123 protein-coding genes and 8 pseudogenes (1 of these 131 only partly in view) are annotated in these 115,343 nt (G+C 44.3%); 27 read left to right on the top strand and 104 right to left on the bottom strand.

Annotated elements, in window-relative coordinates; genetic code table 11:
* Positions 1-138 precede the first annotated feature (138 nt).
* The 6 genes from GN277_RS16945 to GN277_RS16970 form a co-directional block, all read right to left on the bottom strand.
* Positions 139-837 carry a ComF family protein gene (locus GN277_RS16945; protein WP_244324756.1) on the bottom strand — a complete coding sequence of 233 codons (699 nt, stop codon included), beginning with the start codon at positions 835-837 and terminating at the stop codon, positions 139-141.
* Positions 834-3,044 (bottom strand): SF1B family DNA helicase RecD2, encoded by a 2,211-nt coding sequence (recD2, locus tag GN277_RS16950; protein ID WP_159752043.1) that lies wholly within the window; start codon positions 3,042-3,044, stop codon positions 834-836. The genes GN277_RS16945 and recD2 overlap by 4 nt, the downstream gene beginning before the upstream one ends.
* Entirely contained in the window at positions 3,044-4,033 is a 990-nt protein-coding gene (gene mreB / locus GN277_RS16955; RefSeq protein WP_159752044.1) for a rod shape-determining protein, read from the bottom strand. The genes recD2 and mreB overlap by 1 nt, the downstream gene beginning before the upstream one ends.
* A gap of 253 nt (positions 4,034-4,286) precedes the next feature.
* Positions 4,287-7,133: an excinuclease ABC subunit UvrA gene (gene uvrA, locus GN277_RS16960; protein ID WP_159752045.1), complete on the bottom strand. Its 2,847-nt coding sequence runs from the start codon at positions 7,131-7,133 to the stop codon at positions 4,287-4,289.
* Positions 7,134-7,155: 22 nt separating this feature from the next.
* On the bottom strand, positions 7,156-9,213 hold the full coding sequence (gene uvrB / locus GN277_RS16965; protein WP_244324757.1) for an excinuclease ABC subunit UvrB: 2,058 nt from the start codon (positions 9,211-9,213) through the stop codon (positions 7,156-7,158).
* A 321-nt stretch (positions 9,214-9,534) separates the two neighbouring features.
* Positions 9,535-10,614, bottom strand: a complete 1,080-nt coding sequence (locus GN277_RS16970; protein ID WP_244324758.1) for a site-specific integrase — start codon at positions 10,612-10,614, stop codon at positions 9,535-9,537.
* Between the two features lie 173 nt (positions 10,615-10,787).
* On the opposite strand from GN277_RS16970, the gene GN277_RS30310 reads away from it, so the two are divergent.
* Both GN277_RS30310 and GN277_RS16975 read left to right on the top strand, forming a co-directional pair.
* Complete coding sequence (locus tag GN277_RS30310; protein WP_244324759.1) at positions 10,788-11,066, top strand: transposase; 279 nt, start codon at positions 10,788-10,790, stop codon at positions 11,064-11,066.
* A gap of 17 nt (positions 11,067-11,083) precedes the next feature.
* Positions 11,084-11,941: an IS3 family transposase gene (locus GN277_RS16975; protein ID WP_244324962.1), complete on the top strand. Its 858-nt coding sequence runs from the start codon at positions 11,084-11,086 to the stop codon at positions 11,939-11,941.
* An 18-nt stretch (positions 11,942-11,959) separates the two neighbouring features.
* Here the strand turns inward: GN277_RS16975 and GN277_RS16980 are convergent, their stop codons facing one another.
* The 13 genes and pseudogenes from GN277_RS16980 to GN277_RS17040 form a co-directional block, all read right to left on the bottom strand.
* Complete coding sequence (locus GN277_RS16980; protein ID WP_204162760.1) at positions 11,960-12,187, bottom strand: hypothetical protein; 228 nt, start codon at positions 12,185-12,187, stop codon at positions 11,960-11,962.
* A gap of 1 nt (position 12,188) precedes the next feature.
* A complete protein-coding gene (locus tag GN277_RS16985; protein WP_159752046.1) occupies positions 12,189-13,382 on the bottom strand; it encodes a site-specific integrase in 1,194 nt (397 codons plus the stop codon).
* 251 nt (positions 13,383-13,633) lie between these two features.
* Positions 13,634-14,541 (bottom strand): annotated as a pseudogene (locus GN277_RS30320) (transposase); the annotation flags it as partial.
* On the bottom strand, positions 14,502-14,780 hold the full coding sequence (locus GN277_RS30325; protein ID WP_244324759.1) for a transposase: 279 nt from the start codon (positions 14,778-14,780) through the stop codon (positions 14,502-14,504). The gene GN277_RS30325 and the pseudogene GN277_RS30320, both read right to left, overlap by 40 nt.
* Before the next feature lie 78 nt (positions 14,781-14,858).
* Positions 14,859-15,350 (bottom strand): annotated as a pseudogene (locus GN277_RS17000) (tyrosine-type recombinase/integrase); the annotation flags it as partial.
* A gap of 97 nt (positions 15,351-15,447) precedes the next feature.
* Positions 15,448-16,356 (bottom strand): IS3 family transposase, encoded by a 909-nt coding sequence (locus tag GN277_RS17005; RefSeq protein WP_159752047.1) that lies wholly within the window; start codon positions 16,354-16,356, stop codon positions 15,448-15,450.
* Positions 16,353-16,685: a transposase gene (locus GN277_RS17010; RefSeq protein ID WP_159752048.1), complete on the bottom strand. Its 333-nt coding sequence runs from the start codon at positions 16,683-16,685 to the stop codon at positions 16,353-16,355. Before GN277_RS17010 ends, GN277_RS17005 begins: the two co-directional genes overlap by 4 nt.
* Positions 16,686-16,786: 101 nt before the next feature.
* On the bottom strand, positions 16,787-20,104 hold the full coding sequence (locus tag GN277_RS17015) for a hypothetical protein (RefSeq protein ID WP_159752049.1): 3,318 nt from the start codon (positions 20,102-20,104) through the stop codon (positions 16,787-16,789).
* Positions 20,105-20,231: 127 nt separating this feature from the next.
* Positions 20,232-20,612, bottom strand: coding sequence for a hypothetical protein (locus tag GN277_RS17020; protein ID WP_159752050.1), 381 nt, complete (start codon positions 20,610-20,612; stop codon positions 20,232-20,234).
* A gap of 41 nt (positions 20,613-20,653) precedes the next feature.
* Complete coding sequence (locus GN277_RS17025) at positions 20,654-21,406, bottom strand: hypothetical protein (protein ID WP_159752051.1); 753 nt, start codon at positions 21,404-21,406, stop codon at positions 20,654-20,656.
* A 1-nt stretch (position 21,407) separates the two neighbouring features.
* Positions 21,408-22,118 carry a hypothetical protein gene (locus GN277_RS17030; RefSeq protein ID WP_159752052.1) on the bottom strand — a complete coding sequence of 237 codons (711 nt, stop codon included), beginning with the start codon at positions 22,116-22,118 and terminating at the stop codon, positions 21,408-21,410.
* 7 nt (positions 22,119-22,125) lie between these two features.
* Positions 22,126-23,589, bottom strand: a complete 1,464-nt coding sequence (locus GN277_RS17035; RefSeq protein ID WP_159752053.1) for a dynamin family protein — start codon at positions 23,587-23,589, stop codon at positions 22,126-22,128.
* A 33-nt stretch (positions 23,590-23,622) separates the two neighbouring features.
* Positions 23,623-24,597: a helix-turn-helix transcriptional regulator gene (locus tag GN277_RS17040; protein ID WP_159752055.1), complete on the bottom strand. Its 975-nt coding sequence runs from the start codon at positions 24,595-24,597 to the stop codon at positions 23,623-23,625.
* 199 nt (positions 24,598-24,796) lie between these two features.
* Here GN277_RS17040 and GN277_RS17045 point away from each other — a divergent pair, with 199 nt between their 5' ends.
* Complete coding sequence (locus tag GN277_RS17045; RefSeq protein ID WP_159752057.1) at positions 24,797-25,009, top strand: helix-turn-helix domain-containing protein; 213 nt, start codon at positions 24,797-24,799, stop codon at positions 25,007-25,009.
* 111 nt (positions 25,010-25,120) lie between these two features.
* On the opposite strand, the gene GN277_RS17050 is transcribed toward GN277_RS17045, so the two are convergent.
* The 9 genes from GN277_RS17050 to GN277_RS17090 form a co-directional block, all read right to left on the bottom strand.
* On the bottom strand, positions 25,121-25,402 hold the full coding sequence (locus GN277_RS17050) for a hypothetical protein (RefSeq protein ID WP_159752059.1): 282 nt from the start codon (positions 25,400-25,402) through the stop codon (positions 25,121-25,123).
* A gap of 136 nt (positions 25,403-25,538) precedes the next feature.
* Entirely contained in the window at positions 25,539-26,009 is a 471-nt protein-coding gene (locus tag GN277_RS17055; protein WP_159752061.1) for a JAB domain-containing protein, read from the bottom strand.
* Positions 26,009-26,335, bottom strand: coding sequence for an LPD28 domain-containing protein (locus GN277_RS17060; RefSeq protein ID WP_159752063.1), 327 nt, complete (start codon positions 26,333-26,335; stop codon positions 26,009-26,011). The genes GN277_RS17055 and GN277_RS17060 overlap by 1 nt, the downstream gene beginning before the upstream one ends.
* 30 nt (positions 26,336-26,365) lie before the next feature.
* Positions 26,366-26,980, bottom strand: a complete 615-nt coding sequence (locus GN277_RS17065) for a sigma-70 family RNA polymerase sigma factor (protein WP_244324762.1) — start codon at positions 26,978-26,980, stop codon at positions 26,366-26,368.
* A gap of 167 nt (positions 26,981-27,147) precedes the next feature.
* Complete coding sequence (locus GN277_RS17070; protein WP_159752065.1) at positions 27,148-28,272, bottom strand: ParB/RepB/Spo0J family partition protein; 1,125 nt, start codon at positions 28,270-28,272, stop codon at positions 27,148-27,150.
* Positions 28,273-28,278: 6 nt separating this feature from the next.
* The gene (locus GN277_RS17075; protein WP_159752067.1) at positions 28,279-29,094 is read right to left on the bottom strand and encodes a ParA family protein; all 816 of its coding nucleotides are present in this window, start codon (positions 29,092-29,094) and stop codon (positions 28,279-28,281) included.
* Between the two features lie 120 nt (positions 29,095-29,214).
* Positions 29,215-29,421, bottom strand: a complete 207-nt coding sequence (locus GN277_RS17080) for a hypothetical protein (protein ID WP_159752069.1) — start codon at positions 29,419-29,421, stop codon at positions 29,215-29,217.
* A 58-nt stretch (positions 29,422-29,479) separates the two neighbouring features.
* The gene (locus GN277_RS17085; protein WP_159752071.1) at positions 29,480-30,370 is read right to left on the bottom strand and encodes an RpnC/YadD family protein; all 891 of its coding nucleotides are present in this window, start codon (positions 30,368-30,370) and stop codon (positions 29,480-29,482) included.
* A gap of 77 nt (positions 30,371-30,447) precedes the next feature.
* Positions 30,448-30,636, bottom strand: coding sequence for a hypothetical protein (locus tag GN277_RS17090; RefSeq protein WP_159752073.1), 189 nt, complete (start codon positions 30,634-30,636; stop codon positions 30,448-30,450).
* A gap of 432 nt (positions 30,637-31,068) precedes the next feature.
* On the opposite strand from GN277_RS17090, the gene GN277_RS17095 reads away from it, so the two are divergent.
* On the top strand, positions 31,069-32,313 hold the full coding sequence (locus GN277_RS17095; RefSeq protein WP_159752075.1) for an IS256 family transposase: 1,245 nt from the start codon (positions 31,069-31,071) through the stop codon (positions 32,311-32,313).
* A gap of 143 nt (positions 32,314-32,456) precedes the next feature.
* On the opposite strand, the gene GN277_RS17100 is transcribed toward GN277_RS17095, so the two are convergent.
* From GN277_RS17100 to GN277_RS17180, 17 genes are all read right to left on the bottom strand, one after another.
* Positions 32,457-32,696 (bottom strand): hypothetical protein, encoded by a 240-nt coding sequence (locus GN277_RS17100; protein ID WP_159752077.1) that lies wholly within the window; start codon positions 32,694-32,696, stop codon positions 32,457-32,459.
* A 150-nt stretch (positions 32,697-32,846) separates the two neighbouring features.
* Positions 32,847-33,398 carry a GNAT family N-acetyltransferase gene (locus GN277_RS17105; RefSeq protein WP_159752078.1) on the bottom strand — a complete coding sequence of 184 codons (552 nt, stop codon included), beginning with the start codon at positions 33,396-33,398 and terminating at the stop codon, positions 32,847-32,849.
* Positions 33,399-33,441: 43 nt separating this feature from the next.
* Positions 33,442-33,834, bottom strand: coding sequence for a hypothetical protein (locus GN277_RS17110; protein WP_159752079.1), 393 nt, complete (start codon positions 33,832-33,834; stop codon positions 33,442-33,444).
* Positions 33,835-33,854: 20 nt separating this feature from the next.
* Entirely contained in the window at positions 33,855-34,778 is a 924-nt protein-coding gene (locus GN277_RS17115; RefSeq protein WP_244324763.1) for an SGNH/GDSL hydrolase family protein, read from the bottom strand.
* A gap of 148 nt (positions 34,779-34,926) precedes the next feature.
* Positions 34,927-35,841 carry an alpha/beta hydrolase gene (locus tag GN277_RS17120; protein ID WP_159752080.1) on the bottom strand — a complete coding sequence of 305 codons (915 nt, stop codon included), beginning with the start codon at positions 35,839-35,841 and terminating at the stop codon, positions 34,927-34,929.
* A 34-nt stretch (positions 35,842-35,875) separates the two neighbouring features.
* The gene (locus GN277_RS17125; RefSeq protein ID WP_159752081.1) at positions 35,876-37,192 is read right to left on the bottom strand and encodes a sensor histidine kinase; all 1,317 of its coding nucleotides are present in this window, start codon (positions 37,190-37,192) and stop codon (positions 35,876-35,878) included.
* A complete protein-coding gene (locus tag GN277_RS17130) occupies positions 37,173-37,889 on the bottom strand; it encodes a response regulator transcription factor (protein WP_159752082.1) in 717 nt (238 codons plus the stop codon). The genes GN277_RS17125 and GN277_RS17130 overlap by 20 nt, the downstream gene beginning before the upstream one ends.
* Before the next feature lie 18 nt (positions 37,890-37,907).
* Complete coding sequence (locus GN277_RS17135; RefSeq protein ID WP_159752083.1) at positions 37,908-38,795, bottom strand: phosphatidylserine decarboxylase; 888 nt, start codon at positions 38,793-38,795, stop codon at positions 37,908-37,910.
* Positions 38,792-39,436 (bottom strand): CDP-alcohol phosphatidyltransferase family protein, encoded by a 645-nt coding sequence (locus tag GN277_RS17140; protein WP_159752084.1) that lies wholly within the window; start codon positions 39,434-39,436, stop codon positions 38,792-38,794. Before GN277_RS17140 ends, GN277_RS17135 begins: the two co-directional genes overlap by 4 nt.
* A 37-nt stretch (positions 39,437-39,473) precedes the next feature.
* Complete coding sequence (locus GN277_RS17145) at positions 39,474-40,058, bottom strand: TVP38/TMEM64 family protein (RefSeq protein WP_159752085.1); 585 nt, start codon at positions 40,056-40,058, stop codon at positions 39,474-39,476.
* Positions 40,055-41,017 carry an SGNH/GDSL hydrolase family protein gene (locus GN277_RS17150; RefSeq protein WP_159752086.1) on the bottom strand — a complete coding sequence of 321 codons (963 nt, stop codon included), beginning with the start codon at positions 41,015-41,017 and terminating at the stop codon, positions 40,055-40,057. Before GN277_RS17150 ends, GN277_RS17145 begins: the two co-directional genes overlap by 4 nt.
* Positions 41,004-42,593, bottom strand: a complete 1,590-nt coding sequence (locus tag GN277_RS17155) for an MBOAT family O-acyltransferase (protein ID WP_159752088.1) — start codon at positions 42,591-42,593, stop codon at positions 41,004-41,006. Before GN277_RS17155 ends, GN277_RS17150 begins: the two co-directional genes overlap by 14 nt.
* A 1-nt stretch (position 42,594) precedes the next feature.
* Positions 42,595-42,846, bottom strand: coding sequence for a phosphopantetheine-binding protein (locus GN277_RS17160; protein WP_244324764.1), 252 nt, complete (start codon positions 42,844-42,846; stop codon positions 42,595-42,597).
* Entirely contained in the window at positions 42,843-44,021 is a 1,179-nt protein-coding gene (locus GN277_RS17165) for an alanine racemase (RefSeq protein WP_159752090.1), read from the bottom strand. The genes GN277_RS17160 and GN277_RS17165 overlap by 4 nt, the downstream gene beginning before the upstream one ends.
* Positions 44,021-45,532, bottom strand: a complete 1,512-nt coding sequence (locus GN277_RS17170; RefSeq protein ID WP_159752092.1) for an amino acid adenylation domain-containing protein — start codon at positions 45,530-45,532, stop codon at positions 44,021-44,023. The genes GN277_RS17165 and GN277_RS17170 overlap by 1 nt, the downstream gene beginning before the upstream one ends.
* A gap of 209 nt (positions 45,533-45,741) precedes the next feature.
* Positions 45,742-46,161, bottom strand: a complete 420-nt coding sequence (locus GN277_RS17175) for a hypothetical protein (protein WP_159752094.1) — start codon at positions 46,159-46,161, stop codon at positions 45,742-45,744.
* Positions 46,162-46,345: 184 nt separating this feature from the next.
* Positions 46,346-47,275, bottom strand: a complete 930-nt coding sequence (locus GN277_RS17180) for an AraC family transcriptional regulator (protein WP_159752096.1) — start codon at positions 47,273-47,275, stop codon at positions 46,346-46,348.
* 236 nt (positions 47,276-47,511) lie between these two features.
* Between GN277_RS17180 and GN277_RS17185 the strand changes: the two genes are divergently transcribed.
* Entirely contained in the window at positions 47,512-48,057 is a 546-nt protein-coding gene (locus GN277_RS17185) for a hypothetical protein (protein WP_159752098.1), read from the top strand.
* A 121-nt stretch (positions 48,058-48,178) separates the two neighbouring features.
* On the opposite strand, the pseudogene GN277_RS17190 reads toward GN277_RS17185, so the two are convergent.
* From GN277_RS17190 to GN277_RS17200, 3 genes and pseudogenes are all read right to left on the bottom strand, one after another.
* Positions 48,179-49,422: pseudogene (locus tag GN277_RS17190) on the bottom strand (IS256 family transposase).
* Between the two features lie 161 nt (positions 49,423-49,583).
* A complete protein-coding gene (locus GN277_RS17195) occupies positions 49,584-49,820 on the bottom strand; it encodes a hypothetical protein (protein ID WP_159752100.1) in 237 nt (78 codons plus the stop codon).
* A 41-nt stretch (positions 49,821-49,861) separates the two neighbouring features.
* Positions 49,862-52,315, bottom strand: a complete 2,454-nt coding sequence (locus tag GN277_RS17200; protein ID WP_159752102.1) for a cation-translocating P-type ATPase — start codon at positions 52,313-52,315, stop codon at positions 49,862-49,864.
* 380 nt (positions 52,316-52,695) lie between these two features.
* Here GN277_RS17200 and istA point away from each other — a divergent pair, with 380 nt between their 5' ends.
* The 3 genes from istA (at position 52,696) to GN277_RS17215 (ending at position 55,200) form a co-directional block, all read left to right on the top strand.
* Complete coding sequence (gene istA, locus GN277_RS17205; protein ID WP_159756896.1) at positions 52,696-53,934, top strand: IS21 family transposase; 1,239 nt, start codon at positions 52,696-52,698, stop codon at positions 53,932-53,934.
* Positions 53,935-54,043: 109 nt separating this feature from the next.
* Positions 54,044-54,811, top strand: coding sequence for an ATP-binding protein (locus tag GN277_RS17210; protein WP_159752104.1), 768 nt, complete (start codon positions 54,044-54,046; stop codon positions 54,809-54,811).
* A 179-nt stretch (positions 54,812-54,990) separates the two neighbouring features.
* Positions 54,991-55,200, top strand: coding sequence for a restriction endonuclease subunit S domain-containing protein (locus GN277_RS17215; protein WP_244324766.1), 210 nt, complete (start codon positions 54,991-54,993; stop codon positions 55,198-55,200).
* Positions 55,201-55,683: 483 nt separating this feature from the next.
* Here the strand turns inward: GN277_RS17215 and GN277_RS17220 are convergent.
* Positions 55,684-56,061: pseudogene (locus GN277_RS17220) on the bottom strand (tyrosine-type recombinase/integrase); the annotation flags it as partial.
* A gap of 98 nt (positions 56,062-56,159) precedes the next feature.
* Positions 56,160-56,321, bottom strand: coding sequence for a hypothetical protein (locus GN277_RS17225; protein WP_159752106.1), 162 nt, complete (start codon positions 56,319-56,321; stop codon positions 56,160-56,162).
* A gap of 483 nt (positions 56,322-56,804) precedes the next feature.
* Between GN277_RS17225 and GN277_RS17230 the strand changes: the two genes are divergently transcribed.
* The 13 genes from GN277_RS17230 to GN277_RS17290 all read left to right on the top strand — a co-directional run bounded on the left by GN277_RS17230 (position 56,805) and on the right by GN277_RS17290 (position 68,643).
* A complete protein-coding gene (locus GN277_RS17230; RefSeq protein WP_135976647.1) occupies positions 56,805-57,179 on the top strand; it encodes a TnpV protein in 375 nt (124 codons plus the stop codon).
* Positions 57,180-57,332: 153 nt separating this feature from the next.
* Positions 57,333-57,815 carry a MarR family winged helix-turn-helix transcriptional regulator gene (locus tag GN277_RS17235; protein WP_159752108.1) on the top strand — a complete coding sequence of 161 codons (483 nt, stop codon included), beginning with the start codon at positions 57,333-57,335 and terminating at the stop codon, positions 57,813-57,815.
* Between the two features lie 152 nt (positions 57,816-57,967).
* A complete protein-coding gene (locus GN277_RS17240) occupies positions 57,968-60,310 on the top strand; it encodes an ABC transporter permease (protein ID WP_244324768.1) in 2,343 nt (780 codons plus the stop codon).
* Positions 60,311-60,328: 18 nt separating this feature from the next.
* Positions 60,329-61,087, top strand: a complete 759-nt coding sequence (locus GN277_RS17245; RefSeq protein ID WP_159752112.1) for an ABC transporter ATP-binding protein — start codon at positions 60,329-60,331, stop codon at positions 61,085-61,087.
* Between the two features lies 1 nt (position 61,088).
* Positions 61,089-61,754 carry a response regulator transcription factor gene (locus tag GN277_RS17250; protein WP_159752114.1) on the top strand — a complete coding sequence of 222 codons (666 nt, stop codon included), beginning with the start codon at positions 61,089-61,091 and terminating at the stop codon, positions 61,752-61,754.
* Positions 61,741-62,964: a sensor histidine kinase gene (locus GN277_RS17255; protein WP_159752116.1), complete on the top strand. Its 1,224-nt coding sequence runs from the start codon at positions 61,741-61,743 to the stop codon at positions 62,962-62,964. Before GN277_RS17250 ends, GN277_RS17255 begins: the two co-directional genes overlap by 14 nt.
* 107 nt (positions 62,965-63,071) lie before the next feature.
* The gene (locus GN277_RS17260) at positions 63,072-63,242 is read left to right on the top strand and encodes a cysteine-rich KTR domain-containing protein (protein WP_135976216.1); all 171 of its coding nucleotides are present in this window, start codon (positions 63,072-63,074) and stop codon (positions 63,240-63,242) included.
* Between the two features lie 552 nt (positions 63,243-63,794).
* Entirely contained in the window at positions 63,795-64,220 is a 426-nt protein-coding gene (locus GN277_RS17265) for an RNA polymerase sigma factor (protein WP_135976218.1), read from the top strand.
* 467 nt (positions 64,221-64,687) lie between these two features.
* Entirely contained in the window at positions 64,688-64,849 is a 162-nt protein-coding gene (locus tag GN277_RS17270) for a hypothetical protein (protein ID WP_159752118.1), read from the top strand.
* A gap of 5 nt (positions 64,850-64,854) precedes the next feature.
* Entirely contained in the window at positions 64,855-65,211 is a 357-nt protein-coding gene (locus GN277_RS17275) for a plasmid mobilization protein (RefSeq protein WP_135976219.1), read from the top strand.
* 1 nt (position 65,212) lies between these two features.
* Positions 65,213-66,577: a relaxase/mobilization nuclease domain-containing protein gene (locus GN277_RS17280; protein WP_159752120.1), complete on the top strand. Its 1,365-nt coding sequence runs from the start codon at positions 65,213-65,215 to the stop codon at positions 66,575-66,577.
* Positions 66,574-66,876 (top strand): hypothetical protein, encoded by a 303-nt coding sequence (locus tag GN277_RS17285; RefSeq protein WP_159752122.1) that lies wholly within the window; start codon positions 66,574-66,576, stop codon positions 66,874-66,876. The genes GN277_RS17280 and GN277_RS17285 overlap by 4 nt, the downstream gene beginning before the upstream one ends.
* A 108-nt stretch (positions 66,877-66,984) precedes the next feature.
* Positions 66,985-68,643 carry a recombinase family protein gene (locus GN277_RS17290; protein WP_159752124.1) on the top strand — a complete coding sequence of 553 codons (1,659 nt, stop codon included), beginning with the start codon at positions 66,985-66,987 and terminating at the stop codon, positions 68,641-68,643.
* 181 nt (positions 68,644-68,824) lie between these two features.
* Here GN277_RS17290 and GN277_RS32445 read toward each other — a convergent pair.
* The 10 genes and pseudogenes from GN277_RS32445 to GN277_RS17335 form a co-directional block, all read right to left on the bottom strand.
* Positions 68,825-69,496, bottom strand: a pseudogene (locus tag GN277_RS32445) (acyltransferase family protein); the annotation flags it as partial.
* 32 nt (positions 69,497-69,528) lie between these two features.
* Entirely contained in the window at positions 69,529-69,801 is a 273-nt protein-coding gene (locus tag GN277_RS31790; RefSeq protein ID WP_330587323.1) for a proline racemase family protein, read from the bottom strand.
* A gap of 41 nt (positions 69,802-69,842) precedes the next feature.
* A complete protein-coding gene (locus GN277_RS30330; protein ID WP_159752130.1) occupies positions 69,843-70,451 on the bottom strand; it encodes a proline racemase family protein in 609 nt (202 codons plus the stop codon).
* Positions 70,452-70,711: 260 nt separating this feature from the next.
* Positions 70,712-70,861, bottom strand: a pseudogene (locus GN277_RS32450) (DapH/DapD/GlmU-related protein); the annotation flags it as partial.
* A gap of 139 nt (positions 70,862-71,000) precedes the next feature.
* The gene (locus tag GN277_RS32455) at positions 71,001-71,267 is read right to left on the bottom strand and encodes a hypothetical protein (RefSeq protein WP_244324769.1); all 267 of its coding nucleotides are present in this window, start codon (positions 71,265-71,267) and stop codon (positions 71,001-71,003) included.
* 31 nt (positions 71,268-71,298) lie between these two features.
* Entirely contained in the window at positions 71,299-72,006 is a 708-nt protein-coding gene (locus GN277_RS30345) for a cyclophilin-like fold protein (RefSeq protein ID WP_244324770.1), read from the bottom strand.
* A gap of 28 nt (positions 72,007-72,034) precedes the next feature.
* Complete coding sequence (locus tag GN277_RS17320) at positions 72,035-72,187, bottom strand: hypothetical protein (protein WP_159752132.1); 153 nt, start codon at positions 72,185-72,187, stop codon at positions 72,035-72,037.
* Positions 72,180-73,052: a DUF3737 family protein gene (locus tag GN277_RS17325; protein ID WP_159752134.1), complete on the bottom strand. Its 873-nt coding sequence runs from the start codon at positions 73,050-73,052 to the stop codon at positions 72,180-72,182. The genes GN277_RS17320 and GN277_RS17325 overlap by 8 nt, the downstream gene beginning before the upstream one ends.
* A gap of 63 nt (positions 73,053-73,115) precedes the next feature.
* A complete protein-coding gene (locus tag GN277_RS17330) occupies positions 73,116-73,412 on the bottom strand; it encodes a cyclophilin-like fold protein (RefSeq protein ID WP_280178614.1) in 297 nt (98 codons plus the stop codon).
* Between the two features lie 63 nt (positions 73,413-73,475).
* Positions 73,476-74,570 carry a linear amide C-N hydrolase gene (locus GN277_RS17335; protein ID WP_159752138.1) on the bottom strand — a complete coding sequence of 365 codons (1,095 nt, stop codon included), beginning with the start codon at positions 74,568-74,570 and terminating at the stop codon, positions 73,476-73,478.
* A gap of 151 nt (positions 74,571-74,721) precedes the next feature.
* On the opposite strand from GN277_RS17335, the gene GN277_RS17340 reads away from it, so the two are divergent.
* Positions 74,722-75,606, top strand: a complete 885-nt coding sequence (locus GN277_RS17340) for a LysR family transcriptional regulator (protein WP_159752140.1) — start codon at positions 74,722-74,724, stop codon at positions 75,604-75,606.
* A gap of 281 nt (positions 75,607-75,887) precedes the next feature.
* On the opposite strand, the gene GN277_RS17345 is transcribed toward GN277_RS17340, so the two are convergent.
* The 3 genes from GN277_RS17345 to GN277_RS17355 are packed head-to-tail and all read right to left on the bottom strand — an operon-like array spanning position 75,888 to position 78,345.
* On the bottom strand, positions 75,888-77,783 hold the full coding sequence (locus tag GN277_RS17345) for a recombinase family protein (protein WP_204162761.1): 1,896 nt from the start codon (positions 77,781-77,783) through the stop codon (positions 75,888-75,890).
* Between the two features lie 33 nt (positions 77,784-77,816).
* The gene (locus GN277_RS17350; RefSeq protein WP_135977014.1) at positions 77,817-77,975 is read right to left on the bottom strand and encodes a conjugal transfer protein; all 159 of its coding nucleotides are present in this window, start codon (positions 77,973-77,975) and stop codon (positions 77,817-77,819) included.
* Positions 77,962-78,345: a type II toxin-antitoxin system PemK/MazF family toxin gene (locus tag GN277_RS17355; RefSeq protein WP_159752142.1), complete on the bottom strand. Its 384-nt coding sequence runs from the start codon at positions 78,343-78,345 to the stop codon at positions 77,962-77,964. The genes GN277_RS17350 and GN277_RS17355 overlap by 14 nt, the downstream gene beginning before the upstream one ends.
* 343 nt (positions 78,346-78,688) lie before the next feature.
* Here GN277_RS17355 and GN277_RS29505 point away from each other — a divergent pair, with 343 nt between their 5' ends.
* Complete coding sequence (locus GN277_RS29505) at positions 78,689-78,892, top strand: hypothetical protein (protein ID WP_204162762.1); 204 nt, start codon at positions 78,689-78,691, stop codon at positions 78,890-78,892.
* Positions 78,893-78,953: 61 nt separating this feature from the next.
* On the opposite strand, the gene GN277_RS17365 is transcribed toward GN277_RS29505, so the two are convergent.
* The 8 genes from GN277_RS17365 to GN277_RS17400 all read right to left on the bottom strand — a co-directional run bounded on the left by GN277_RS17365 (position 78,954) and on the right by GN277_RS17400 (position 86,432).
* Positions 78,954-79,430, bottom strand: coding sequence for an RNA polymerase sigma factor (locus GN277_RS17365; RefSeq protein ID WP_159752144.1), 477 nt, complete (start codon positions 79,428-79,430; stop codon positions 78,954-78,956).
* Positions 79,431-79,891: 461 nt separating this feature from the next.
* A complete protein-coding gene (locus GN277_RS17370) occupies positions 79,892-80,305 on the bottom strand; it encodes a hypothetical protein (protein WP_159752146.1) in 414 nt (137 codons plus the stop codon).
* Positions 80,306-80,311: 6 nt separating this feature from the next.
* Entirely contained in the window at positions 80,312-81,022 is a 711-nt protein-coding gene (locus GN277_RS17375; protein ID WP_159752148.1) for an ATP-binding cassette domain-containing protein, read from the bottom strand.
* Positions 81,023-81,041: 19 nt separating this feature from the next.
* Positions 81,042-82,391, bottom strand: a complete 1,350-nt coding sequence (locus tag GN277_RS17380; RefSeq protein WP_159752151.1) for an ABC transporter permease — start codon at positions 82,389-82,391, stop codon at positions 81,042-81,044.
* A 13-nt stretch (positions 82,392-82,404) separates the two neighbouring features.
* Entirely contained in the window at positions 82,405-83,838 is a 1,434-nt protein-coding gene (locus GN277_RS17385; RefSeq protein WP_159752153.1) for an ABC transporter permease, read from the bottom strand.
* 262 nt (positions 83,839-84,100) lie between these two features.
* Positions 84,101-85,534 carry a sensor histidine kinase gene (locus tag GN277_RS17390; RefSeq protein WP_159752155.1) on the bottom strand — a complete coding sequence of 478 codons (1,434 nt, stop codon included), beginning with the start codon at positions 85,532-85,534 and terminating at the stop codon, positions 84,101-84,103.
* On the bottom strand, positions 85,531-86,196 hold the full coding sequence (locus tag GN277_RS17395; protein ID WP_159752157.1) for a response regulator transcription factor: 666 nt from the start codon (positions 86,194-86,196) through the stop codon (positions 85,531-85,533). The genes GN277_RS17390 and GN277_RS17395 overlap by 4 nt, the downstream gene beginning before the upstream one ends.
* A 32-nt stretch (positions 86,197-86,228) precedes the next feature.
* Complete coding sequence (locus GN277_RS17400) at positions 86,229-86,432, bottom strand: helix-turn-helix domain-containing protein (protein ID WP_159752159.1); 204 nt, start codon at positions 86,430-86,432, stop codon at positions 86,229-86,231.
* Positions 86,433-86,624: 192 nt separating this feature from the next.
* On the opposite strand from GN277_RS17400, the gene GN277_RS17405 reads away from it, so the two are divergent.
* Positions 86,625-86,984 (top strand): helix-turn-helix transcriptional regulator, encoded by a 360-nt coding sequence (locus tag GN277_RS17405; protein ID WP_159752162.1) that lies wholly within the window; start codon positions 86,625-86,627, stop codon positions 86,982-86,984.
* 28 nt (positions 86,985-87,012) lie between these two features.
* Here GN277_RS17405 and GN277_RS17410 read toward each other — a convergent pair whose 3' ends face one another.
* From GN277_RS17410 to GN277_RS17495, 18 genes are all read right to left on the bottom strand, one after another.
* A complete protein-coding gene (locus GN277_RS17410) occupies positions 87,013-88,830 on the bottom strand; it encodes a lysozyme family protein (RefSeq protein WP_159752164.1) in 1,818 nt (605 codons plus the stop codon).
* A 38-nt stretch (positions 88,831-88,868) separates the two neighbouring features.
* On the bottom strand, positions 88,869-89,648 hold the full coding sequence (gene srtB, locus GN277_RS17415) for a class B sortase (protein ID WP_135976869.1): 780 nt from the start codon (positions 89,646-89,648) through the stop codon (positions 88,869-88,871).
* Between the two features lie 138 nt (positions 89,649-89,786).
* The gene (locus tag GN277_RS17420) at positions 89,787-90,191 is read right to left on the bottom strand and encodes a DUF6075 family protein (protein ID WP_016303340.1); all 405 of its coding nucleotides are present in this window, start codon (positions 90,189-90,191) and stop codon (positions 89,787-89,789) included.
* Positions 90,192-90,205: 14 nt separating this feature from the next.
* Positions 90,206-92,539 (bottom strand): VirB4-like conjugal transfer ATPase, CD1110 family, encoded by a 2,334-nt coding sequence (locus GN277_RS17425; RefSeq protein ID WP_159752166.1) that lies wholly within the window; start codon positions 92,537-92,539, stop codon positions 90,206-90,208.
* Positions 92,532-93,017, bottom strand: a complete 486-nt coding sequence (locus GN277_RS17430) for a PrgI family protein (RefSeq protein WP_016221084.1) — start codon at positions 93,015-93,017, stop codon at positions 92,532-92,534. The genes GN277_RS17425 and GN277_RS17430 overlap by 8 nt, the downstream gene beginning before the upstream one ends.
* 1 nt (position 93,018) lies before the next feature.
* Positions 93,019-93,255, bottom strand: coding sequence for a hypothetical protein (locus tag GN277_RS17435; RefSeq protein ID WP_159752168.1), 237 nt, complete (start codon positions 93,253-93,255; stop codon positions 93,019-93,021).
* Between the two features lie 26 nt (positions 93,256-93,281).
* Positions 93,282-94,118, bottom strand: coding sequence for a hypothetical protein (locus tag GN277_RS17440; protein WP_016296645.1), 837 nt, complete (start codon positions 94,116-94,118; stop codon positions 93,282-93,284).
* A 92-nt stretch (positions 94,119-94,210) separates the two neighbouring features.
* Positions 94,211-94,567 carry a hypothetical protein gene (locus GN277_RS17445; protein ID WP_016221081.1) on the bottom strand — a complete coding sequence of 119 codons (357 nt, stop codon included), beginning with the start codon at positions 94,565-94,567 and terminating at the stop codon, positions 94,211-94,213.
* 14 nt (positions 94,568-94,581) lie between these two features.
* Positions 94,582-96,375: a VirD4-like conjugal transfer protein, CD1115 family gene (locus GN277_RS17450; protein WP_159752170.1), complete on the bottom strand. Its 1,794-nt coding sequence runs from the start codon at positions 96,373-96,375 to the stop codon at positions 94,582-94,584.
* Complete coding sequence (locus tag GN277_RS17455; RefSeq protein ID WP_016221079.1) at positions 96,362-96,559, bottom strand: hypothetical protein; 198 nt, start codon at positions 96,557-96,559, stop codon at positions 96,362-96,364. The genes GN277_RS17450 and GN277_RS17455 overlap by 14 nt, the downstream gene beginning before the upstream one ends.
* A 15-nt stretch (positions 96,560-96,574) precedes the next feature.
* On the bottom strand, positions 96,575-97,438 hold the full coding sequence (locus tag GN277_RS17460) for a hypothetical protein (RefSeq protein ID WP_159752172.1): 864 nt from the start codon (positions 97,436-97,438) through the stop codon (positions 96,575-96,577).
* Positions 97,439-97,440: 2 nt separating this feature from the next.
* Positions 97,441-98,295, bottom strand: coding sequence for a PcfB family protein (locus tag GN277_RS17465; RefSeq protein WP_159752174.1), 855 nt, complete (start codon positions 98,293-98,295; stop codon positions 97,441-97,443).
* Positions 98,237-99,682, bottom strand: a complete 1,446-nt coding sequence (locus GN277_RS17470; protein ID WP_330587329.1) for a relaxase/mobilization nuclease domain-containing protein — start codon at positions 99,680-99,682, stop codon at positions 98,237-98,239. Before GN277_RS17470 ends, GN277_RS17465 begins: the two co-directional genes overlap by 59 nt.
* On the bottom strand, positions 99,649-99,981 hold the full coding sequence (locus GN277_RS17475; RefSeq protein WP_016296651.1) for a plasmid mobilization protein: 333 nt from the start codon (positions 99,979-99,981) through the stop codon (positions 99,649-99,651). The genes GN277_RS17470 and GN277_RS17475 overlap by 34 nt, the downstream gene beginning before the upstream one ends.
* A complete protein-coding gene (locus tag GN277_RS17480; RefSeq protein WP_159752176.1) occupies positions 99,929-100,093 on the bottom strand; it encodes a DUF3789 domain-containing protein in 165 nt (54 codons plus the stop codon). The genes GN277_RS17475 and GN277_RS17480 overlap by 53 nt, the downstream gene beginning before the upstream one ends.
* Before the next feature lie 139 nt (positions 100,094-100,232).
* Positions 100,233-100,523, bottom strand: coding sequence for a hypothetical protein (locus GN277_RS17485; RefSeq protein WP_159752178.1), 291 nt, complete (start codon positions 100,521-100,523; stop codon positions 100,233-100,235).
* Between the two features lie 74 nt (positions 100,524-100,597).
* A complete protein-coding gene (locus GN277_RS17490; RefSeq protein ID WP_159752180.1) occupies positions 100,598-101,587 on the bottom strand; it encodes a DUF3991 and TOPRIM domain-containing protein in 990 nt (329 codons plus the stop codon).
* 10 nt (positions 101,588-101,597) lie between these two features.
* A complete protein-coding gene (locus GN277_RS17495) occupies positions 101,598-101,945 on the bottom strand; it encodes a DUF3848 domain-containing protein (protein WP_159752182.1) in 348 nt (115 codons plus the stop codon).
* Positions 101,946-102,057: 112 nt separating this feature from the next.
* On the opposite strand from GN277_RS17495, the gene GN277_RS17500 reads away from it, so the two are divergent.
* Together GN277_RS17500 and GN277_RS17505 are read left to right on the top strand one after the other, a co-directional pair.
* Positions 102,058-102,741: a helix-turn-helix domain-containing protein gene (locus tag GN277_RS17500; RefSeq protein ID WP_159749279.1), complete on the top strand. Its 684-nt coding sequence runs from the start codon at positions 102,058-102,060 to the stop codon at positions 102,739-102,741.
* A gap of 23 nt (positions 102,742-102,764) precedes the next feature.
* Positions 102,765-103,628 (top strand): annotated as a pseudogene (locus tag GN277_RS17505) (IS3 family transposase); the annotation flags it as partial.
* Between the two features lie 184 nt (positions 103,629-103,812).
* Here the strand turns inward: GN277_RS17505 and GN277_RS17510 are convergent.
* From GN277_RS17510 to mobV, 8 genes are all read right to left on the bottom strand, one after another.
* On the bottom strand, positions 103,813-104,469 hold the full coding sequence (locus tag GN277_RS17510; protein WP_159752184.1) for an AbiU2 domain-containing protein: 657 nt from the start codon (positions 104,467-104,469) through the stop codon (positions 103,813-103,815).
* A gap of 216 nt (positions 104,470-104,685) precedes the next feature.
* Positions 104,686-105,015 carry a DUF6664 family protein gene (locus GN277_RS17515; RefSeq protein WP_159752186.1) on the bottom strand — a complete coding sequence of 110 codons (330 nt, stop codon included), beginning with the start codon at positions 105,013-105,015 and terminating at the stop codon, positions 104,686-104,688.
* A gap of 78 nt (positions 105,016-105,093) precedes the next feature.
* Entirely contained in the window at positions 105,094-105,993 is a 900-nt protein-coding gene (locus tag GN277_RS17520) for a helicase (RefSeq protein WP_159752188.1), read from the bottom strand.
* A complete protein-coding gene (locus GN277_RS17525) occupies positions 105,960-107,891 on the bottom strand; it encodes a recombinase family protein (RefSeq protein WP_159752190.1) in 1,932 nt (643 codons plus the stop codon). Before GN277_RS17525 ends, GN277_RS17520 begins: the two co-directional genes overlap by 34 nt.
* Positions 107,892-107,945: 54 nt before the next feature.
* Positions 107,946-108,197 (bottom strand): stage II sporulation protein R, encoded by a 252-nt coding sequence (locus tag GN277_RS17530; protein ID WP_456300591.1) that lies wholly within the window; start codon positions 108,195-108,197, stop codon positions 107,946-107,948.
* A gap of 10 nt (positions 108,198-108,207) precedes the next feature.
* Positions 108,208-108,438, bottom strand: coding sequence for a YdbC family protein (locus tag GN277_RS17535; protein WP_004070761.1), 231 nt, complete (start codon positions 108,436-108,438; stop codon positions 108,208-108,210).
* Positions 108,439-108,481: 43 nt separating this feature from the next.
* Positions 108,482-109,336, bottom strand: coding sequence for a ParB/RepB/Spo0J family partition protein (locus tag GN277_RS17540; RefSeq protein ID WP_159752192.1), 855 nt, complete (start codon positions 109,334-109,336; stop codon positions 108,482-108,484).
* Positions 109,337-109,344: 8 nt separating this feature from the next.
* Positions 109,345-110,310 carry a MobV family relaxase gene (gene mobV, locus GN277_RS17545; RefSeq protein ID WP_159752194.1) on the bottom strand — a complete coding sequence of 322 codons (966 nt, stop codon included), beginning with the start codon at positions 110,308-110,310 and terminating at the stop codon, positions 109,345-109,347.
* Between the two features lie 42 nt (positions 110,311-110,352).
* Here mobV and GN277_RS17550 point away from each other — a divergent pair, with 42 nt between their 5' ends.
* Positions 110,353-110,529 carry a hypothetical protein gene (locus tag GN277_RS17550; RefSeq protein WP_159752196.1) on the top strand — a complete coding sequence of 59 codons (177 nt, stop codon included), beginning with the start codon at positions 110,353-110,355 and terminating at the stop codon, positions 110,527-110,529.
* Positions 110,530-110,723: 194 nt separating this feature from the next.
* Here GN277_RS17550 and GN277_RS17555 read toward each other — a convergent pair whose 3' ends face one another.
* The 7 genes and pseudogenes from GN277_RS17555 to GN277_RS17590 form a co-directional block, all read right to left on the bottom strand.
* Entirely contained in the window at positions 110,724-111,719 is a 996-nt protein-coding gene (locus GN277_RS17555; protein ID WP_159752198.1) for an AAA family ATPase, read from the bottom strand.
* 150 nt (positions 111,720-111,869) lie between these two features.
* Positions 111,870-112,343 carry an RNA polymerase sigma factor gene (locus GN277_RS17560; RefSeq protein WP_159752200.1) on the bottom strand — a complete coding sequence of 158 codons (474 nt, stop codon included), beginning with the start codon at positions 112,341-112,343 and terminating at the stop codon, positions 111,870-111,872.
* Between the two features lie 66 nt (positions 112,344-112,409).
* Complete coding sequence (locus tag GN277_RS17565) at positions 112,410-112,853, bottom strand: RNA polymerase sigma factor (RefSeq protein WP_159752202.1); 444 nt, start codon at positions 112,851-112,853, stop codon at positions 112,410-112,412.
* Between the two features lie 568 nt (positions 112,854-113,421).
* A pseudogene (locus GN277_RS17575) lies at positions 113,422-113,604 on the bottom strand (cysteine-rich KTR domain-containing protein).
* A gap of 34 nt (positions 113,605-113,638) precedes the next feature.
* Entirely contained in the window at positions 113,639-114,184 is a 546-nt protein-coding gene (locus GN277_RS17580; protein ID WP_244324771.1) for an ABC-2 transporter permease, read from the bottom strand.
* Positions 114,185-114,277: 93 nt separating this feature from the next.
* Complete coding sequence (locus GN277_RS17585; protein ID WP_159752206.1) at positions 114,278-115,135, bottom strand: ABC transporter ATP-binding protein; 858 nt, start codon at positions 115,133-115,135, stop codon at positions 114,278-114,280.
* Positions 115,136-115,137: 2 nt separating this feature from the next.
* Positions 115,138-115,343, bottom strand: the 3' portion of a protein-coding gene (locus GN277_RS17590; protein WP_159752208.1) for a GntR family transcriptional regulator. Its footprint extends 169 nt past the window's final position; the window shows 206 of its 375 coding nt (coding positions 170-375); the start codon falls outside the window, past its right edge — the gene reads right to left on this strand; it ends in the stop codon at positions 115,138-115,140.

The following is a 115,343-nucleotide window of genomic DNA, read 5'->3' on the forward strand; positions in this document are numbered from 1 at the left end:
AACAGACATGTTGTTCAAAAGTTATCCACATACTAATCACAAAGCAATTAAATTCGTGAAATTACGTGTTTCCATGTGGATAATCAGAAGAAAAAACTTTTTCAATTTCTCTCTTTTGCCAGTCGCAAGGCTGAACTGTTACACTTTTTCGACTCCTTTCTCCTTTAAAACCGCCGCTGCAGCGTCTATCGTGCTCCCTGTCGTATAAATATCGTCAATCAACAACACTGTAGACACTGGCTTGAAACACTTTTTCACTCTAAATGCATGTCTTAAATTCTTACTTCTCTCCTGATGACTGAGTTTCTTTTGCGGCTCTGTATAAAGTTTACGGACCAGACCTTTCTCATCCACAGGGATTCCAAGTCTTCTTCCAAGCTCACGGCAAAGGACTGCCGCCTGGTTATATCCTCTTTGCCTTCTGCGCTTTCTGTGAAGTGGGATTGGAATTATGAGGTCAGGGGTCCACCTTTTTATCATATGACCATAGCAGCGGATGAATTCCTCCACATAACAGACCCCGTATCTCCTTTGATTGTGGTACTTGAATTGATAGATAGATGTGCTGACAGGTTCTTTGTGCAGCCATAAACCATATCCCCTGTCATATGAATGTTTCATATGCATACAATCGTAGCAATATTCCTGTTCCCCATGATGGATTGGCTTACCGCACCCCATACATCTGGGTTCTTGTATCTTAAGAGCTTCTAGCTTCCCTCTGCATGCACTGCAAATCCCCTGGCTGCTAACCCTGGCGCAAAAAGGACATACCTCCGGCCACAGCCAGGCTGCGGCCCTGTCTGCTATTGCAGGAAACATTCTTTTATTTTTCATTGCATTTCTCGGATTCGTTCTGCAAGGCTTGTATTGCGTCTCTGCTCATTGGTATTGCGAATCATCTCCTGGAATACCTGGTCACTTCCAACCAGCGTCACGCAACGCCTCGCCCTTGTCACAGCCGTATACAAAAGATTCCTGTGATACAACTGTCTCGGCCCTGACAGCAGTGGAATCACTACCGCAGGATATTCACTCCCCTGTGACTTATGTATGGTAATCGCATAGGCAAGCTCCAGCTCATCCAGCAAAGCATAGGGATACTTCACCCTGCGCTGTTCATCGTACTCTACGGTTACCGTCTCCTCGTAAGTGTCAATCTGCCTGATGATTCCCATATCTCCGTTGAAAATCCCCATGCCTTTGTCAATGGTCATTCCATATTTGGTGGAAATCTCCCACTCCAACTGGTAATTATTCTTAATCTGCATCACCTTGTCCCCTTCACGGAACAGGCGGTCCCCAACCTCCTTCTCTGTCTTTCCCTTCTCCTTCGGATTCAGATATTCCTGCAAAATCCGATTCAGGCGGTCTACACCCAAAAGTCCCTTCCGCATAGGAGTTAGTACCTGGATATCATTCTGCTTCGCATCCACGTACTTAGGAAGTTTTTTTTGAATCAGCGTGATTACCACACTGATAATCACATTGGCATCCTGCCGTTTTAAAAAGAAGAAATCCTGGCTTTTATTGTCCAGAATCACTTCTTCTCCTCGATTAATCTTGTGTGCGTTGACAACGATATCACTCTCTCCCGCCTGACGGAAAATCTTCGTCAGCATGACCACAGAAAAACACTCCGAAGCAATAATATCCTTAAGCACACTTCCCGGCCCTACGCTTGGAAGCTGGTTGCTGTCTCCCACCAGGATTAACCTGGTTCCCGGAACAATGGCCCGAAGGAGAGCCGACATCAGCGGTAGGTCCACCATAGAGACCTCGTCAATAATGATCACATCCGCCTCCAGCGGATTCTCCTCATTCCTCTGGAAGCCGCTGACACTGTCCTCCTCCGGATTCCCGTTGACTTCCAAAAGTCTGTGGATGGTCTGCGCCTCATATCCAGTAGCCTCTGTCATCCTCTTGGCCGCCCGTCCTGTTGGCGCCGCCAGCAAGAAATCCATCCCCTCACTGTCAAAAAAATGAAGCATGGCATTGATGGTGGTGGTCTTTCCTGTTCCGGGTCCTCCAGTCAGCACCATGACTCCTCTCCTCATCGCTTCTACCACCGCAGTTCTCTGCATCTCGTCCAGACACAGCCTTCCACGTTCTTCAATGGCATGAAGCCTGTCCTGAATCTGACTCTCCTTTGCCTGATAATCCACATCCAAATCATGCAGCATCCTCGCCACATTCATTTCCATATAATAGTAACGGGACGGATAGATACGCACACCATCCGTTTCCTTCCTAATGACAATCTTCTTCTCGATTGCAAGATCCATCAAATATCTCTCAATATCCGTAAGCTCGACTCCTAAAAGCTCGCTCGCCCTCCTAAGAAGCACCTCCTGCTTTAGAAAAATATGCCCGTCATTTACACTCTGAAGCAGGGTATAAAAGATACCGCTGCGAACGCGGAAATCCGAATCTGCATGCATCCCCACCTTTATTGCAATCTCATCCGCAGTCTTAAAGCCAACTCCCGGCACATGGTCAGCAATCTGGTAAGGATTCTCCTCTATAACACGGTATACACTCTGCCCATAATGCTGATAAATCTTTGCGGACAATGTGGTAGAGATCCCGTATTTTTGGAGAAATATCATCGCTTGCCGCATATCACGCTTTTCCTCCACCTGCGCCGAGATCTCCCGCGCCTTCCGCTCGCTGATGCCTTTAATCTCTGCCAGTCTCTCCGGCTCCTCTTCGATAATGCGGAACGTATCCTCCTTGAATTTCTTTACAATCCTGCCTGCCAGCGAAGCCCCCACGCCTTTGATGGACCCAGAACCCAGATACCGCTCAATGGATACCAGATCCTCCGGCTCACAAACCTCGGAAGACTCCACTTTAAACTGAAGACCATACAGCTTATGGGTAGTATACTCTCCCGTAAGCTTTAACAGCCCCCCTTCCTCCACATAATGAAACTTCCCTACACAGGTTATCTCTCCGTCGTCATTATTCAGATTAAATACCGTATATCCATTATCCTCGTTGCGGTATACGATATGCCCCACATATCCTTTTATACTGTCCATTAAAATTCTCTTCGTCCGCTCACCAATTCCACAAACTGTCCGGTGCCAATGGCAACCACTTTCATCGGATCCTCCGCCGTCATGGTATTGATTCCCGTCTTCTCCTCTATCAGTTCTTCCAGTCCCCTGAGCATGGAACCGCCTCCCGTCAGCATAATCCCTCGATCCAGGATATCAGCAGACAACTCAGGAGGCGTTCTCTCCAGTACGTTAATTACTTCCTCCACAATCTGACCCGTGGGCTCGCGCAGCGCTTCCTCCGTCTCCAGAGAAGTGACAGTCACCGTCTTAGGAAGTCCTGTCACCAGATTGCGGCCTCTCACCTCTAACTCCTCGTCCTCAATCAGAGGATAAGTCGTCCCAATCTTAATCTTAATGTCCTCTGCAGTCCGTTCTCCAATCAAGAGGTTATGCTTCTTACGCATATAACGGACAATGGCCTCGTCAAAATCATCGCCTGCAATCTTAATCGAAGAATTCACTACAGTGCCGCCTAAGGAAATCACGGCAATATCCGCTGTTCCTCCCCCTATATCAACAATCATATTGCCGCAGGGCTTGGAGATGTCAATTCCTGCCCCTATGGCTGCCGCCACAGGTTCTTCAATCAGGTTCACTTCTCTGGCCCCTGCCGCATAGGTTGCCTCTTCCACAGCCTTGCGCTCCACCTCGGTCACACCGCTGGGCACACAGATGCTGATTCTCGGCTTCTTAAAAGTACGCTTTCCCAAGGCCTTCTGTACAAAGTACTTGATCATCTTCTCTGTCACAGTATAATCTGAAATGACTCCCTGACGGAGTGGACGGACAGCCACAATATTCCCTGGCGTCCTCCCCAACATTAAACGTGCCTCCTCGCCAATAGCTTTTATCGCATTCGTATCCCTGTCATAAGCAACCACAGACGGCTCCTTCAGTATGACGCCTTTTCCCTTTACATAGACCAGGACGCTGGCAGTTCCCAAGTCAATTCCGATATCTACTGACATCTTTCTTCCCCTTTCCCTATGCTATCTATATGATTATCATTTGTTGACTTGACTCTTGCGCATCTCTATATAATCATCATTCGTTGATTTCATTCTTTATGCACTATCTTGTGCTCAATCCATTATAATCAACTTTACAGAAAATGGAAACCCCCTTTTTCCTTAAATCTTTGTGAAACAAATGGGATTGTCCCATTTCCCCCATTGTTTGACAGCTTCTACTATTTTCTTTGCAATACTGGGACAAATTCAACTATTTTCTCTGCAATACTGCATGGATATATTTTCCTGTATATGAAATCGGATTCTGTGCCACCTCCTCCGGAGTTCCCTTGGCGATTACAGTACCGCCCCTGTCGCCTCCCTCTGGCCCAATGTCTATAATATAGTCTGCCGTCTTAATCACATCTAGGTTGTGCTCAATCACAATTACCGTATTCCCATCCGACGACAAACGGCGCAGGATCTCCGTCAGCTTGTGGACATCTGCAAAATGCAGCCCTGTTGTGGGCTCGTCCAGAATATAGATGGTCTTACCTGTACTCCGCTTGCTTAACTCCGTCGCAAGCTTAATCCTCTGTGCCTCGCCTCCTGACAAGGTTGTGGAGGGCTGCCCAAGCCGAATATAGGATAGTCCCACATCATAAAGCGTCTCCATCTTCCGCCGGATACTGGGTACATTTTCAAAGAAATGCAGCGCCTCCTCCACAGTCATATCGAGAACATCATAAATACTTTTCCCTTTATATTTTACCTCCAACGTCTCACGGTTATACCTCTTACCGCCGCAGACTTCACAAGGCACGTAGACATCCGGAAGAAAATGCATCTCAATCTTTAAGATTCCGTCACCGCTGCAGGCCTCACATCTGCCGCCCTTCACGTTGAAGCTGAATCTTCCCTTCTTATATCCTTTTGCCTTGGCATCCGCCGTAGCCGCAAAGAGATCACGAATCAAATCAAACACACCTGTATAGGTAGCAGGATTGGATCTGGGAGTACGTCCAATGGGAGACTGGTCAATATTGATTACCTTGTCAAGCCTGTCCATCCCCTCGACCTCATCATGCTTGCCCGGAAGGGTTCTGGCTCGGTTTAACTCTCTGGCAAGCCGCTTGTAGAGAATTTCGTTGACAAGAGAGCTCTTTCCTGATCCGGATACGCCCGTCACACAGGTCATGACCCCAAGCGGAAACTCCACATCAATATTCTTCAGATTATTCTCCCGCGCCCCCAGCACCTTAAGCCATCCCAACGGCTTGGCCCGTTCCTTTGGTACAGGAATACGGATTTTGCCGCTTAGGTATGCACCGGTAACAGAAGCCTTGTTGCGCATAATCTCCTTTGCATTTCCCTTGGCTACCACCTCACCGCCATGTTCTCCGGCTCCCGGCCCGATATCCACGATATAGTCTGCATCCATCATCGTATCCTCATCATGCTCTACCACAATGACAGAATTCCCCAAATCCCGCAAATGCTTCAAAGTTCCCAGGAGTTTGTCATTATCCCTCTGATGAAGCCCGATACTCGGCTCATCCAGAATATAGGCAACCCCCACCAGTCCGGAGCCAATCTGCGTCGCCAGTCGGATTCGCTGTGCTTCGCCTCCCGACAAGCTTCCCGTTGCCCGTGCAAGGGTCAAATAATCAAGTCCTACATCCATTAAAAACTGAATCCGCGCCCGAATCTCTTTCAAAATCTGCCCGCCAATTAGCATCTGCTGTTTATTTAATTCTAACTGGTCCAAAAATTCCTGGAGACGCTCAATAGACAGGGCCGTAAGTTCCGCAATATTCCGGTCTCCCACAGTGACCGCAAGAGCGCCCGGCTTTAATCTCTGACCTTTACACTCATGGCAGGGTGTAATCCGCATAAACTCCTCATATTCCGCCTTGGAGTACTCGGAGGAAGTCTCCCTGTAACGTCTCTCTACGTTGCGCAGCAGCCCTTCAAAGGCCACGTCGTAGGCCCCTTCTCCCCGCTGTCCCCGATAATAGACTCTAACCTCCCTGCCGTCCGTACCATGAATCAGTACATCGTGAATCTTCTTAGGATAATCCTTAAAAGGTGTATCCAGGGAAAAATCATACTCTTTGCTAAGAGCCTCCAGAATCGCATAGGAAAAGCTCTTTTTATCGTTGCAGGACTGCCATCCCATAACTGTAATAGCGCCCTCCATAATGCTTAAGTTCTTATTCGGAATAATCAGGTCCTCGTCAAATTCCATCTTATATCCCAAGCCAAAACATTCGGGACATGCTCCAAACGGATTATTAAAGGAAAAGCTTCTCGGCTCAATCTCCTCGATGCTGATTCCACAGTCTGGACAGGAGAAGCTCTGGCTGAAATTAAAAGTCTCTCCATCAATGACATCCACAGTCAGCAGGCCTTCTGCCAGCCCAAGAACCGTCTCAATAGAATCCGTCAGCCTTTTCTCGATTCCTTCCTTAATCATCAGACGGTCCACAATAATATCAATATTGTGTTTGATGTTCTTGTCCAGAACAATCTCCTCCGACAGTTCATATAAATTACCGTCCACCCTGACACGGACATATCCGTTCTTCTTAGCCCGCTCAAAAAGCTTTACATGGGTTCCCTTTCTTCCCCGTACCACTGGCGCCAGCAGCTGAATCTTCGTCCTCTCTGGCAACTCCATAATCTGATCCACCATCTGGTCTACCGTCTGCTTCTTAATCTCCTTCCCACATTTGGGGCAGTGTGGAATCCCGATACGGGCATAAAGCAGACGGAAATAATCATAGATCTCCGTCACCGTACCCACCGTAGATCTTGGGTTACGGTTCGTGGATTTCTGGTCAATGGAGATTGCAGGAGACAACCCTTCAATGCTCTCAACATCTGGCTTCTCCATCTGCCCCAGGAACTGCCTGGCATAAGAAGACAGTGACTCCATATATCTTCTCTGCCCTTCAGCGTAAATGGTATCGAAAGCCAGAGAGGATTTCCCTGAGCCGCTTAATCCTGTCAGAACCACCAGCTCATCCCTTGGAATATCCAGATCAATATTCTTCAGATTGTGCTCATTGGCGCCTCTGATTCTGATAAATTGTTTGCTATCCCTTTTCTTTGCCATGTTTTATCCTTCCTAAATTTATCTATAGATCATTTAACACTTTCTTCAACTCCACAAGCTTATCCCTTAACTCTGCTGCTGCCTCGAAATTCAGCTCTGCCGCCGCCTTCTTCATCTGCTTCGTAATCTCCTGAATCAGCTTCTCCAACTCCTTCTGGCTCATAGACTCTGGATCCTTCTCCATCCGAAGCTCCTCTGCGGCAACCTTCTTCGACACGGCAATTAAGTCGCGGACACTCTTCTTGATCGTCTGTGGGGTAATGCCATGTTCTTCATTATACTTCATCTGAACCTTACGGCGTCTCTCAGTTTCCTCAATAGCCAGACGCATGGAATCCGTAATCGTATCGGCATACATAATTACATGTCCTTCTGCATTACGCGCCGCACGCCCGACGGTCTGAATCAGGGACGTCTCTGAACGTAAGAAGCCTTCCTTATCTGCATCCAGGATTGCCACAAGGGTAATCTCCGGTATGTCTAAGCCCTCCCGAAGAAGATTGATTCCCACCAGCACGTCAAAAACATCCAGCCGCATATCTCGAACAATCTCTGTTCTCTCCAGCGTATCAATATCCGAATGGAGATAACGGACACGAATCCCCACCTCCCGCATATAGTCTGTAAGATCCTCTGCCATACGTTTTGTCAGTGTAGTAATCAGGACCTTATTCTTATTGCCAATCTCTTTGTTCACTTCACCCACCAGATCATCTATCTGCCCTTCCACTGGCCGCACCTCAATCTCTGGGTCCAGAAGTCCTGTAGGACGGATCACCTGCTCTGCTCGCAGCAATTCATGTTCATCCTCATAGGGTCCCGGAGTGGCAGAAACAAACATCACCTGGTCTATCTTACCTTCAAATTCTTCAAAGTTCAAGGGGCGGTTATCTTTTGCAGAAGGAAGACGAAAACCATATTCCACCAGGGTTGATTTCCTGGACTGGTCGCCGTGGTACATGCCTCCAATCTGGGGCACTGTCTTATGGGATTCGTCAATCATCATAATAAAATCGTCTGGAAAATAATCGATTAGCGTGTGGGGCGGCTGCCCTGCCGCAAGTCCGGTTAAGTGTCGGGAGTAGTTCTCAATTCCTGAACAAAAGCCTGTCTCCCGCATCATCTCTATATCAAAATTCGTACGTTCAGCTATCCTCTGAGCCTCCAGAAGCTTCCCTTCGCTCTTAAAATACTTAACCTGCTCCTCTAACTCAACCTCAATCTCCTTAATCGCCCTGTCAAGGCTCTCCTTGGATACCACATAATGGGACGCAGGGAAGATTGCTACATGGTTCAATTCATTCTTAATCTCTCCGGTCAAAATATCAATCTCTGTGATACGGTCTACTTCGTCACCGAAAAATTCGATTCGATATCCCAGACTCTCATAGATTGCTGGTATAATCTCCAATACGTCTCCGCGGACACGGAAGGTTCCCCGCTTAAAGTCCATCTCGTTGCGGTCGTACTGAATCTCGATTAACTTCTTGATTACCTCGTCCCGATCCTTGATCATTCCTGGGCGTAGGGAGATTACCATGTTCTGGTAATCTATAGGGGAACCAAGACCGTATATGCAGGATACGCTGGCTACGATGATTACATCCCGCCGTTCAGATAATGCCGCTGTGGCGGAGTGGCGGAGCTTGTCAATCTCATCGTTGATGGATGAGTCCTTGGCAATGTAGGTGTCCGAGGAGGGTACGTAGGCTTCGGGTTGGTAGTAGTCGTAATAGGACACAAAATATTCCACTGCATTCTCAGGGAACATCTCCTTGAATTCTCCGTATAGCTGCGCCGCAAGCGTTTTGTTGTGGGCGATGACCAGCGTCGGCTTCTGCAATTCCTGAATGACATTCGCCATCGTAAATGTCTTACCGGAACCCGTAACCCCTAGTAAAGTCTGGAATTGATTGCCCTCCTTGAAGCCTTTGACCAGCTCGGCGATAGCCTGCGGCTGGTCGCCTGTGGGCTTGTAGGGGGCTTGTAATTTAAAAGCATGCCCGTCTTTTGGGCTGCTTTTATGAGCAAGTAGCTGACTATTGTCAGCGGATTGCGAATTTCCTCTCTTATCTGGCATATGAAAACCTCCAATTTGTAACCGAAAAAAGTTTGCCTATTCGCCCGAAATTCGTGTAATTTGATTTTCGATTCGTGTAAAATAGGCTTGCAAAGCTGGCGAATAAGCGTTAAAATAGCAATTACACGAATGCAGGTCACAAAACCGTATTTTTGAAACGAAACAACACTGAATAACACCAACCAGTACAGATAGTATTATCCAGTCATTTGGTTTTTCATTATAACATATAAGTCAAAAAAAGTACAGACCAAAATCGAACTTTTGTTCTGTACTTTTTATATCTTTTTAATACGATTCGGTTATGCCAATATCTTAGTTTCATGCAAGAAATTCACTAATTTGTTCTATATAATTATCTTCTGAAAAATCTGTGCCGCTTTCACTTTCTTCTTTTGGGATTACTTCATCAATAAATGGCTGGAGATCGTCTAAGCAGTCCTCAATGATTTCGGCAGTGTCTCCATAAACATCTATGGTGATAATTTCTTTCGCATGTCCCATGAGCTGCGATACCGCTTTAGGATTGAAATTATTCTTTAATAAGATAGTACAAAAAGTGCTTCTCAAATCATGCCACCTTATATCAGGCAGTCCATTGTCCTCCAACAGCTTCTTATAATGCCTCCAGTGAAAATCCTTGCTTCTCGGACGTCCATAAGTGGAACAGCAGATATAATCCAAATCCTGAAATGTGTCTGACCTCCTTCTGCGGTTCTTCTCATACACTTTTCTTTCTTCCAGAATGGCTTCAAACACATAATCCGGTATGGGTATGGTTCGGTAGCTGGACGGCGTTTTCAATCCGATTTCCTGCTTTGTAAACGTCTTAGCCGGGAATTCCTCGGCGGTCGTGTTTGGTTTCTTGCCTAACTGCCGCTGTACCTTTAATGTCCGGTTGATATAATCTATATCCGAATATTTTACCCCATTGATTTCACACCGCCTCAATCCCAACAGCACTGCAAAAAGTACCTGCATATGGATTGGCGTTTCCCTGCTCTCTTCAATGAGCGTTAAAACCTGCTCCATATTCAGCGTCTTTTGTGTATCAATGTTCCGGGTGTGATAGGCTTTCTTTTCTACCTGCTTTGGCAAAGCAACATCAATCGTCGGATTTATGGAAATGATCTTCTTATTCACAGCATACTGCATGGACGTATTCATCACCGTTTTTACCAGCCTTGCAATAGAAGCCGAAGCAGCCGCTTCTTCATAATAAAGGCTCTGGATATGGCTCCGTTTGATCTCTGTCATTCTGATGTTTCCCATCGCTGGAATCACATGGTTATTCACAATATTGGAATAGGTTTCGTAGGAGCCGCTTGTAATGCGTGGACGCATTTCTTTTTCAATCCAGAACAGCATAAAGTCTTTCACTTTTACACTTGTATATACCACATATGTGCCTGAATATAATTCACCCAGCGTCTTGTCCCTGTCCGTGTTCGCCGCTTTCTTTGTAGCAAATCCGGATTTCTGCTGTGGTATTTTTTGGTGTTAGTATATAAGTGTGGACAGGAAAAGTTGAACAACCTATACTATCAAGTGAAAAAGCAAAGGAGATGTTTTACATGGCGAAAAACCAGAAATCTTACACTCCGGAATTCAAGCAGCAGATCGTGGATCTGTATAATGCCGGAGGAACCTCGTATCCGCAACTGGAGCGTGAATATGGCGTAAATCGAAGCACACTCAGCAACTGGGTAAAACAGCTCTCCCCCATCAAAGTATCCGGGGAGGAGACGGTCACCCTTAAGGAGTATAAGGCTCTCCAGAAAGAAATCCAACGCCTTAAGATTGAGAATGAAATATTAAAAAAAGCGACCGCCTTATTCGCGAAAGAACTATAGCCGAGATTGTTTCCTTTATCCAGAACAACTTAACCCGCTACTGTGTATCTCAGCTTTGCAGCGCTCTGAAATTCCCAAGGAGTACCTATTACAAGGCTCTGGTTTGTGTACCCTCGAATAAGCAGAAGGCATATGCGGAATTCGGCAGGAAAGTGAAACAGGCATATGATGACTCAAAACAAAGGTATGGGGCTGTCAAAATATGCCGTGTGCTGAATGATAATGGTACACCTTGCAGCGTCAAGAGGGTGCAGAGGCATATGGCAGAGCAGGGACTGCGCTCTATCGTAGTAAAGAAGTACAATCATCATGCCAACCATGGCAGCATCCCGGAGGATAAGAAAAATATCCTGAGGCGTGATTTTGGGACGGAGACCATCAACCAGAAATGGTGTACGGATATCACTTACATCCATGTACAGAAAGAAGGATGGACCTATCTGGCTTCTGTCATGGATCTGTGCAGCCGAAAGATTATAGGGTATGCCTATGGCACATCTATGACGGCGGAACTGGCGGTTAAAGCGGTAGAAAACGCATGCCTGAATGTCAGGGATACCGAGGGGATCATCCTTCATAGTGATCTTGGAAGTCAGTATACGAGCCAGGCATTTGAAGACTGCCTGGGCAGTAAAGGAATCCTGCATTCATTTAGTCGTAAGGGAAATCCATACGATAATGCCTGTATGGAATCTTTCCATTCCGTACTGAAAAAGGAAGAAATCTATCTTCATACTTACCAGGATTTAAGGGAAGCTCGCAGAGCAATCTTTAAATACATAGAGGGCTGGTATAACCGTAAACGGATCCATAGCTCTATCGGTTATCTGACACCACAGCAAAAGGAGGATGAGGAACTCAAAAAAGCAGCATAATCTTTCAACTTTTTTTGTCTAAAGTATTGACATAGATCCATTTGTCCCGTCCGCATAAATCAGAACCACACGATAGCCAAACTTATTCTTAATCGGCGTGACGTTATAAACCTTCCAGTCCACAAACTGCTGTAATTTTAAGCTGGAATCTCCGTTTACAACAGAGATTCCAGCTCTCGCGGCAGTCGCCAAATGTCCATGCAAGCACGGCCGTTTGGCTCGTTGCTCACGGAAATCAAATTCCATATTATCCTGTCCCTTCCCTGCCTTCAGGAGCAAAAGCATCATTCATAAAGGCAATAATCTTTTCTTTCTCATCCATGACGTCGCAATAATATTCAAAAGTCGTATTGACAGAACTATGTCCCAATAACCCTGATATTTTCGCAAGCGGAACACCCTGCTCCACCAAAATTGTCGCAAACATATGGCGAAGTCCATGCACGGTTACGGCAGGAAGCCCATTCCGCACACACAGCTTTGTCAAAGCATTGTTCATGGCAGACAGGCTATGTACCTTTCCATTTGCCTGACAACTGATATAATCGTTATCAATAAAAGCCTCCTGCATCTTCTCTTTATACATATCTATCTGACATTTTCTTTTCTCCAACTCCGTAATAATGACCTCCGGCACACGCAATACCCGGAAACTGTTGGGCGTTTTGGGATCACGTTCGATTGAAATATTTTCTTCAATCCTGCTGCCCTCTTTTATGATTGGGTTTGCAACAATCTGCCTGCTGATTTTCACACTACGATGTTCTAAATCAAAGTCAGAAAATTTCAGTCCATAAATTTCACCTTTCCGCAGTCCACAAAACAGTCCCAACAGAATTTCCAGATACCAGTTATCCTTTGAAGCCGCCTGAAGGAGTATTTTTATTTTCTCCCTGCTGAGAATCACGATATTGGGTTTCTTTCGCTTATACGGCTTTGTTTCCGGCACGGGATTCACATTGATATAGCCCTCTATGACTGCCTCTTTCATGGCAAGATTCAAAATTTCCCGTCCTTTGTTTCCTGCCGAAACACAAGCCTTTGACGTCCTCTCCAGAAGTCCGTCCAGGTATTCCACGCTGACAAATCTCATCTTTATATCATAATCAATGTTTGGGATAATCAAGTCATATAAGGTGTATGCCCCAACCATTCTTGTTGTCGTTTCAATTCTTTTTGAAAACACTTCCTCAAACCAGTAGATAAGATACTCTTTAAAGAGGACGTCTTTATTGGATTTGCTGGAAAGCTGCTGTTTCCGCAACAGCGTATTAAATTCTTCCTCGCATTTCCGATAACTGGCCTCCGCCTCTGCCTGACTGGAAAATCCGCCTTTCTTTCCATATTTAACAATGCCATTATCTTGCAGTGCCTTTGTACGGTGATACCATGAATTTCGTTCAAAAAAAGCAACACTCTTTTCCTGTGTTTTCTTTCCCATTCCTATCACCTCCGCACATTTAGCTCGCTCCATTTAACCATTGATCAAATCCCTCTTTGGGAACCCGGTACAGCTTACCTATTTTTATTACCCTGAACGGTTTCTGACTCTCATAGGCTTCATCCAGAAATGCGTATGCCTTACTTCTGCCAATACCCAATAACTTTTGAATGTCATCAGCGTCATAAACCTGTTTTTGTAAATTTGGATCTATGTCAATACTTTAGACAAAAAAAGTTGAAAGATTATGCTGCTTTTTTGAGTTCCTCATCCTCCTTTTGCTGTGGTGTCAGATAACCGATAGAGCTATGGATCCGTTTACGGTTATACCAGCCCTCTATGTATTTAAAGATTGCTCTGCGAGCTTCCTTTAAATCCTGGTAAGTATGAAGATAGATTTCTTCCTTTTTCAGTACGGAATGGAAAGATTCCATACAGGCATTATCGTATGGATTTCCCTTACGACTAAATGAATGCAGGATTCCTTTACTGCCCAGGCAGTCTTCAAATGTCTGGCTCGTATACTGACTTCCAAGATCACTATGAAGGATGATCCCCTCGGTATCCTGACATTCAGGCATGCGTTTTCTACCGCTTTAACCGCCAGTTCCGCCGTCATAGATGTGCCATAGGCATACCCTATAATCTTTCGGCTGCACAGATCCATGACAGAAGCCAGATAGGTCCATCCTTCTTTCTGTACATGGATGTAAGTGATATCCGTACACCATTTCTGGTTGATGGTCTCCGTCCCAAAATCACGCCTCAGGATATTTTTCTTATCCTCCGGGATGCTGCCATGGTTGGCATGATGATTGTACTTCTTTACTACGATAGAGCGCAGTCCCTGCTCTGCCATATGCCTCTGCACCCTCTTGACGCTGCAAGGTGTACCATTATCATTCAGCACACGGCATATTTTGACAGCCCCATACCTTTGTTTTGAGTCATCATATGCCTGTTTCACTTTCCTGCCGAATTCCGCATATGCCTTCTGCTTATTCGAGGGTACACAAACCAGAGCCTTGTAATAGGTACTCCTTGGGAATTTCAGAGCGCTGCAAAGCTGAGATACACAGTAGCGGGTTAAGTTGTTCTGGATAAAGGAAACAATCTCGGCTATAGTTCTTTCGCGAATAAGGCGGTCGCTTTTTTTAATATTTCATTCTCAATCTTAAGGCGTTGGATTTCTTTCTGGAGAGCCTTATACTCCTTAAGGGTGACCGTCTCCTCCCCGGATACTTTGATGGGGGAGAGCTGTTTTACCCAGTTGCTGAGTGTGCTTCGATTTACGCCATATTCACGCTCCAGTTGCGGATACGAGGTTCCTCCGGCATTATACAGATCCACGATCTGCTGCTTGAATTCCGGAGTGTAAGATTTCTGGTTTTTCGCCATGTAAAACATCTCCTTTGCTTTTTCACTTGATAGTATAGGTTGTTCAACTTTTCCTGTCCACACTTATATACTAACACCAGTAATCAGCTTTTTCGGGAATACCGCAAAGCGGAAGGAATTTTGCAGCACCGCCGAGAACAGGAGCATATACCCTTTGCTCATGGGCTTTGAAGTTGTCCCGTCCGGGTTTGTCCCACCGTAGCTCATGAAATCAATAAACGCCTGCAAATGGTCGGCGGTCACGGTTTTCAGCTTGCGTTTGCCAATGGGATATTGCTTGATACGATTGACCGTTCCCTGATAGGACATGACCGTCCCGTTGCTTAAGTTTCCGGGTTTCAGTTCTTCCTCTACCCACATATCCAGCATATCGCCTACCGTGATGTTTTCTGCTTTCCCGACAAACTGCTTTTCCTCGTAATCCGCTATTGCTTTGCGGAGCATGGCTTCTGTCTCCGCCTTGCTTTCTGTGCCTGCAAACTCTTTCTGCACTTTTCTGCCGCTTTCATCTTCGATATAAAAGCGTCCGTACCACTTTTTGCCTTTCTTTCTTACAGAACCTTTTGCCATAGATAAAAAACTCCTTTCTATCCGTGGCAATCGGGACTGTGACATATGGTGATATTGTCAATATTAGTTGACACTTTTTTCTCAAGGGTATCACTGCCTATGCCGCCAGTTCCAAAGCCTCATAATACTGCCTGCGTTTTATCATAGGAGGAAGTCCGCCATTTGCAGAGCAGATCCTTCGGTTATTCCAGTAGCTGAGGAAGTATCTCCAAATGTGTACCTTTAATTCCTCTACAGTCATTTGTTTTGTGTCATGGCGGTCGTACAGAAGTTCCGTCTTCATTCTGGCCCACATACTTTCACAGCGTGCATTATCATGGCAGCGTCCTCCGGCACTGTTCATGCTTTGATGGATATGGTGTTCCAGGATGGTCTTCCGGTAGCACTCACTGGTATACTGTGTTCCCCGGTCACTATGGATCACTGCGCCTTCCAGTGCAGGGTAAGCTGTCAGGGCATTCCTCAATGTTTGGATACACAAATCTGCTTTCATATTTGTTCCCATTGCAAGACCGAGAACGCTAAGATCAAAGCAGTCAAAAATCGCAGATACATACAGTTTCCCATTGGACGCTGGAATCTCCGTGATATCTGTGATGCATTTTTCCAATGGGGCATCCGCACGGAAATCCCTCCTTAAAAGATCGTCTGATTTCATCGCTTCCCGATCCGCTTTTGTAATTCCGTTCGGTTTGCGCTTTGGACGGTGGCCCAGGCCAATCCGATCCATGACCCTGTACACAGTCCTCTCACTGGGGATATGTACTCCCTTCGGCTGCTTTAGCAGCAACGCCTGATACATCCGGATCCGTCCATAAGTATCATTGCATTCATCCTCGCTGATGATTTCTTTCATGGCATCCGCCAGATCCTGGTACTTCCAGGGACGGTCTTTGTTCGCGAGATATTTATAGAAGCCTTGCCGGCTGACACCAAGCATCCGGCAATAAAATGAAATTTTTCTGGTAATCCTGCCGTCCTCTGTTTTCAAAGTCAGGAATATCATCCTCTGGTTTTTGCTGACTTCCGACGGCTGGCGGCGAAAAAAGCGCTGGCTTCCTCCAGAAATTCGTTTTCTTCTTCCAGACGTCGGATTTCTTTGTCCTGCTCCTTAACCCGCTTACGCAGCATGGTAATTTCTTCTGACAGGCTCATTGCACTGGCAGGGGTATGGGAACCTTCCCCAAAGTCTAACTTACCGGCTCTTACGGCTTTCAGCCATGTATGGATGGTTCCTTCAGGGATTCCTAATTCTTTAGCAGCCTTAGCGCCGCCGATTTCTTTGGCAAGTTTTACTGCCTGTACTTTGTATTCATGGTCATATTTACGTGCCACTTTGAATACCTCCTTATTCTCTTGGTTTTATTATGAAATCCTTGAGAATAAGCTGTCAACTTTTTTTATACCACATCATTTCGGTATTTCACAGATTCTTATTAACCCCGGTAAAATTTCTTCCTGCTAAGGATTCCACATACGCCTAACGCAATCATCCCAAGTACCATCCAGTATATGATATTCGTCTCGTCTCCTGTTTTCGCACTCTTTTTCGGACTTGCGACCTGTTCTTTCTTCTGTGTCGGTGAAATCTCTGCCGGAACATCTGACTGGGACATCTCTTTATCTGACATCACAATCACATAATCGGAGGCATGAGAAAATTCCAGACTTACATTTCCATCCGGATTAATCTTTCCGGCATTAATAAATACCATCTTTCCGTCGCTATCATGGTAATACAGATTACCGAACTGCCCCGAATGTTCACTTCCCACGTTCACGGTCAATGAAGCTTTAAATCCGAAATCTCCCTCATGCGCTAAGGAAAGCTGTCTGATTGGATTATCTCCTGCAAGCGCCTGTAAGGTCTTACTTGGTATATTCTTGGTATCCAGTATTACTTGAAGATTAATATCTTTCAAATTGCCAGCCTTAATATCTGTACCGTTAATCGTCCAGGTATATCCGCCCATATTCAACTGAACATCTACATCCTTTCCTTTGGCGGCTTCCAGTATCTCCTTTGAAATTACGGTCGCACCATCCATATCTATGCTGACAGACCCGCCGGATTCTGCTGATTTAATAATCTTTATGGTATTATCAATCGTCTCTTGCGGAAGGGTTACTCCCGGCGCCGGAATTGACGGATTCTCTGGCTGGCTCGGATTCTCCGGCTGGCTTGGCTGTGTCGGCTGATCTGGTTCTTCGGAAGCCTTAGTTCCATATCCACAGAACGTCATACATTCTTCTACCGTAAACGTATCACCCGGCGGAGCAGAGACACTCCATACCACGTTTTCATAACCATCAAAGGACTTCCTACATGTAACCGTCTCGCCTTTTTCCACCACTTGGCAGATAATAGTTTCATATTCATAATACTCATCCCCATCCCATGCAGGGAGAGCCATTACTGGGTCTATGATATAACGTACTAAACAATTTTCGTATACCGCTTCCATATTAATCCGTTGCCCTTGGGTTGCTACAGCGTTGTCCCCAATGCCCGTAATTTTCCATTCTTTAAAAACTAACCCAGGATAAAATTCCGGTAATTTCTCCTCTTTAAGAGTCTTAATCACATCCTTACCAGTTGTCCCTTCATCTACAAATACTGCTCTTTTTGCATAGTTATTGCCTCTTTGATTAAAACTATTTATATAGCCTACTTCCAATAATATCTTGCCTGAAAATTTAGCACGGAGTTTGATAGAAAGATAATCAGCAGCAATTTCATCATCTTCCATTATATTATTATTATATGAAGTATTCTCCCATTGTTCTAACCTATATTCCTTCGTGATATCTTCCGGTAAGTACTCTTTTGCCTTTTTTATTACAGATCCATAAGTTTCTCCTTTTTCAAAAAGTAATGGCAGAGTTTTCTTACTCCAATTACTTTCAGTATCAACATAAGTATATTCTACCGTTATACTATTTTTGTCATAAACAGCATCTATACGAACATAATCTGTATTGAAAGGACTTTCATCCGTACATCCATAAGGCATTTCCATCTCCCATTTCTGGAATGACATACCTTGATATGATTCTTCCGGCGCCTCTGCACTTTCTACCATTTTTCTCAGCTCTTTGCATGTCATGCCTTCGGGGACTTCTACTTTCTGCGTTTGATAGGATATATTCCCATCCGCTTTGCGATATTTATAATTTGCAGAAACAAGTGTTTTATCATATTTTGCCCGAATAGACATATAACTCGAATTTCCTACTACCTGCGTATCCTCTGTAATTGGATTTCCGTTATAATCCGTCCATCCAGTTTGTGTAAATCCTGGATATTTTGACTGCATTTCTGGAAATGTAATGCCAATCTCCTTCAATGTCTGACGTCGTTCAACTTTTTCTTTTTGATACTTCTGAATGGTTTCCCATTCTCCATTCTCATTTAATGCACTAAAACTAATGTTAATATCATAGGTAGGATTTACAAACGTATTGCCATTCGTTACCTGGATATAATATGGATAATTTGCGTTATAGGTAAATGCACTATAATCTGCGCTGTTATTTTCCGTATCACTAATCTGGATGGAGTTTACATACCATTCACATGGATATGTATCCTCTGTAACTTCAAATACCCCTTCATAAACAGCTTTCTCCTCATCATAATACACATATGCAGTTTTTGATGAATTTGCAATATCTGAAATAGCTCGGAAATACACATATCCACGTTCATCCAATTTGCCTTCGTCGCTAACAGCTTCTATTGTGATATTAACACTATCTCCGGCAGAAAGCGTTTCCCCGTTTCTATCTAATGAAACCGACGTAATAACAGGCTTTGTCACATTAGATACGGTCTTTTTTACGATATACTTGCACTCTCCTATACTATCTATATTGAGATACTCTGCTTTTCCTATTGAGCCTTTCTTTATATAAATGCTCTGTAAAGTCCACGTTCCGTCACCGTAATAAATTCCAACAGTATTATTGCTTTTGAACTCTTTTTTATTTTCCGTATTCACTGAATAGAAAGAAAATTCTCTGGTACTCGTATATGAAGAATTTTTACATTGAAAGCTCGCATATATTCTATATCCCTCTAATTCTTCTTCCGTTTCCAGCGTCATCTCCAACATCCCATTTTCGTCAAGAGTCTGTCCATTTTGTTTAAATTCAAATTTTTTTATATGAACTTCTTCTGATGTCTGCTGTTCTACAGAAACCCAGTATTTATATTCTCCATTTTCGTAACATGAATAATTAATATAATTACTAGCCTTGTCTGTCACTTCAATTGAAGAAATCGATATTTTTTCAGCGCTCGTATTTGATAGCGTATATTCACATACATAACATCCCTTTTCTATATCAAAGGAGGTATTCATATATACAGTATCTCCATCCGCAGAAATCCTTGCCTCTACACTCAATTTTCCTTCTTCCGTCCCCGTATCATAGGCATACACATAAAGCCGAATGGTTTCATCCGCCTTTACAGTTGCACCCTGCTGCGGAAATTCCACCTTTTCGATGACAGGCTTCGTCGTATCATACTGCCCATTACCTGCCTTTTCGGTTCCTGTTGTTCCCCCTGACTCTTGTGTCTCTTTTTCTTCATCTAAATCCTGATTAGTCTCTGTATTATCGCCAGCTTCCGTCATTTTATCATCCGTCGCCGGTTCTTCTGCATAGATAGAAACAGGATTTGCCATTGTAACTAACATAGCTATCAACAGCGCAAAAATCGAAATCCTTTTTATTAATTTCCTTTTCATTCGTTATCTGCTCCTTTTACTCATAATGATTACTTTTCCTATAACAACTCCCACCTAACCGCCCCACCTTTCATCTCCCATAGCACTCACCTCCCTTCCCTACCTCCCTCTCAAAAACACCACACCCTTATTTCTTTACCTTCTCTGCCAAATCAACGAATTGAACCGCCTTCTCCCAATCATCCAATACCCGATTTGCCAACACCATTTTCAATAACGTAATCATGTCTTTAAAATTCTCCCTGTTCTCCTTCTGTCCATCTGATAATGCCTGCTGCATTTGGACATATCCCTCATAGATTCTGGATTCCGTCAAAGACTGGTTCTTTTCCATACCTTCTTTCATAGACAGCAAAGAACGCCCCGCCTCGTCTAACCGTTCTTCCATTCTGAAAAGTACGTTCATGATCGTTTCATACATATCCTTCTGCTGCCTCATGTTTTCTTCTAATTTCATCCTTACCTCGTAAAACTGGTCCTTATAAAATACCTTTTCCCATTTATTCATACAGCATATCTCCAACTTTGCCAATTTATCTTCTATGGTTTTTATAACAGTCCTTCTACTAACTGAGCCGCCTCTATCGTAATCAATGGTTCAATACAGTTCCTTTCTATATCGGATTCTTCCAATTTACCTGTCTTTAACATATCGTCATACTGTTTCTTTGCACTCCAGACCTTCTTCTCATAAGATTCTGAATAATCTAAAAAGAATGATTCGATATCCTCCGACTGCTCGTTTAGTACACCTCTTACTCTGACTGACAGATTAGAAAACGCTTCATTAATTACTTTTTTACTGAATTTTTCCATCTGCTTTTTCTTTTCTGTACCAGAGTCTAACTTTAAGATTCTCAAACACTCCGAATCGTCCAGCGACATCCTCTTTGCCAACGGATTTTTCACACTTCCCTCAATCGTCCTCTTGATTTTTGAACGATTCCTTTCCACCCGTTTCAGATTCGATGTATCCTTGATGATAGCAGAAGATTCCTTTAAAACCTGAATCAAAGTATCACAATAATCCTCCACCATCTGAATACACCGTTTTTCTAATTCTTCGGATTTCTTCAATGATTTCTCGGAAAATTCCATCAGTAATTCATTCAGCTTTTCGGTCGAATAGACATTCGCCGTATTTCTGTCATACGAGCTTTCCACGCCTACATTACTGGAATATCCAGAGCACACATCTTGAATTGCCTCTCCAACATCACTAATCGCATCTATCCCCGTGATCTCGCCAATTTTTTCGATTGCCCCTCCTATTAAACCACCCAAAAAACTAAAAAATCCCATATCACTGTTCCTCCAATATTTTTTCTATCATATGACATCCTTCTATCGTATAACCCGCTTCCGCAATCATATGTTCTGACTTCTCAAAATAATTTTCTGCATCTATACTTTCCAACTGCCGGATATGATTTTGTTCATTTTTTCCCGTCTTCTCAATAACGTGAAGCGTTTCTTCTTCCACCTCCATAAATAAATCCGAAAGCATTTCCCTTACCTGCAGGCAATATTTGTCTAATGCTTCCTGAAAAACCTGACTGGAAAACCCACTCATGGCTTGTTCTTTTTGTGTCCCCGGTATCATTCTGATAATATTTCGCAGTTCCCGATTGCTTAACGACACATTCCGGCAGACCTCATCATCAATAAAACCTTTCATTCCAGATAACAGTTTCTTTATCTGCCTGTCAATACGCCCCTTGCGAATCCCATACTTTTTTAACAATGTCTCCTGTTCGTTAAAAATCTGTTCCAGTTCTTCCCCATAATAGGATACCTCCTGAGATACTGCCTCCTCGATTCCCGAAGCCCTTCCCCTTACTTCTTCCTTATATGCCTCAAACATTTCAATGACATTGTCTATATCAGACGCAGAAGATTTTTCATCTACAGGCTTTGTAGATGAAACCTTTTTAGAAAGCTCTGATATTGCGCCAATTACAAATTTTGCAATCTTTCCTAATACATCTGGTAAAATCGGAGGAAATTTTAACATTCTGCCATCACCTTCCTAACGCCTTGATTGCCCGTTCCAGTTCATCTGCCCTTTTCTGGGTAATCGTCTGGAGTCTATTGATCATGCTTTCCAGTTCCCGCTTATCATCCTTTGTTTCTTCATACTTTTGGGTAAACTCTTTCTGTTTTTTCCGGATTTCTTCTATCCCTCCCTGACTGGTCTTTATGATGTCCTCCTGTTCCTTTTTAATCTTCCTCATACTATTCTGGATTTCTTCTTTACAGATCAGATAAGAATTTGTCACATCCTCTGTCAGAAGTTTCTTATAACGGACTACGATATCATTATTTATTTTCCTTTTCAGTGTTTCAATTTGTGTAAAATCACAGAGCATTTGGTAATTTGCATGTAAATCACATACCCTCAATTTAAACAATATAGATTTCAAATCAAACATTTTATCGCTCTGGTCGTCTTGTGCATAGGTATTATATTCTTTCAAAAGCGTATACAAATATGCCGAAACAGGTATCAGATTCCTTTCTGCCAACTGCTCGTTCCCGAAGGCGCCCTTTCTCTTTAAATGCTTGATCCATTCTAACCTTTGCGCCTGCCAGTTTTCCAAAGGGCGGTTCAGGGTATCTAACTGCGTTGCAATCACGAATACTTTTTCCGGATTATATCTTACATTAGAAAAGACGCTGTATATGGTATGCATTTCCTGCCCTGTCAGAGCGTCTGATTTGACGCATACCAGCACAGCATTCGCCCTGTCTATATAATCTCTGGTAATATCGGAACGGTATTCTACGATATCATCAAGCCCCGGCGTATCTACCAGAACCACTCCCTTAGGTAGCTCAAAATCTTTAAGCCCCACCTCAACCTCTTTTACGAAATAATGAACCGGAGATTTTGAAGACGTCCATCTTGTAATCTCCTTTACCAATTCCTCCTGCGTATTACAAGTAACCTTCCGAGGGCTAATGCCTAACCAATTATTCTTTTCCTCATCTGCGTTCAGAGTTTTGTATTCTTCCAAAAAAATATCTGCATTTCCCTCTACAGCACTTTTCCAAAGACTGTCCCATTCTTCTTTTGTGTAAAGCAAGACCTTCACATAATTATCATCCGACTTTTTAAATTTAGTCAAAGCGGCTGTCTCTGGCGTGACTTTTGTAGAGGCATATTCGTATCCCAATAATGCATTAATCAAAGTTGACTTCCCCGCTTTAATTGCCCCAACCAAAGCAATATGAAACTCTGCGTCTGAGCACTTTTTTAAAAAGGTATCGAGATTTTTCATCATGCCTGCCGTAATATAGCTGCTTATGCCCTCCACTTGAAGAAGCTTTTTTGTTCTCTCCATGGCCGCTGCATATCTCTGCACTGTCTCATCCCACAAATATGCCGGATTATTGACCGGACTGTCTGCCAAATCTTTAAGTTCCTTCACTCTATTCTCGTAGGTCCTTTGAAGCGATTCATCTTTAAACTGAAATTTCTCCATTGTTGTTTTCTCCTCCATGGTATTATTTTGTCTTTATATGGAATCATCATATATCTTTTCCATCTTACGAATCTCCGTCTGCATATCATCCAATAGCTGCTTCGGCGCAAGTACCTTCACCCAGCTTCCCTGAGACAAAAGTTCCATAATCGTCCCTCTGCTATACTCCACTACCGCCGTAATCTCCGCCGCTTCCTCATGCTGACAGAAAACGCTTGCCGTCGGGAATTTGTCTAAGATAGCTCCTACCGATGGTCCTGTATAGAGAAAGCGTATTTTCATAGGCTGTCCCATAAACATTTTTTGATTATATACTTTTGCCCTTTCCAGACGACGCCTTTCTTCAATCTCAATAGGAATTCTCTCCTTTCTCTCATGTATTTCTGCAATCCGATCCATCCGATAATAAATTACCGCTGAATTTTCCACATCTCCACGACAGGCCAATAAATAAAAATAAAAACTGGAAAATGTAACCGCTATAGGATAAATCCAGCGCTCTACCACCTTCCCATTTAACTTTTTGTATGTAATCTCTATACTTCGCCCTTCTTTTATACATTCTTCCAACCGCCATACAGTATCGTATAAGTCGAGACAACCTTCCGTATGTACTTGGCAATAGTATTCCATCTCATTTTTCCAAAAATCCCGAAACAGCTTTTGATCTGCGTGGCTGCTATATACTGTCAGATTGTCAGTCATACTCCTTAATTCATCCTTCTTAAACACCCTGCTTCCCAATAAGATTTTCAAAATGACGAGAAGTTCTTTTGCCCGAATCCCCTTTCCTGCACTCAAAACATAGGAACGTTTCTTCCTGTCATACATAAGTTCTACATTCCCTACCAGTTCCCTATGTTCTGCCAGAAAAGAACGGATGATACTGATATCCCTTGATATGCTCTTTCTTGCAACCTGATATTCTTCTGACAGCTCTGTGACAGAAACTTCATTTCCGGAATAGAGCCTATATAAAATCGCTAAAATCCGATTCTTCTTCTCCATCTATGTTTTCCCTCTTTTATCTTCACACTTCCCTAATCCTATTTCCTAAACATATATTTTCAATCCAGTTACTCATGTACACATTATATGATATTTACATCAGTTATGCAAGTGTAATTCATTTATACATTAGCTATGTATAAATAAGCTATGCAAAAATTTATTTTTCGGTGATAATTGTTAAAAAGGAGGGCATCCTATGGTTCGTTTACGAGTGCTAGAAATATTAGAAGAACAAAACCACACCAAATACTGGCTTTACAAGCAGATGAATCTGAGCTACCAGAATTTCAACCGCATGATTACAAACCAGACTAGTTCCATCCGATTTGAAAATCTGGACTTGCTAAGCAACATTCTTCATTGCCCTATCGGGGATTTGTTTGAAAAAATAAATGAGCACATAGAATAGCAGGTTATTCCATGTTGCTTTCTAAGGGCTGTCACACGAAATTCCAGAATACATGCTTCACTATATATGAAGCCATTCTGCAATTTCCCCTGTGCAGCCCATATCCACAGCTTACTCTTGATGATACTCCCCAATGCACTCCATAAACAGGAAATAGGCGTATCTGAATCCTCTTGTAAATCCACGCTCTTCTCCCATTTCACATGCCATAAGAACCATATCCCTTATTTTTTCGGATTCCTTCTCTCCAAAATCTCCTTGAACATTTTTTAAAACTTCCTCATGGAATTTTGTTTCTTTCCTGCCGTCTTTATCCGTGAGCATTTTATCAAGATGGTTTAATTCTGCTATCATGTCATTCATATAATTGTACGGAGTCTTATCTACTCCCATTCTCCTTTCCCATACCGAATCCATCATTCTTTTTGTATTTCTATTTCTGCTTGTCCGGATTTTGCATACCTATTCTACCAAAGCAAACAGGACACACCCCTGTCCCTCCGAAAAATTCGGACATAATTATATAATTTTATCTTTCATTTCCCTTCTCCAGCAAGCCCTCTGTCTGAAAACTAAAATACCCGTCCCCCACAATGACATGGTCCATCAACGGTATCCCAAGGATTTTTCCCGCCTTTTCTATCCTTTTCGTCGTCGCCATATCTTCCTCACTCGGCACGCACCTTCCCGACGTATGGTTATGCACCATCACAATCCCCGCTACATTTGCCAGAACCGCATGTTTGAAGATTTCCCTTGACTCTGCTAATGTCGCATTTACCGTCCCGATGGACACCACCTCGATTGCCGCCAGCTTCCCTGCATTATCTATGGACAACGCCAGTAAATACTCCCGGTCTGCACCCGCCAGAAACTTCCTTGTAAATGCCGCAACTTTTTCCGGTCCGTCAATTTCTTCCATCGCATACGGAAGCTCTCTTTCCCGAACCATCCTTACCCGTACAAACGGCACGTAATTTTTCACTTCTGCTTTTCCCACTATCCAATCCCCCTGACCTCCATATATTCTTCTAACGTAAAACTTCTTTCTCCGCTATAGTTCCAATCCTCTCTTTCGAGAAAACATCGTCCCTCCTTCTCCACCTGTTCCAGACTTTCCTGAACCAATAAGGTTCCATAAAAATTAACTAAGATTCCTTTTGCAATCTCTACTGGATTTCCCTGACATTCATCATCATGCCTGACCTCATAACAGGAAAACCCTTTCGGTACGGAATCCCTTAATACTCTCAGTTCTGTAAAAATCGCCTCCTTCTCCAATACTGTGATCTGTTCATAACGAAGTTCATTTGCTTGATACCTCATTCTCTTTCCTCCTATCTCACACAATTCCATCTAAATCAACGCCAATGCCCGGAATCTTCTTCTCATCCTTATCAGCCTTGCGGAAACTCCCCGCATGGTAATGTTGCAATGCTCTGCAATTTCCCTGTAAGTATATCCTGCCGCCCTCATGCAGACCACCTCCTTCTCTTTCACCGTCATATGGGACATCAACTGTTGTAACTGCACCCGATCTTCCAATTCACTCGCAACACTATTCACCTGCTCTAAAACCTGCTCTCTTGAAAACACACAGTCATAATCTTCACGGTATGTCCCCATAGGGGCATTTCGTTTCGGACAGTTCCGGTAAATATATTCTTTTATCATGCTGTATCTCATTTTCCTCCACGCAATGGATGAAAACGGATACTTTGATAACTCCGGTTTTTCCAAAAACTCCTGAACCGCTTTTAGATATCCAAAGATTACCACGTCATAAAATTCAGCCCGTTCCAAATGATTCTTCCATAGAAACCGTTCCACCAGCATATGGTTCTGTTCTGCAAATATCTTCTGTTCCTCTGTCAATATGCGCATATTTTTCATCTGTATTTTCTTCTCCCTTCCCAAGCAGCAAAAAAACCGGGACATTTCTGCCCCGGCTTTGCTATTTCTTAATCTCATTATCTGTTTCTTCCTTATTTAAATTTAAAAAGTGTCCGAATCGGACACCCATACTATGTATCTTCTCATAATTTCCAACACTGGCCGTATTCTGCCGAAACACCGCACGTTAATTATGTCCCTATTATAGTTTCCAGCACACTATCCGGCATACATCCCTGCGTAAATTACTCACCGCCCTGACACCGTATCATTATATCGTGAAGTAAATATAAATCCCCCTCGCTTACACAATCCGCCCGGTTCATAATCACCCTTGTAAGAAATACCGCCCACTCAACATCTGTCCACGCTTCTTTCGAGGTGTCCGATCCGGACACCTTTTGCATTGCCTCCGTAACTGTTTGCGGAATGACCGTCAGGCTTACCCTTTCCCTGCCCCACTCCCGCAGTATCTCTTGATGGCGGTTTAATTTCTTGAACGGTCTTATGTTCCTTCCCTTTACAGCCTGTTCCGTTTCCTTCATCTCTCTTTTACTTACCGAATCATCTTCTCGGATTTCTTCCTTCTCTTGTGCTAAAGACTCCGTATCCTGCTTTTGCACCACCGAAAATCCCTTGTCTTTCCGGTTATCTTTCCCTTCCCTTTTCTTCATCGCCCTCTGTATTACCTCCTTCGTCTTAATGCCGCCATCTTTTGACGCTTGCTTCGCAATCTCACGCTGTTCATCCGGCGGCAGTTTTGCCGCCTCATATGCGGCAGAAATACCAAGATTGCCTTTCTTAAATTCCTCGCTAATCTCCGAAGTCGCATGATTGCTGATACATTCCATCCTCGCAATGTTTGTACTGCTCTCATTCATCAGTTCCGCCACCACATCCCTCAGCTTTCCGGGTATCTTCAATCCATCTTCCTTCTTTGCCCGTATCAAAGCCTCCTTGAGCCGTTTCGCCTGCTGGCTTTTCTCCCATCCGGTGAGTTCCCTGTTGTACGCATTTCCCATCAGAAGGGACAGTTCCAGCATCGCAGGAGTCATATCTTTGTAAAGATAACGCACCTTCTCGTATTCCCGATATCCCCGTTCAAGGTTCTTGATATTCGCAAGGTTACGCCTGTGCCCGATCACGATACAAAACTCCCCATTCACTCTCGCCAAGACCATCGGCTGCTGCTGTCCCACTGCAAGGAAGCTGTCTGCAAGTTCTTCTATATTTTCCTGCGAATAAAAATTACTCTCCGAAGGTTTCACGTCCCTGGGGTTCAGCCATATCTCCTTATACGCATTCACTGTCCCTGACTCGGACTCCTTTTTCTTAATGTCTATCAAATCGTTAATTCCAAATCTCGCCATGCCCCATCATCTCCCTATTCCCGTATAAATGGTCACGAAATGCTTATAATCCTGCGCCGCACCACAGCATGGGCTGTACTCGTAGATTGGTTTCTTCACAAAGGAATTTTCTGCCACCTTTGCAGAATACCGAATCCTGCCAAGAACCTTATACTGCCTGTAATGCTTGCTTTCTGCATTGTCCCATTCCTGCCTAAGCCATTCTAACCCTGCCGCTTCTCCGTCCGTATTCTGGTAAATCGTTATCAGCACACCTTTTAATTCCAAAGACGGATTCAGAGCCTTTGCTTCCTCAATCTGACCCGCCACAATATCCAAACCCTCCAACGCATTTTCATCAATCTTCACGGGAACAATGACTTCATCCGTAACCACAAGGGCATTGACCACGTTGATTCCGATATCCGGTGGATTGTCTATAATACAGTAATCATAGTTTTGACAAATGCTGTCTTCTGTCTGATTGTTGATACCGGCTTTTAGAAATCTCCGGTATCTCTCCGTCATGTCAGCCCCTCCCTCTTTCACCAGATTCCAAGCTGCGCCAAACAATGATAGATTCGCCGTGATAATATCTATCCCTTCATAATCTGTCGCCTGTATCAATTTCTCCGAATTCTGCCAATCACCGCTTAGTATCCTTGCGACAGGTGCGGTCTGCTCTGCCTCATACCGGGCAAATGCCTTACTCAGATTCCCCTGCTTGTCGTTATCCCACAATAATACCCGGCTGCCCCTGCGCCACAATTCATAAGCCATGTTTACCGAAGTAAAACTTTTCCCAACTCCGCCCTTTAAATTTAATAAACTGACCGTCTTCATACCGTTCCTCACTATCCTTGGTTTATTTCTGATAAATTGTTCCATTTGTATTTTTTACACAAATCTGCACATAAAAAACGCTACCAGACTTACTCCGATAGCGTTAAAATAAATATAAAACTATATACCAAATATCTTCTTCACATTTCTAACATCCGACTCGCTACAGCCGACTTCCTCAGAAATCTGTCTATTGGTCAACTTGGGATTCTCTTTTACTTTCCGAAAAATCTCTCCCGATAAAATCATTCCTTGCTGCATGGCTTCTTCCTGCTTCACCTGTATATCTTCCTCATAACTATACTCTGCAATCAACATATTCTCCATATCTAAATATTGACTCTGCTTATCATATTTGTCGAAATAACGTTTTCAACTTCCTATATTATATACCAAACATTTTCTTGATACTTTCTACTTCTTCTACACTACACGCAAGTTTCAATGCTATCTGCTCATTAGTAAAATCCGGATTCTTTTTTACTGCTTGAAATATCTTCCCACATAAAATCAAACCTTCTTGTCTGCCCTGTCGTATTCCTTTCTGTACACCCTGCTGCATGGCTTCTTCCTGCTTCACCTGTATATCTTCCTCATAACTATACTCTGCAATCAACATATTCTCCACCTCGCTTCCCTTCCGCTTCAAATAATCTGACAGTATCCCCTGTTCCATACATTCCCTGATTGCCTTTTTAATGGCGCTTTCTTCATCCGAATATTTTCTTACCATACTGATAAACTGGCTGTACTCCTTTAGTATCCCGCATTTTCCCAGAAGCTCATGCGCCTTATCCGAATTAATGTTGATCACCTTCACCTTTAGCTCTACTGAATTTTCTCCTGCCGGATTCATAAATGCGTCTGACAAAGATAATACCCGTTCTAATGGCTGTTCCTTCTTTCCATTATAAAATGTATAAAACTCTGGGGTTGGTATCTTCACCAATGTCGTCCTATAGCGCGCTTTACGATCGACCAACTGCTCATATGCCCTTCCCACATACATCAAACAACGCAGACACATGTTCATATTCACAGTGCTTTGATGTTCTCCAAAGACAAGCACCTGACCATTCACCTCAAAGGAAATGTCATTCTTGAAGTTCTTATATAAAACATCATCAATCTTCACCTTCCGTACCAGATTCTCATCCTCATACTCCGTGTCATGCAATGCATTATATAAACTCAGCAGATTCTTCTTTGCCGTTTCATCCTGATAAAAGAGATCAACGAAAACGCTGTCCTTATGCTCACGGTTCTCCTTCTCCATTGTCCCGCACCTGCCTTTCCTTTATCTTTATACTACCATACTTCATTTGGGGTTTCAATTATCGGTTTCTAATCTCTTTACGCACATATTTGTCTCCCCGCCTTCTTGAATTTACGGTTTCTGCATTTGAGATAATCTTTGGTCGATATGTAATTACTGATTACAACTACAGGTTCCCCACATTCACAGCAGAGGAAATCCCCTTCTCCGGCCGCTATTAAATTTTTACAGAACTGGCAAACAGCCATCCTTTTCCTTTTACCCATGTCCTCTCCTTCCGTTTCTTGTCCAACAATTCTACTCCTTTTGCTTTGAAATCTTCATGACCGATTTCTTCATATATTTATATAGCACGGATACTGTCCACATCAGATTTTTTCTGAAATGAAACATACCAAAAGTTGGAATGTTACTACTCTGGTACTTTTATAAGTATCAATAGAATAATATATAATTGAAATTCTATATTTTTACTGATTTTGTGTATTATGATATGGCATAGACATACGAAATCGACTCTCAGAGAATTTAAAATGACATCAAGAAGGAATATACTCACAATTTTCAAAAATATTTAGGGAGTGTAAAATAAAGTGTGTAAGTTAGAAATACAGTAAATCTAACTGCACGCTTTATTTTTCTATATAAAGTATGCTACACTCAAAAAAAGGATAAGAAAAAGGATGGGTACAGCACTTATGGCACGAAGAAATAGACAGAATACTAGAGGGGCTGCAATCGCAAAGGCTATTATGGAAGAATACCAGCCACAGACAAGGGAAGAAATGCAGGATGCTATCAAAGACGTCTTTGGGCCGATGTTTGAGGCTATGCTCCAGGGAGAGATGGATTCCCATCTGGGGTATGGGCGTAATGAGCGCGGGGAAAAGGAGACGGCAAACAGGCCTAATGGTTATTCCCATAAATCTGTCAATTCTGCTTATGGAAAGCTGGATGTTGCTGTTCCAAGGGACCGGGATGGCAGCTTTGAACCGAAAGCAATCCCAAAACGTACCAAAAACGTCAGCGGGATTGAAGATAAGGTATTATCCATGTATGCAAGAGGCATGAGCCAGCGTGATATCGCAGATACGGTAGAAGATATATACGGTTTTGATATCTCCCATGAAACCATTTCAACAATTACGGATAGGGTGATCAGAACCGCGGAAGAATGGCAGAACCGTCCACTGAAAAAGTTCTACACGTTCCTGTTTGTCGATTGTATTTACGTTACCATACGAAAAGAGATGGAGACAAAAAATTGTGCGGTATATGTGGTTCTGGGTTATGACGCAGACGGCAGAAAGGACGTGCTGGGGCTGTGGATTGGCGAATCAGAAGGAAAACACTATTGGATGCAGATCTTTGACGAGATCCGTGCAAGAGGTGTGGAAGACGTGCTGTTTATCAGCATGGATGGAGTATCCGGTCTGGAAGAAGGGGCAAGGAGTATCTTCCAGGATGTAGTCGTGCAGAGATGCATCGTACACCTGATCCGAAATGCTATCAAGTACATACCATCAAAAGATTATAAGGCATATAGCGCCCAGTTAAAGAAAGTATACGGAGCGCCTAGTCTGAAAGCAGCGGAAGCTGAATTTGAGCGTCTTAAACAGGCATGGTCAAAATATCCCGGAGCAATAGACGTATGGATACGCAACTGGCAGCATGTAGCCCAGCTTCATAATTATGAGAGCGCGGTCAGGAAGGTGATGTACACGACAAATGCCATAGAGTCTGTCAATTCGAGTTTGAGGAAAGTCACGAAAAAGGGAGCGTTCCCCAATGAGGACGCTGTACGAAAGGCCTTCTATCTGCGGATTGTGGAATTGTATAAAAAGTGGAATGACCGTCCCGTAGCCAATTGGGCATTAGTACGTAATCAGCTTGCCATGGATGATAAGATGCAGACACGCATTCTCAAATATGAGCAGTGTTGATTCTGCATGTAAAACCGGCAGCTTTGAAAACTGCCGGTAAGGAAATTTTATAAAACTTACACACTTTACTTGACAAACCCATATTGCAATATCATCCCCTCCATATCCTCTATGCCGTTGATGGCGGAGGATGTTCAACATATTTACCGCGTCCTTGAGGTTATAGAGAGATTGGGAATGTCTTTCATTCCCCTCTTACACAAAATGTTAATCTGCTCTACAATTTGTTCCAGTTCCTTTTCCAGCTTTTTCTGTGCATCTGCATTATGGTTCTCCATTGCCATCCGTATCTGCATATTGAGAACACATTGCTCCTGCTTCAAACTGGCAAATGCCGTCATTCTTGTGTTAGATAAAGTTGTCATTGAATGATTGATGTCCATATGAAACTACTCCTTTTATATTTTCTTCTGTCCTGCCTAGTGCTCCATCTGGTCAGAAATCAAACGAATGGATTGTCTGGTGTGTTAGAGAGAGAAAGAAAAACATTATGCTTTGGCGTTCATATATCAACTAAATCCATTACTCTAAATTTAAACTTTCATCACTTTTTCAAACCGAAACATTCCGCCGCCCCCTGCATCCTCTTTTGAACACTCATCAGGCGCATTGGGATCTGGGTGCTTTGAATGAAAAAACTCGACTATGTGAAAACCACATCGGTTCACATAAAAATGTATATTCCGCTTTTCAAAGTATGGCGTACATGTTTCCCACACCTTTGTCTCTGGATGCTGCCGCTCGATTGCCTTCCACGCTGCTTGACCGATCCCTTTACTGTGTGCGGCAGGAAGAATAAAAAATAGCGCCAGTTCATTATGTTTTGTCTCTGCATTGATCTGTAAAACCACACCGCCTACCTTTTCTTCCTGCAAAATAATACGGTATATTTCCGCGCCTTTTCTATCCATGCATTCTTCAATCGACCGGCGGGATATGATTTCTTCACCGTCCTCAAAATGCTCATCTCTGACACCGAACTCTTCTAAAGCGCCATAACGAAATGCTTCCTGATTGTCAAGGATAAACTGGTTTCGATCTGCTTCTTCCATTGGAAGCAATTTCACTTGAATTAATTCTGTCATCGCTTTGTTCCTCCTGTAAACATGTATTCAGAAATCACTTTAATTATTTTACAAAACTCCATTCATTTGTTGTTTCACTTTTCTGTAAGACCAATTCATATTCTCCATCTCCTTTATAGAAATAAATTTCGGTACATGAAGGATTTAATTCTATTTCATATTCACTCTTCGCTCCAAATTTACTATTTAAAAAACCAAATGCAGAATAAAAGGCAATGTATATATTATCTCCTCCTTGCTTTAATTCCAAAGCCCTTGCGCTTCCTATAGAAGACGTTGTCGTTATATTTAATTTCATTTTTTCTCCGTCTTCGGATATCGTATAGTCTGTTAATACCACATCCGTTCGTTTCTCTAATCCCCTGCACAAAAATAATATCATGATAATGGCTGTAACTAATATCATTAATCCCACCACTATACTATTCTTTTTCATCTAATCTCCTTTTGATTCTATCAGCTTTTCATTTTCTCTTTTCCGATTATTGCCTGCATTTGTTTTAACATTTCTTGTTCCTTCCTTGTATATTCTTTTGCCATTCTTTTCCAGGTCTTATAAAGCGCCTCATCCCTGTGATCCGAAAGCCCGAATTCATTCTTAAGATACTTCCCCAGATACTCCGTAACTTTCTTTGCGCCGGATAAATTAAGATGGTCTCCCTGATCCATGGTATCTGTCTTCCAGTCAATCTTAAGCCCTTTTGTAATCAGGTTCATATCCAGATATGTAAGGGATTTCTTTTCCGCATATTCCTGCAGCGTATTGTGCTTCTGGTAATTATAATTCTTAGGGGAAGGCGTGCTGACCAGGACAAGTCCGACTCCATGCCTCCGGCATAGCTTCAGGATTTTCTCCATATACGTTTCTACCTGTTCCGGCATTTTTTCTTTCTTTTCTGTCTTTTTCATGTAAGCTCCTTCTCGGTACGGTCTTACTCCGTCCCGCAGCTTAAACCCCTTGGAATCCTCCCGCACATACAGCTTGCTCATCAAATCTTTTTTCTCATTCTTTTTATCCAGTCTCCGGAACAATACGTTGGTCTCAAAAAGCACGAGCCTTGGCTTTTGAGTCTTGAATGCCAGCTTCAATGTTTCATAAGTCTCAGACAACATCTGTCCCGGCTGTCCGCATACATAGGATGTAATTCCATATTGGTTCCATAACCCTAAGGGTGAAACGGAACTGTACGTTAAACTGTCCCCGGCAACGAGAACGTCAATCGTATTTTTCGATTCTTTTCGGATTCCGGCTGCATTTTTATTTTGATTTTTATTTTGATTTCCATTTTCCGTCTGTGTCTTACTTTTTGCAGATACAGTGGACGAAAAAACAAGCAGACTTACCAGAAGCATTAATAAAATGAATCCCTTCTTTCCCATATGTTCTCTTTACAGATAAAGGGACCGTACACCTTTCGTACAGTCCGCTTTTTCTTCTGCCTCCTTCCTTTGTATTTCTTTCTATTATCATGGAAAAGTCTTAACCGTTCCTAAATCATTTCTTAACAAATCTAAATCCTATAGTTCTTTATATAAACAGTTTTTTTGCAAAATTATAAAGTGCATTCTGCCATACCGTATCCTCATGGCCTCCTTCCGTATCATAAAAAAGATGTTCTATGCCTTTCTCCTTCATAAGACCATGGAGCTTATAGGTAACATCTCCGCAGACATCATCAGATCTGCCTACCGAAAGCATAAGTAAACGAAACTTTTCCGCTGGAGGCACTAAATCCATTAAAAGCGGGTTCACATGGCCGTATGTCTCATCCGGCAACACCGATGCGGAGGAAAACACACCCACATAACCAAATAATTCCGGATAAGTAAACGCCATATACAAGGTATTGCGCCCACCCATGGAGTTTCCTGCAACCGCTGTATATTCCCGCCCGGTCTTTACCGGATAATGACTGTTTATATAAGGCATCAGGTTCTCCACCAAATCCTGTCCGGTAAGGTCATATGCCTGGATGGTCTCCGTCAAAGACAGCTCTTCCGTGTCCTCATCCCCATTGACCGCACTGTTAGGGCATATCACGATCATCTCCGGCACCTGCTCAAAATAATGCAGGTTCTGTAAGATGACATCCGCCGATTTATTCCGCCATGTGCGGTGGCTTCCGGTCAATCCGTGCAGAAGATACAGAACCGGATATTGTTTTTCTTCTTTATAATCCGCCGGCAGAAATACCATGGCATGCCGATTGGTTCCCGTAATCTTAGACGGATAGGTGATCTCTTCCGGATCCCTGTAACGATATCCCGCCTGCTTTTCTATAAAATACGGCTTGGGAGTCTCCCTGATGATTCCATCCGCGTCTTTTTTCTGCTCAAGCTGCCATACCTGTTTCTTCACCTGCCGTTCCTGTTCAATCTGACGTGCTATGCTCCCTACTATTACAACCGACAAAAGCCCAATAACAATCTTTTTTCTGTACAAATCTATCACCTTTCTTTAATGAAAGTAAGAAGCCTTATACTGTCTGCCCCGGAAATAACAGCAACACCCGGAATCTTTCTCCTTTCTGCTCCGTCATACATTTTCCTTTCATTTTTGCCATCATATTTTTAACGCTCTGTATCCCGATTCCATTGCTCTCCGTCTCTTCTTCCGGTTTCTTCACCTTATTTTCAAACAAAAATCCCACCATGTTCCCCTCTTCCACAGCAGAAACCGCAACCGGCATGGATGTATCGGCATATTTCATGATATTAGACGTCAGATTATCCATGATACGCATCACATAATCCGTTGAGATCCGAAGCCTGCTCTGCGGCCATTCCACCTGAAACGACACCTCAAAGCCCTGCTGCTTTAGATAACTGCAAGTCTCTGAAAACAGGTCATAGAACAGCGTTTCACAGGTTTCCGGTTCTTCTAACTGCACCTCTTCTTCTCCTGCAGTCAGGGAATATTCAAACAGATGATCTGTAAGCTGCTTCATCCTTCTTGCTTTCCGGTCAATCTTCTCCACATATTCCTTCCACTGTCCTTCGCCTTTATAGCTTCCTTTTTTTAAGATTTCCGTATACAGCATGATCGAAGTAACCGGCGTGCGCAGGTCATGGGACATCTCCGTAACAATCTTCTGGTTTTCCTGCACCATCCGGGCCTCCTGCCTGATCAGCTCCTGAAAGGACAGGCGCATGCTCTCAAGCCCTTCTGCAAGCGCCGCAAGCTCATCCTTCCCCTTTACTGTAATCTTATAATCAAGGCTTCCTCCTTCTAAGATTTCCACCTCATCACTCAATTTTAATATATATGCCATTTTACTGCGGATTCCAAACAGGACAAGAAGCAGGAACAAGACGAAAGACAGCGCCAGCTCTGCAAGCATTGCATAATTATAAAACTGATATGCATACATTCCGGTAATGCTTACTCTCGCCTCCCCATCTGCAAAGGACACGGTATAATAGACCTCCCATCCGTAATCATTGGCCTCAATATCCTCCTCCCACAGTTCCTGATCCGGATACACCGAATCAAACACCTGCATTCCGTCTTTATTTACACGGATGGAGACAATCTGCTGCTTCTGTACCCAGCTCTTTAACGCATCCGCATCCCTTGAGGACAATTCATTCTGATCAATGTACTGTTGCAGCTTCCTGATATAACTTTCATTTTTTCGTTCTTCATAATCCGAGTTATAATAAAAATTCTCAATGAGACGATCCCCTGCCCGATTCAGCACAAAGAATACAAGAACTGCCGCAAAAGCCGATATCACCAGAAGCCGCAGCAGCTGAAAGTATATGGAATCCTTCTTACTCGTTGTCCGCGCCAAATTTATACCCCTTTCCCCAAATGGTTTTGATATACTTTGGATTCTTCGGATCTTCTTCTATCTTCACCCTCAGTTTTCGGATATGCACCATGATGGTACTGTTACAGGAGTAAAAGTAAGGCTCCTGCCACACGCTTTCATATAGGTTCTGAGCGGAAAATATTTTTCCAGGATGCTGCATCAGCAAAAGCAAGATATGGTATTCAATATCAGACATCTCCTTTTCCACATCATTTACAAACACTTCATTGAAGGTCTCATGAATCCGGATTCCCTTCATCTCCAGGTAGGGTTCCTCCTCCTTCTCATTTCCTAAGTTCTTTCCCATATATACCTTGTACCGGCGCATTAAAGCCTTTACTCTTCCTAAAAGTTCCGCATAGGAAAATGGCTTCGGAAGGTAGTCGTCCCCTCCCGCCATCAGCCCGATGAGCTTGTCGGATTCCTGTGCCTTTGCTGTCAGAAAAAGGACAGGGACATTGGATACTTTCCGGATTTCTTCACATGTCCGAAGCCCTGACATTCCCGGCATCATCACATCCAGAATGACCAGATCCGTCTCATCATTTAATAGTTCCAGCCCTTTTCTCCCATTTTCCGCTTCCGACACATGATAATTCTCACTTTCTAACAGAATACGAACCCCTTCGCGGATATCCGCGTCATCCTCAACAATCAATACCTGCTCCTTTTCCATCTCTGCACACACTCCTCTCTATTTCTTCATATCCGGAAATCCTTCTGTTCCATGCAAATAATTTCTCAACGGATGACCTGCAGAAATACTTTCTGCAGTACCGACCGTTTCTCCCAGGCAAATCCTCATTTCCTTCCCATTTCTTGTTTGTCCTACAACATCCTCCGATAATTCCAATCGGTTCTTTTTTACCAGCACCAATATCGTAGAGCCGCCGAATTCAAAATATCCCTTTTCCTGTCCCTGAAAGACCCTTCTATTGCTTCGTAAGTTATGGATCTTCCCCACAAGCAGGGCGCCGACCTCCATCTGGACGACAGTACCGAACGCAGGGGTTGAAAGCACGATATACTCCCGGCTGTTCTCCACAAAAACCGGTACGGACGAGTAAGCCGCCGGCCGGACACAATGCAGGCATCCCTCAATTGCCCCCGATTCGACCCTGACTCCGTCGCATACATAGCAATATCTATGATAATCCTGGGGAGTCAGCCGGAAGATAAGACAAGTCCCTCCCGCATACTGTTCTGCCAGATCCCTGCTTTTCAACAGTCTCTCCAGGCTGTATTCTACGTGTTTGATCCGGTAAGTCAGATCATCTGCTACCGGATATACACTGAGATATCCGTCGCAGGGGCTGATCAGATGCATGGGAGTGATGTCAATTCGTTCCATACTGCGTTTTCTTGTAAAAAAATCATTGAATGAACGGTACGACCTGCCCTCATATTCCTTCATATCTATATGATGCTTTTTGATAAATAAGGGTACCAGCCATCTGGAAAACCGCGAATCCAGAAACTTTCCTACTTTTCCGGACACAGTTGGACGAACCAGAGGCCTTAAAACGGCACGGCCTGGTATCGTTCCATATAAAAAGCGAATCATTAGCGTTTCTTTCTTCATATTTCCATTCCCAGTCCCATTAACAGGATAACAAATTCTACGATTCCAGTAAATACAATTCCTATTTTTCCAAATAACTTTGGTTTTTTTACATGCAAGGGCAGAACAAATGCAGCCGCCAGCCCTATTAACAGCACCGGCGCCAGCCTGGATATGCCAAAGGATAACTGTCTCCCAATCACCAGAAATGCCGGCAAAAGAAGATCTACGGACGTAACCGGAAGCCCAAGATAACAGGAACGGCTTCCAGTCTCCGCCTGCTGCCGTTCCTCCTCCAGCACGTTGAAATATGCCAGACGGATCAGCGCGCACAGTACATACAGGCATCCCGCCAAAAATCCCAGATAAGTTTTCCCGCTTGCCATATATCCAAACAATGCCGGCAGGACGCCGAAACAAATCAGGTCGCTTAAAGAATCAATCTGAATCCCGAATCTTTTCTCACGGACATCCCTTTGCCTGGTAGCGGCAACCGTCCCGTCGAACATATCGCAGATTCCTGCAAACATCAGGCATAATACAGCCTGCCGGTATGTCCCCTCCATCGTAAAGATAATTCCGGTAAACCCAAACAACATTCCCAGATAGGTAAGCACCACCGTATAGTTATAATAACCGCAAAGCTTTTTCTTTTCCTCCATCCCTTTTCTACCTTTCTTATTTTATTCATTCCATTCTTTAAACAGCCGCAGCAGCGAAGAAAATACTGTACGCCAGAATACACCATGGTTTCCCCAGTACAATGATGGCTGCAAATTTACGTGCCGTCATTTTTGTGATCCCAGTGAAATAACAGAAGAAATCATCCGGGAACAAAGGCAGCACCATCCCCAGAAACAATACTGTCGTATAGGATTTGCTTTTTGCCGCCCACTCAGCCCATTTTTCATACCGTTTCCCTGGGAACATCCTGCCAACAATCTCTTTTCCAAACTTTCTTGCGATCAGAAACGCAAGAATGGAACCCACCGAAATCCCGATGTAATTACACCAGAAGCCGCCCATCCAGCCGAACATGACCGCCCCGACGATACATCCTAAGAATCCCGGCAGCACCGGAATGACCACCTGAAGCGCCTGGATTGCCGTAAGTACGACCGGCGCCAGCAGACCAAACCCCGAAATATAACTTTGAAGCGTTTCCACCGAATCAAATTTTCCGTCCAGATATGCTTTAAATAATGCCGCACAGAGGGCCAGACACAGGAGCAATAACAGCGCGGTCACCCATTTTTTCCATTGTTCTATCCGTTTTATGATCATTTTCCCCGCATCACTTTCAATTTTTCTGTCACTTTTTGTTCGAATTCCTCCGCTTCCTTCTCCCATGCGCTAAGAGCCGCATCTCCCCTGTGATCCGGAAGCTTCCACTCTGATTTATCTAAATACTCTCCCAGATAAGCCGTCACCTTACATGCCCCGGACAGGTTCAAATGGTCGCCTTTATCCAGGCTGTCGGTTTTCCAGTCTATTCCAATCTCCTTTACCGCCATATTCATGTTCATATAGGAAAGATTCTGCTTTTGGGCATATTCCGCCAGCGTATTGTGTTTCCTGTAATTATAGTTCTGCGGTGAAGGCGTGCTGAGCAGCAATATTTCCACATTCTTTTCCCTGCACATTTCCACGATACGCTCTATATAGCCTTCTACATTTTCGCCCATCTCTTCCTTTTGCGCCGATTCCTTCATATAGTCATCTTCCTTATAGGACTGTATCCCGTCCCGGATTTCAAAGCCCTTATAGTTTTCTCCTTTGTACAGCTTCTCCATCAGGAGCGGTTTCCAGATATCGTGGAACCGGAAGATCGGGAAATGGTAATTTCCCGCTTCTGCAACCGATTCTTTCAGGCTGTCAAGCTTTCCCTGCCCGCGGAACAATACGTTTGTCTCCAGAATCACGAGCCTTGGGGACTGCTTTTCAAGAGCTGTTTTCAACAGATAATAAGTTTCTTGTATCTTCTGCCCCGGCTGCCCGCATACATAAGAGGTAATGCCATGGTCTTTCCACAGGATAGGCGGTGCAATGGAGCTGTAGCTTAAACTGTCACCCAGGATCAGCACGTCAATAGTCTGGTCTGGTTCCCTGCTAATCCGGGAAATGCTTTTATTCCGTCCCTGTACCAGGTCTTCATCTTTTGCCGCTGATTCCATCCACCCTGATATCCCTGTTAACAATATCACTAATATCAAGATAAACAGAATATTTTTAAAAATTTGCATAAATCAAATCCACCTGCTGGTACCCAACGCCGTAAGCCCCAAAAATAATCACTGCAAAGATCAGCCCGTAATACAAAGCCCATCTCACAGGCGTCCGTAGTGTCTGCAATCCTGCCTCACCCAGCAGCTTCCTTTCCTTTATCATCCCAACACATGCAACCACCAGACATCCGGTCCCGATCGCCAGATAATCCGCCCCATCCAGCCCAAAGCCTAAGAATGTCCCGTCCCATAGTTTCTGGGGCGTAAACTCCCGGAACATGCTCTCAAACATCCTAAGTCCTGCCCTAAGCCCGTTTGCCCGGAAAAACAATTCTCCTGCGAAGATGATCACCCACGTCTTTAAAATCTGTGGGATCCTCCAGTAAAGCGCATGTTCATCAGCGTGCAAAAGCTTTAACACTTTACTCCTTACAGGCTCTAAGGCAACCCCGCCTAATAGGATGACAAAATAATACATACCGTAAAAGATATAATTCCACTGCGGTCCATGCCAAAGTCCGTTTAACAGCCACACCGGAAATAATGCAATGGCTGATACCCCAAGTTTTGTCAGATATTTCCCCAGATGTTTTCTTCCGAATTTATTCCACTTCTTTACCACAGACGACACAGACACCGGATAGAAAACATAGGTTTTAAACCATACTCCGAGGGTCATGTGCCACCGCCTCCAGAACTCTGCCGCGTTCCGGGAAGCAAAAGGCTGGTTGAAATTCTCAGGCAGTGTAACGCCGAACATCCTGCCGCTTCCAATGACGATATCCATGCACCCTGAAAATTCCATGTAAAGCTGTACCGTATATGCAACTGCCGCCGCTGCAATGACAATCCCATTGTAATTCTCATAATGATCAAAAACTGCTCTTACCAGCACGTAGAGCCGGTCTGCAATGATCATCTTCTTAAAAAGCCCCCAGAGGATACGCACGCTGCCTTTTGACAGGTTTTCACCTTTCAGGGAATTTCCCTCCCACAGGACGTCTGCGGTCTGGGCATACATGCTGATGGGCCCTTCCATGATCTGAGGAAAGAATCCCAGAAACAGCGCCAGCTTTCCAAGATTTTTCTCAGAAGGCACCTTCTCCCAGTAGACGTCTGCCATATATCCGATGGCCTGCAATGTATAGAAAGAAATCCCGATGGGCAGCAGCAGATCCTTTGCCGGAATCAGCGCCGTACTCCCTGATATCTCCATAAGCGCATTCAGATTCTTTGCAAAAAAGTTATAATATTTCAGCCATGCAAGGACTCCCACCAGTGCAAGGATACCGCCTGCCAGTATCCATTTTTCTTTCCGCTTATATTGCTTCCTGATCTCTGCCTGGTCCTCCTTCGGCGCTTGTTCCGCCTCCGTCCGGCATCTTAGCTTCATCCATCCCAGCCATATGCCGATATAGTGGGTAAATAACGTTGTCCCCAAAAGATACGCCACCAACCCTTTACTGATCAGCCAGAAGAAAGAATATCCTGCTGCCAAAAGCACGCACCACCTGATTTTTTTCGGTGCGAGCTGATAAGAAAAAAGCACCAGCGGGAGAAACAGCGCCAGATACACCGCTGTATGGTATGCCATGTTACTTCTCCTTAAGCCTTAAAATCATCTGGTACATTGCTTCTGCTGAGTTAAAGTTTTCTGCTGCCATCTCCGAAGCCTCAATCTCGATCCCAAACGCGTCCTCCAGCTCTGATACAAGGGTAATGACTCCGAAAGAGTCCAACAGGCGGTCATCGATCACTGCTTTTTCTTTTTCCCAGTTAATGCTGTCGTCAATCTCATTTAAAATTTTCATTAAAGTATCCATCTTCTCTCTCCTCTTCATCATCATAAATTTTCTGTATTCCAGTGATAGGTGTGGATTCTATCCCGTACCGGCTTCCATCCCATCTCTTTACTGTAAAGCAGAACCTCCGGAAGCTCATGGCTTAAAAACAGCGCCATTCCTTCTGTCATGGCATAAGCCCCCGCCCGCTCAAAGATCAGGACATTTCCTGCTTTCAGATTGCGGATAACCGCTTTCTGCATGAGTACGTCGTTTACCGTACACAAGCTTCCGCATACGGTCCACTGACATTCTGCCCCCGCCTGGCTCTTTGGCCAAACTCGGAATACAGGCTCATACATTCCCCGGATCTGACCGTCATAATTTAATTGGTGTATCCCGCCGTCCACAATGCAGTATCTCCTGCCATTGCTTTGTTTGATATCTTTAACGCTTGTCAGGTAATATCCACAGTCAGCGGCAAGGGCGCGCCCCATCTCCAGCATCACAGAGCCCTTCCATTCCATCCCTTCTACCGCCCTCACAAGCTCGTTTAGATCCGAGTCCCTGTGATCCTCCTGTCCTCTGAAATAAGGAACCGAAAGCCCCGGTCCATATTCCAGTTGTTCCAGTTGAAATCCGGTCCTTTCTTCCATCTCCCTTAAAAATTGATCCAAGCAGCCAAGTTCTTCTTTGATCTTTCCGGCATGTTTCTTCTGTGTGCCGGAAAAATAATGGATTCCCCGTATGTTCAGATACGGGCACATCTTTCTTATTTTAATGATATTATGGATAGCTTCCCCATCCATACCAAACTGGTTCCCGCTGGTCAGCCTTAGATAAACATGCACAGGCTTTTCTTTCCGCCCGCACCAGTCTGTAAAACAGTGGTACTGTTCAAGGGATTCTATGGTGTAAGTACATGCCCCGCCATAGGTATCCAAAATCTCACAAATATCCTCCTTCTGTTTTAATACGCCTGAAATCAGCAGCTTTTCCGGTGCAATTCCCTGCTTTTTACAGATCCTAAACTCTCCCATAGAGCACACTTCAATCCGGTCTGCCTGTGTTTCCATCTGCCCGACAAGAAAAGGATTTGCCTTCATGGCAAAGCATAAACCGGCTTTTCCTCCCAATGCTTTCCGGAATTTCCCTACGGTTTCCTTCATTTTATCAATATCAAACAAATAGGACGGCGTACCATATTTCATGATGCAATATTCCAGATGATCCATAATCATCACATGACCTCCTCTAACTTGCTTCGGAAATAATCCCGATCCGTTTTCCCGTTCTTCGTAAGCGGCATTTGGCTGATTGGTATGATCTTATGGGGAACCATGTAAACCGGCACTCTTTTCTTCATCTCGGTGCGCACCAGGCCCGTTGCAGCTTCACCAAGGTAAAAGGCAACTAACTGATTTTTTCTGTAATCCATCAGACAGCAGCTCTTCTCCAGCCCTTGTATCTGGTTCATTGAATGTTCAATTTCTTCCAGCTCAATGCGGTGCCCCATATGCTTGACCTGAAAATCCTTCCGCCCGCAAAAATAAAGTTCCCCATCCCTGCCGTAATATCCCAGGTCTCCGGTCCGATAACAGCGCACTTTTGGCTCATCCGGAAACGGATAGACAAATCTTTCTTCCGTTTCCCTGGGATTGTTATAATAGCCTTCTGACAGGGATTCTCCCGCCACACAGATTTCCCCTGGTTCTTCCGGAATCGTCACTTCTTTCCCCCCTTCATCTAACAGAAATACCCTTCTTCCTGGAAACGGTCTTCCTATGGGAAGCCGCTCTCCATCTTCATAGATACGTTTTACGGGATAATAGGTGCAGTTGCAGGTAATCTCCGTAGGCCCGTACAGATTGATGAATTCTGCCTGGGGAAGCGCCTCCTGCCAGAGCCTCAGCTGCTTTGCCGGCATGATCTCGCCGCTGAACATCACACGTTTAACATCACCCGGCACGCGGTAGCGCAGCCCTTTGAGAGCTGATACCAGCGTCAGAGCCGATACTGCCCAGATCAGCGTCGTTACCTTCTTTTCACAGAGATAATCAAGGAGTACTGGCGGAGTGCAGAACATCTTCTTCGGGATCAATACCAATGAAGCCCCTGTCATTACGCTTGTATAGATATCTTTCACCGATACGTCAAAATCAAAAGGAGCCTGATTTCCAATCCTGTCTTCTTCCGTAATTCCAAATGTCTCTGTAAAATGTGAGATAAAATCGACTACCGCCTTGTGGCTTACAACGATTCCTTTGGGTGTTCCTGTGGAGCCGGAGGTAAAGATACCGTATAACAGATCAGATCCCCTGCTCTTTTCCCTGATTTCCTTAAGTCTTCCTGCATCGACGGCTGCCTGCATCATATCTCCCAACAGACAGCTCCTTTTGCAGTACCCAGCTTCTTCCAGACGTTCTTCATTTTTATTATCTGTAATGATAAGTTCCGGCTCTAAGATTCGGAGAATCTCATTTAACCTTACCGCCGGCTGGGACGGGTCTATCATCACATAAAAGCAGCCTGCATATACTGTCCCGAACATAGCGGCCAGTGTGACCGCACTTTTTTCTGCCAGAATTGCAACCGGTTTTCCCATTTCGGTAAAATTCAAAATGGATGAACCCAACCTCCTTGACAGTTTTAAAAGTTCGCTCCAATTAAAACAAACATTTCCGTCATCCACTGCCAGTCTATGGGGATACTTCTTCTCTGCCCTTTCTAAATAATCCAGTATATGTTCCATATCATTTATTCCTTTCTTTTTTCTTTTGTTATCTCTAATTATCCCTGTAAAACCTAAACAGTTCCTTAATTAATTCTTAACAAATCTAAACCGAAACAGGAATTCTTCTGAAAGGAGCGCGCTTCCCATTGCCAATTCCTTTCTAACTCTTTATAATTTGAAACAGATGGGCTGTACGTACCCGTACAGTCCATCTGTTTTTATTGCTTTTAATTTGTCTCCTTATCTCTCGTACTATTGTTCCTGCTTGTCCCGATGTTATTCTTATCTGACTTCTTGCTGGTTGTTGCTCCTTTCTCGCCATCTTCCTTGGTGTCTTGCTGACCTGTCGCTGCATTGCCCTGATTCTGACCTTCATCTGTCTTATTCTGATCCGGCGCCGTTACATCGTTCTTATCCTCCTGGTCGTAGTCCGTCTTTGTGTCGTCAGCTTTCTTATCCTCCTGCCTTTTTGTCGTATTCTTCTTACCTGTTGACTTACTGGATTCCGTCTTTGTCTTCGGCTGCGTGGACGTTGATTTCTTATCTTTGCCTCCGCATGCAACCATACCAAGCGCCATTACTCCGATCATACAGAGAACAAGTCCTCTTTTTACCATACCTTTTACTGTCGTTTTTGTTTCCTTCATTTTGCTGACTCCTTTCACAACTTGTTTTTTATCTATGTTTTCAGGTTTTAAGGAACCTGTATCCTTACGTCGTTACATCTCCTTCCTGTATATTTCAAAGCTGTTTCCTTTGATGGTTCTTATTATCCCATCCAAATCTAAACAGTTCCTTAATGGATTCTTAACAAATCTAAACACAACAAGGTTAATCCCTGTTTTTCATTGGTATGGGCTTAACCCAAATTTCCATACAAGCCATATCCTCTGAATCGTAGTAATACTTTTCTACAGAGAAAGCCTCCGTAGTTAAACTGTGATGCGGCAGCCAAATACTGAAAAGATACTTGCTGGCCTGATTCAAAGCTGTTGTCACCAGATACTCAAAATCTTCTGCTTCAATCCTGCAAACGATGTATTCTCCTATTGATAGCTCTTTCTTTACAAAATCTTCTGGTAACGACCTCGGTAAATTTGGCGCAAGTCCACCCGCAAAATAAAGGAAAAAATCCCGCATGGTATCTTCCATATAAGACATTCCTATTTCTACACCGGTACTGAGATTATCTGCAACTAAAACCTTCTCCATGTGATAGCGTTTCCAAAGCTGTCCCGGCACATCTACACTTGTGCTTTCGCCAACCGGGATTTGTCTGGAAATGCATACTTGTGTTTCCAGACCGAGATAAATCTCCGGCTTCTTCAAAATCTTTCTTTGGATCTCCAAAACGATATTTCCTACCACCAATGGAATCCCTTCGTCTACCAGGACATAATTCATGGAAACCTCCGGTCTGTCAAATGTGTTAAGCATTGGCAAATCTTTCCTGTACTCTTCCGGTGTTATCCCATACGTTTCCTTAAAAACCCGTGTAAAATTTGCATGACTCGAAAAGCCGTAATCCAAGGCAACGTCCAGTATCCTCCGTTCAGTATTGCTCAAGCTTTCAACTGCCTTTGCCAGACGCCGGAGCTTTACATATTCTTGAACCGGCTTATTTACCAGCCTCTTAAATAAACGCTGAAAATAGAACGGGGATAAACCCGCAGTATTTGCCAGTTCTTCCGTCGAAATTTCTTCTGTCAGATTTTCCTCAATAAAAGCTAAAGATTGTTCGATTGCTTCCCATGCGTGCATCGCGGCACCTCCTATCTTTAATGCCCACATCATATCACGTTTTATTTTATTAAGCTTCTCACACAATGCGCTTTTTAATCACGAAATCTTACTCTTGGTAATGACCTGGCAACCTAAACTATCTGTAACTGTTCCATTGCTTATGGTAAAAACTAGAATTATTTTAGAATCTTTAAGAAATGGTTTAAGAATCTGTTAAGAATTAGTTGTTAGTCTATCCTGAAGGAGGTGAGACAATGAGTATTTTAATGATGCCAAACAATATGCAAAAAGAAAGAATGCGAAAGGAGGATATAAAACAGACGGATATAAAGGAAGATTCCGGAAAAATCAGTGATTCTGCAAATCCAGATAGTACATCAAAAATCATCAGGTTCCATCCTGTCGGCAGTTCTTCAGACACTAGTAAAGCTGCCCAGCCAAATAGGATTGATACACGGCCGGCATTTGACCGGTATATTCCGGAAAAATCTGTTGAGCAGAAATCTTATGGTCATTATAAACTGGTTTCGGATGAACGTGGTAACCAGAAAATCCAATTCTCGGAACCTGCTGAGAATCCAACTGGAAACTCTGAAGGAATACCTGCCGCGGAAGCCTCTGGCAGGGAAAACGCTGACAGCATCTCAAAAGATGGATTAAAAATCCAAAAATTAAAGAAGAAAAGGCTGGAGTTAAAGCAACAGATACTATCCGAATCGGATCCTCAAAAGGCTGAACAATTAAAAAACAAACTGGCGCTGATAGAAAGGAAAATAAAAAGCCAAAATAGTCAGCAATAAAGTTACATAATCCCCGTTGAATGGGTATACACACCTCCTTTGGGTTTGTCAAGTAAAGTGTGTAAGTTTTATAAAATTTCCTTACCGGCAGTTTTCAAAGCTGCCGGTTTTACATGCAGAATCAACACTGCTCATATTTGAGAATGCGTGTCTGCATCTTATCATCCATGGCAAGCTGATTACGTACTAATGCCCAATTGGCTACGGGACGGTCATTCCACTTTTTATACAATTCCACAATCCGCAGATAGAAGGCCTTTCGTACAGCGTCCTCATTGGGGAACGCTCCCTTTTCGTGACTTTCCTCAAACTCGAATTGACAGACTCTATGGCGTTTGTCGTGTACATCACCTTCCTGACCGCGCTCCCATAATTATAAAGCTGGGCTACATGCTGCCAGTTGCGTATCCATACGTCTATTGCTCCGGGATATTTTGACCATGCCTGTTTAAGACGCTCAAATTCAGCTTCCGCTGCTTTCAGACTAGGCGCTCCGTATACTTTCTTTAACTGGGCGCTATATGCCTTATAATCTTTTGATGGTATGTACTTGATAGCATTTCGGATCAGGTGTACGATGCATCTCTGCACGACTACATCCTGGAAGATACTCCTTGCCCCTTCTTCCAGACCGGATACTCCATCCATGCTGATAAACAGCACATCTTCCACACCTCTTGCACGGATCTCGTCAAAGATCTGCATCCAATAGTGTTTTCCTTCTGATTCGCCAATCCACAGCCCCAGCACGTCCTTTCTGCCGTCTGCGTCATAACCCAGCACCACATATACCGCACAATTTTTTGTCTCCATCTCTTTTCGTATGGTAACGTAAATACAATCGACAAACAGGAACGTGTAGAACTTTTTCAGTGGACGGTTCTGCCATTCTTCCGCGGTTCTGATCACCCTATCCGTAATTGTTGAAATGGTTTCATGGGAGATATCAAAACCGTATATATCTTCTACCGTATCTGCGATATCACGCTGGCTCATGCCTCGTGCATACATGGATAATACCTTATCTTCAATCCCGCTGACGTTTTTGGTACGTTTTGGGATTGCTTTCGGTTCAAAGCTGCCATCCCGGTCCCTTGGAACAGCAACATCCAGCTTTCCATAAACAGAATTGACAGATTTATGGGAATAACCATTACGCCTGTTTGTCGTCTCCTTTTCCCCGCGCTCATTACGCCCATACCCCAGATGGGAATCCATCTCTCCCTGGAGCATAGCCTCAAACATCGGCCCAAAGACGTCTTTGATAGCATCCTGCATTTCTTCCCTTGTCTGTGGCTGGTATTCTTCCATAATAGCCTTTGCGATTGCAGCCCCTCTAGTATTCTGACTATTTTTACGTGCCATAAGTGCTGTACCCATCCTTTTCTTCATCCTTTCTGTGAGTGTAGCACACTTTATATAGAAAAATAAAGTATGCAGTTAGATTTGTTGTATTTCTAACTTACACACTTTATTTTACACTCCCCCTCCTTTTCAACGGGGGGTTATTTATGTATTAAAAACTTTTACTTGCCCTTTCTGGCGGATAAATCCATCATAGACTTTTTACTTATTCTTTTGATATCTTTTAATATCTGCCGTGTGCCGGGTTTACTTTTATGTGATTTTCTCTCTTTTTCTTCTTCAGATTCTGTTTCAACCATTTCTTCCGAATCTCCGTCTGAATAAGTCGTCTCTATATATCCCAGAGATAGCTTTTCCTGATTTAATGCATGATCCACATTGGCAGAAAAATTCATCATAACCAACATAGCAACCACTAATAATTTATGATTTCTACTGATTAGATCACCTCCTTATCTACTTTAAACAGATATTTCCTGCACCATTTTCTCATCAATTTCACTGTTGCCGTCAGAAAACGGAAGACCGAATCTGTAGCGATTGAAAATACAACAAATAACATTGCGCACTTTTCTGACATTCCTGTGATTGCAAATAAATCCGGGAAAAAAATACTACATCCCAAAAGTCCGAGGATACATCCAATCCATACCGCGACTCGGACTTTATTAAAGGGCTGGCATATCCGGTATAAAATCATAAATCCGACAATAGCAAGCAGCATGGTTGCCGCTGTGGACGTATCCACAGGGTCTACGCCAAATACATGCGCAAACAATACCATCGCCCCAACAGCAAAAACATCTGTCAAACCTCCAGGCAGCGCCTTTATTAGGACGTTTGAAATAAAATGTCCCTGAATCCGCTCCTCATTTGGCTGGAGCGCAAGAAAAAACGCCGGAATTCCTATTGTAAACATACTGATCAGAGCAATTTGCGCAGGCTTCAGCGGATAAGTAAAAGAAAAAACTACCGCCAGTATTGCCAGCAAAAAAGAAAAGATATTCTTCACTAAGAACAGACTTGCTGACCGTTGGATATTATTGACTACTCTGCGGCCTTCCATTACAACAGACGGCATACATGCAAAATCTGATTCCAGAAGCACCACCTGGGAAGCCTGTACCGCCGCCTCGCTTCCCGATGCCATCGCAACACTGCAGTCTGCATCTTTTAAGGCAAGAATGTCATTTACTCCGTCTCCTGTCATGGCAACCGTCCTGCCTTGCTTTTTTAAAGCATGTACAAACTCTCTCTTCTGGGCAGGCGTGACCCTTCCAAATACTGTATATTTGCCAACTGCCCACTCAATATCTTCTTTTGTTCTAAGTGTGGCTGCATCTACATATAATTCTGCATTTCTTATTCCCGCTTCTTTTGCGATTTCTGATACTGTCAATGGATTATCTCCCGAAATCACTTTTACCTCCACCCCCTGTTCAGTAAAATATGAAAAAGTTTCCGATGCCTTTTTTCTTATTGGGTTGGTTAAAAGAATATACGCAAGCGGACGCACCTTTCCATTTAGTTTCCCATCTTCCGGCCTATCTTCGGATTCCCCAAATACTAAGACTCGATAACCTTTTTTCGCATATTTTGAGATCTCCCCTTCGTATTTTTCATATTCTTCCCGTAAAACGACTTCCGGCGCACCCAGTACATAAATTTCTTCCCCGAACACAGCGCAGCTATACTTTAATGCAGATGTAAAAGGAAAGATAGTATCCGCTAGTTTCCCGTTTTTTTCCGTAAAATATGCTTTCATCGCTTCCATTGTACTATTGTCACTGCTCATGGAAGCTACAAAATCTCCCACTACTTTCAAAATTTTCCCTTCGTCCTCTATCGAACTTTCCTTGTCGAAAGATGAAAGCACTTCTGCCGACATTATTTCCTTTACACTCATCTTGTTATCTGTAATCGTTCCTGTCTTATCCACACATAACACATCTACCCTTGCAAGTGTCTCAATACTCTTCATATCATGGAGCAGCACATTCTTCTTCGCAAGCCTCATAGCGCTTACAGCAAGCGCTACACTGGCAAGAAGGTATAATCCCTCCGGTATCATTCCGATAATAGCTGCCACCATAGAGGTAATACTGTCTCTCAACGTCTCGTGATTCATAAAAAAACCCTGAATAAAGAGCAGAAGTCCAATAGGCACCAATACAATTCCTACAAACTTTACCAGTTTATTCAGTGAGCGGATCATTTCCGAGTTCTCTCTCTTTTGCATTGTTTTGGCTTCAAGTGTAAGTCTTGAAATATAGGACGCTTCCCCCACTGCTGTCAGTCTTGCCCTGCATTCTCCTGAAACAACAAAGCTGCCTGACATTAATTGCTTGCCTTTTTCTTTCGTAATCTCATCGGATTCCCCTGTAAGCAGGGATTCATTCACCTGAATCTCCCCGCTCACTACAACTGCATCCGCACAAATCTGATTTCCGGCCTGAAACACCACAATATCATCTAGTACCAGTTCCTTTGATTCAACCCTGCTGATTTTTCCTTCCCGCACTACGAATGCATGAGGTGCATTCAGCATTGTCAGTTCCTCCAAAACTTTTTTCGCGCGGATTTCCTGAACAATCCCAATTAATATGTTTGCAATGATAACCGGCAGAAATGTAAGATTCCGAAAAGATCCGACCATACATAAAAGTGCTGTAAGTACTGCAAAAATAAGATTGAAATAAGTAAATATATTATCATGTACAATCTCTTTTTTCGTTCGAATAGGCGTTGACACTTCCACATTTCCCCATCCAGCACACTTATATTCCTGCACCTGTTTTTTCGTAAGCCCATAATCAGGATTTACCTCGTAACGCATAACTGGTGCATTTCCTATACTGCCTTCGTTTTGTGAGACTGCCGTTTCTCTGTTCATCCATCTCATATTTCCACCTCATTATCTTCGATTTCATTTTTCCATATTCAAGGTTTTTTTATTATAACAGAATATCCCTCTCCTATTCTTAACAGAAACTAATCAATTCTTAACAATTCTTAATGCCTATGAAATCTTGTGTAGATTTTTCTTCTTGTACCCTCTCGCTAATGGTCATACTCCCCCTCCATAGTACATTTACAATCATCCTAATATTCGCTATGTGATTATTCTAATGCTTGGGAGCCATCTATTTAAAGCTTCAGAGCCACCTGGATCCAGTGTATTTTAAAGCTTGGGAGCCACCACTATATATTGTGGTCATCCAAATATATTGCTTAAGATAAGATCCCTCTTTTAAGAAAACAAAAGTAAGACAGATTCTTGAACTTCTTCACAAGGATCTAAGTGCCAGAGAGATCTCTAAAACTTTGAATGTCTCTCGTAATTCTGTTGCATTTGTGAAAGAATCTTATGATAAATGTGACAAAGACTGGGATGAAATATGTCTGATGAACGATGACGAGATCTATCAGCTTTTTTATCCCCATACCTTCAGGCCAAGAAACAGATTTGCTCCAGTGGACTATTCGTATGTCCACAGTGAATTGAAAAAGGTCGGGGTTACAGAAATGCTGCTATGGGAGGAATACTGTGAAAAGTGTAATGCGCAGGGGCTTTCCCATTGCTGTTATGCTACATTCGCAAATGGCTATAAACGCTTTATAGCTGATAAAAATTATACCAGTCATATCGAACACAAACCGGGAGTAACTCTGGAGGTTGACTGGTCAGGTCCCACTATGAGCTACATGGATCCTGACAAACAGGAACAGCAAACGGCATATCTATTTGTTGCAACTTTCCCCTACAGCCAGTATACCTATGTAGAGGCTGCCGCTTCAATGAATCAGTCAGACTGGCTGTCATGTAATGTCCACATGCTAGAGTTCTTTGGCGGGACACCTGTAAGGATTGTCTGTGACAACCTAAAAACAGGCGTGATCAAACACCCGAAACATGGAGATGTCGTGCTGAATGATTCCTATTTATCTTTTGCAGAACACTACCAGGTTGCAATTATGCAGGCACAGGTAAAGAAACCCAAACAGAAAGCAAGTGTCGAAGGCGCGGTGGGAAAAATTGCAAGAAAGATCATCGGTATGCTCAGAAATGAAACTTTTCATTCTATAGAAGGGCTTAATTCGGCAATCAGAAAAGTGCTTGACAGGCTAAATGACAAACCCTTCCAAAAGAGAAACGGCAGTAGAAAAACAATTTATGAGCTGGAAGAAAGACCATATCTCAGACCCCTGCCAATGCTTCCCTTTGAGATCTGTGAGTGGTCATATAATCACAAAGTAGGCCCGAATTCCCATATATGGTTTCACAAGGGACAATACTCTGTTCCAAGCAGTTACATAAATAAATACGTTGATGTGCAGTATAACAGTTCTCTTGTTTGTATCTACGCCTCACATCAATTAGTAGCTGAGCATAAACGTATTCCCACAGGCATTCGGAATGCGAAAAGAACAGAGATGTCCCATCTTCCATATCCTATATACACTCCGGATACAATGGAATCAACCAACACAACACGCTTATGCCTTATGTGAAAAGAGCTGCAAAAAACAGAAAAAATGATCTTACAAAAAAGAATGTAAAAGATCATAAGCAGGGAATCGTAAGAGGTGCGGATTATTATAGAGAGGATGGTAGAAATTTATGAATACAGAGATCAAGAAACAATTATCAGTATTAGAACTCAGTGATTTAGTGGCTGTGATGGAGGCTCAAGAAAAAGAAGTATCTTTTGTTGACCTGACTTACAATGAGAGACTGGAACATCTGCTCTCAGCTCTAATAACAGAACGGCAGAACAGACTGATCACCAGGCTGACAAAGAATGCGGATTTAAAGTATCCCAATGCAAGCCTTGAAACTTTAGACTGTGATGCACGGGATATCAGTAGAGAGAAGATCGCAAATCTTGCAACCATGGGATTCGTAGGTGCTGCAACAAACCTGATCATTACAGGCCCGACGGGTGCCGGGAAAACCTATCTTGCATGTGTCCTGGGTGTAGAAGCATGTAAACAGACTCTCCGGACGTGTTATATCAGAATGCCGGATATGCTGGGACATTTTCAGACCCACAAAGATAACCTCAGAGAGCAGGTACGATACCGGAAGAAACTGGGAAACTATAAAGTGCTGTTCATAGATGAATGGCTGAACTATAAGATCAATGAGAAAGAGTCAAAATTCATATATGAGTTGGTAGAACAGCGTTGTGGAAATAATCCGACGATCTTTGTCGGGCAATACGAGGTCTGTGACTGGCATGAACGGTTAGGCGGCGGAACCCAGGCCGATTCTATTATGGACCGGATCATACATAACTCTTATTCCATACCGACTACCGAAAATAACCTCAGAAAGCTGTACGATTCTCAAAAAGCCAGAAAACTTATGGAGTCCTTAAACTCATAAAATCGCAGATTTATTTTTATAAGTGGCAGATGATAAATCAACCGTTAGCAGGAAACACTGATGACTCTTTAGATGCCACAACATTTATTCCTTTTATCAGGAAGTTTTTAATGAAAATAAAGTTAGACGAACCGACCATTCCTAATGGTATCTGACAAAAAATACGAAATCTACAAGTATTGCTTGATCTGGCAGACAATTTAAGGGATGAAATCCTGGCATGGTATACAGCCGAACTAAAATCTTATGATTTCAGAGCTGATGCACAGCAAGAATTATTTGATCTTGGAACAGGAACCACTGTTGAAGGGATCTCAGAACTTGCCATCATGGAGGCACTTTCCGAGCTTCAGATTTTCAATGAAGTAAGAAAGAAAAATATGAGATGAAATTTATTTGCCCTTAATTTGAAGCTGTTATTTTAAGCTTTGTTCAAGTTTTATGCAAAAGATTGTCTCGGTGATTCGATTAGCAGACAAAGAGAGGGCAGAGCCGGTCATCAAAGGTTCTGTCTTCTTTCGTTCGAAAAGAGAATATGCTGGAAAAATAAGATTTCGAGGAATTTCGTATCAACATAGCTGGCCAAAGGTCTGCTTTGTTATTTCTTAAATTTTATTCAGGAACATTCCTAAATTACTCTGGACAATTCATGATATTTTCAGTACAACTATATCTTGTATCTTATAGATGGCTCCCAAGCTTTAGAATAATCATACAGACCAAAATGGAACTTTTGTTCTGTACTTTTTTATACCTTATCGGACGGTAGCCCGCCCCGTCAGGGGCATGTATTACGGGATGCCCTGATGGGTATATCTTTTTATGCTATTCAGTTATGCTTTATCTTAGTTTCATGCAAGAAATTCTCTGATTTATTCTATATAATTATCTTTTGAAAAATCTGTACCGCTTTCACTTTCTTCTTTTGGGATTACTTCATCAATAAACGGCTGGAAATCGTCTAAGCAGTCCCCTATGATTTCCTTAATGCTGCCAAATGGCATAGAGGTATCCTTTAGGGTTTCGGCGGTATCTCCGTAAACATCTATGGTGATAATTTCTTTCGCATGTCCCATGAGCTGTGATACTGCTTTGGGATTAAAATTGTTCTTTAATAAGATAGTGCAGAAGGTGCTTCGCAGATCATGCCATCTTATATCGGGCAGTCCATTGTCCTCCAACATCTTCTTATAATGCCTCCAGTGAAAGTCCTTGCTTCTCGGACGCCCATAGGAGGAACAGCAGATATAATCCAAGCTTGCTACGGTATGCGACACTCTTTATGCTGCATACGATCTGTTGCTTTCCGCCGGTCTGTCTGAATGTCGTTTTTCTGTCCCTGCCCATCTCAGGCAGCATTGTTTCCCTTACTCTCCAAAAAATTCTTGTTCGCACTGGCAATTAGTTCATCGGAAGGCGGTTTGCTCACATATTCTTCCAACGCATATGCACTGTCTTCCCAAAAATTCGTAAAATCAAAGCCCTCAAACATATTTTCGGTTCCTTCCATTCTGATTCAACTTCGATATTCTAGTATGTCAAATTCTGATATTACACTTTCTGTCACTTCCCGATAACCTGAAAGTATGCGTTCTGCTTAATCACTTATTTGGACTATATTTTGTCCCTGTAACCAAACATAAAAACGGTATTCTAATACTTATTTCGCAACAAACAAAGGTCGTAAAATATGACAAAAGTACTGTGCTTATAAATATAATAAAAGTGCGATTTCCACATATTTCATACAATAGATACTGGAACAAAACAACCCATATAAAATGATAAATATAAAACAGAAAAGACCTTTTTCTCATGTAATTTGATACTTTTCCATTAAAACTCAAATATCTTTTTGCTAAACCTATTAAAGCAATTACCATAATCCATTCTGATACATGAGTGAAACCAGATAAGGAGAAAACTAAAAATTGTGTTTAAGACAACAGACACCATAATGTGGAGTGAATATCTTATTTGGAGGAAATAGAAAATGGCAAAATCATTATTTGAGGAACTGGGCGGCAGATACGAAAGGCAAGGCGATTATTTAATACCGTGTTTGTCTGTACCCGCCGAAGAAGAACAGCCCATAGGCATATGGGGACAGCGGCATATGAACTATCTGAAGCAGTACCATAAGGTTACATACACTAATCTTTTTACAAACGGCAGGCTCAACGCCTATCTTGTTGATGTAGACAGGCAGGCACAGGAACGCTTTGAAAGGCTCATAGAGGGCATGAAGCAAACACAAGACATAACAGAACAGCTAAAGGCTGAAAATGCCTTAGAATGGACAGGAAAAATGAATAACATAAGAGCTTGTGCGAGGAAGATTGTATATGATGAAATCATTTACGCATAGACAGCAAGGCGACAGGGAAAAGCTCTGTCGCTTTTCTTTTCGGGAAGCATCTGATTTAATAGTGATTTTTTTCTGAATATATTGACATGGCAGTAATGAGTTACTATGCTATTCGGCAGGAACTTGTTACTACTAAGTACAAAGGAAAAATAGATGAAAATGGATGAACTCTTTGAAGAATACAACTGTGATACCGAACACAGAGTACAAGCGATATTTTCAAGTATCTTTATACTACAAAATCGTATGCAGACAGCGGGTGAAAAACTTCAAACGGAAATATCCCTAAAGCAATGGTTATTACTTGCAATGACAGCTTGCTGTCCAGAGCCACGAACATTAACAAATATCGGAAACCTTATGGGCTGTTCCAGACAGAATATAAAAAAATTAGCTTTAACTCTTGAAAAGAAAGGATTTGTCCGTTTGCTATTAGAGGGAAATAATTCTGTCCGTATTGAGCTAACCGATAAAGCAGGTCAATATGCCGAAGAAATAGGAGAACGCCATTCACAGTTTTTGAAGTTGCTATTTACAGATTTCAACGAGGACAAAATAGATTTGCTTTTCCATCTTTATGTAAAATTATTTGTCGGCATAGGAGAAATTAGGCTAATGAACATTGGGAATGGGTAAACGTTTTTCATTATCACCCATAATTTGATTGCCGCAAACCGATTTAAGGATTATTTAATAACTTCTATGCTACAATCGAATCACAAAGCGAAAGGAGCAATAAAAAAATGTATTTACGAATACTAAAAAAAGACCTAAAGCGCAAAAGGGCAATGAACGTGATATTGCTGGTGTTTATTATACTCGCGTCGATGTTCATGTCCTCAGGCGTGAGCAACATCATCACCGTGACGACTGCGCTGGACAGCTATTTTGAAATGGCGGACGTACCCGATTACTGGGCGATGAGCGAAAACAAATCCTCAGACAAGGACATTTGTGGGACACTTGAAAACGCCTCCGCGATAGACGAGTTCCGTATTGAGGAGTACGTCCGTGTGTCCCAGTCCAATATTACGCGGGCCGGCGAACCGCTTAACGATTCCAACGCCAATCAGATATTTGTATTACAGAGCGACAGCGATATGGGGATGAATTATTTCCTGGACGACGAAAATATTCTTAAAAGCGTACCGAAAGGGGAAATTTACGCTACCCGTTTCATAGAGAAAAGCATGGGACTTAAGGTAGGCGACAAAATTACTGTCGAAATAGAGGGCGTAAGCCACGAATTTACCTTTGCGGGCAGTTTCAAGGACGCTGTCTGCGGCACGGAATTGATGGGCATTAAAAGGTTTATCATGAACGGCGAGGAATTTGACGAATATATGTCCGACGAAACGATGAAAAATATGTACGGCGGGAAATTCTTATACATACACACCGCCAATCTTGACAAGACCCTGTCCCAGATAGCGGATATATCCGACAGCTTTACCTTTGCGAGTGGCACGGATACACTGGGTCAAGCCTATATTTTTAACATGATAATCTTGGGTCTTATCCTTGCGGTGAGCCTTATTCTTATCATCATATCCTTTGCGGTACTGCGGTTCACCATAGCCTTTACCCTCTCCGAAGAATTCCGCGAGATAGGCGTTATGAAAGCAATAGGCATACGGAACATAAAAATTCGGGGGCTGTACCTTACAAAATACTTCGCCATTTCCGTTGTCGGCGCAGCACTCGGCTTGATACTCAGCTACCCATTCGGGAAAATGCTTATTAGTTATTCCTCGGAGTCTATTATAATAGACAGCAGCAATAACGGATTTGTAAACATTGCCTGCGCGGTTCTGACAGCGGCTGTGATTCTCCTGTTCTGTCTCAGTTGTACGGGCAGGGTGAGCAAAATGTCCCCTATCGACGCTGTAAGGAACGGGCAGACAGGGGAACGCTTCCGCAAAAAAGGCGTTATGAGCCTTGGAAAATCGCGGCTTGGCACGACGGCTTTCCTTGCCGCAAACGATATTGTAAGCAGTCCCAAACGCTACGCTGTCATTGCTTTTACGTTTTTTCTGTGTATGTCGCTGCTGATAATGCTTTCCAATGTCACGGCGTCTCTTATAAGCGGAAAGCTGCTGAAATATTTCGGGAATGCAGACTGCCACGCCGTTGCGGACATCGGCGACGAAGCTGTGAAATTTATGACCGTGGACGGACATGAAAAGGTTAAAAAATATCTTGATGATATGGAGCAGACCCTTGCGGAAAACGGTATGCCCGCGGAATGTATGACGGAATATTATATTTATACGATGATAAGATACGGCGAATATGAAAGCAAGACAGCTATACTTCAGGGTACGGGAACAACAATGGATATGTACGAATATTTAGAGGGTACTCCTCCCCAAAACAGCGACGAAATTGCGATGACAACCCTTTTGGCAAAAAAGCTGGGTGCGGAAATAGGCGATACCGTTACCTTGTCCTACCCGACGGGCGAAACGGCGGAGTTCATCATAACCGCTCTGTATCAGGCAATGGTCAACCAGGGCATATCCGTAAGGGTTCATACCGACTGCGATATCAACTATATCGCAGCAATCGGCTCCCCCGGTACGCAGATAAGATTTACCGACGACCCCGACGATAAGGAAGTATTAAGCAGAATTGAAAAAATCGAGGAGCTTTATCCTAAGTTTTCAAGCGTTAAAACAGCGGGCGAAACCGTAAAGGACACCACCGGAGTCGGCGATGCCATAGACGCGGTTAAAAAAATGTCCGCCGTCCTTACGGTAATTTTAGCCGCACTTATAACCGTGCTTATGGCGCGTTCCTTTATCGCAAAGGAGCAGGCGGAAATTGCCCTTTTGAAAGCCATCGGCATTAGGAACGCCAAAATATATGGACAGTACACATTAAGATTTTTCATTGCGGTGGCGGCGGCTGTACTTCTTGCGGAGTTTTTGGGTATGCCCCTTACAAAGCTTTGCTTTGACCCTATTTTCGGGACGATGGGGCTTGAAATGGGCGTAGAATATATGCAAAACCCTGTGGAGATATACGCAGTATTCCCCGTTATCGTCCTTACCGCCACAGCCGTAAGCGCGTTTTTGACCTCTTTGTACACAAGAAAAATCAAATCCTCCGATACAGCAAGCATTGAATAATGAAAGGAAGAATCAATTATGAATATTCTCGAAGTAAAAGACCTCTGCAAAACGTATATCGTAAACAAGCGGCAGAACAACGTATTGAAAAATGTAAATTTCACGATTGGCGAGGGAGAAATGGTCGCCGTTATGGGTCCGTCAGGTTCTGGAAAATCCACGCTGCTGTACGCAGTTTCGGGCATGGATAACTTTACCGCAGGAGAAGTGAGTTTCTGTGGGAAAAATATCGCAGGGATAGGAGAAAAAGAACTTGCAGCCCTGCGCCTTGACGAAATGGGTTTTATCTTTCAGCAAATGTATATGCTGAAAAACCTCACCATATTGGATAATATCATACTTCCTGCAACGCAATCCAAAAAGCAGCGTGAACCCCGCAGGGAAACGGCGCGGCGCGGCCAAGATTTCATGCGCAAGCTCGGCATTATCGACATTGCCGACAACGACATCAATGAGGTTTCGGGCGGTCAGCTCCAGCGGGCGTGCATTTGCCGCAGTATGATAAACAACCCGAAAATGATTTTTGCCGACGAGCCGACAGGGGCATTGAACCGCACTTCCTCCGACGAGGTAATGGAAGAGCTTGTAAAATTAAATTCTGAGGGAACAACAATCATGCTCGTTACCCACGATGTTAAGGTCGCGGCAAAATGTACAAGGGTCATGTACATTGTTGACGGGAACATAAAGGGAGAGTACGACTTAAGCGACTGTTCCACACAGATAAGAGAACGGGAGCGCGCATTGAATAACTGGCTTCTGGAATTAGGGTGGTAATATGGATATTCTCATTGTTGAGGACAACAAGGAGCTTGCCGACCTGCTGTGTGATTTTCTCCGTGCGGAAAATTATACAGTATCGGCGGTTCAAACAGCCGAAGAAGCCTTGCTGCTGTACAAAAGATACGGCGCAAGGCTTGTCGTGCTTGACATCATGCTGCCCGATAAGGACGGATTTTATGTTCTGGAAAAAATCCGCAGGTCGAGCAACACGCCCGTATTGATTGTAAGTGCGAAAACGGAAAAGGATGACAAGCTGAACGGACTGAATCTCGGCGCAGACGATTATATAGAAAAGCCATATGATATTGATATTATGCTCGCAAAAATAAGCGGGATTTTTAAGCGACGATACGCTCTTGACGAAATTACTGACGACAATATACGCATAAATAAGGCGAGCCGTGCCGTTTACAAAAATGAAAAAAAACTTGAAATGACCACGAAGGAATTTGAGCTGCTTCTGCTTTTAATGGAGAATAAGGGCAGGGCTTTAAGCAAGGAATACATTTTTGAACAGGTCTGGGGCAGCGACAGCTTTTCAGAACAGCAGACACTGACGGTACACATAAAATGGCTGCGGCAGAAAATAGAGGACGCCCCCAAAAACCCTAAAAAAATAGTTACCGTATGGGGGGTGGGTTATAAATATGAAAGCGTTTAACAAAATTTTCTCCGTAGTTGCGATTGCCGTAATCCTGTTGTTTGTTGTAGTGAATATAATTCTTGCCGCCGACAGAACCAATGGGAGCAGGCAATATCGAGTGGAGATAAGCCGTCTTGTCCATGAAATAGAAACGAATGGTTCTGCCGACATTTCCGAATGTGTGTACGTTACAAATATTGAACGATACGGAGAAAAATTTTACATCACGGACAGCGACTATGTTATCCGTGAAATAAACGGAGAACTTTATCGCTTTGATTACAATACTAACGGCTACTCCGACAAAACGCAGCTTACAGGAATTGTAAATGCTGTTCTCGGCGTTATGGCGATTTTAATCATAACGGTTTTGCTTTATATAAAATTCGCAATTCTTATGCCCTTTGAACGTCTGAGCGGTATCCCTTACGAGCTTTCAAAGGGTAATCTCGCCGCGCCGATAAAGGAAACGAAAAGCCGTTTTTTCGGAAAATTTCTTTGGGGGATCAATATTCTCCGTGAAAATATAGAACAGCAAAAGCAGCGCGAACTGGAAATGCAGAAAGAAAAGAAAACACTGCTGCTATCGCTCTCGCACGATATTAAAACGCCGCTTTCCGCTATAAAATTGTACTCGGCAGCACTGTCGAAAAATTTGTATTCGGACGCGGAAAAGCAGCACAAAATCGCTGAAAACATCAACGAAAAAGCGGAGGAGATCGAGGGCTATGTTTCACAGATTATAACGGCTTCAAGAGAAGATTTCTTCAGCTTTGAAGTGAATATGGGCGAGTTTTATCTTTCGGAACTTGTTGAAAAAATCGTGGGATATTACAAGGAAAAACTGGCACTTATCAAAACAGATTTTATTATCGGAAAATATAAAAACTGTCTGCTATCGGGGGATTTGAGCAGGAGCGTTGAAGTGATGCAAAACATTATGGAAAATGCCCTCAAATACGGCGATGGCAGACGTGTGGAATTGATTTTCCCCGAAGACGACGAATGCGTCCAAATTGCAATCATGAACGGCGGTTGTACGCTTGAGAAGGACGATTTGACGCATATTTTCAAGAGCTTTTGGCGCGGAGCAAATGCAGGAAACATTGGCGGCAACGGGCTGGGACTTTACATTTGCAGACAGCTCATGCGCAAGATGAATGGCGAGATTTTTGCGAAAATCGATAATGACATCATCACCGTCACCACAGTTTTCGCAAGAGCGTGAATGATTGAAAATTGAAAAAGCCATGCAAAGGATAGGTAAATATATGCGAATCAATCACACAAGAGAAATAGCTTATTATTCGAAAATAATAGAGAGGTATTTGAAAAATGAAATTAGAATGGATACGCTGCCCCATCTGCGGTAGTAAAACTCGTGACAGAATTAGATCGGATACGATTATGAAAAACTATCCGCTCTACTGTCCGAAATGTAAGCAGGAAACGTTGATTAATGTAAAAGAGTTACAAGTAACTGTCATCAAAGAGCCAGACGCTTAAGACGCAGAGCCGATGAACTTGTGAGTTTATATCATAGTTCGTTGGCTCTATTTTATTTCATAAGGTTTTAAGCCAAACGCCCACCAAATAAAAAAACGGCGTATGGTGGGCGGTATTGCTATGCCCGAAAAGACTTAACAGACACTCCCCAGACCTGTTTTTAAGTTTGGGGAGATTTTTTATGTTCTTTTTTCGGGCGGTTACTTATTTGTCCATACAACGCAATGTTCATCCATACATAGCATATCGGGGACTGGCAGGAAGCCAGTTAAAAAAATCCCTGCATATGTAAGGCTGCTTCTCGCCATGAAAACAGAAATAGAATATCCCAATGGTAGAAGCTGCATTTCCTACAACCGTAAAGGTCACAGTACCTTTGCGGTTTTTATTTTGTCAATTTTTATCGGAATACGCCGCAGGGCTTTTTCTGATGTTGGCTGCCGTTCGCCGCCTTTTCCATCTGCATTAGTTAAACAGCAATCTTCTTGACCTAATGGTCAAGAAGCATCGCAGGCAGAAGCCTGCTCAATTCAGATTGGAGGAAAAAGGAGAATGGCATACAACAACGGACGTGAAGACAGGAAATGGCGTATCTGGAAAGAAGCCGAAGAAAAAATATTGCGGGAACATGGAGTTGATGAAACCACCATTGAGCAAATCCGCATAGACGACAGGGCAGACTTCAATTCCAACAGGCGGTTTTACCACTGGTCAAGCAACTTCGGGGAATACCTTGAGGGAATGGCAGACAGGGAGAAGCAGGCGGAGGTAATGACCGTTGCCGATTTACTGGACGAAATTGAAAACGAAACCCTATATCGGGCATTGCTTACGGTGGATAGGCGTACCCTGCAAATCGTCCTGCTGAAAATGCAGGGCTATTCCACAAAGGAGATTGCCCCGCTTGTTGGACTGACAGCGGGGGCTATTTATGCAAGGTTAAACCATCTGCGGAAAAAGCTGCGGAAAATTTTATAAGCGTCTAATATTTCCCGCTTTTCTATGGACTATTGGGTGAGGGATAAAATTCCCCCGCCCAATTTTAAAAACGGATGTATAAAAAGTTTGTCCACAGGGAATACTAAAAGTTTTGCCAAATTTCTTGACATGGGTGCAGCCGCTATGATATTCTAAAATACCCACAAGGGAATTGGAAGATTGAAAATGAAATAAGCGCATAGATTGCAGAATGGATTGTCAGCCAGCGGACAAAGCTGACCGCCGCCGAAAATAAACTTCTGTTTTCGGCTGATGAGTGGAATCATGGTTTTGAATTTCAAAGCCGTTACATAGCATTGCGAATCCAAGCAGGAGAAAACACTCCTGTCATTCGTGATGCCGTGTAGCGGCTTTTTCATTTATCCAAAAGTCAAGAGAAATCGAATCCAGAACGGAGGTGCAGGGACATAGGGTTTTCTTTTCGGAGGGTAAGGCAGGCGTTAAAGATGCCGCTGCACAGGAAAATGCTCTGCGGCGTTGTCCACAGAGATAGCGAGCATCGGATTGTGTCACCCACAATCCCAATCCACGCCGCTTGTGGGCGTGGACTTACTCAGGGAACATCCCTGAATACCCTGTTAAAAATGAAATTCAAGACTGGAGGATAAGAAAAATGAGCAGAGAAAAATCAGAAAAGGACGCGCGGAATGTCCCGATTACCGTCCGATTGAACGAAGAAGAACATAAAAAATTAAAGCAGTGCGCCGCTGCCTGCGGTCTGTCCGTAGCCGAATTTATGCGCCAGTTATGCAAAGGAAACGCCCCACAGCCACAGCCTAAAACCGAGTTTTGGGAGCTGTTAAACAAACTCTATGAGGTGCATGACGCTTTCAAAAAGTGTGTTCCTTATTACCCTGCCGCCGCTGATACCTGTATGGAGATTGAGGATTTTATCTTAGAACTGCAACAGAAAACAACTCTCCCACAACGATTTAGCGTAGAAGAATTGACAGAACAGGGGGCAGTTTAATTTGGCAGTAACGAGCCTATGGCATGTCAAAGGGAGCATAAAAGACGTGATTGACTATATAGAAAATCCAGAAAAAACCGTGCCGAATCGAGATATGCAGGATTTTTTTGACGTGTTCTCCTATGTGAAGAATCTGTTAAAAACAAATGAGGGCGAGTATGTTTCCGCAATCAACTGTCTGAAAGAAACAGCATTACAGCAGATGATTTTGACAAAAAAACAGTACCAAAAGACAGGCGGATATATCGCTTGGCACGGCTACCAGAGCTTCAAGCCAAACGAGGTAACGCCCGAACAGTGCCATGAAATCGGGTTGAAGCTAGCAAGGGAGATGTGGGGCGACAAGTACCAGATAATCGTTGCCACCCACCTTGACAAAGGACATCTGCATAATCACTTCTGCTTTAACTCCGTTTCTTATCTGGATGGGAGCAAATATAATTACTCAAAATCGGAGCAGAAACGGTTGAGGGAAGTGTCCGACCGATTGTGTTTTGAGTACGGATTGTCAGTCATAGAGCATCCGAAGAAAGCCCCGTCAAGACCGCTTTATCTAGATGAAAAAAGCGGCAAACCCACACGCTACAACGTCTATCGGGAGGATTTGAGGGAGGCAATCAACGGGAGCAGGGATTTACAGCACATGATAAAATACCTTGCCGACAAGGGATATGAGGTTGATTTTTCGGGCAGCCATTGGAAAATGAAGCTGCCGCAATACAACCATTTCACAAGGTTAGACACGCTTGACGAGCGGCTGACTCCCAATTTCATACAGTCATGTTTAAAGGGAGCATACAAATTTGGGAACTACAAAGCAAGGATTTCCTACTCCCCGCATATGCCAGAGCAGTATAAAAACGCATGGAAACCACACCAAAAAACCACGGGGATTTTAGCATTGTACTATTACTGGTGCTATCAGTTAGGGATATTCCCCAAAGGCACGGACTACAAGCCGACAAGCCCGATGATGAAAGAGGAGCTTCGGAAACTGGACGAGATTACCGCACAGGTGCGGTATATGTCAAAGCATAACATCTCCACCCTCTCCGACTTACACGCCGACAGGGAGCAAAACCAGAGTGAAATGAATAAACTTATCGACTACCGCCAGCACTTGCGGAATAAGGTACGCCGTGCCACACCAGCCGAAAAAGAAACACTCCGAGCCGAAAAACAGGGCGTGACGGAGCGGATAACGGAGCTTAGGAAGCGGCTGAAATATGCAGACGGGATTGAGAAACGCTCCGCCCACATTGATGACTGCTTAGACCAAATCCATGACACGATGGAAAATCAGCGTCCAAACCGACAGAAACAGCTAATTAAAACAGACCGCAGGAGGGAGGAATCATTGCGATGAGCAGACTGTCCGAGGAAGAAATACAGGCGATTATGGAGGAATACAAGGACATCCCTATGGTAAATCCAGATAAAATATATCCCCCTCTGCCGCCTGTCCAGAACGTCACGCCCCTTGTCCGCATCCCAGAGCCGATGAGCATTACCGAGAAAATCGGCGGCACGGAATACACCGTCAACGCCCATTTCCGAAAAGACGGGCGGGATTTGCTTGCAACGCTTACAGATATTTTTCGGCGCAGCGCACGGGGATATGGATTTTATGATGATGGGAATTGGGGTGATGATGACGGGGAATAACAGGCAGCAGAAGAATTATCACTTTAAAGCGTTGAAGTTTAAGGGCAGATGTGGTACACTGTACCTACACTTCACAATACCGTGTCTGCTGTCGGAAAGGAGAGCTTTATGAAAGGACAGCAGGAAGAATTCACGGCATTGTATTGTAGGTTAAGCCAAGACGATGGGCGGGAAGGTGAGAGCAACAGCATTGTAAACCAGAAAGAATATCTGATGAAATACGCCAAAGAGCACGGTTTCCCTAACCCGAAATTCTACGTGGACGACGGCTATACGGGTACGAATTTTGACCGCCCTAGCTTTAAGGAAATGTCGGCGGACATTGAAAAAGGGCTTGTAAAAACGGTCATTGTCAAAGACTTATCACGCTTCGGCAGGAACTATATTGAGGTCGGCTCTTACTCCGAAATCATCTACCCAGAAGCAGGTGTGAGGTTTATCGCCATCATGGACAACGTGGACACGGGCAGCCTTGAAAGCAACGAATTTGCCGCCTTTACCAACCTTTTCAACGAATGGTATCCCAAAAGCACGAGCAAAAAGGTAAAGGAAGTCAAGAAAGCAAAAGGGTTTGCGGGGGAGCATTTAGGCGCACCGCCCTACGGATATTCGCGTAATCCAGATGACAAAACCCGTTGGCTTGTGGACGAGGAAGCGGCGACAGTCGTCCGCAGGATATTCTCACTCTGCATGCAGGGAAAAGGCGTGTCAGCCATTGCCACAGCCCTCTGGGAAGATAAAGTGCTTACCCCGTCAGCCTACAAAATGTCAAAGGGAATCGGCGTTGCAAAAAAATCGGGACATCCCTATAACTGGGAGCCAGCCACGATTGCATCCATTCTGGAAAATGTGGCGTATATCGGCGTGACGGAGAGCTTTAAATCCACCCGTTTAGGCTTTAAGAGCAAGAAACGTATTCCAACCGCAAAGGACAGGCGGACGTATATCGAGGATGCCCATGCCCCCATCATTGACAGGGATATGTGGGAAAAAGTACAGATGATACGGGAAAATAAACGCAGACCGACCAAAAGCGGCGTGACAAGTATCTTTTCGGGGCTGCTCTATTGTTCCGACTGCGGGGCGAAACTCAGCTTAGCCACAGCAAACGGATATGAGCATTTCCGCTGTTCCATGTATAAAAGGACGAGCAGGGCAAAGGAATGTACGCAGCACTATATCCGAGAGGACGCATTAAAACAGTTGGTCTTGAAACAGCTTCAGCATTTCCTCTCCTATTTACAGCAGTTTGAGCATGTGTTTATCCGACAGCAGATTGACGCCACCCTTGCGGAACGCCGATACGAGTTATCCGCAAAGCAGAAACAGATAGAAAAGGACGAAAAGCGGATAAAGGAACTTGACCGCCTGTTCCGTAAAATCTATGAGGATAATGTCAACGGAAAGCTGAATGACGAACGCTTTTACAAGCTGTCAGACGGATATGAAGCCGAGCAGGAACAGCTAAAGCAGGAAATCGAAGCCTTGACAGCCGAGGTCAGCAAAGCCGACACAGAAGCGACCAATGTCGCCAAGCTGATAGCAGTCACCAAGAAATACACCCACATCGACGAGCTGACGCCCGAAATCCTAAACGCATTTGTGGATAAAATCGTAGTCCATGAGCGTGAGAAAAAGGACGGGAAACGGACACAGCAAATCGACATCTACTATTCCTATGTCGGGATTGTGGACATCCCCACGGACGAGGAAATGCGGGAAATGGAACGGGAATATATGCAGCGTACCAAACGTCAAACCGCCTAAATATAGGCGTGGCAGGAGAAAATCTATGCTCCTGCCGATACATATCTATTTTTATCCCTATCTGGTTTAACCCATATTTGGTAATAGTATTAAGCAAAATGTATTCTATATCTGCCCAAATAAAAAGATATACATTGAGAATAGTTGCTACTATTCCGATACCGAACAATAACCAGCTATTCTTATCAGCTATGCTTATTATTTTTTCATCAGCAAAAACAAAATACCCCATCATAAAGAGGTATGTATACTCTACAAGGCTTTTTCCACCTATGGAAAGCCATTCACTCAACAATGGTAATGGTAATCCCAAAATAAAAACAAACCAAAATGGAATTGATTTTTTTGTTGTAGAAATAACCTTTTTCATTAGTACGGATACTCCAACACTCACAATTGAAATAACCAACAAATACAACAAAAACCAGAATTGTCCTACCGAAAATCCTCCATCAGCACCTGTCAAATCAGTATATCTTGTATAAAATACGGCATAATGTTGAAAGAACCCTTCACTATAAGAACAATTAAACTTATCAGCTATATACGACATTATAGGCATAAAGACTATTGTTCCAAACAAAAACGGAATAAACAGTCTTTTTGCTCTTTCAATAAGATATTCCTTATTTGTCCTCTTTTGAAGTGCATACTTTGTACTTATTCCTGCTAACACAAATAGTAGAGGCATAAAATACGGACTAAAAAAAACAGTAATACTACTAATTAATCTGTTCCCTTCAAAAAATATATAATTTGGTTCACCCCAAACATTCCATGCCTGTGTTGTATGATATGGTATAAGTATCAAAAGTATTATCCATCTTAAATTATCAATATAATGCTTATGCATACCTGAATTTATATTTTCTCACCCCCAAATTGTTATCCGTTTCTGAACGGATCATCTGGGTCTATAAGCCAACAGTTATATCCATCAATATATGCGCCGCCAGTTATGACTGGAATGATAGCGTCGAAGTTACCGACTTTGGCAGTACGGTCGATTCTGCAAGTGAATCTACATCCCAAAATACTATCATATTCGAAAGCGCCACCCTGAGCGATTTCGCCAGCAGAAAATTTCTTTGCAGCCATTGCGGTGGTTCCCGTCCCGCAAGGCGAACGGTCAACCTGACCCTCGCCAAACACAGCCATATTTACAGTTCTACCGTTCGGTTGCTTCTGATACAGATCAATTACATCGATAGTATGTTCTTTCCATCCAGTTTCATACCGAACTGATCGGCATCCACCAGCGCACAAAAGCTGCCGCTAAACTCCAGGTCGTATTGAATAGTACCGTAACCCTCAACTACTGTGGAAAGCCCCTCACGATATGAGAAAGTAGGAACATTCTCAAGATCTGCCGATACTGCTTTGCCATTCCGGATATTAACATTGATTGAAATCATTCCGGCAGGCGCATCGAAACAAACATGTGTTACAGGTTCAGTCCTCTCACCAAGTCCTGCCTCAACGACAGCAACGGCAGTTGCGATAGCACCATGACCGCACATATTAACCACTCCGCCGCTCTCCAGAAAGAGGACGCCAAAATCTGCCGCGTCGTGGACTGGCTCAACAAGCGCCACACAGAGCATATCCTTGTGGCCGCGCGGTTCAAAATACAGTGAAGTTCTGATATAATCGCAGTGCTCCATGAAGAACTGTTTCTTCTCCATCATCGTCGTGCCTTCAACCATTGGAAGCCCACTCAAAATAATTCTTGCAGGCTCGCCTTCCGTATGGGCATCCAACACTCTGAACTCTTCGTATTGATTATGAAACTTAGGCGTCAAATCCATTGATTTACCTCCCTTGTACTTACAGGCATTCCTCTTACCTGAAATAAAATGCCATTTACATTATAGCAAAAATCTGCAATAAATCAATGGTCGTCATATACCATCGTCATAAGCGACAAAACCGCAAAAAGCAAAATGGATGGAGATTTTCGGAAATTTGTGAAAATTTTTTTGTCCTATTCATTTGTTAATGTAGGTATCTGATTCATTCTAAAATACCTCCAGATAGCTTTTTACGGTTTTTCGTATTGTGGTATGTCCTTAATTTTCTTAGCGGGAATACCACCGACAATCATATTTGCCGGAACATCCTTCGTAACAATAGCTCCTGCGGCAATTACTGCGCCATCACCAATCGTCACACCAGGCAATACCATCGCATTTGCTCCGATCCATACATTCTTTCCTATGTAAATAGGTGCAGGCTCCAGATTTGCACGCTCTTTTGGATTCATGCAATGATTTAAAGTCGCAAGCACCACATTATGACCGAGCAATGCACCATCATCAATAGTAATCCCGCCTTGATCCTGAAATTTGCACCCGCTGTTAAGGAAAACATGATTTCCAATCGTAATATTTTTTTCCGCAGTCCGTATAAAAGGGCGGGAATATGTTAAGTGTATCGTTCACTGGCTTTCCTGTTAGCTTAGCGAATATTTCTCTTATTTCCTCCGGCGTGCGATAGCTGTTGTTAAGTTCCGCTGTCAGCTTCAGCGCTTCCTGTGAAAGCATACACATGTACTGATGGGTTCCCGAACCGGCGGTTATGGTTTTTCCGCTGTCCATATATGCAATAAAATCCTTTAATTCCATATTATCCTCATTCCCTCCATTTTGTTTTGCATTATCCTAATGAAAATGTAACGGTAACATCACTGCTTCCAAGGGCATCTTCCCAGCCGGACAGATCATCTATCTTACCAAGCCTTGTGTAACTCCACGAATTAGAGCCATAGAAAATGACAATCTGATTTCCGTTATATAAAACAATATCTCCAGGCTTCGTTGTTGTCTGACTATTGCTGGTCGGCAGGCTTGTTCCCAAGGAACCGACCTTTTCAAAGCCGGAATAATCGCTCATCTGAATCACAACCGGCGCTTCACGCATCATATCCACGAGAGCTTCCACCGCTGCATTACTTTCTAAAGTTACTGTAAAACTGCTATTTCCAATTTGTAAAGTCATTTTTTCCACTATGCTTTCCTCCGTGGCAGAATTATCATTTGCTTGTGACTCAGACAGATTTGATTCTTCCGGCATTTTCGGCTGCGATAAATTTGATGAATCAGAGTTGTTCAAAAGCGTAGACGATTCCTCACCATCCAACGGCGAATTATCAGTTTGATTGGGCGTAGACTCGTTGTTTGCCACAAAATCTTCTGTGTCAGAACCCATATCACTTGAATGCCCGTTATCGGCAACCTGCGTTGCTTTACTGCTCGGCGGTATGAAGGCTTCGGTATTGCTGCCGTTTTCTATACCTGAACAGCCAAATAGAAAAATCGCTATGACTATAACGCAGAACAATAGTTGCAAAAACTTTGCTCTCATCTTAAATCGCCCTCCCCATTTCGTAAGTCTACTCTAATGCAGGTTGACCGTCTATTTCTCCGACACCATTTACGCCGCCTGTGAATACCGTACCGGCAAGGCATGCTTTCGGAAAACATTCAATCCACCCGCCAAGACCGCTGTTTGCACGAGCGTCCACACCTTCTTCGTCCTCATGCACAGTAATCGCAGATTTCTTTTTTACAAGCCTCGGTTCCCACAATCACTTCTCCGTGTGCATTTTCAATATCCATAATCAGTTCACCGACTTCGGGTACATAGATATGACCGGACAGAGGATTTTTAATGCTGACAATCGGGGCGGTGAGCGTCGCTTCTACATCGGATCGCTCGAAGCTCAAATCGGTATCCGCCATCTCACAAGCAATCAGCTTCAAGTTTCTGCAGTAGCAAAGAGGCTGTGTACCAATGATTTTGCAGTTTTCAAAGGTGATATTTTCGCTGTACCACGCAAGATATTCACCCTTTACAACGCTGTTTCTGACTGTGATATTCTTTCCATGCCAGAAAGCATCTTTTGTATCGAACACACAGTTTTCAAAAACGGAATCTGTGATGTACTGGAAAGAGTATTTGCCCTTCATACTGACATCACGGAAATTCAGGTGGTCGGAGCGCATCATAAAATATTCGCCCAAGACGGTGCAGTCCTCCATTTCAATCCCACGCACTGACCAACCAAATTCGGGTGAAATGACATCGCAGCCCCGCATTTTGATATTGGCACATTCCCGCAGAGCCTTAATTCCGTGGAGCTTGGTATTGTTAATCTCCACATTTTCAGAATACCAAAGTGCGGCTCTGCAAAGCTCGGTCATCTCCGAGTTTTCGATTTTCAGTCCTGTATCATGCCAGAATGGATAGCGGAGGTTGAAAAAACAGTGGTCTACGGTAACATCTCTGCTTTCCTTAAAAGCGCTTTCCCCGTCGGCAGGGCCGTCAAAGGCACAGTCTTGAACAGAAAGGTCATAAGCCGCATATAACGCCCGTTCTTCGTCAAAGGTTTTATTTTTAATCGTTTCCATAATAAATACTCCTTTCGGTTATTAGTTTGTTTTTGCTCAATTTTCCTCTTTTCTATGGGTAAGTTAATCACCATCGCTAATCAATACAATTTTGTTGCCCCAGCCCTCCAAAACAGGATTGTTTTCAACTGTACTGCGAAATTCCTCAGTATTATTGAAATATCCAACAGGGGTATATTCACCTGTCACTTCGGCATCGCCATAGAACAGAACAATTCGGTTAGGTTCAGAATAGTAAACTGTTCCTGCCGCTTCTTCGGTAATCGTGTCAGGATCAGACGGGATTTCATAACGAGAGGGAATATCGTAATACTGCATAACCTCCCAATTTTCGTAATCGTCATAATGATAGATCGGCAATCTCCAATCAGCCGTTCCTAAGCCAGTGGAGCTTCCATAACTCGAATATCATTTTTATATAATTCATGATTCCTGTCCTCCTGTAACCATGAAAGTATAAGCAGTGTTATAATCCTCACGGTGATAGTACCTAACCTCGCCGGTGGTTTGGTTCATCACAATGCTCCATTCCGTAGCTTCAAACTCTCCGAAATTGTCCTTGTTTACGCTGTCAAGAGCGTCTCGGACATCGTTCATCTCCATTGTTTCGGAATCTTTAAGGCGATTTATCAGAAGCTCGTAACGCTCATGGGATTGCTGTGTTCCAATTCCGTTCTTTTCTCCTTCGGACAGATAAAAGTTTGTGACTGCGGGTGTTTCGGTAACAAGCATTTCATTGTTTACATATTCCACTACTACGCTTCTACCTGATTGATCTGCGATGGCGAAATGCACCATATACCCAAAAGAAGCGTGCAGGTCATAACTATTTAGTAATTCAATCGCTTCCTCAACATCTGCGGCCTGATCTAGCAGCAACCGGACAGCCGTTGTGGTTGTAACATCCGGCTTATCCGTATTCTGCTCAATGGTAGTATTGTCTTGAATCATATTAACGGAAACTGCAAGTCCCATTTCATTTAGTCCATCAAGGGGCGCATAAAGTCCGGCGAGCGCCTGTATCTCATCGGGCAGTGACGACAGCCTCAGCCCGCTTACTGTTATAAAATCCATATTAACAGTAGAAATGGAGGCGTATCCATTCTTCGGCACATTTTGGATAATCATCGCATGACAGGTATTCCAGTCGAAGTTTCTGCCAAACAGTGCATTGCCGTTTTCATCTTTTACAGCCAGCGTACTACAGCCAAATGGATTGCCGCCAAACAGCAGAGTCCCAAAATCCGCAATCCCGCTTTCCAATAAGAATGACACGACCTCGGCATCCGATGAAGCGCCGCCTTGTTCTAAAAACTCATCAAATCCATAATCCCCTATATGTCTGACAGCCGATAGTCCGCCCGTTAATTCGGTAATTTTCTCCGATAAAACAATTACGTTTGCTTGTTCCTCACCCTGTATATGGGATGTTACATGGTTACCATTATCAATAGGTACTATTTTAAAAACCGTTGTTAGGAATACGACAGCCAGTAAAATAATAAGTATTCTTTTCATCGTAAACGCTCCTTAGGCTAAATGCGTTTCTGATACCTTTATTATATCTGCGGTTTAAAGAAATAGCAAATACTCATATTAAATACGCTCCCATAGTTGACAGGCATACTAAAACATGTTACATTATAAACAGTTGAAGGAGGACGCTTTTATGGAACTAAGAGTATTACAATACTTTTTGGCGGTAGCACGGGAAAACAGTATTTCCGGTGCGGCAAAATTTCTGCACCTCTCGCAGCCTACGCTGTCCCGTCAGCTCAAAGAGTTGGAGGACGAACTTGGAAAACAACTATTTATCCGTGGAAACAGAAGGATCACCCTTACCGAAGAGGGCATGCTCCTCCGCAAGCGGGCCGAAGAAGTAATAGAACTGATTAAAAAGGCAGAGGACGAAATTACTGCATCCTCTGCTATGCTGGCCGGAGATATTCTGATTGGCGCTGGAGAAACGGACGGAAACCGTTTCCTGATAAAAGCTATGAACGCCATACAAAAGGAATATCCGCTTGTGCATTTTCACATTGTAAGCGGCGATAAAGCAATAATTACAGAAGCTATTGATCGCGGCTCTATTGACTTTGGAATCGTTTTCGGAAATATAGATACTGCAAAATATGACTCCATACCAATTCATTATAAAGATACCTGGGGCGTTTTAATGCGGCGTGACGCAGAACTTGCCAAGAAAGAGTTTGTGACGGCAGAGGATTTAATGGATAAGCCTCTGATCATTTCAAGACAGGCATTTCAAAATTCAGAATTAAAAAATTTCTTTCACATAGAACTGGAAAAACTGAATATTGCAGCCACTTACAGTCTACTTTTTAACGGTTCTTTAATGGTGGATGAGGGAGTTGGATATGCGATATGCTTCGATAAACTTGTGAATGTTTCAGGGGATAGCAATTTGTGTTTCAAGCCGCTTAAACCAAAGCTTGAAGCCCACATGAGTATCATTTGGAAAAAGTATCAGGTATTTTCAAAACCAGCACAAAAGTTCTTGCAGAAATTACAGGAAACAAATACCTACAAATAGAAATTCTGGTTTTCGCTATACCTATGCTAAGACTTTTGATTATACTTCAAGTGGGTTCAAATGTTTGCAGGAAGGGTTCACATTCAAGTTTCGCTTCCCAAAAGAGTATAGATTGCCGCAAAAAGAAAAGGGCTTCCGGTTACACATGATATGCCGAAAGCCTTTATTTCTATCTAATAGCCCATTTTGATACAATTTTATTATCCCTATACTTTTTTATTTTGCCTTCAAAGGGGGTTCAAGAAAAAAAGCCGCTCTACCAAATGTTAAGTAGATTTTAATCATTTTGTAAGTAACCCACTCCTTTGGCTTATACGCTTCAGCTCTCTTGGCGATATGATCAAGCGGCACTTTGCCCTCACCCTCGCCAAACTCACTTTTACGTTGATTACGCTGTCGGTTTTTTGTGGGAAAGCATTACAATAGTCTCCACATGTGTCGGAGCTACTATGTAAACACAATTTTTCAGCCTCGTCACTCATATAGGAACACAATTCTGCGTCATTATGTACAGCCGCAGCGTTTTTACGCTTTGGCTTAAAATCCTTTCCATTAAAATTAGAGTGGATACCAGTTTTATACACAAAGGTTATCTTCAAAGGCTCCTCCACTCCCTCATCATTATAACCTCCGATGACTATTTTTTCAACTACGCTTTCAAAAACCACCCTGTCGAAGTTCTCCAATATCTCCCCAGAACCTAACACTTTTCTGAACTCCCTTAACCGTGTTCTGGTGTTATCCTGATTCCTGCCCAATTCCATCAACCGCTCCTGTTCCTCTTGGAGCTTCTTCAACTGCTCGGACAGCTCTTGGTTTTTCTTTTCGTAAATATCCCTGTCGATATTGTTATCAAGCCTTAAATCAAGCAGCTTCTCCTTACGCCTGTGCAGGTCAGCCATTTCCTTTTCAATCTTAGGCAGACGCTTCAGAGAAGTATCGTCATTAAGGATTCCCTCAACTTTTTGCAGGAACTCATCGACAATTTCCTGCTGGTCTGTGCATAAAAGCTGGTAGCTCTTTACAAAAGCGTTCTCAATCACTTCTTCGGGGATTCCCTTACAGTGCGGGCAATGTCTTTTCCCATTTTTTGTGGCGGTGACGCACTGCCAGATTGTCTTAGTGTATGCGGAGCTGCTGTGCCAGTTCCTCCGTGTCAGAGTACCGCCGCAAAATCCACATTTTATCATGCAGCTAAACGCATATTTCCTGCTGAACTTGTTCCTTTTCTGCCCCTCTTGATGCACATTGCGGTTTGTGTTCCGCTTCGCCAGTATCTTCTGTGCTTCCTCAAAAATTTCCTCACTGATTATCGGTTCGTGATGGTCACGGATATAAAACTTATCTTCTTCCCCGAAATTTTCCAGCCGCCTTTTTGAAATCGGGTCAACCGTGAATGTCTTTCCTAAAAGCAGGTCGCCTTTGTATTTCTCGTTTTTGATAATTCCGATGACTGTGGACTGTACCCATTTTGAACTGCCGTACTTTGTCTTGTATCCCAAGTTTTCCAGTTCGTTCCCGATGACCGTGCAGCCTGCGCCCTCAATATACCGATTGAAAATATACCGTACAATTTCAGCTTCCTTTTCATTTACGGATATGCTTTTTGTATCCTTATGGTAGTCATATCCCAGACAGCCTTGAAACCCTACAAGCTCGCCCCTCTGCATCTTCATTTTCAATCCCTTTTTGACATTGGAAGATATATTCTCCACTTCCTGCTGTGCGACGGAGCTGAGTACCACCAACAGAAGCTCGCCGTCCATCGTTAAGGTATTGATATTTTCATCTTCAAAGAAAACGGCAATGCCTTTCTCTTTCAGCATACGGACATATTTCAGAGTGTCCAGTGTGTTTCTGGCAAATCTTGAAATGGATTTTGTAATTACCATATCAATATCCCCATTCATACAGTCGTTAATCATTCTCTGGAAATCCTCTCGCTTCGCTACCTGTGTGCCTGTTATGGCTTCGTCAGCGTATATGTCCGCCAGTGTCCATTCGTGTTTCTTCTTAATCAAATCCGTGTAATATGTGACCTGTGACTTATAACTGTTGAGCTGGTCTTCACTGTCCGTGCTGACACGGCAATAAGCGGCTACCCTTAACACTTCGACCTTTCTGCCACGGATACGGTTTTCACTACGGTTTGCTTTGATTACCTGCACATCGCTCATATGATTTACCTCCAAAATATTTATTGATGAATGTCATGCCGCAAGGTTCGTAACGACATTGTAATCTCTCATAAGCCGCTTCTTGATGGCTTCATATTCATCTACCGTAATTAAACTTCTTTTTTTCAGCTTCTGCAAACATGCGAATTGGATGCTGTAATGTACAAAATCCTGCTCCCTATTCTGCTCCATCGCCACACCCCGCTTTCTGCTGCTTCATGGATAAGCTAATGGCAAGAGCCTTGTCAACTCTTGCCATTATGTCCGTGGGCATTGACCCCATATGCTGTTTTAATCTCTGTTTGTCAATCGTCCTTATCTGCTCAAGCAGGATAATGGAGTCCTTATCAAGCCCTTTGTAATCTTTCACGGCAGTATGTGTCGGCAGTTTCGCTTTTGTCTGCACTCGGCTCGTAATGGCAGCGATAATGACTGTCGGGCTGTGCCTGTTTCCTATATTATTGGAAATGATAAGTACGGGTCGTGTGCCGCCCTGTTCTGAGCCGATAACGGGATTAAGTTCTGCATAAAAAATATCTCCACGCTTAATCATTCTTTCCATTATGTTTGACCTCCTATCTGGAATTTAGGCAGGTCAATCCTGCCTATGTAATAGCCAGACACAAGGAAGAATTTAAGGTCAGGAGCGCATAAAACAAGCTCTGTGTCCAATGACCACCTTATATCTGGCGTTATGATAGGAGCATCTCTATTTGTCCTCGACACCCCGAAATGCAAGTGCGTCCGTAAACGCAGGGAAGTCGCCAAACGGTCAGCAGCGAACTGACGCCACGGGAGTTTCACCCCAACTGTCTGTCTGACAGAGCCGCCCTCGTTGCCTGCGACGGATTGAATACCGTTCGGGCTGTGACTGGACGGGAGTACCATTATTCTCTTTGTGGGTTATGGCGAAATCGGGAGCTGCCCGATATTTTGAGTCGGTATTTGACCGCTCACCACCTTTCATCGCTATTCTGCTATCGGCAGGTCATGGCGTACCGCTGCACACGCTTATGCTCATCACAATCACAAAGAGGAAGTATTTGGCGAATGAGTATTCGGTTGTCAAAGAACAATCCCGTTTTCGCCACACAAAGGAAAACAGGTGAAAGGATTTTTAAGCCCCTTCACCTGTTTGCTCACTCAAAAAGGTTATGTGTAGTGTGAATATCAAAAAATATTAAAATTTTTTTTCAGCTTTTCAATGGCGATGTCCACACTGAATTTAACAGCCCTTTTCGTACACCCCTCCATCTTTGCGATTTGCTCATAGGTCATATCCCCGAAAAAATACAATAGCAGCCTGCGCTTTTGTACTTCGGGAAGTTTTGAAATTGCCTTATGTAGCAACTCACATTCCATGTTTCTTAAAACCATCTCATCTAAGTTGGTCTGCTTATAAAAGGCTCGCTCATTTAGCGTTGCTTCTGTCAGTTCGGAATGTTCAATGTGCCTGCTCACTTTGTTGAGATAGGAAATATCTTCAAGCTCAAAGAGGTTGAACAGGTCATATAAAATTTTGTCAATTTCCAGAGTTTGCAGTTTCCCTCGTCCGTCTTTAAAAGAGAGGTGGTATCTTCCCTCAACAATCATCAATGTGTAGGGATTATGCTTGTCCTTTTTTCGATTTGGATGCTTTTCATCCATCGTCCGTTACCTCCAATCTGAATTTTTTTTAAAAATCCAGATTGGACGGTGGGGAACGGCAACCCACACCAGAAATAGGCTTACGTCTTATTTTGACAAAAAACGACAAAAGAAAAACCACAAAGTCTGTCAGTCCTTTGCGGCTATAAGAATTTAAAGTTCTATGATGTAGATATTTGACGCCTACTTTTAGGGTATAAAAGTACCATACAAGAACAAGGATTTTTTTAACAAGCTATCCTTACCCCTGTTATATAATATGTAAATAGCTGCTGCTTAAAATCAGCAGCGGCGTGGCAGATAATAACCAACGCAAAAACATCCCTCCAAACTCAAAAACAGAGTTGAGGGATGTTTATTTGGACGTTGCAAAACAACCCACCAAAGCTCCGTTTTTTTTATTCGGTAGGCTTGTTTTGGTATAAATGAAAAAATACCTTTTTCTAAATAGTCAAATTGTTCTATTCCTTTGAATTCCATCCTGTGAAATCAATTTCAAGCTCTGTTTCATCTGGATGCTCCATATTAGATGGAATAGGCGATTTTATACCGCACTGCTGATTTTCCGCATACGGCAACAGAATATTCTTCAACGTTCCCATTTTTTCAAATGTGCTTTTCCTACACTGCAAACCGCAGAAAAACAGCAAGCCTGCAAAAGCGAAATGTTGGACACAACTGGAAAGATAGATATTTAAAATAGCCAGCTCGTTACCTTTGACGGAAACGCCCTGTGCAAGCTGCGCCGAAATATTTTGTTGGCAGGCTGCCAATGAAATAAAAGCTGCAATTAACAAAATTGCTGCGAGAACATATAAAATCAACGAGAGTAGACCATCTTTTTTCTTTGTTTTAATCATCTGATTGTCATTCATTTATTCTCATCTCCTTTCACTGCGTGACACATTATTTTTGCGTTTTTGTGGCTGCGAGGTAGATTGCTTATTTATTTCTTCAGGACGCTCAAAAATCTGTGCTTTTCCCTTACGAAGTTTTATCACTATATCAGCTTGTTTCGCTAACGCCCCCGAATGTGTCACAATGATAACGCAACGCTTGAGTTCATGTGCGCTTTCTTTGAGAATTTGCGTGATTTCCTCTGCTGTATCCTCATCAAGATTTCCTGTTGGCTCATCGGCAAGCAAAATCGCTGTATCGCTGGCTAATGCCCTCGCTATCGCCACACGTTGCTGTTGGCCGCCTGAGAGCTTGAGGACATTACGTTTGGTTTCTTCTTTTGTCAACCCCAAACGCTCCAGAATAGGAAGCGGAGCTTTTTTTGAGGTCAACTTCACATTTTCTATTGAGTTCATATAATCTATCAGGTTGTATGCCTGAAAGATAAAAGAAACATTTTCATGCCTGTGTTTTGCTAGTCCCAGTTTATTGATGTTCTCTCCGTTGCATACGACTTCGCCTTTAGTCGGAACATCTAAACCACCGAGCAGAGAGAGCAATGTTGTTTTTCCACACCCTGACGGACCAAGAATGGCATACATCTTTCCAACATCAAAGCTTATTGAAATATCTTCAAGTACCTTTGATTTCCCGTTATAGGAATAGCCAAGATTTTTTGTTTCTAAAATTGACATATTTTTATTCCACCTTTCATTAATTCATCTTTGTTAAAATTTCTTTTGGCTTGAGCCGCACTACTGGCACACTCGAAACAAAAACGGACAGAACGGCTACTAATGAGCCAATTCCACAGACCGCAAAAAAATCAGGAGCAGTCACATCTATTTCAATGGGTGCTGTATCTTTCCCTGTTACCTCAATGTCTTGTTCACCTACAGACTGTTCACAAGCACTTGTCATTAAATAATTACCTGCGGTATTTGCTGCCGCTGCTCCTGCAAAATAGGAAATGCCAAAAGCTACAATGGCAATAAGCAGAATTTCCACTATGTGCTGCCCGATAATTTGGATTTTATCAAATCCCATTGCCAACAATACACCTATTTCATGCACTCGTTCTTTCATCCATAGAGCAAGCATGAGCGAAAGTGCAAGCAGACTTCCGACTACGATACAAAGAAGTAACGAGGACAGCATGGAGGACATTTTTTCAAGCGGTGCAGCAGAACGTCTGTATTCTGCATCAGCCGTTTCAATGGAGAAGTCGTCCCACGCAATATTTACATTTTCCTTCACAGATTCTATGATATTACTAAGCTGCGCAGGGTCATCCACATAGAAATTCACTCCTTTATACTCGCCCTTACCATTTGTATAAAGTTCTTTTGCTGTTTTATTATCTGTAAAAATACGGTTTTGATAAAGTGAAGGTGGTGGAGCAAGCCCGGCATTTACTTGAGGTTCCTTTATCTCAAATAGTCCTGCGATGGTAAGAGTAACGACTGCACCGCCATTCATTGTTTTTAACATAATTTTGTCACCTACCTTTAGGTGATTAACAGCAGCGAGGTCTTTACTAATCAATGCAATGCTTGTGTCACCATCCCCAATATGCTTCCCTTCTGTGAGCTGGAAAATTTCCTTTTGGAAATAATTGCTTTTCTCAGAAAAGGAATTGGACTCACTTGTAGCCATGTGCAGCAATCGCTCATCCTCATCGTATTGATTGTTGGTTTTAATAAGCTCTAATGGTATACCGTCAGAGGACAGCACTTCTGATTCTCCGTTTTGGTAGGCATTGTATTGTTCAATCCCTGATATAGACATCACTTTTTCTATCACCGAATCATTAAGGGAAGAACCTGTGTATTGTACCCCACCGTTTTCGTCCGCTTTGTAATTCTCGGAATTCGCCTTATTTATCACAAGCCCAAAATTTCCACCAAGAGTGTGACGGAGTTCCAATGCTGCTGTATCCGATGTTCGTTTTGTCGATAGCCCAACTAAAACAAAGGTGGACACGACAAGTAATACTAAGAACAGAACAACGCTTTTTCCCAACTTCCTTATGACGGATAGAAAGGCTCTTTGAAATATTCCCATATGATTTCCTCTCCTAACTCATTTTAGCGAGAAGCTGTTTTGGCTTTAAACGGAACAACGGTACGGATGCAGCTAATACAGCTACAACAGTCAATAAGCCGCCGATTCCGAATACCCATAGGAAAGTCTGCGGTACTACGGTCACACTCAGCTCCGTTGCTGTATCTACATTCATCGGTGTTTCAGGAAGCGTATACCCAAAAGACCCATCTTCCTCTAACTGCGTATTCTGTGGTGTACTGCTTTGGCTGGTGTCACCCAACAAGGTGTTTCCCAAGCCTTGTGCTACTGCACTGCTCGTAAAAAACGAAATGCCAAACGACAAGATTGCTATAATAAATACTTCTGCCATATGCTGCATGATAATTTTAAATTTGCCAATTCCGAGTGAAAGCAAAATCCCAGATTCATGAGTACGGCTTTTTGTCCACATGGTAAGCAGTAAAATTAAAACTGCCACACCAATAATAGTAATAATAATGATAAGAGTGGTAATCAATCCGCTTAAATTATCCAACGGAGTAGTAGCAACTTCATAGGTCTTATTATCTGTGGATATGGAGTAACAGCTCCAATCAATGGAATTCAGTTTTTTCACTTCTTGCATAATATTGTTTAGTTCTGCGGGGTCATTCACCCGATAATGAACTTTATAATATCCTGCAGATGACCACGAGAGTAGCTTTACGCTAGTTTCTACATCCATCAATACTGTATTTTCCAAAAGTTCGCCCGGCGTAGAGAACACAGATACTTGTTGACTTACTTTTGAGTCAAAAATGCCGACAATGGTTACGGTTTCTTTCAGTTTTCCGCCTTCCTCATCACCGCCAGTAATCTGTGAATTCATAGCAATGATAAACTGGTCGCCAAGTTTTAAGCCATTTTTCTCGGCAAGCTCTTTGTGAATAAGAACGGCATTTTGGTCTTTTGGCGTAATCTGCCGCCCTTCAATTAACTCTATACTTCCCCCTGTGAACATATCCGCTTCCTGCGTGTTAGTATAGCCATAAATGTTGGCTTGCTTGCTAAGAACAGGCTCATTGGCAAACATACTGCCTTCAATGCTTTTAAGTTCTAAATAGTCACCTTCCATAGTTTTTAAGTTAGCGGGTCCGATGTTCTCCGCATTGTATCCACTGACACCAGGAACAGAGGCTACCTTATCAGCAATCTCTTTTGTAAGTGATTCCCCAGTATAAACCATTGCGTAGCTTCCGTTGCCAACATCCCGACGTTCAAACTTGGATTGGTCGCTGTGGTCTTCTTTCATAACAAAACCACCGCCAAATGACCTGCGTAAATTTGTGGCGGCTTGCTCCGAAGCACTCTGAATTGAAATGCCTGAGATTACCAATGTTCCAACCACAAGGAAAATTGCAAACAGTAAAATACTTTTTTTCCATTTGCGAGTAAGATAACGTACTGTGCGTTTCATTGCACCCATAGAAAATCCTCCTTTATTTTGTTTTCAAGAAGTATTATAAACGGAGCATTTTTCATGCGTATGAAGTGTAGTTGTCATGAAGTTGTCAAAACAAGAAAAGAGTTTCGCTTGCGAAACTCGCGCCTGCGGCGGTCGCATCGCGACATCCACCGCTCACGCCGCAGTGTGCATCCCGCCCGGAGGGCTTTTTGTTTCATAGGACGCACTTTTCTATGAAATAAAAAAACACCCTCGGCAAAGAGGATGCTTTCACTACAGAAATTTACTTTTTTAAATCTATACGAAACCGCATTCCACTATTAGTTGGCTCTAAGGCATAGCTAATACGGTAGGTATCTAAAATTTTCCCTGTAAGGTAAAGACCAAGTCCATTACCTCCCGTTGTCCGACTTCTGGAATAGTCTGGTCGGTAGAATGCTTCAAATAGATGCTTTCGCTCTTTTTCTGGAATAGGCTTACATTCGTTTTCTACAATTAGAGTTCCATTCATACAAGAGATAAAAACCCGCTTTCCCTTTTCCGTATATTTTACGGCATTAGAAATTATATTGGAAATTGCTTTTGTGACTGCTTTTTGCGGGAGCATAGCATAACTGCTGTCATCCACGTCCATTTTAAAGTTTATCCCCTTAGCTTTGGCAATTAGAATATAAGGGCTACACACTTCGTTAAGAAGCTCTGATAGAGAAACCTCAGCTACCTTTTCTTCTTGCTGACCACTGAGCTTAGACGCATCTAATACCTCTTGAATCATCGTTGCCAGCTGTAACATCATATCTTTGCACACAGGCAGATAGGTGTCGTAATCCTGAAACTTTCCTATTCCCAAAATCATACTATCCAGCATGGTACATACCGCAGTAACTGGTGTTTTAAGTTCATGGGAAGCTGCTCGCATAAAGTCTATCTTGGATTGCTCTACCTCGTTGACATGTTCAATTTCAGCATGTAGGTCATCAATAGAAGTAAGCAACTCCCTATATAACGAATTTACATTTTGAGCAAGCTGCCCGATTTCATCTTTTGATGTCACAGGACAGATAATCGTGCGTTCCAACTTCTTCATACGACTGGTTGCATTTGATATTTCTGTGATTGGCTTTGTCATCCGTCTGGAATACCACAAAGCAACAATAACAGAAATCAGTACACAAATTATCAGGGTAAACGGAAGTATTTCAAGAACAACGCCTTTAACTTCGCCAACCGGCTGTAAAGTCATTACAATCTGTAAACTACATTCTTTATCATAAGCATCCATAAATGTCGAGGTCTTTTTTACAAATTGTGTGGAAAGGAATGGTGTTAATCCCTCTATGCCTTGGTTTGTAATTTGAGGAAATGTATTAGAACTTTCCAGTTTACCATCAGGAGATGCCTGAAACGAATAATTCTTCCCGTTCCCATTCAGTACATCCTCAATATAAAAAGCCCCAAAAACATATTGCTCTCCTTCATAGGAAAGGGAGATACATGACTTGCTTTTCTTTGCGTATTGCTCAACCAGTTCTTGAGGTGTTTTGGACTCAGATTCCTGTAATTTTCGCACGATTTCATTACTGATTTCTATTGCCTGCTTTTCCTTTTGATTGGTGTAAATTGTGGGAATGAGAAGGTAAATCAGGCAATGCCCCAACAAGGTAATCAACACCATAATGGAAAGCGTATATAAAAAGTTTTTTTGAAATAATTTCATCGCTTCACCTCAAATTTATATCCCACACCTTTTATCGTTTGAATGCAGTCCAAATCCAACTTTTTCCGCAAGCGACCTACGTAAGTGTCAATTGTTCTATCATTTAGCGGAATATCTATACCCCAAATATAGTTTAATATCTGTTCTCTTGTCAAAACAACCCCTGGATGCTCCACCAACATTTTCAGCAACAATACTTCCTTCGGTGAAATATCAACCGATATTCCTGCTTTTTTTGCCGAAAAACCAGAAAAATCAACCATTACATCTCCTTGCTGCCATATCTTTTCGGGTTCAGTTTTCCCGACACGGCGGAGCAAAGCTGTCACTCTTTTACCAAGAAGAACAATGGAAAATGGTTTTATTACATAATCGTCAGCCAAGCCATCAAAACTCATAATCTGTGTATCTGTATCGTCCATAGCTGTCAAAATAATCACAGGAATAGAACTACTTTTTCTGATTTGCTTCAGGACGTTCAATCCACTCATTTTCGGTAGCATAATATCCAGTATTACAAGGTCGATTTTATCTGTATTAAATGATTCAACTGCCGTTTCTCCATCAAAGACTGAAACGACAGTATGCTCCATATCACGAAAATATTCGCTGACTGTTTCATTTGTCAGTTCATCATCTTCAACTACCAAAATTTTTGCCATACCATTTCACCTCCGCCCTTATTGTGGCATTCCTATTTGTCATCTGTATGAATTTCTTCTAATTTGTTTTCTTTTCTTCGGGCATCCGCAGGTTTTTTAGCTATTCGAGGTATTAACCATATTCGGCTCAAACGAACTACTCCATCAATCCGATTGGTCTCACATAATTTCTGTACCCGTCGTTCAGATAATTTCCAAAGCTTTGCGGCTTCCTGCACCGTCATATACTCAAACATAATTAGCCTCCCAAATGTATTGCATCCATTATAAGCGGTCAAACGAATAATATCAACTGTGTAAACACGAACTTTTATATCTCAATACAGGCTATTAAATATCTTATACCAAGAGATTTCACAGCGTTTAATCAGAAGCCACATCTCTGTAAAATATAAGGGTAAGAATTTCAGAGTATAGGTGGTGAACTTATGGACGAGAGAAACAACGATTTTGACTTTGATTTTACACCCATAGGACAAGCAATTAAGAAAGCTCGAAAAGCCAAAGGCATGACCAGAGAACAGCTTGCCCGTATTGTTGGCTACAACCCCAGACATCTCCAAGCAATTGAAAATGAGGGACAATATCCAAGCATTGAGTTGTTTTTTCAACTTATTATGATATTTGACATTTCGGTTGACGAGTACATACATTCGGACAAGACGGCAGTTAAAAGTTCTGTCCGCAGGCATTTGGACACTTTGCTTGACCGATTGAATGACAAGGAGCTGTCCGTCATAGAAGCAACCGTAAACGGGCTATGTAAGGCAAAAGAGCCAGAGGAATAAAAACCTCTGGTTTTTCTTTCGCCCTATTTTAGTAAACTGGCAAGCCGTAACCATAAATAACGCTACTACCGACAGCGTATTGTTTTTGCTTGCAGACATCGCCAGAGTTGCCCTCCACGGTATAAACAACACCATTCTCGCTTTTCTCTACAATACCCACATGGTCGATTGTTCCATCTCCATCCCAATCAAAAAAGATAATATTTCCTGCCGTTGGCTCATAGCTTCGGTCTTGCCATTGTCCTTTGCCCTTAAACCAGTTTACACCATCCGAGCAGAGGGAGAATTTCGGGATAATGCCGCTTTCCAGATAGCCGCACTGGTCGGCGCACCACGATGTGAAGCAGGCGCACCATTCTACACGCCCGCCAAAGCCGTACCAGCTCCAATAAGGCTGTCCACCCTCGTTGCCAAGCTGCGTCAGAGCCACTTCTACGATGGCTTGATTGCCACCGCTTGTAAACGCCCGCCCGTATGGGTAGTAGCGTAACACATGGGCGGGGTACTGCGTGTCGCCGTACTTCTCCCAACCGAGCCGCTGTGCCTGCATTGCGGAAAATTCCACCGCATTTGCATAGGAATAGCCGCCGTAGTTGGTCTTTGCCCATGAGATATACCCGTTCCCAAAGTTGTAGCCCTGCAGGGCGAGCTTGATGCGCTCCATGTCAATCGGGTTCTCCACCTCGGCTGAAACAAGTGCAGCTTTCAGTTCCTGCACGCCGCACTCGATGGAATATTCGGGGTCTTTAATACCATTCGGCTCATGGGGGTATTTCTTGTTGAAACTCCCCTCCGCCGCCTGCATCGGGTCGCTGCCTTTGCCGCCAGATTCCTGCATCATCACCGCCTTTATCAGCTCCACATATTCGGGGATTCCGTACTGCTTCGCATACTTCTGTATCAGCGGCGTGTAGGCTTCGACCTCCGCACTGACAGGGGTATAGGAAGTGCTGTCGCTGCCGCCCCCGAACAGGGAAACGGCGCATCCAAGCAGGACGACGATAAGAATTATCACAATGGCAATCCAGCCGCCTGCGATAAGGGCAGAAATTAACGCCTTAGTCCCTGCGATAATCGCCCTGACCGCCGCAATGGTCGCCTTGACCGTGGCTTTCGTCGCTTCGGCTGTCGCTTTTGCGGTGACTTTTGCCGTCTGCGCCGCTTTCTGGGCGGCTTTGGCAGATGCTTTCGCCGTTTTCTGTGCCGCCTTTGCGGTCTGCTCGGTGGTCTTAATCGCTGTCTTGGATGTCGCCTTTGCGGTTTTCACGCCTTTTTCCGTCGCCTTGACTGTGCCTTTTGCTGTGGTCTTGACGGTTTTTTCCGCATTTCTGGCGGTTGTCTTTATCGTCCGCTTTCCCTGCTGTCTGGTCTTTATCAGCGAGTTTGCCGCCGTCTGGGGCGTTTCGGTCTTGACAGGAGCAGCGGAAACAGCGGGACGGCTTGCAGTCCCTTGTATTTCCTGCAAGCCGTCCTGCCTTATTGTACGCATGGCGTTTTGTCCCGCCTTGTTCCGCATTGTTTTCTGCTCTGCGGCTTTCTTCGCCCGCTTTGCCTTAAAATCGGCGATTTTATCCTTTGCCTTACCGATATTCTCCCTTGTAATCTGGGCGTTTTTCTGCCCCTGCTTATTAAATTGGTGGATGCCCTCGTCCTTGATACATCCCGAAGCATGGGAAACCTTGTCGGCGGCATATTCCGTGGGGGAATTTTCCTCTGCATAATATCCCTGCTCCGCCTTGTCCTTTGTCTTAGCGTAAGCGGATTTCATTCGACTGCCTGCTATGGCGGCTTTGTCTAAAGTTTTAATCGTACCTTTGACCGCATCTCTGGTCTTTATATCAGCCATAAAATCCGACCTCCTTTCCCAGAAGATTTGCGGTCATGTCAGTCTGCTTTTTTCGCCACCACGGCAAGCCTGCCGTTCTGTGCGGAGTATTCGCAGGTGGACAGGGTAATGAGCTTATCCCCATATTCAGCGGTCACGCCCGTATCATACAAGGCAAGTTCCTTACACTTCCCGACAAAGGCATTAAATTCTTTTTCATTCTCCGCATTGACAAAATCATAGTAGCGGTAGCCCTCCGAGCTGTACGCCACGGTCTTAAAAACAGCAATAATTTCATACTCTGCCTGCTCCGTGAGGGTGTCAAACTGGATATTCCTGTGTTTCTCATAAAAGCTCTTGGATTTATAATCTTCCAACGCCCCGAACATCCTGCCGCCTTTGATGTGGTGTCCGTAGATAACCAGATTATCACTTGCCGCAAGGTCGCAGTCCTCTTGGATATACGGCACTCCCAAATCGCTGTATTCCTTTTCAAAGCTGTGCTTCAGATAGAAATTCGGGCTGTTCCTGCTCTGCATGACGGGGTAGTTGATGCTTGTTCCGTCTATGGCAATCCACCCGACCATATCCTCATTCTGCAAATACAGTTCCTTGTACTTTGCAAGAATATCCTCTCCCTCGCTGACGGGCGTATCCTTATCTCTGGGCAGTTCTTCCTCTGGCTCGGCGTTCTCCACGACCTTTGCAATCTCCGCAAAGGCTTCCGTCTGCTCGTCTATCTGCTGGTAATGGCTATAAATCTTAAAGCCACAAAAAACCGCTGCTCCTAAAAAGGTAACAGCGGCGGTAATACAGAGAATACATTTATAGTTTTTCAGATTCATAAAATATTCCTTTCTTTATTCTGTCCTGCTTTCTGGGCATAAAGGTATGCCCGCAGGGTGTTTCTTTGTTCTTTCCCTGCTTTTGGGCATAGAGGTATGCCCGCAGGGTATTTCCTTTTTTCTTGTTTTCAGCTACCGTGTATGCTCTGCCTGCTTCTTGGGCGTTGGTAAATCCCTGCAATATTCGGGATACCGTGCCTTGATGCCCTCCATGAAATACGGGGCGAACTCGCAGCAGAACAATTCCTCTGGCGTGAACAGTTTCTCACGCCCCTCCTCGGCGTAACCGTTCCAGAGGTTAAAGGCAAGGTGGCAGACTTTGACCGTGCCGCTCGTCTGCCAGCCTGCGTGCATCCCCTCTGGCTTGATGCAGTCCGTCTTAAAATCGAACATGGCGTTGATGTTCTGCCTTGTTTCCCCCGCAATCCCCATCACATAAAAAAACGCCCTGTGGTAGCAGTCGTTGACCTTGCATTTCATCATGCTTTCCAGAAAAAAATCACGGTGGGCTGCGTTGCGAAACCTTATCTCTGACATAAAAATCCCTCCTTTTAGCACTCCCCAAATTTCGTCGTCATCAGTTTATACAGTTCCGTATTGCGTGGGAATTTATTGACGAAAGGCACAAGGGAGCTGCCGACTTTCAATAATCCCTGCCCCGCACCGACATTCGTGATATAGCTCATCTGAAGGTCGGAAATGTTAAGGAGCTTCGCAAGCTCGATTCTGTCCGTGGACGCTTGGTTCAGCATGATAATGAACTCGCTGTTGGCAAGCATCGTCCTCGCCGTATGGCTCTGCAAGAGGTCGTCCACGTTCTGCGTGATTCCTGTGCAGTACGCCCCATACTTACGCACACGCTTCCAGAGGGTAAAAAGGAAGTTTGCCGAGTATTCGTGCTGAAAGAGCAGGTAAATCTCGTCAATGAAAATAAAGGTGTTCCTGCCTTTCGCCCTGTTCTGGGTGATGCGGTTTAAAATGCTGTCGAGGACGACGAGCATACCAATAGGCTGTAACTGCTTGCCCAAATCCAGAATGTCGTAGCAGATAAGGCGGCTGTGGGTATCCACGTTCGTATGCTTGGCAAAGGTGTTGAGTGAGCCGTCCGTGAAAAGCTCAATCGCAAGGGCGATTTCCTGCGCTTCTGGCTCATCCTGCTTTAACAGCTCCTCACGGAAGTCCTGCAAGGTCGGCGGCGTACCCATATAGTTGCCCTGCTGGTAATAGCGGTAGACGCTTGCCGTGCAGCGGTCAATGATGGACTTCTGCTTTGCCCCCAGACTTGCACCTCCGATAAGCTGTTCGCACAAAGACAAAATAAACTCTGATTTGAGGATGACGGGGTTCGCACCGTCGCCGTAATCAGAGTTCATGTCCATTGCGTTGATGTGGTTGTCACTCGTCGCCGAGATGTGGACGACCTCGCCCTGCATCGCCTTTACAAGAGGGGAATACTCTCGTTCGGGGTCTATAACGATTACATCGGCGTTGGGGTCGGTCAGGATGATGTTCGTCATTTCCTCCTTTGCCGTAAACGACTTGCCCGCACCAGACACGCCGAGGATAAAGGAATTGCCGTTCAGCAGGTGGCGGCGGTTGGCGATTATCATATTTTTACTGATGACGTTCTGCCCGTAATACACGCCGTCCTTATGGTAGATTTCCTGCACACGGAAGGGGATAAATACGGCAAGGCTCTCCGTTGTCAGCGTCCTCAACGCATCAATCTTCCTCACGCCGAACGGCAGGGCGGTGTTCAGACCGTCCATCTGCTGGTACTTCAGCACGGCAAACTGGCAGAGATGCTTCCTTGCCGTCGTGAGCAGGGCTTCCGTGTCATTGTCAAGCTGCTCTTTGGTGTCTGCGGTATGCACCATCGTAAGCACGGCAAACATCATCCTCTGGTCACGGGTCGTCAAATCGTCGAGGAACTCCTTGCTTTCCTTTCTCTGCTGCTCCAAGTCGTAGGGGATGACGGCGGAAAAGTTGTTGTTCTGGTTCTGCTTCCTCTGCCAGTTCGTGATGTTGGTTTCCACGCCCAGAAGACGGTTCTCCACCTCCCGCACGGCTTCGTCCGTCGGGACAGGCACGACGTCCACGGAGAGCATCATGTTACGGTTTAATTCGCAAAGCTCCGCCACCATGCTGTCCTTGATATAGGCGGCGTACTCTCTGAGGAATATCACACGCCCGTAGCGGTTGCCCATCTTAAAATAATCTTTCTCAAACTCAAAGGAGTCGGGGCAGATATAGTCCTTGAAGTCGTGTCCTTTCCGCATGGTCTGCGCCATGTCAAAGGCAAACGCCGTTTCCTCGCCCGTGCGGTAGAAGTCGTGGAAAATACGCAGCTTGTCATTGACGTCCAGTTCCGTACACTTCGAGCCTAAGCGGTTGAAATGCCCGATAAGGTCAGCCCCGACACGGGCAAAATAATTCCTCGCTTCCTCGATGTTCTTCTTGCAGACGGAAACCGTCACATATTTGTCCTGCACGGTGGAGTTAGCCCCCGTTGCCTTATCCAGCAGCATTTTGTTATATTCTTTGCGGTATTTATCCAAGTCGTCCTCCGCCATCGGGATAAGGATTGTCTGCTCAAAGTCTGCCTTATTCAAACGGCGGTTGTTGATAGTGATTTTCGTGGTCGCCCCGCTGTCGAGGGCGTTTAAAAGCTCCGAGTATTCAAGGAACATCGCTTCCTTGTCCTCACGGCTCGCCACGGCGTAGTTGATGTCCTCAAACTTGAATGTCTTTGCGTATTTGTTCCTGCCCACAAGGAAAATGCCGTCCTCCCACATGGTCTTTAACGGGATGACCGCCTGCACCGACTTCGGCACAATGAATTTCTCCCTGTCCTGCTTGAACAGTGTTTTCAGCGTCTTAATCATGGTCTACCTCCTTGCGCTTTCTTGATTTCTTATTTTTCTTTCTGGCTTTTTCAGCCTGTTTTCTCCGTTCCCGTGCCGCTTTGCGCCTTGCCCTCCTGCATTTTTTCTTTTTCTTATCCTGCACGGCGGGCAAGCCCTTTTCATGGGCTTCAATGGCGTTCTTCATCGCTTCGTAATAAAGATTCTCTGGGGCAAATAAAATCTTCTTCGGCATCAGAAACTGCGACTTTATCCATGCCCACACAAACTGCTCGGCGGTCATGCCGTTATACCTTACAAATCCCATGACCGCAAAAGGGGAAGCCCCCAAGATGCACATCCAGCTCAATGTTTCCGTCCCGAACCTGCCACGGAGCAGGAAGAACAAGCCGACCGCCACGCCGCAGGCAAGCACGGAAAACAGGAACTGCCGCATCGACAGCCCGAAGAACATGGATTCCGTGTAGTTGCGGATTTCCTTATTTATCTTGACTTCCATATCAGCACCGCTCCTCCCTGACATCCCCCGTCGAAATAAAGAGGATGCTGCGTTTTGGAATATATGCAAATCCAGAAATGGCATCCCCGATTTCAAATATCTCGTTATCGTCAGCTTTTCCAAATTTTCCGACCAGCCCTTTTTCAGCAGGCAGGTCATAGGCTTCGGAAGCCCCGATGACTTCTCCATTTAACAGATGGATATCATAATTCTGGCAATACTTCGTTTCTTTTTTCATTTCAATTTTCCTTTCCTGTTGGATAATTACAAGCCCATCATCTCACGCACAACACGGTCTGCCATCTTAACCGCACCGACAAGGACGAGCATATTGAACACCAATTCCCCGATATAGCCCCACACCATCGTGACCGCCGCCGCATCGGGGTTGACTGCGGGCGGGGACGCCGCAAACACCGAGAAGATGATGCAGGCAAGCACAATGATTGCCCCCTCAAGGCAGACGGCGGAGTAGCTCTTGATGAAGCTCTTTCCCACGCTCTGGCTCGGCTCTCCTGCAAACGAGGACAGCGGCACGGGGGCGATGGCGGTATATAAATATAGCTTGAAAAATCTCCCATACACCGACATTATCATAATGAACGACAATACCGTGATAAACAGCCCGCCTATCAGCGTGACTGCCCATAAGGGGATGCTCTCGAAAAAGCCGCAGTCCTCCACGGCTGTCACAATCTCCTGCGGCAAGACGGTCTTTTGCGCCGAGCCAAAACCTGCGGCTTTCATAATGGCGGAAATCACGCCCTGCACGATTTTGAACAGAGCCATCATCAGCTCCAAGCCGTAAGTGACCGCACCTTTCGCAAGGGCAAAGCGGATGAACAGCTTTAATGCGTGTTCGGGCTTCTTCACGCTTGCGAAGTCGCCGCAGGTACGCATCACGCCGACGACAAAGAACAGCACGAGCAGGGCAAGCCCTATCGCCTGCAACGCCCCGTGGATGTCAACGATGACTTTCCATATCGCACCGCCCTTAAAGGTTTCGGGGGATTGGGTGATGAGCTGCCATATCTCGGCTAACTTTTCATTCCATGTGTCAAGGGCGTTCTCCAAGTTCTGGACTACCCAGTTGTCTGACATTCGACCACCTCCGTTCTTAAAATTTGATAGCGGGGCAAGTTCCGCAGAGCGGATCTGCCCCGTTATCTTGTCTTGTGTCAGTCTGTTTTGGATTAGCCTGTGATGAGGGTCAAAATCTCTTTCGCAAAGGTAATCACAACGCCGCCCGCCAGTGTGAGGAAACCGTTCGCCCTCTGGGACGGGTCGTGGGATTTCAGCGACAAGCCGACCTGCACGATGCCGAAGCCGAGCATAATCATCCCGACCGCCCGTATCAGACCGAAGATGAAATTGGAAAGGTTGTTGACGACGGCAATCGGGTCATTGGCGGCAAAGGCAGTCATGGATGTGCCAAATACCATCATAACGGCAAGCACCGCCACGCAGTAATGGCGGAAGCCCTTTTTTACCTTGCTTGTCATCGGCAGTTTCTGGGTTGCTTTCTTCTCGTTTTTCTGGAAAAGTTTCATAGGGTAAATCCTCCTTATAAATTGAATATTTCTTCCAAGTCCTCATCGGACAGAAGCTCATAGGAAGTGCTGACAGGGTTAAGCGCAACAGCGTCTTTTGGAATATCCCCGCCAAACACAAAGGTTGCGACCGCCTGCGTCGGCTCGCCGTGGATATACGGCGGCTTTCCACCGTCGGCGGTCAGTTTCACATTCGGGTGTTTCAGGATGTCGTACTTCAAATCCATGACGGGGCGTTCCCCACGCACAAAAAGAAGTGCGTAGCGGTTGTCTAGCATACGCACCTCGTCTGGCGTTAAAAGCTCACGCCCCGAAATCTGGTAGTTAGTGGAATAGTTGCCGCTCCGCCCAGAGCTTTTCCCGTAGGTGTTGGTGTCTATCGTGGCTTTTCCAAGAAGCTCACTTACAAACTTATGGGTACTCTGCTCGTTGCCGCCGAGATAGAGGAACTCATCGGCATTGCCGACAATGCTTTCCCACTGTTTCTCAAACAGGGCTTTGAGCTGTGCCAGATTTTGCAGGATAATCGAAACGGACACGCCCCTTGACCTCATAACTGACAGTATCTTGTCAAAGTCATCGGGCAGCGAAACATTGGCAAATTCATCCATAATAAACTGGCAGTGGACGGGCAGACTCCCGCCGTACTTATGGTCGGCGAAGTAGAATAACTGTTGGAATAGCTGCGTGTATAACAGCGACACAAGGAAATTGAAACTGGTGTCGTTGTCTGGTATCAGTGCGAACAGTGCGACTTTCTTCTCCCCCAAAGACGGCAAATCCAATTCATCTGTGGCGGTCAATCCTGCAAGGCTTTCCAGATTGAACTTCTCAAGCCTTGCGGCAAGGGTTATCTGGATGCTCTTTAGCGTTTTGGCTGAACCAGAATGGTAATCTCTGTAATACTTTAATGCGATATGCTCTGGGTTTACCATCTCCAAGCGGTCAAACAATTCGTCAAGTGGGCTTACATAGCCGTCGTCATCTTCCCTTACCTCGCCTGCCCTTAAAAGCTCCATCACCATCGGGAAATTCTGCTCGTCTGGCGGGGCTTCGTATTTCAGATAGAACACGAGGGACAATAGAAGCATACTCGCCGCCGTGTCCCAGAACGGGTCTTGCGACTGTGAGCCTTTCGGCGTGGTCGCCTTAAAGAGATTCGTCACAAGCCGCTGCACGTCGTTGTCGTTCCGAAGATAAACAAACGGGTTGTAACAGTGGCTCTTGTGCATGTTGATTAAATCAAGCACACGCACCTCATAGCCTTTCTTTTCCAGAAGCCCGCCCGTGTCACGGACAATCTCGCCCTTTGGGTCTAAGATTACCATTGACGTGTTGCACTGCATCACGTTCGGCTTACAAAAAAATCTGGTCTTTCCTGCACCAGAGCCGCCCACCACGAGGATATTCAGATTCCTCCTGTGCTTCTTCCCGTCAAGCCCGATGCGGACGCTCTGGGTCAGCAGCTTGTTTTCCGATGCGTCTTTATCTCGGTACTTCTTATTGAGAGTGCCTGCGCTGCCCCATTTTGCAGAGCCGTGTTCCTCCCCCTTGCGGTAGTTCCTGCGTGTGGAGAAATAAACGCCGATTCCCATGCCGTAGGCAAGCAGGAAAATAAGGACAGTCCTTACGCTGTCCCTACAAACCGTTATGGAAAACGGGTTCTCGACTGCCACGGATAAATTCTGCATTATCTCCACGATGCCGCCGCTGACATAAGGAGCTGTCAGCAGGGCAAGCCACACGACAGGGACAATCCCACATAAAGAGAGGATTAAGCCCGCCTTGTAATCATCACCGTTCTTCATGGCACTTGCACGGGGCGACCTTTACTTTCTTGGTCGGGGCGAATGCCACCCTGCTTATCAGCTCGTCAACAGGCTCGGTGGGGCGTTCCTCCTGTATCTGCTGCGTCCGCAGGGTGTTGAGGGCATTGAGGACGATGTTCTTATCGTATTTGTCCAATGCCAGATGGTATCGTTCTTCTTTCATGGGCTGCACCTCCGATTAGCGTTCCTGCTCTTTGGATTTGGGCGGCTTGTTCTTTTCAAGGCTCTTATACATGTCCGACTGGATTTCGCCGAGAACGTCACGCATCGAGCCAAGCTCGCCTTTAAATTCCTGCGTTTCCATGCCCTCAAATTCTTTCGGGAGCTTGTCAAAGCTAAAACCTTTCGTGTCCACGCCGTAGCGGGAGCTTACCATATAGGCAACGCAGAACGATTTGAACTCTGAAGCGTCACGGCTTTCCTTATGCTTGAAGTCAAAGACCGCCGCCGACACTTCCTTTGCCATGCTGACAAAGAGCTGTTCCTCGGAAAGCCCCGTCTTGATGAAGATGGTCTGCTGTGCGCTGTCGTAGAACGCAGGCAGCTCAAGGTCGTCCACTGGCGCAAAGGAAACGGGGCTTGCGTCAATCATCGCCGACACAAGCTCCCGCATGGTTTTGGCTTCCTGCGGCTGCTGCCTGTCCTTTGCCGAGGTCTGGGAAATGTCATAGACTATCTTGGCGTTGTAGCCGACCGCCTTTGAGCCGTCCTCCCGCTCATACTCTTTCCCCGGCTCAAGTATGGTGACTTTCTGTGCGTCCTTGTCCACATAGGCACGGCTCTGTTTCCAACTGCCGTAATCCTTAAGCTGCGTCGCTTCGGGCATCTGTGCCGAAACCAAGATGGCGTTGTTGACGGAGTAGCGGTCAAAATGCCCCTGCACGTCAAGGTACTGGCGAAAGCTGTCACCGTCCGCCATCATCTCCGAACAGGTATTGTCAATCAGCTCATAGGCTGCTTTCCGCTGCTCCTGCTTTGCGGCAGCCCATTCCTCTTTGTTAAAAGGTCTGCCGCCGCCGCTGAATACGTCATAAATGCTCATGCTTATCTTGCTCCTTTCAATTTTGGTTTCCGTTTCCGCTTCTGGGGCTGTTTATGCTCCGTCTTTCCTGCGGGCGGCTTCTTCGCCCTGTCGGGGGATTTCTCTCTTGCAGGGGAAACGTCCGCTTCCTGCTCCTTGCGGCTCTCCTTGATTTTCCGCAGTTCCTCCCTGACTGACGGTTTCTCCGCCTTAGCCATAGTAGCCCCCTCTGCGGGCTTCCTTTGCTGCTTTAAGGTAGGCTCGGACAGAGGGGATTTTTCTGTCTTTGCCACCGAGGGGTTTGGGGCGTTTTCCTCCTTTTGGAGCGGTTTGCCCATAAGGGCGTCCATGAGCCTGTCTTTCTCCGCCTTTTCCTCCACGCCGACGTCTGGCTCTGGCTGACCGTCCTTTGCATCTGCATCTTTTACATCTGCGGTTTTGTCAGCTTTCGCCTTTTCCCCTTTCGATTTCTCCGCTTCGGTCACAATGGAAGCAGTATCTACCGACGCAAGGCTGAACCGCTCCACAATGCGGCTGATTTTCGATGCGTCCTCGGCTCTCGCAATCACGTCCACCTCCGCATTGGGGTCTTTGTTCCCCCTGTCTGCCAAAACGCAGTAGAGTACGCCGTATTTCTTCGCTTCCTGCGTGAACTTCTTCAAGTCGCCGCTCTTTACGGTAAAGACTTTCAGCTCCTTGCCAGAGCGGAGCATGTTTGTGAGCCTTGCCTTTCCTTTGGTTTTCTGTTCTTCCTTTAAGATGGAATATAAGAGGATGGCGATATTCTTCGCACCCGCCCCCGTGATTCTGGCTGCGACCTCAAATCCCTCCAAGCTCATCCTTACGATTTGCTCCGCCGCTTCGCCGCCTGTGTTCATGCTTCATCAGCTCCTTTCCTTTCTTCTCTTTTTCGTCTGCCCGTATGACATTTAAATTTTCTTTGAGGGTGTCGCTGCGGGCATCGATTCCCTCACATAATCTGACCTCCCTCCGCAATGTTTTCATACGCCCCGTGATTTCCGACAGCCGAGCCTTGACCGCTTCCTTTTCTTTGCCGCTTGCCTTGCGGCTCTGGGAGTAAAGCCCCTTGCGCTGTTCGGTCAGCTCCTGCATCTCGGATTCCAGAGAGCCTTTATAAGACAAAAGCTGCCCCGCCGTGTCGATATGGTTGCGGCAGAGCAGCCTTGTTTCGTTTGTGATGGCTTCCATCTTCAGCAAGTCATCTTTCAGAAGATAGTGAAGCCTTGCATAGTTCTGTTGTTTCTTCTTTGGCAGGATGCCGAGCTTGTAGCAGTAGTGGAGATACAGCCCACGCAAGCCGCCGATTTTCTTTGCGTCTTTCAGAGAGCCACGAACACGGTACACTTTGACCTGCGGCTGTTCTCTGGAAAAGTTCTGGAATTTGACCGCATAGGAATTTTCCCTTATGCGTTCCGTTATCCGCTCATTGGTGTAGTCCCCGCCGAGCTTGTAGAGCCGCTTCGGTCTTTGCCATCCCTTGCCGATTATCGTCCAGTATTTTCGATTGGGGTCAAAATTGATGCGGTATCCCATTTCCGACAACTGGCGGTCAAAGTCTTTCAGCGTGAACGATTTTGAGATGGCTTCGTCCACCGCCTGCCGTGCCACGCTGTCCCTCGTAGGCAGACCGTTTTTCTCGGCTTGGCAGAGGACATAGGGCTTCTTCCTGCCGCTTGGATGTTCGATGACCGATAAGGAATACTCACGGCACAATTCATCCGAACGCTGACGGAGCAGCCGCAGGTTCTTCTTGTTGTCGTGGTAATGCCTGCCGTCAATATAGGAAACAGAGTTGACGACAAAGTGGTTGTGCAGGCATTCCGTGTTCAGATGTGTCGCCACGATTACTTGAAACCTTTCTCCCCACATCTTCTCCGCCAGCTTCACGCCGACCTCATGGGCAACCTCTGGTGTGACCTCGCCATGCTTGAAGCTCTGGAAGCCGTGGTAGCAGACAATCTCGCTCTGGTCGTTCCATTGGGCTTTTGCCATCATCATCTCGTCCCTTGCGGTGGCAGGGTCGCAGTTTACGCCCGTGACGAAAAACTGCCGCTCGGTCTTGTCGCCGTTGGTGGCGTACTTCATCACGTCACCCATCGCCTGCAAGTCCGCATCCGTATATTTGGGGTTGGCGGTCTTCTCTGGATTCTCGGCATAGTCGATGGGGTGGTCGAGCCTGCCCTTTACATCCCATATCTCGCAGACCGCCATCAGCCAGACATCTTCCTCGGCACAAGGTAGCACCTGCCCACGTCCAGACGGAAGTCCCGCCAACGCTTGGCTTCGTCATAGAGCATCGGCGTGTCCACAAAGTTTAGGGCGTTCGCTTTTGCCGCAAGCTGGTTGATACGGTTGCCGATGGCGGACAGCTCCCGCATGATTTTATAAAACTCTGGGTCTGGCTTCTCGCACAGGCGGTAGCCCATGACCATCGACTGGAGCAGGGCTTGTCTGGAATGCCCCGCCCGCTCTGCAAGGGAGCAGAGGTATTCAGCTTCTTCCTCGGTCAGTCGGAACAATATCTGCACATTTCGTTTCCGCATCCAAATCCCCCTTTCCCTCGGAAAGCCTGTTAATCTGCAGCACGCACATACACGCCACGCCGCACATCCCTCCGAGCGTCGTGCCGAGAGCGAAGAACAATAAATCTCTCATCCTTAAAAACTCCTTTCTTCCTGCCGCACTCTGGCGGCGGTCTTTTCCACGGGGTATTAGGGGAGCTTTCCCCTAACAAGCGAATTTTGTTTCCATCGGCAGATGGATAACCAAATTCAGTGCTTGGTAAGACGTGTCTTTAATCCCCGCCCTCGTGACAGCATCCTTTACACACCGTTCCAAAGCACGGACATTCCGAACAGAAGCCGTCCTCAAAATCCTCTCCCTCGGATTCGCTTTCTTCCCCTGCGTCCTCCATAGGGTCGTTAATCTCGGCTTCGCCGCAGACAAAATCCCCGTCGGAAAACCTCACAAGGTCGGTATCAAACAGGACGGTCTTTAACTTCTCCGCCGCCTGTTCGGGGCTGTCGGCATGGATGGAAACGGTCTTTGCATAGTGGGCGACAAGGGTCACTTCATAGTTTTTCAATCGGTCTTTCCTCCCTTTCGGTCTGAAATTTTGTTGTGGTTACGGTCATTTCTTGCAGAAAAATCTTCATACAGTCAGCGGGCATCCCCCCTCTCACGGCTCGGTTTCTGCCTTGCAATCCCCAGATAGGACATTAAAAAATCGTTGAAGTCCTTGCCGACTGGCGGCGGTTCATCAACGATTCGGTAGTCTTTCTGCAATAATTCTTTCAAAGCTGCGGTACATAAACGACCTGCTTTGTCCTTATCCAGATGCAGAAATATGGTCTTGATTCGTGGATTTGCTTTCAAAAAAGTCGTGAGGGCAATAGGAATTTTGCTTTCTTTCAGCTCTTTCTTCGGCTGATATACGCCCGACAACGAGAGAAGATTCTCTGCCTTATAATCCTTTCCCTCGCATTTTAAATAGGTGGCATAGGATAATAAATCAATGGCGGCTTCAAATAAATGCACGGCATCGGTCGGGTCTTTTGCCAGAAGCCGAAACGAATACCGCTTGTCGCTGCCCGATGCGTCACGCTTGAAGTTCCCCATCGTGCCACGGCAGGCAGCATATTTTGGCGTTCCGTTCTCATCTTTCCCGATAAAAACGGCGTTGTGGTAGTCGGCACTCTCGAAAAGTATCCCCTCGGCGATGCACTCTTGGATAAGCTGATAATCAATGCCACGCCCGAAAAGATACTCCGCCACCCTGTCGCAGTTTTTATTTTTCGGCGGCAGGAGCAGCACCTTTGGCTCGTCTTTTTTTACGGCAGGGGGCGGCGGTTTCCAGTCCGCCATCGTCTGCCCTGTGAGGGTTTCCACGGCTTCCACAAAGCCGTATTCCTTGACTTTCATCAGATAGTCGAGGGCAGAATAGCCGCCGAAGCCCCTCGACCACCAGTACCATTTGCCGTTGGAAATCTTTAGGCTGTCATGCTCGGCGGTACAGTAGACGTTCGTCGTGCCTTTGACTTTGACAAGGTTGCTCGGCTCATAGGCTCTAAGATAGGAGAGTAAATCTATCTGCCTTGCCTGCTCAAGCACGTCTGGGTCAATCTGCACATAGGGTCTGTTACTTCTCATCCAAGCAGGCTCACCTCTCTTTCCCAGACAAAATCTTTTCCGTCTTAACCATATAGGATTTAAAATCTGCGATGGTCTGGCGCAGTTCATCCATGTGGGAATCCTCCCGTCCAAGCCATTCCTCATAAACATCCTGCAAAAGATTCGGGGATTTCATAAAGGCTTTTGCCGCCTGCGGGGAATAATCCGCATTGGAAAAACAATCGGCAATCTCATTTTTCATGGCAATCTGATATGCGGCATCGTAAATTTCCTGCGGCGTTTTTGCCTGCATTTCTTCCCGAAAAGAGGAAAGCTCCCGCTGTACCTTGTAGGTCAGCCTTTGGTTAAGGGACTGTCTGTACTCTTGGTAATTCAATCACACACCTCCTTGAAAATAAAATAAGCCGAGGGATTTTCGTTGTGATATGCTCCCCTTATGGTAGACAGATGAAATAATAAAACTGTCACTATAAGGAGGAGCATATTTTATGGGACAACATTCAAAATACTCTTTTGAAATGAAATTAGATGCCGTTACAAAATATTTGGAGGGAAGCTGTTCAACAGAAAGTATCGCCCGAAGCCTGGGAACAAATGGAACACGTATCGTCGAGTGGGTGACCTTGTATCAGTCTTTAGGAATAGAGGGGTTAAAAACAACTCCAAAACTCCGTATCTATTCCGCCGAAACAAAACAAAATGCTGTTGCCGATTACCTTTCCGGCAAAGGAACATTAAGGGAAATCCAGAAAAAGTATGGAATCCGCTCAGATAAGCAGCTTCGCAACTGGATTATGAAGTATAATGGTCATGAGAAGTTAAAGACTTCTGGAACAGGAGGAACCAGCGTCATGACCAAAGGAAGAAAAACCTCATATGAGGAACGGGTGGAAATTGTAACATACTGCATAGAGCATGGAATGGATTATGCCCAGGCAGCAGAAAAATACCAGGTATCCTACCAACAGATTTACCAATGGACAAGGAAATACCAGTCAAACGGCGTAGAAGGGCTTATTGACAAAAGAGGGAAAAGAAAATCTGAAACAGAAATGTCGGAACTGGAGAAGCTGCGTGCGGAAAATAAGCTTCTTCAAGCGGAAAAGCGCAGAGCCCAGCTGGAGGTTGCTTTCTTAAAAAAACTCGACGAAATCGAAAGGAGGCGGTTCTAAGCCAGACACAAAATGAAACGGTTTATCTGGCGATACAGGAAATATATGACGAGCAGGGATGTTCAATATCAGAACTCTGCAGATTTGCGGGAATTTCGCGTTCTGCTTATTATAAATGGCTGAACCGAAAACCAAGTGAAAATGAGAAATTCAACCAGAAATTATGTGTCCTTATCAGAGATGCGTACGAGGAAAAAAGCGGGATTCTGGGTTACAGGCAGATGACGATTAAATTAAACCGTGAAAATGAATTTCAAGTCAACGCAAAGAGAATCTTGCGCCTTATGCGGATTTTACATCTGAAATCTGTGTGCCGGCGCAGGAGAAGAAACTATGTAAAATCAACGCCAGAGGTTACTGCCGAAAACATCTTAAACCGGGAGTTCCATGCGGAACGTTTTGGGGAAAAATGGCTTACGGATGTAACGGAGATGAAATATGGAGCCAGTGGGAAGGCATACCTGAGCGCCATTCTGGACTTGTCAGATAAAAGTATTGTTTCCTTTGTCATTGGACATTCCAATAATAATGCCCTTGTTTTTGAAACCTTTGACACTGCCCATGAAAACCATCCAGATGCAAGGCCTTTATTCCACAGTGACCGTGGATACCAATACACCTCAAAATACTTCCGTAAAAAGCTTAACAAAGCGGGAATGACACAAAGCATGTCAAGAGTATCCAGATGTATTGATAACGGACCAATGGAAGCGTTCTGGGGGATGCTGAAATCAGAAATGTATTACCTGAAGAAATTTCAAACATATGAGGAGCTAAAGGAGGCTGTATCAGATTACATAGATTATTATAATAATCATCGGTATCAGAAACGCTTAAACTGTATGACACCGATAGAATATAGAAACTATTTGAAAGATGCTGCATAAAAGCTCTGCCAGTCCTCTTTGCGACTGGCAGGTAAAAATTTTTATTTTTTTAACTGTCTACTTGACAGGGAGCGGTTCATTGTGAAAACCTCTCGGCTATGTAAAATATTATAATGTTTAACAGAAATTGAGCTATGAACGGAAATTTGTAAGCAAATTTGTATTTTGGATTATCGGAGAATTTTTACAATATTTGTTCAAGAATTTCTTTTTCTTCATCCCGTTCTGTTTTCAATCCAAACAAGTGCTTCACATCATCATGATTAGAATACTCATAGATGAGTCTTTGATTAAACAATTTCAATATCCCATTACAATAGTCAATGCATATATTTGTAATAGTTAAAATATCGTCATATATTTGTTCTGTCATCCCCCACTTTTCAACGTATGCGTCCTTGAACCAATGATAATTCAAGTCGTTATGTGCATAGACTTTGTTTCTGCTTGCTTTAATAACATTTTCAACATCTTTATATTGATTCAAGTCAGACACTAATTTCTTTTTCCTATCCAGCAATTCCCTCTGTCGGTCATTGAATGTCTCCATTTTTATCATTTCCCTATATACATCATTTGTCATTTGATAAATAGTCGCAGAATTTTTCATTGTATCATAAAGCATTTTATAAGTTTCTAAAATCACTCTGAATATGCAGTTATCTTGAACAATCTTATAAAATGCTCCTGTTCTTTTTTCTTTAAAGTATGGTTGAAGTTCCCAAATATCATTTAAAACCTGTATGTTCGATTTTATACATAATGCTTGTTCTCTAAACCTGCATACGTTTTCTACTACAAATAAATTCATTGGAGCTTTACTATTATCCATATTCACCATACACTTCTCCCTTGCTTCTCTATTCTGTACACACATAGATGCTCTCTAATTTACAAAATAACAACACTCGTTTGTGACGTTCATTATACTCCATAAATATGAAATCATCAACTTCTTCTGGTTATCACACAATCATTGAGAAAAATTATCTTCGCTTGACTATGTAAAAGACGGCATCAGCTCCACGCCGACACCGCCTTTTCCTCGGTCAGTCTGTTATAAAATCCCTGCCTTTTTCAGATACCCCACGCTGTCATAGCAGCCACGGAAATAGACCGCCTGCATCTCCATGTCCGTAAGTTTGTTCCTAAGCTCCATCACTTTAATCAGTGCGGCACATTCTTCCTCGGTCAGTTCCGCCGATGTTTCCGTGTCAAACACGCCTAAGACTTTCGGATATTTTTCATACAAGCCCTCAATCTCAGCTCTTATTGCACGATATTCCTCATTCTCCCTTGCCAACTTTGCGGTGACAGAGCCAAGATATTCCTCAAAGATATTACTATGGATGTCCAAAAAAGTTTCAAATCTGAACACATCAGACATTCTTCCTCACCTCCGATTTTTTCTAATCGTCCTTATTATAATACCCCAAAATCAGCAGTACAAATGTGCAAACTGAATTTAACGCTCCCTATCCACACTTTTTTTCTCTGGCTGTTCGTCGTTCTGCTCTGGCTCATCGTCAATAACAGACTTGTCTTTTTCATTCAGATTCAGTTCGATATTGAGGGCGTTGAGCCGTTCCGTCTTTTCTTTCAGCTCATTTTCAAAGGCAAACGGCTTCTTCACTTCCTCTTTTGCGGTTTCAAGCTGTGCAATGGTTTCCTCCTTTCTGGTCTTGGCGGCTTCCAATCTTGCAGGAATTTTGGCAATCTCATTCTCAATTCTCGTTAAATTGCCGAGGGCATCCGTTCCTAAATCCACTTTGTATTTTCTCATTCCGCATAAATTTAAGCAGTAGTGGGCATTGACGGTATCATAGAAAACCTCCATCTGAAAGCCACGGTAGCTGCCGATTTGTATCGGCTGTGACAGCGGGTTTTCCTTGCAGACGGCAAGCAGCATCCCGCCTGCGTCCGCTTTTTCTTTGTAGGTCACACCGTTTAAAGTCATCGGGCAGAACTTGTCCTCGCCCTGCGGCATATGCTGGCTGGCAATCCCCGCATCATTCCCATAGCCTATAATGCGTTCCCCATACTCCTTAATCTCCTGCGGGTAGTGTTTCAGTATCCCGTCCTCAAGGTCGTAATGCTCGGAAAGGTAGCTCTGCTTCAAGACTTTCAGCTTCGCCACCTGCATATCCAAGTCCATTTTTTCCTTGAAACGCTCGTCGCCCGTGGCAAGCATTTTCACCTCCGCAAAGGAGAGGGCGACCTCGTCCACGTCCTCGGCAGAACGCACGGGGCTTTTGCTCGTCATTATCTGGGAGATGAATTTCTGCTTTCCCTCTACAAGCTGATAGAGGTAGGCATCAAAGGTCTGTTCCGTCACATAGCGGTAAACTTCAACCTCTGGGAACATATTGCCCTGACGTTCCAGACGACCAAGCCTTTGCTCCAAGTCAGTCGGTCATTTTTTGCGGACAGTTCAATACATACCTGTCTGTCCCTTGCCCTGCTCCTACGTTTGCTCTCGTTTGACTTCTCCCTCTGTATCCTCTTGGCACAAGCAGGACAATACTTCGATATGCCAGAGCCAGGGACATATTCAACGCTGCACACCGTACAGTGTTTAGCGGGCAACGCTGTCCACCGCTTCGTGGGTGTGATATGTAATTCACCGACAAAGCCGATGAATTTATAGTAAATCTTGATTTCCTGCTTTACTGTTCCGTCTGCTGACTTCTCACGCTCCGAAACAAGTATCTTGTCTATCAATGCATTTACAACCGTTGCGTCCAGTTCCTTTAAACCTTGATAGTTGCGGATAAGGGAGAGGAAGTCACGGATTCCCTGCGATTTCTCGTAGCTTTCATTGAGCGTTTCCGTTACTTCCCTCAACCGTGCTTCTATTTCAAGCTGTTCTTTCTGGTATTTCCCCGACATCATCTCGAAATTCCGCTCGGTGATACGCTCCATGACCTTATCCTCATAGAGAGAGGAAAACAGCCTGTCAAGCTCCGCAAGGCGTTTGTTCAGCTTCTTCCGTTCTTTCTCCATTGCCTTTGCCTTGCTCTGGTCTGTTTCCGTGAGCCGTTTCTCAATCGCCCTTACCGCCCGTTCATCATTCACCGCCATATCCGCAAAACGGTTAATATCGGCAAGGACGGCGTTGAATAAGTCCCTCGCTTCAATGGCGTGTGCGGTACACATGACGTTGCCATACCTGCCATAATTATTACAGGTGTATTGTACGCAGTCGATAATGTCGGGGCGTTTCCTCCTGTTTGCGCTCATCGCCCGCAGAGCATAGCCGCAGTCCGCACACTTGATAACACCTGAAAAAATATTCTCAAAGTCACCCTTATTCTTTTCCCGTCTGCGGCTCGTCATAAGCTGTTGGACAGTATCAAATTCTTCTTGTGTGACTATGCCCTCATGGGTGTCGGGTATCACTTCCCATTCTTCTGGCAGCTTGGACGGTCTTTTCTTGCTTTTCATATTGGCAGCAATCCGCTTGTAGCCTGCAAGGTTTCCTGCATAGATAGGGCTTCTTAAAATATTCCTCAAGCTGTTCTCACTCCAGATATAACGGTTTTCTTCGTTGTCCTCAAAGTATCTCTCATAGCCTGTTGCTCCCTGCTCCGCCGCATAAGCGGCAGGGCGTAAAACGTGCTGGCTGTTGATGTGCTTGCGTATTTTTCCAAGTCCATTTCCCGCTAATGCAAGGTCAAATATCTCCCTTACAACGTGCGCCACCTTATCGTCAATCAGCAGATGGTTGTGGTCGGCAGGGTCTTTGATATATCCATAGGGTGCATACGTCCCCATAAATTTCCCCTGCTGGAATCTCGCTCGGTACGCCGATTTTATCTTGACCGACACATCGGCAGAGTACATTTCGTTTAGGATATTGCGGAATGGGGTGATGTCCATCGCCGATTTATTCAAGGTATCCACGCCGTCATTGACCGCTATATACCTCACATTATGCTCTGGGAAAAAGACTTCCAAATATAATCCGCAGTCAAGGTAGTTCCTCCCTAAACGTGATAAATCTTTCGTAATCACGCAGTTTATCCGTCCGTTTTCAATGTCCTTAATCATGTTCTGGAAGCTCGGTCTTTGGAAATTCGTACCAGAGTAACCGTCGTCCACATACGTTTTTGCCAAATGCCAGCCCTGCTTTTTCACATAATCCGTGAGGATGGATTTCTGCGTGGCAATGCTCGCACTCTCGTTTTCCGTGCCATCGTCCTTTGACAAGCGGCAGTAAATGCCGACTTCATAAATCTGATTCCCCGTTCTTATCCCTGCCATACTGTTAAACCTCCGTCCTTGCTCTACTTAATTTCATGTTCCATTGCGTACATTCTAAGCGGATATATCCTCATTGTCGAAGGTGTCATCTTTGGCAATCCCCCTCCGTATATCTTCGGAGATAATCGGGATAAACGCTTCGGCAACGGTCTGTGTGCCGACATATTCCCGACTGATAATTACCTGCACTTGTGCTTTTGGCATGATACGCTTTCTCTTTTTGTTCGTTGTCTTATCCTCGCCCATATTCAAATCTTCCTTTCCAGACAGGGCAGGGGAGCGTCTGAAAACGTCCCCTCCTGCCAATCAGACACAATCAATCCCCGCTGTTCAATTCTTCCTGCAATGCTTTAAGGAGAGCCGCCGCTTCATCGGCAGTCAACGTGATTCCCTTTCCGCACTTCTCATGGTTGGGAGAAAAACTGCGGATGTCATACTTCGGCTCGTTCCCGTTCCATGAAATCAAGTTGATTTCCTTTGCGTAGCCGCTGTCGCTCATGGACAATACGGCGATTTTCTTTACAATCTCGTACTGGATTTCTTTCATTTTCTACCTCAACTTTCTGTATTTACCTCCCGAAAAAAGAAGATTAGCGGCTGTCCCTGCCCCGTTTCCTCTGCAATTCACGCTCTAACAGTTTGATGATGGCGTCCTCCATCTGCTTCGGCGTTGTGTTCTTCGGAAAATATTTTTTCAGCTTGCTTGTGTTGATTTTCAAGGTTTCTTTCTGGTTTCCCTTTTCCTCGGTCATAATGGAAAATATCATATCCATGTCAAGCCGCCCGCTCTGGCTAAGGCTTTTCATCCGCTGTGCCTGTGAGAGTGAGGGCGTTGCTTCTTCTCTCTCCATTGTGGCGAGTAGATTTTCCTGCTCGTCTTTCTTCAAAAAGGACAGCTCCACCGCAGGCGTGAGGGCGATTTTCCCCTCGTCCACCATCTGCAAAATCGGCGGTATCAGTTCCGTCAAGCGGATAAATCTCTGCACGGTCATCCTGCCAACGCCGAAGCCCTGTGCCACCTTATCGTCTGTCCGCAACTTCGTCCCAACTTGTGACGAGGTTAAATCCGTGCGGAAGCCCTGCCGCTTCATGGCTTCGGATTTCATCTTGTAGGCAAACGCCCGCTCGCTCGGCAGGATATTTTCTCGTTGCAAATTGCTGTCCACAAGGGTGATGATGGCTCGGTCACGGTCTAAGGGCAGGACAAAAGCGGGGATTGTGTTTAACCCTGCAAGCTCCGAAGCACGCACACGCCGCTGTCCCGCAATGATTTCATAACCATTCCCGTCCTCTTTCGGGCGTGTGATTATCGGCGTTACGATTCCAAACTCTTTGATACTCTCTGCTAATTCTGATAACATTTCGTCCTCCACTACATGAAACGGGTTATCGGGAAACGGGTATAAATCTGCGGTCTTTAATACCTTAAAATCCTGTCTCTTCATTCACATCCCTACCTTTCTTTTTGTCTGGTTCTGCCTGTTTTCTGTAATTCTTCCAATACCTCTGGCGGTATTTTTTTCAATAACCGTTCCATCTGCTGATTGGTTTTCTGCAATTCAAATATCCTCTGGTTGGCTTTCTGTACCTTTAATTCCTGCTCGTACTTTTCATTACGCATACGCCCCGCATAATCGGATTCCTGCCCGATTCTCTCTTTCAAGCTGTCGATATAAGCTCTCTGTTTGCCGATTTCCTTAGAGAATTTCTCCACGTCTGGGAGCCACGCCGCAATCAGTTCCAGAGCCTTGTCACGCTTCTTTCCTGCGTTAAAGGCGTTAATGTCGGAGAGGGCAGACACGATTTCCGCATATTGTTTATCCAGCCTGCCGCCTAACTTATAGAGCCATGTGGGGATGTGTTTCCGCTTCGTTTCCATTGAGGACTGCCCCCGCTCAAGCTGATTCCACCGTGCGGACATCCGCTCATGGTAGGCGGTCTGCCACTCGGACAGGCTCTTTTGGTTGCCTAAGATAGACTTCGCTGACAGCTTGTTGTCGGGCGTGAGCGGCACAAAGCACAGGTGCATATGGGGCGTTCTTTCGTCCATGTGGACGACTGCGGAGAGGATATTCTGCTTTCCCACACGTTCCGAAATGAAGTCAAGAGCCGTCTGGAAATAGGCTTTTTGTTCTTCTGGCGGTAAGCTGTTCATAAATTCGGGCGAAGCGGTGATGAGCGTTTCCACCATCATCACGCTGTCCTTTCTCACCTTACAGCCTGCTTCTTTTACCATTTGGTTTATCTCTTTCTTGTAGGTGTAGCGGGGCGGATTCACAAGATGGTAGTTATCTTTGGAGCGTTCCATATCAATATCTGGGTTGCTTTTATAGGCTTCTTTCTTCCGCTCGTTGTGGCGTTCGCAAGCCGCAACGCCGCCTGCCTTGCGTTTCTGGAAACGCAGGATTGCATAGGGCATAGTTCATCATCTTCCTTTCTTCGGCGGGTAATCTCCCAAAGGGTGACGGTTGGTGACGGTGGTGACGGTGTTTTTGGGATACCCCCACGGGAGCCGCCGACTGTCACCGCACATTCTTCCATCCGAAGCCGCAAGGCAGAGGATGGGCAGGGCGTAAGCCCTGCTTTAAGGGAGTCCAGAGGGAACGTCTGGCACACGACTTTGCCGGGCAAAGTGTAGTGTGTTACACCCTGTAAACGCAGTCGGAAAAATCGGGGGATTTTTCTGACCGCAGGGGTGGCTTTACGAGCCGAAAAAGGCGAGTAAGGCACCACGCCTGCACTTTGCGTTTACGGGGTGTTCTCCCGAAGGGCAGAACCGCCGATTTTACATACATTTGCTATGACGGTGACAGCAACAGGGGGTATCCCAATCTAACCGTCATCACCGTCACCACCGTCACCCGACTGCCTTGTGAGGGAAATCTCCCTGCACCCTTTCTTCCTGTGGTAGCCGTAACGGATGTTGTTTTCACTAAGAAAACTGGCACGGTATTCGTTAAGCCGCTTCGTCATGATGTTGGGCGGCGATCCCGTTTCCCCCATCTGTTCCAGAAGCTCCGTTGCCGTCCCAGTCCATTTCTCTTTGTCCTGCATGAAATCCACCAGCCGAAAAAGAACATCTGGTATCGCTTCTTTGGCAAGCTGTTCCTGCTCCTTACGCTCCACAAGCTCCCAACTGCAATCATGGAAACGGAGCGTAAACTCCTGATAGGGCGTGTCCCTGCCCGTCACATACAGCTTTGCGGCATTGGACGCACGGCTTTCCTGTTCTAAAACAAAGGTTGCGTCCGCACTCCCCGTCAATCCCGTCGTTCCAGACACTTTGTTGAACACGTCGCTGTCATTCTGCTTTCGGATGTGGTGAACGACAATGACCGCCAGAGAGTGCCTGTCGGCAAAGTTTTTGATAAGGGAGATGTCCCCGTAATCGCTTGCATAGGCGTTGTCTTTGGATGCGGTGCGGACTTTCTGCAAGGTGTCAATCACAATGAGCCTGCTGTCGGGATATTCTTTCAGATAATCTTCCAACTGCACGATAAGACCGTCTGACAGCTTGTCGCTCGCCACCGCAAAGTGAAGCCGCCCGCTCGCTTCGTCCGTCAAGCGGAACAATCTGTCCTGTATGCGGCAGAACGTGTCCTCAAGGCAGAGGTAAAGCACGTCGCCCTCCTGTGTGGGCATATCCCACAAGGGGATTCCCTGCGACACGCAGAGGCATAGCTTTAACATGAGCCAGCTCTTGCCGATTTTCTGTGAACCGCAGAACAGGGTTAAGCCTGTGGGTATCAGACCGCCCACCACAAAGGACGGCTTTTCAAGCGGCTCATAGAGGAGCGTGTCTGCATTGACTGTCTGAAGCTTCTGCATGGGATTCCTCCTTTCGGGCGGTGTCTTTGGTTTTGTTGCACATAGATGTGACCTCCTTAAATAGATTTACTCCCACGAAAAAAGTGAGAGTATGTAATGCCGCCAGTCCCACGCCGATAAAAAACGGATTTCTTTTTCGGGCAGTAATCATCAAGGTTTGAGATACTTCCTCATTTCCGCCTTGACTTTCTCCCTTGCAACCGAAACAGACTTCTGGACAGCGGAAGCCGTGCAATGCTCCATCTCCCCGATTTGGTAAAAGTTAAAATCATACTCGTAATAGAGCAGGAAACGCCGTCTTTGTATCTCTGGCAGTCGGGCAACAACTTTGTAAAACAGTTCATTCCGTTCTTTTTCAATCATTCTTTCATCAAGCGTTTTAGGCACCCGCAACGCCCGTCTGTAAAGCGTTTCATCCCATACCTCGTTAAACTCCCTGTGCCGCTGGTTCCATTGCTGAAGATTTCTGTTCCTGCGCTCCATCTGCCGAAATTCAAAGAATAGCTGTTCTGATACTTCCAGCTCGTGCGATTCCCCCTGCCCGTCCTTAAAGCTGATGGAATACCTTGTGCCGCTTTCCGTGGATTCCTCCCGAAGCGTGTATGTCTTTGCCCCGTATGCCATTTCCTTTCCTCCCGAAAAAAATTGAGCGGGAGGATTGCCCTCCCACCCAATAGCCCGTGGAAATGGTTAAATTTCCCCGAAAGGATAAAAAATAGGCTTTAATTTTTTGCGTAACCGTTCAAGGCGTTTATAGACCGCCCTTTCGGTAAGCCCTGCCACCGCCGCAATCTCCTTAGTGGAATACCCCTGCATTTTCAACAGGAGAATGAGCAGGGTATGCTTGTCCACCGTAAGCAATGCCTGATACAGCTTCTCGTCCTCAATCTCGTCCAGTAAGTCCGCAACGGTATTCGGCTCTGCCTGCTGTTCGTTGTCCGCCATTCCCTCAAGGTATTCGCCGAAGTCGCTCGTCCATCGGTAAAACCGCCTATTGGAATTAAAGTCCGCCCTGTCCTCCATGCGGATTTGCTCAATGACCGCTTCATCAACGCCATGCTCACGCAGCACTTTTTCCTCGGCTTCTTTCCAGATACGCCATTTCCTGTCCTCACGTCCGTGGTTGTATGCCATTCCTTATTTCCTCCAATCCGAATTTTTGAAAATGTAAAAATCCAGATTGGAAAGGCGGCGAACGACAGCCAACATCAGAAACAGCCCTGCGGCACATTCCGATAAAAAACGACAAAAGAAAAACCGCAAAGGCTCTGTGACCTCTACGGTTATAGGAGATACATATTCTGTTAAGTAGAGATTTTACTTCTGGTTTCAAGACGTAAAGTAGCGTTGCATAAGCAGGGACTTTTTTGACTGGCTTCCTGCCATTCCCCGATAAGCTATGTACGGATAGATTCTGCGTTGCATGAGCAAATGGATTACTGCCCGAAAAAAGGACATAAAAAATCCCTCCAAACTTCAAAAACAGGTCTGGAGAGTATCTGTTAAGTCTTTTCGGGCATAGCAATACCGCCCACCACACGCCGTTTTTTTATATGGTTGGCGTTCGCCTTATTGCATTGTGAAATAAAACAAAGCCAACGAACTGTGATTTTATTTCACAAGTTCATTGGCTCTGCGTCTTTGCGTCTGGCTCTATAATGATTCAATTTAATTTCCATGACCAAAAAAGAAATCACAACTATTAGCTCTTTGAAATTATTTGTTTATCAATTACAATCACCCGTAAATTCTCTGCTGAAATCAAAGTTTCATTTTTGCATTTAGGGCAGTAAAGAGGATAATTTTTTTAAACACTATCTTCTCTAATTCTGTCACGGGTTTTATTTCCACAAATAGGACATAGTATCCACTTCGTTCTATTCATACAACACCTCTGTCTGACTTAATTCTCTAACTTTTTAAGCAAATTCTTTATGTTGATATATTTTTACAGAAACAAAGTATGAAGCAATAAATATTACTACTGCAACTATGGCAGACACTATCCCCACAAGCGGATGTTTCATGTTCATTTCGCCAGTCAATGGCTTTAAAATAGCAGATAATAAAATCAGTAGCCCTACCGCTGCAATCGCCGATAAAATCATAATCATTTCATTTTTCTCTGTTCCTATTTTTAGCATAAGCGGATACATAATTCCTGCTGTGGTTGCTGAAAGTGTTAGACCAAACTCATAACCATAAAATATAGATTGAACGTTTGAATAGCCATTTGTTACATAGGCATAAATAGTTGTAATGCTCCCCATAACAATACCGAGTAAAATCAGTATTGCAAATGAAATGTATTTTGCTTTAATTATATCGTTGTATTTTATAGGTAAAGTCCGTTCAAACTTGTTCCATTTTGATACTACATCAGCATGAAGAGAAGTGCCTACATTTACAATAAAGATAAATAACTGCATAGCTATAATCATTTGAATAAAGGCATCATGTTTCACAAAAAAGATACAACTGTTAAAAACAATGCAATAATAAAAGACATTTTTATATTGTTTTCCATTGAATAAAAATTATTGCGAATTAACCCCTCATTAATTTTCTCCTTTCACATAAAGCAGCATAATCTCATCTATTGTAGCAGGGATAACTATTGCCTTTGGATATTTTTTAACCGCTCTTCCTCTGTTAGCAACTAATATCTGCCACTCATAATCCTGCTTGCGATACGCTATAATATCATTTTTATCAATAGCATCAAACTGTGCTGCCCCACATTTAATAATTCCATAGTATTCCAGCAATTCGTCTTTCGTCTTGCAAAAGATGATTTTTCCTGCATGTATAAAGACAATGTAGTCGGCAACTTTTTCTAAATCACTTGTGATATGAGAAGACACCAAAATTGAATGTTCCTCATCCTGCACAAATTCTAAAAACATATCTAAAATGTCATCTCGTACTATCGGGTCAAGACCACTGGTTGCTTCATCTAAAATCAGCAAATGAGGATGATGTGCAAATGCCACCACAATAGAAAGTTTCATTTTCATTCCTTTAGAAAAAGTTTTAATCTTTTTTGAGGCAGGAATACCCAGACGGCTTAACAGGTTATTATAGTAAGGCTTATCCCATGAAGAATAAATGTTACATAGCACCTTGCTTAACTTAATAGGTGTTAATTCTTCTGAAAAATTACTCCCATCAAAAACAACACCGACTTTTTCCTTCACAGCATAATCAAAACTGTCTATATCGTGACCTAAAATCATAATTTTACCACTGTCTTTTTTTATAAGACCCAGAATAGAATTGACTGTTGTACTTTTGCCTGCGCCATTTTCCCCAATCAGTCCTACAATACTTCCAGATGGAATACTGAAAGAAATATTATCTAATGTGAAATTACTGTATTTCTTTGTTAAGCCTGTAATCGTTAATGCTGCATTCATTCTTAATCCTCCTCATACAACAATGATAAAAGTCCAATCAATTTATCTAATTTTATTCCGCTTGACCGAGCAATCTCAATTGCTTCATTGAAATGCTCTTCAATCTTTTTTTGTTGTTCTTCCAAATAGAAATCTTGATTTTGTGCCGATACAAAACAGCCTTTTCCAGCAGTAGTTTCGATAAACCCATCTGATTGTAATTTATCGT

The organism is Sporofaciens musculi, from assembly GCF_009830285.1.
GTDB classification, from domain to species: domain Bacteria; phylum Bacillota; class Clostridia; order Lachnospirales; family Lachnospiraceae; genus Sporofaciens; species Sporofaciens musculi.

Excerpts from the sequence above, each read along its gene's own strand:
- GN277_RS17525 (WP_159752190.1), bottom strand. The coding sequence starts at position 107,891 with ATGGCAGGGATAAGAACGGGGAATCAGATTTATGAAGTCGGCATTTAC.
- GN277_RS17095 (WP_159752075.1), top strand. The coding sequence starts at position 31,069 with ATGGCACGAAGAAATAGACAGAATACTAGAGGGGCTGCAATCGCAAAG.
- GN277_RS17405 (WP_159752162.1), top strand. The coding sequence starts at position 86,625 with ATGGACGAGAGAAACAACGATTTTGACTTTGATTTTACACCCATAGGA.
- GN277_RS30325 (WP_244324759.1), bottom strand. The coding sequence starts at position 14,780 with ATGGCGAAAAACCAGAAATCTTACACTCCGGAATTCAAGCAGCAGATC.
- GN277_RS17515 (WP_159752186.1), bottom strand. The coding sequence starts at position 105,015 with ATGTCTGATGTGTTCAGATTTGAAACTTTTTTGGACATCCATAGTAAT.
- GN277_RS17105 (WP_159752078.1), bottom strand. The coding sequence starts at position 33,398 with ATGACAGAATTAATTCAAGTGAAATTGCTTCCAATGGAAGAAGCAGAT.
- GN277_RS17565 (WP_159752202.1), bottom strand. The coding sequence starts at position 112,853 with ATGGCATACAACCACGGACGTGAGGACAGGAAATGGCGTATCTGGAAA.
- GN277_RS17040 (WP_159752055.1), bottom strand. The coding sequence starts at position 24,597 with ATGGAGAAGAAGAATCGGATTTTAGCGATTTTATATAGGCTCTATTCC.
- GN277_RS17445 (WP_016221081.1), bottom strand. The coding sequence starts at position 94,567 with ATGAAACTTTTCCAGAAAAACGAGAAGAAAGCAACCCAGAAACTGCCG.
- GN277_RS17050 (WP_159752059.1), bottom strand. The coding sequence starts at position 25,402 with ATGGGAGTAGATAAGACTCCGTACAATTATATGAATGACATGATAGCA.
- GN277_RS17225 (WP_159752106.1), bottom strand. The coding sequence starts at position 56,321 with ATGGAAGGAACCGAAAATATGTTTGAGGGCTTTGATTTTACGAATTTT.
- GN277_RS17390 (WP_159752155.1), bottom strand. The coding sequence starts at position 85,534 with ATGAAATTATTTCAAAAAAACTTTTTATATACGCTTTCCATTATGGTG.
- GN277_RS17380 (WP_159752151.1), bottom strand. The coding sequence starts at position 82,391 with ATGGGAATATTTCAAAGAGCCTTTCTATCCGTCATAAGGAAGTTGGGA.
- GN277_RS16980 (WP_204162760.1), bottom strand. The coding sequence starts at position 12,187 with ATGGAATTTGATTTCCGTGAGCAACGAGCCAAACGGCCGTGCTTGCAT.
- GN277_RS17520 (WP_159752188.1), bottom strand. The coding sequence starts at position 105,993 with ATGTTCCCAGAGGTTGAAGTTTACCGCTATGTGACGGAACAGACCTTT.
- GN277_RS17455 (WP_016221079.1), bottom strand. The coding sequence starts at position 96,559 with ATGAAAGAAGAACGATACCATCTGGCATTGGACAAATACGATAAGAAC.
- GN277_RS17585 (WP_159752206.1), bottom strand. The coding sequence starts at position 115,135 with ATGAATGCAGCATTAACGATTACAGGCTTAACAAAGAAATACAGTAAT.
- GN277_RS17255 (WP_159752116.1), top strand. The coding sequence starts at position 61,741 with ATGAAAGCGTTTAACAAAATTTTCTCCGTAGTTGCGATTGCCGTAATC.
- GN277_RS17355 (WP_159752142.1), bottom strand. The coding sequence starts at position 78,345 with ATGGAAAGAATGATTAAGCGTGGAGATATTTTTTATGCAGAACTTAAT.
- GN277_RS17195 (WP_159752100.1), bottom strand. The coding sequence starts at position 49,820 with ATGATGAATTTTTCTGCCAATGTGGATCATGCATTAAATCAGGAAAAG.
- GN277_RS30345 (WP_244324770.1), bottom strand. The coding sequence starts at position 72,006 with ATGAGAGCAAAGTTTTTGCAACTATTGTTCTGCGTTATAGTCATAGCG.
- GN277_RS17370 (WP_159752146.1), bottom strand. The coding sequence starts at position 80,305 with ATGAATGACAATCAGATGATTAAAACAAAGAAAAAAGATGGTCTACTC.
- GN277_RS32455 (WP_244324769.1), bottom strand. The coding sequence starts at position 71,267 with ATGGAATTAAAGGATTTTATTGCATATATGGACAGCGGAAAAACCATA.
- mreB (WP_159752044.1), bottom strand. The coding sequence starts at position 4,033 with ATGTCAGTAGATATCGGAATTGACTTGGGAACTGCCAGCGTCCTGGTC.
- GN277_RS17060 (WP_159752063.1), bottom strand. The coding sequence starts at position 26,335 with ATGAGGTATCAAGCAAATGAACTTCGTTATGAACAGATCACAGTATTG.
- GN277_RS17180 (WP_159752096.1), bottom strand. The coding sequence starts at position 47,275 with ATGCACGCATGGGAAGCAATCGAACAATCTTTAGCTTTTATTGAGGAA.
- GN277_RS17140 (WP_159752084.1), bottom strand. The coding sequence starts at position 39,436 with ATGGAGGAAAAGAAAAAGCTTTGCGGTTATTATAACTATACGGTGGTG.
- GN277_RS17450 (WP_159752170.1), bottom strand. The coding sequence starts at position 96,375 with ATGAAGAACGGTGATGATTACAAGGCGGGCTTAATCCTCTCTTTATGT.
- GN277_RS17465 (WP_159752174.1), bottom strand. The coding sequence starts at position 98,295 with ATGAACACAGGCGGCGAAGCGGCGGAGCAAATCGTAAGGATGAGCTTG.
- GN277_RS17430 (WP_016221084.1), bottom strand. The coding sequence starts at position 93,017 with ATGGAAGTCAAGATAAATAAGGAAATCCGCAACTACACGGAATCCATG.
- GN277_RS16985 (WP_159752046.1), bottom strand. The coding sequence starts at position 13,382 with ATGGGAAAGAAAACACAGGAAAAGAGTGTTGCTTTTTTTGAACGAAAT.
- GN277_RS17350 (WP_135977014.1), bottom strand. The coding sequence starts at position 77,975 with ATGGAGCAGAATAGGGAGCAGGATTTTGTACATTACAGCATCCAATTC.
- GN277_RS17160 (WP_244324764.1), bottom strand. The coding sequence starts at position 42,846 with ATGATGATGAAGAGGAGAGAGAAGATGGATACTTTAATGAAAATTTTA.
- GN277_RS17325 (WP_159752134.1), bottom strand. The coding sequence starts at position 73,052 with ATGGAAACGATTAAAAATAAAACCTTTGACGAAGAACGGGCGTTATAT.
- GN277_RS17110 (WP_159752079.1), bottom strand. The coding sequence starts at position 33,834 with ATGAAAAAGAATAGTATAGTGGTGGGATTAATGATATTAGTTACAGCC.
- GN277_RS30330 (WP_159752130.1), bottom strand. The coding sequence starts at position 70,451 with ATGGATTTGACGCCTAAGTTTCATAATCAATACGAAGAGTTCAGAGTG.
- GN277_RS17480 (WP_159752176.1), bottom strand. The coding sequence starts at position 100,093 with ATGAGAGATTTATTGTTCTTCGCTCTCGGCACGACGCTCGGAGGGATG.
- GN277_RS17135 (WP_159752083.1), bottom strand. The coding sequence starts at position 38,795 with ATGAAGAAAGAAACGCTAATGATTCGCTTTTTATATGGAACGATACCA.
- GN277_RS17235 (WP_159752108.1), top strand. The coding sequence starts at position 57,333 with ATGAAAATGGATGAACTCTTTGAAGAATACAACTGTGATACCGAACAC.
- GN277_RS17085 (WP_159752071.1), bottom strand. The coding sequence starts at position 30,370 with ATGGAGAAGGAGAACCGTGAGCATAAGGACAGCGTTTTCGTTGATCTC.
- GN277_RS17155 (WP_159752088.1), bottom strand. The coding sequence starts at position 42,593 with ATGGCATACCATACAGCGGTGTATCTGGCGCTGTTTCTCCCGCTGGTG.
- GN277_RS17045 (WP_159752057.1), top strand. The coding sequence starts at position 24,797 with ATGGTTCGTTTACGAGTGCTAGAAATATTAGAAGAACAAAACCACACC.
- GN277_RS17210 (WP_159752104.1), top strand. The coding sequence starts at position 54,044 with ATGAATACAGAGATCAAGAAACAATTATCAGTATTAGAACTCAGTGAT.
- GN277_RS17100 (WP_159752077.1), bottom strand. The coding sequence starts at position 32,696 with ATGGACATCAATCATTCAATGACAACTTTATCTAACACAAGAATGACG.
- GN277_RS17475 (WP_016296651.1), bottom strand. The coding sequence starts at position 99,981 with ATGCGGAAACGAAATGTGCAGATATTGTTCCGACTGACCGAGGAAGAA.
- GN277_RS17375 (WP_159752148.1), bottom strand. The coding sequence starts at position 81,022 with ATGTCAATTTTAGAAACAAAAAATCTTGGCTATTCCTATAACGGGAAA.
- GN277_RS17070 (WP_159752065.1), bottom strand. The coding sequence starts at position 28,272 with ATGGCGAGATTTGGAATTAACGATTTGATAGACATTAAGAAAAAGGAG.
- GN277_RS29505 (WP_204162762.1), top strand. The coding sequence starts at position 78,689 with ATGGCGAAATCGGGAGCTGCCCGATATTTTGAGTCGGTATTTGACCGC.
- recD2 (WP_159752043.1), bottom strand. The coding sequence starts at position 3,044 with ATGGACAGTATAAAAGGATATGTGGGGCATATCGTATACCGCAACGAG.
- GN277_RS17270 (WP_159752118.1), top strand. The coding sequence starts at position 64,688 with ATGCCGCTGCACAGGAAAATGCTCTGCGGCGTTGTCCACAGAGATAGC.
- GN277_RS17175 (WP_159752094.1), bottom strand. The coding sequence starts at position 46,161 with ATGAAGGAAACAAAAACGACAGTAAAAGGTATGGTAAAAAGAGGACTT.
- GN277_RS17395 (WP_159752157.1), bottom strand. The coding sequence starts at position 86,196 with ATGGCAAAAATTTTGGTAGTTGAAGATGATGAACTGACAAATGAAACA.
- GN277_RS17115 (WP_244324763.1), bottom strand. The coding sequence starts at position 34,778 with ATGGGAAAGAAGGGATTCATTTTATTAATGCTTCTGGTAAGTCTGCTT.
- GN277_RS17230 (WP_135976647.1), top strand. The coding sequence starts at position 56,805 with ATGGCAAAATCATTATTTGAGGAACTGGGCGGCAGATACGAAAGGCAA.
- GN277_RS16945 (WP_244324756.1), bottom strand. The coding sequence starts at position 837 with ATGAAAAATAAAAGAATGTTTCCTGCAATAGCAGACAGGGCCGCAGCC.
- GN277_RS17145 (WP_159752085.1), bottom strand. The coding sequence starts at position 40,058 with ATGATCATAAAACGGATAGAACAATGGAAAAAATGGGTGACCGCGCTG.
- GN277_RS17460 (WP_159752172.1), bottom strand. The coding sequence starts at position 97,438 with ATGAGCATTTATGACGTATTCAGCGGCGGCGGCAGACCTTTTAACAAA.
- GN277_RS17535 (WP_004070761.1), bottom strand. The coding sequence starts at position 108,438 with ATGAAAGAAATCCAGTACGAGATTGTAAAGAAAATCGCCGTATTGTCC.
- uvrB (WP_244324757.1), bottom strand. The coding sequence starts at position 9,213 with ATGCCAGATAAGAGAGGAAATTCGCAATCCGCTGACAATAGTCAGCTA.
- GN277_RS17420 (WP_016303340.1), bottom strand. The coding sequence starts at position 90,191 with ATGTCAGAGATAAGGTTTCGCAACGCAGCCCACCGTGATTTTTTTCTG.
- GN277_RS31790 (WP_330587323.1), bottom strand. The coding sequence starts at position 69,801 with ATGGCTGTGTTTGGCGAGGGTCAGGTTGACCGTTCGCCTTGCGGGACG.
- GN277_RS17245 (WP_159752112.1), top strand. The coding sequence starts at position 60,329 with ATGAATATTCTCGAAGTAAAAGACCTCTGCAAAACGTATATCGTAAAC.
- GN277_RS17400 (WP_159752159.1), bottom strand. The coding sequence starts at position 86,432 with ATGTTTGAGTATATGACGGTGCAGGAAGCCGCAAAGCTTTGGAAATTA.
- mobV (WP_159752194.1), bottom strand. The coding sequence starts at position 110,310 with ATGCCCTATGCAATCCTGCGTTTCCAGAAACGCAAGGCAGGCGGCGTT.
- GN277_RS17555 (WP_159752198.1), bottom strand. The coding sequence starts at position 111,719 with ATGCAGAAGCTTCAGACAGTCAATGCAGACACGCTCCTCTATGAGCCG.
- GN277_RS17130 (WP_159752082.1), bottom strand. The coding sequence starts at position 37,889 with ATGGAAAAGGAGCAGGTATTGATTGTTGAGGATGACGCGGATATCCGC.
- GN277_RS17030 (WP_159752052.1), bottom strand. The coding sequence starts at position 22,118 with ATGTTAAAATTTCCTCCGATTTTACCAGATGTATTAGGAAAGATTGCA.
- GN277_RS17285 (WP_159752122.1), top strand. The coding sequence starts at position 66,574 with ATGAGCAGACTGTCCGAGGAAGAAATACAGGCGATTATGGAGGAATAC.
- GN277_RS17500 (WP_159749279.1), top strand. The coding sequence starts at position 102,058 with ATGGGACAACATTCAAAATACTCTTTTGAAATGAAATTAGATGCCGTT.
- GN277_RS17365 (WP_159752144.1), bottom strand. The coding sequence starts at position 79,430 with ATGGATGAAAAGCATCCAAATCGAAAAAAGGACAAGCATAATCCCTAC.
- GN277_RS30310 (WP_244324759.1), top strand. The coding sequence starts at position 10,788 with ATGGCGAAAAACCAGAAATCTTACACTCCGGAATTCAAGCAGCAGATC.
- GN277_RS17440 (WP_016296645.1), bottom strand. The coding sequence starts at position 94,118 with ATGTCAGACAACTGGGTAGTCCAGAACTTGGAGAACGCCCTTGACACA.
- GN277_RS17490 (WP_159752180.1), bottom strand. The coding sequence starts at position 101,587 with ATGAGAAGTAACAGACCCTATGTGCAGATTGACCCAGACGTGCTTGAG.
- GN277_RS17510 (WP_159752184.1), bottom strand. The coding sequence starts at position 104,469 with ATGGTGAATATGGATAATAGTAAAGCTCCAATGAATTTATTTGTAGTA.
- GN277_RS17425 (WP_159752166.1), bottom strand. The coding sequence starts at position 92,539 with ATGATTAAGACGCTGAAAACACTGTTCAAGCAGGACAGGGAGAAATTC.
- GN277_RS17020 (WP_159752050.1), bottom strand. The coding sequence starts at position 20,612 with ATGAATAAATGGGAAAAGGTATTTTATAAGGACCAGTTTTACGAGGTA.
- GN277_RS17025 (WP_159752051.1), bottom strand. The coding sequence starts at position 21,406 with ATGGGATTTTTTAGTTTTTTGGGTGGTTTAATAGGAGGGGCAATCGAA.
- GN277_RS17410 (WP_159752164.1), bottom strand. The coding sequence starts at position 88,830 with ATGGCTGATATAAAGACCAGAGATGCGGTCAAAGGTACGATTAAAACT.
- GN277_RS17035 (WP_159752053.1), bottom strand. The coding sequence starts at position 23,589 with ATGGAGAAATTTCAGTTTAAAGATGAATCGCTTCAAAGGACCTACGAG.
- GN277_RS17275 (WP_135976219.1), top strand. The coding sequence starts at position 64,855 with ATGAGCAGAGAAAAATCAGAAAAGGACGCGCGGAATGTCCCGATTACC.
- GN277_RS17385 (WP_159752153.1), bottom strand. The coding sequence starts at position 83,838 with ATGGGTGCAATGAAACGCACAGTACGTTATCTTACTCGCAAATGGAAA.
- GN277_RS17540 (WP_159752192.1), bottom strand. The coding sequence starts at position 109,336 with ATGAAGAGACAGGATTTTAAGGTATTAAAGACCGCAGATTTATACCCG.
- uvrA (WP_159752045.1), bottom strand. The coding sequence starts at position 7,133 with ATGGCAAAGAAAAGGGATAGCAAACAATTTATCAGAATCAGAGGCGCC.
- GN277_RS17185 (WP_159752098.1), top strand. The coding sequence starts at position 47,512 with ATGAGTATTTTAATGATGCCAAACAATATGCAAAAAGAAAGAATGCGA.
- GN277_RS17345 (WP_204162761.1), bottom strand. The coding sequence starts at position 77,783 with ATGAGCGATGTGCAGGTAATCAAAGCAAACCGTAGTGAAAACCGTATC.
- GN277_RS17265 (WP_135976218.1), top strand. The coding sequence starts at position 63,795 with ATGGCATACAACAACGGACGTGAAGACAGGAAATGGCGTATCTGGAAA.
- GN277_RS17015 (WP_159752049.1), bottom strand. The coding sequence starts at position 20,104 with ATGAAAAGGAAATTAATAAAAAGGATTTCGATTTTTGCGCTGTTGATA.
- GN277_RS17335 (WP_159752138.1), bottom strand. The coding sequence starts at position 74,570 with ATGAAAAGAATACTTATTATTTTACTGGCTGTCGTATTCCTAACAACG.
- GN277_RS17560 (WP_159752200.1), bottom strand. The coding sequence starts at position 112,343 with ATGGCATACGGGGCAAAGACATACACGCTTCGGGAGGAATCCACGGAA.
- GN277_RS17435 (WP_159752168.1), bottom strand. The coding sequence starts at position 93,255 with ATGAAAAAAGAAACGAAGTATTGCCAGAATTATGATATCCATCTGTTA.
- GN277_RS17240 (WP_244324768.1), top strand. The coding sequence starts at position 57,968 with ATGAACGTGATATTGCTGGTGTTTATTATACTCGCGTCGATGTTCATG.
- GN277_RS17290 (WP_159752124.1), top strand. The coding sequence starts at position 66,985 with ATGAAAGGACAGCAGGAAGAATTCACGGCATTGTATTGTAGGTTAAGC.
- GN277_RS17065 (WP_244324762.1), bottom strand. The coding sequence starts at position 26,980 with ATGAGATTAAGAAATAGCAAAGCCGGGGCAGAAATGTCCCGGTTTTTT.
- GN277_RS17090 (WP_159752073.1), bottom strand. The coding sequence starts at position 30,636 with ATGGGTAAAAGGAAAAGGATGGCTGTTTGCCAGTTCTGTAAAAATTTA.
- GN277_RS17075 (WP_159752067.1), bottom strand. The coding sequence starts at position 29,094 with ATGAAGACGGTCAGTTTATTAAATTTAAAGGGCGGAGTTGGGAAAAGT.
- GN277_RS17250 (WP_159752114.1), top strand. The coding sequence starts at position 61,089 with ATGGATATTCTCATTGTTGAGGACAACAAGGAGCTTGCCGACCTGCTG.
- GN277_RS17340 (WP_159752140.1), top strand. The coding sequence starts at position 74,722 with ATGGAACTAAGAGTATTACAATACTTTTTGGCGGTAGCACGGGAAAAC.
- GN277_RS17260 (WP_135976216.1), top strand. The coding sequence starts at position 63,072 with ATGAAATTAGAATGGATACGCTGCCCCATCTGCGGTAGTAAAACTCGT.
- GN277_RS17170 (WP_159752092.1), bottom strand. The coding sequence starts at position 45,532 with ATGGAACATATACTGGATTATTTAGAAAGGGCAGAGAAGAAGTATCCC.
- GN277_RS17005 (WP_159752047.1), bottom strand. The coding sequence starts at position 16,356 with ATGATATTCCTGACTTTGAAAACAGAGGACGGCAGGATTACCAGAAAA.
- GN277_RS17080 (WP_159752069.1), bottom strand. The coding sequence starts at position 29,421 with ATGGAGAATATGTTGATTGCAGAGTATAGTTATGAGGAAGATATACAG.
- GN277_RS17200 (WP_159752102.1), bottom strand. The coding sequence starts at position 52,315 with ATGAACAGAGAAACGGCAGTCTCACAAAACGAAGGCAGTATAGGAAAT.
- GN277_RS17165 (WP_159752090.1), bottom strand. The coding sequence starts at position 44,021 with ATGATTATGGATCATCTGGAATATTGCATCATGAAATATGGTACGCCG.
- GN277_RS17150 (WP_159752086.1), bottom strand. The coding sequence starts at position 41,017 with ATGCAAATTTTTAAAAATATTCTGTTTATCTTGATATTAGTGATATTG.